Genomic DNA, 112,274 nt, shown 5'->3' with positions numbered 1-112,274 from the left:
CCACGTGCTCGCCGAGTGGTGGGACGGCGAACGCTGGGTCTGGTCCGACCCGGAGCTGGACCCGGCCGGCGACTGGCCGTTCGACGGCTACGATATCGACCCGGAGGCGGGGCACTTCGAGTCGGCGGCCCGGGTGTGGCTGGCGTACCGGGCGGGCCGGATCGACCCGGACACCTACGGCGTGGACCCGTCGCTGCCGATCCGGGGCGACTGGCTCATCCACGACTACGTGCTGCTGGAGTTGGCCCACCGGCACAAGGACGAGGTGCTGCTCTGGGACGAGTTCGGGGCGATGACCGAGGATCTGACCGGCGCCGATCTCACGCTCGTCGACGAGGTCGCCGCGCTGCTGGTGGCCGCCGACCGCGGCGACGCCGCCGCCGAGCGGGAGCTGGCCCGGCGGTACGCCTCGGACGCCCGGCTGCGTCCGGGCCCGACAGTGCACTGCATGGACCCGGTCTCCGGCGTGGCCGCCGACGTGGACCTGCGGCGCTGACCCACCGGCGACCGGTGCTGCGGCCACCGGGGCCACACGGGCTCACCCGGGCAGGGGCGCCTCGTCACCTCGGGTGCGGCGCGGGTTGACCAGCCGACGGACCATCGGCGCGGCGTTCCACCGGGCCGCGCCGACCAGGTCCCGGGCGTGTTCGAGCACCGTGTAGTCGGGCCGGGCCATGCCCTCGGCGATGGCCCGGTCGAGGTCGTTGCCGCAGCGGGTGAGCACGCTGTCGAAGTCCCGCCGGACCGGTTCCAGCAGGTCGTAGCCGAAGGAGCGGTGCAGGCGGGCGAACAGCGGCTTGTAGAGGCGGGCCCGCTCGTGCAGCCCGGAGGAGTACGACATCGGGTTCTTCGGCCGCTGCCGGACGTACGCGGGCAGCAGATCGGCGAAGGCCCGCCGGACGATCCACTTTTCCTGCCCGTCGCGCAGTTTCAGGCCCAGCGGCAGCCGCATGGCCAGCTCGACGACGCTGAGGTCGAGGAACGGCACCCGCGCCTCCACCCCGTGCGCCATGCTGGCCCGGTCCACCCGTTGCAGCTCGGTCCGGCACAGGTTACGGATCTTGTGAAGGAACAGCCTTCGGGACCGCTCCGGCCCGACCCGGTGGTACATCGGGTAGCCGCCGAACAGCTCGTCCGAGCCGTCGCCGGTGAGCACCACCCGTACGCCCAGCTCGCGCAGCCGCCGGAAGATCGGCACCGAGACGACCGCGTTGATGATGTCGCCGTACTCGGTCAGCTCGGAGATCCGGATCGCCTCGCGGACGTCGGCGAGCCGGATGTCGCGCGGGCGCAGCTCGATCACCTCGTGCGGTACGCCGAGGTCGGCGGCGAGCCGCCGGGCGTACGCGACGTCCGGGCTCTCCGGCACGCCGATGGTCACCGCCACGCAGTCCGGGTGCAGTTCCCGGGCGTGCAGCAGCGCCAGCGAGCTGTCCAGGCCGCCGGAGAGCACCACGCCGACGGTGAGGTCGGTGTCCAGCCGGGCGCGCATCGCGTCGGTGAGCGCGACGCGGACCAGCAGGGCCGCCTCCTCCGGGTCGTCGATCACGGGCAGGCCGTCGCCGAGGGTGAGCAGGTCGACGTGCGGGCCCAGCCGGACCGGACGGCCGGGCTCGACCCAGCCGTGGTGGCCGGGCGCCACCTCGCCGATCGGCGCCCCGTGCCCGACCAGGGCCTTTACCTCGGAGGCGAGGTGCAGGCAGCCGGGCAGGCGGGACCAGTACAGCGGCTTGACCCCGAGCGGGTCGCGGGCCAGGTACGCCCGGCCGGTGTCCCGCTCGACGATCACGAAGGCGTACTCGCCGCGCAGCCGGCGTACGGCGTTCCCGCCCCACTGGCGGAACGCGGCGAGCACCACCTCGGTGTCCCCCGCGGTGCGGAACCCGTGCCCGAGCCGGGTCAGTTCGGCGCGCAGCTCGTGGTGGTTGAAGATCTCGCCGTTGAAGCACAGCAGGTGCCGCTCGTCCGGTGACATCCACGGCTGGACGGACCGGTCCCGGTCCACGATCTTCAACCGTCGTACGCCGGCGAGCAGACCGTTCTCCTGCCGGGTCTCGGTGACCTCACCGCGCGGCGCGAGCGCGGCGAGCATCCGCCGGAAGGTGGCCGGGTCCGCGTCGGGGCCGATGCTCAGCGCGATGCCGCACACCGGTCACACCCCCATCTCGGCCTCGTACGCGCGCCGGTACCGGCGGCGGGCGGCCGGGGCGAGACACACATGCCACGCCTGTCCCTCGTCGACCACGTTCACCTCGCCCGCGTCCTGGCGGGCCAGCAGCAGCCCGGCGAGCGCGGGACGGGCGCCGAAGCGGTCGTACCACTCCAGTTCGACGTCGGCGGCCCAGCCGAGGCAGTGCCCGCTGGGCACCATCGCCGCGTACCCGAGGCGGCGCAGCCGGTACTGGTGCTCGGCGCTGCGGGCCAGGCTGGTCACCCAGAGCGGCGGCGTGCCGTCCGGTGCGATCGCCGTGAACTCCCGGGCCAGGTCGTTGAGGAACCCGATCATCTCGCGCCGGGCCCGGCGGAACAGCAGGCCGGCGGTACGCGGGGCGAGGTCCGGGCGCAGCCGCCGCCGGACCGCCCGCAGCCCGCGTCCCACCACCGTCGCGGCCTGCTCCCGGTAGCGGAATTCGAGCAGGCCGCGGCGGCGCAACCACTCCAGGTCGACCAGTTCGGTGCTGGCGCGCACCTGGTCGTCGGTGAGGAACGTCGGGCTGTCCCGCCACCAGAGCACGTCGACGCGGGAGAGCAGGTAGATCCGCACCAGCGCGGTGAGATCCTGCGCGGAGCTGCGCGCGTTGGGCTGGTAGCGGGCCATCTCCAGCAGCAGCGTCTCCCGGGCGCCGATCAGGCCCTGTGGGGTGGCGTCGAGGACGGCGGCGATGGCCGGTTCGCGCAGCCGCTGGTCGAGCAACACCTGGCGGGCGGTGGCGGACGGCGCGTCGGCGAGCGCACCCACCTCGACCAGGAGGTCCGCCACCGCCGCCCGGTAGGCGGCCAGGTCCGGCGTCGCGCCGGCGTGCCGGCCACCGGCGGGCACCCGTCGGGCGGGGGCGGTGGGCGTGACTGTGGGACCGGGCTGGCGACCGGGGCTGCGGCTGGGCACTCGCATGGTCTCCGTCCCCTCTCGGTCAGGACACGGCGTGATTCTGACTGCACACACCGTAATGAGCCGAGGGAGCGTCAATCGCCCCATCTCTCCCGAAGTGCCCGATCAGGTGGCGGACCGCAGGGCCAGCTCCTGCACCTGCGCGTACCCGGGCGGAGGCGGCAGGCCGGGATCGCGTCCCGCGCCGATTGCGTCGGCCAGGTGCAGCGCCGCGCCGAGGGCCGCCCGGAACAGCAGCGAGCCCGTGCTGACCCGGGCCACCCCGAGCCGGCCCAGAGCGGCCGGGTCCGGGCCGCCCGGCCGGTACAGCACGTTCACCGGCAACCCGGCCCCGGCGGCGAGCACGCCGACCACGTCGTCGGGTGCGCCCGGCACGAACAGGCAGTCCGCGCCGGCCGCCCGGAACACCGCCGCCCGCCGCCGCGCCTCCGCCAGCGGCGACGGCAGGTCCAGCCACCAGGCGTCGGTACGGGCGTTGACGAACATCCTCGGCACGGCGGCGCGGACCGCCGCGATCACGGCGGCGACGTGCTCGGCCGGGGCCAGGAGCCCGTCCGGGCGGCCGTCCTCCAGGTTCACGCCGACCACGCCGAGCGCGGCCAGCTCGCCGACGTAGCGCGCCACCTCCGCCGGCTCGTCGTGGAAGCCGTCCTCGACGTCCACCGTCAGCAGCGCCGGCAGGCCCCGCAGCCGGTACGCCAGCTCCAGCGTCTCGGCGCGGGTGGCCCGCACGGCGTCCGGCCGGCCGGCGGCCGCCGCCACGCCGAGGCTTGTCGTGCCGATCGCCGGATGACCCCTGGCGGCGAGCGCCGCGGCGGAGGCGTGGTCCCAGGCGTTCGGCAGCAGCAGCGGGTCGCCGGGCCGGTGCAGCTCGCGGAACGCGCGGTACCTGTCGGTCATCGCCGGGCCTCCTCGACCAGATCGGTGGAAGCCGGTCGGCGGCGGCGCAGCACGCCGACCACGCCGGTCGCCAGGGCGAGCGCGTGCCGCTCCCCCGGGCAGCCGCGGGGACCGGCGCCGAAGGTCAGCACCGCCCTCGCCGGGCCGGCCCGGAACCGGTCCGGCTCTCCGAAGGCAGCCGGGTCGCGGTTGGCCGCGTCGAACCGGAGCAGCAGCCGGTCCCCCGCCCCCACCTCCCGGCCGCCCAGGCTCAGCGCGCCGGTGGCGACCCGGCGGGTGAGCCGTACCGGTGGATCCAGCCGCAGCACCTCGGCGAGCAGCGTGGCCGTGGCGAGCCCGTCCGGCGCGGCGAGCCCGTGCCGGACGGCGGCGTCGATCAGCCCGGCGGTGGCGTCGGCGGCCTGCACGAGCAGGCCGATCCGGTTCGCGGTCACCTCGGCCGAGGCGGGCGGGGACATCGTCAGCAGCGCCGCCACTGCCCGGTCCGCCCGCCGCACCACCGCTTCCGCCGCGCCCGGGTGATACGCGGCGGCCACCGCCGTCACCTCCGTGGCGGCCGCCGCCGGGTCGGCCAGGCCGAGCCGTTCGGCGAGCACCAGCAGGGGTACGCGCCGAGCCGGCTCGACGGTCACGCTCTCCCCACCCGGCAGGCGGTCGAGGATCCGCTCGGTCAACCGTGCGGCGTGAAGGCGCAGTTCCCCCGGGCCGAGGGCGTCCAGTGCCGCCACCCCGACGGCTCGTCGCGCGGCGTGCCGGTCCGGCGGGCTGAACCGGCTCACCGAGGCGCGCAGCCAGGCGAGGGTGCCCTCCGGCCCGCCGGCGACGGGCGGCACCACGCAGCGGCTGTTGGTCAGGGCGGCGAGGACGTCCGCGTGCCGGGTGACCACCCAGCCGTCGTCTCCGAGCGTCGGGGGTCCGCAGGGCGGGGTGCCCGTGGGAGCAGTGATCGTCGGTAGTCGCATCGCCCGACGGTAGGGCGGGAACGGTTCGGTCCGGACCGAACGATCCGCGCGGGCGCCGCCCCGGTCAGCGCCACGCCGGGCCCCGGTCGCGCCGCGGCCGGGTCCGGGTCAGGCTCGCGCCGGGCCGCTGTCGCGGGAGGTGGGCGGGGCCAGCAGCGCCGGGTCGAGCCCGAGCGCCTCGGCCAGCGCGTCCCGCCCGGACGGGGTGAGGCGTACCGCCCGGCCGGTGCCGCGCGTGGTCCAGCCGAGGTCGAGGAAGCGTCCGCAGAGCGCCGCGCCGACCGCGCCGGCCAGGTGCGGGCGCCGCTCCGTCCAGTCCAGGCAGTCGCGGACCAGCGGTCGCCGGGTCGCGCGCAGCGGTTCGACGGGTACGCCGAGGCCGGCCAGCCAGGTCACGCCGGCGCCGGTGAGCGCCAGTCCGCCGGAGCGGTCGAGCACGCCTCGGGCGAGCAGGGCGTCGTGCAGCAGCACACCGAGCCGCCCGGCCAGGTGGTCGTAGCAGGTGCGGGCGTACGCCAGGGCGGCGCCGGCCGACGCGGCGCGCAACGTGCGGGGCGGGGTGTCCGGGGCGGGCGCCCGCGCGGCCAGGTCCTCGACGAGCTGGGCGACACCCGGGTCGGCGAGGCGGACGTACCGGTGGCGGCCCTGCCGCTGCTCGACGAGCAGGCCGCCGGCCACCAGCCGGGTGAGGTGGTCGCTCGCGGTGGACGGGGCGACCCCGGCGGCACGGGCCAGTTCCCCGGCGGTCCAGGCACGGCCGTCGAGCAGGGCGAGGCAGAAGCCGGCCCGCGTGGGGTCGGCGAGCAGCGCGGCGAACCCGGCGAGTCCACGGCCGTCGGCACCGGTGGTCATCGGCCCATGCTGACACGGGCACGGTTCGGGCCGCGCCGAACGGTGCCCGGTGCTTTACAGCACTCTCTCCAACGTTGTAGAAACGATGGCACCGCACCTCCGTCTATCCCCGAGGGCAGGCCCGATGGGACACCTCCGCCGCGGTGGCGCGCTCGCCGCCGTACTCACGCTTCTGCTCGCCGGCGCGCCCCCCGCGTCCGCCGCCGGGCCCGACCGCTACCGCAACCCGGTCTCCGCCGGGTTCGCCGACACCTTCGCCGACCCGGTCGTGGTGCGCGGCGACGACGGACTCTGGTACGCCTTCGGCACCTCCGACCCGCTGCGCGAAGGCGAGGGCCGCACCCACCGGGTGCCGATCGCGCGTTCCGCCGACCTGGTCGACTGGGCCTACGTCGGCGACGCGTTCGCCCCGGACCAGCGGCCCGCCTACGCCGCTCCCGGCGCCGCGTTCTGGGCGCCCGACGTGCGGCGGGTGGCGGGCCGGTGGGTCATGTACGTGACGGTCACCGACACCACCGTCTCCGACGACACGTTCGACACAGCCGTGGGCGTGGCCACCGCGCCGAGCCCGGCGGGCCCGTGGACGTTCGCCGACACGCCTGTGGTCGCGCCGCGACCCGGCGGGGGCGGCGGTTACCTGTGGACGATCGACCCGAGCCAGCTCACCGGCGCCGACGGCCGGCACTGGCTCTACTACGGCAGCTACTACGGCGGCATCTCGGTCACCGAGCTGTCCCCGGACGGGCTGCGCGCGGTCGGCACGCCGACGCCCGTCGCGATCGACAACAAGTTCGAGGGCGCGTACGTGCTGCGCCGCGACGACTGGTACTACCTGTTCGCCTCCACCGCGAACTGCTGCGCCGGCCCGGCCACCGGCTACTCCGTCCAGGTCGGCCGGTCCCGTGACCCACGCGGCCCGTTCACCGACCGGGACGGGCAGCGCCTCGACGTGTCCCGGGCCGGCGGCACGCCGGTGCTCACCCAGAACGGCAACCGCTGGATCGGCACCGGCCACAACGCGGTCCTCGCCGACCTGTCCGGGCAGGACTGGATCGCCTACCACGCGATCGACCGCGCCGACCCGTACCTGGACGAGCCGTTCGGCGTCAACGAGCGGCCGATGCTGCTGGACCGTCTCGACTGGATCGACGGGTGGCCCACTGTGAACGCGGGCACCGGCCCCTCCGACACCGCCCGGCCCGCGCCGGTCACCACCGGGCCGATCGACGCCCGATTCGCCACCGGAGACCTGCGCGGCTGGCGGGCCGGGCACGGCCGCTGGCAGGCCACCGGCGGGGTGCTGACCGGCAGCGGCACGCTCACCTCGCGTACCCGCATCGGCGGCGACCTGCGGGTGGAGACCGACCTGCGGCTGACCGGCGCGGCCACCGCCGGGCTGCGACTGGGCGGCGTCGACGTGCGCGTCGGGCGCGGCCGGCTGAGCGCGGGCGCCGCGTCCACCGCGCTGCCCGCGGGCCTCGACCTGCGCGACCGGCACAATCTCGCCATCGAGGTACGCGGGCGGCAGCTCGTCGCCACGCTCAGCCCGTCCCGTCTCGGTGACCCGGTGGCCCGGGTGACGGCGCGGCTCCCCCGCCCCGGCGCCGGTGAGCTGTCCGTACGCGCCGACGGCGGCCCGGCCGAGTTCGACAACGTCAGCGTCGCCCGGCTGTACCGGCCGGCGCGGCACACCGTCCCCGACCCGCGCGTCGGCCCGGTGCTGCGCGGCTTCTCCGACGAGTTCACCGGCGGGCTCGACCCGGCCTGGCAGTGGGTACGCCAGGACCCGGCCGCCACCGTGTCCGGCGGCGCGCTGCGCTGGCCGGTGCAGGACGCCGACCTGTCCGGCACCGGCAACACCGCAGGGGTGCTGCTGCGCGACGCGCCGGCCGGAAACTACGTCGTCGAGACGAAGGTGACGCTCGACCTGGGCGAGGACAGCGTGCGCAACTACCAGCAGGCGGGGCTGGTCGCGTACGTCGACGACGACCGGTTCGCCCGGCTGACCCAGGTGGCGATCTGGAACACCCGGCAGGTCGAGTACGGCTACGAACTGCCCTTCGCCGGGCAACCCGTGTACGGCGGCAGCATCGTCGGCACCCCCGGCACCACCACCTGGCTACGGCTGGCCCACCGGATCGACCCGGTCGACGGAGAGCACGAGTTTCGCGCCGGGTCCAGCCGCGACGGGAGGCACTGGACGTGGGGCGCGGTGTGGACGTTCCCGGCCGGCACGACGCCCCGGATCGGCCTGGTGGCGCACGGCGGCGCGGCACCGGCGGTGACGGCCGAGTTCGACTACCTGCGCTTCCACCGCTGACAGAGCCGTAACCGAAGGCCGCCCCGGACTCCGCATGTCACTCGGCGAGCCCGAGCGGGGTGGCCTTCGGCTCGGCGACATCACCCGCGGCGCGTGCTCCTGCGCATCGATCAGGGACGAACCACCTGACCAAGAACCGTCAGCGAGGCGTTTGCTCGGGACAGCCCACTGCGTCGCGGCCCACCGGAACTCGTCGTGTCGATCTAGGGTGATGCGATGACCGCCAGGCGCGTGACGACAGTACTGTTCGACTTCGCCTGGACTCTGTTCGCCAGAGACTCGGAGCGCTGGGTGGGCAACGCGGCGGCATCGATCGACCGGACATTGACTGCCGGCGAGGCGCGCCGTATCGCCGGCGACTTCGCGCAACTGTTGCGGGAGACGGCCACGGATCCGGCCCACATCGCCCGAGATCTGGACCCGCGAGTCTGGGATCGGGCGATCCGCGCCGTGCTGGAACAGATTCCGGGGGTGGACCAGGCGCTGGCATCGGTCTTGCACGACACACACGCCGAAGCGATCGAGCCGTACGCCGACACCGTCGCCACCCTGTCCGCACTGCGTGACAGCGGTGTTCGCATCGGCGTCGTCAGCAACGTCGGCTGGGACATCCGCACATGCTTCGCGCGGCACGAACTAGACGGCCACGTCGATGCGTTCGTCCTGTCCTACGAGGTCGGCTTCGTCAAACCGGACCCTCGGATCTGGGGCGCCGCCCTCGCAGTCCTCCATGCCGCACCGGGCCAGACCCTGATGGTCGGTGACCATCCCGCCGGCGACGGCGGATCGGTTTCCGCCGGCATACCAGCGCTGATCCTGCCGATGGTGGATTCGCCTGCGCGGAAACGCGGCTTCGAACACGTGCTCAGGCTTGCCCAGGTTCCGTCCTGACACGTCACCGCGATAATTGAGACCAGCCTGCTACAAATAGCCTCCCTGCCCATGTCCATCAAGTCAGGGATCGTTCTTTACCAGCTCATCCTCGAATCTCCCCGGGGACGGCACCGATCGCTACTCCGGGAGAAGATCCTGGATGTCTGCCGCGGTGGAACCCGGATCGACGATCACGTCGAAGCTGTACGCGTCGTCGCACAGGATGACGGTTTGTTCGGCGGGAACGACTCGTCTGTACCAGGCCACGAACTCGGCCACCGGATGCCCCTGGCCGTCCAGATAGATGCACTGCCCCGAAACATGGGACGACCCCTCCACGCAACCGGCTCCCTCGCCGTGGCTCCACACGACGTCGCATGTGGGGTCGCCCTGGCACGCCTCGATCGCGACCCCCGGCCAGTCCGCTTGGAGCACCTGAAGGAGATCGTCCCCGCTCAGGGCCCAGTCGCCCGCCAGCACCAGCGCCAGGTACGTCACGACGTTCAGCCACCGGCACGCGGGGAGGCGGTGCTCAGCTCGCTGACCGTGCGGGTGTCGCCGTCGTAGCTGCGCGCCGCCACGAACGACCCGGCCGGCGGGTGTGCCCCGGCAACCGCCCGGGCCCGGCGCCGGTCCGCCGCGCCGAAGCGCAACGCCAGGCTCAGGTGCGGCACCCACCGGCCGGGCAGGTGCCACGAGTGCCCGCCGGACGCCTCGGCGAGCACGTCCCAGACCGCGCCGTGCAGCGCGACGAGCTGCGGGGTCGGCCGGACCAGCCACACCAGCGGCGCGCTGCTGTCGAGCACCGCCACCCGGCCCAGCCGTACCGGCAGCGGGAGCGCCGCGTCGCAGAGGTCGGCCAGGCGCTGCTCGGCGCCGGGCGGGAACTCCTCGACCGAGGCGAGCGTCAGGTGCGGCCGGTTCGTCGGGTGCGTGTTGCGGGCCAGGCTGGGCAGCCCGGCGGCGGCGAGCCGGTCCCAGGCAGCGCGAACCGCCGCTTCCAGCTCGGGTGAGCAGAGCAGTTCGACCGTCCGCACCTGATCAGGCTAGTCGGCGTCAGCCGACCGCGACGCCCCGTCCGTCAGAGCCAGCCGGCCTCGCGCGCCCGCCGTACCGCCTCCGCCCGGTCGGCGGCGCCGAGCTTCTGCACACAGGCGCTCAGGTGGTTGCGGACCGTTCCGGCGGCCAGATGGGTCCGCCGGGCGATCACCGCGACCGGGCTGCCCAGCTCGGCCAGCCGCAGCGTCTCCAGCTCGCGCGGCGTCAGCGGGCACTCGGGCAGCGTGAGCGCGTCGGCCGCCAGCGCGGGATCGACGTAGCGGGCGCCGGAGTGCACCCGGCGGATGACATCGGCCAGCGCGCCGCCGGGGGCGCCCTTGGCGAGGAACCCGCGTACCCCGGCGGTGAGCGCCGGGCGGAGCTGGGCGGGGCGGCCGTGTCCGGTGAGGATCACCGGGGCGCAGCCGGGCAGCGCTCGGGTCAGCTCGGCGGCGACCTCGACGCCGCCGGGTGGCGGCATCTCCAGGTCGAGCACGGCCACGTCCGGGCGGTGGGCCAGCGCGGCGTCCAGGGCACTGCGCCCGTCGTGGGCGTGCGCGACCACCTCGATGTCCGGTTCCAGGTCGAGCAGCGCGGCCAGGGCGAGCCGGATCAGCTCCTCGTCGTCGGCCAGCAGCACCCGGATCACGGCGTCACCGGCACTGTCGCGACCAGGGTGAACACGCCGTCGGCGGCGTCGGCCCGGACCCGTCCGCCGGCCGGGGCGAGCCGGTCGGCCAGGCCGCGCAGGCCGCCGCTGAGCCGGTCCGGGCCGTCGTCGTCCCGGACGCCGTCGTTGCGTACGGTCAGCGTCACGACGCCGTCCTCCCGGGTGATCTCGATCCGGCACCAGCCCGCCCGGCTGTGCCGCAGCACGTTCGTCCCGGCCTCGCGCAGCACCGCGGCCAGGTCGGCGGCGACCGGCGCGGGCACCTCACCGGCCGGCGGGACCACAGTCGTGCGTACGCCGCTGGAGCGCAGCACCTCCCCCACCGCGGCGGCCTGCTCGGCCAGGTCGACGGCGCGGTAGCCGTGCACCGCCGCCCGTACCCGGGTCAGCGCCGAGCCGGCCAGCCGCCGGGCCTCCGCCGCCTCCCGGGCGGCCCGGGCGGCGTCGCGCGGCGCCAGCCGCTCCGCCAGCTCGGCCTTGAGCGCGATCACCGTGAGGTCGTGGCCGAGCAGATCGTGTACGTCCCGGGCGAAGCGCAGCCGTTCCTCGGCCGCGGCGAGCCGCGCCTGGGCGGCCTGCCCCTGCCGGGCCTCGACGAGCAGGTCCCAGAACCAGACCTGCACCCAGGTGAGCGCGGCGATCCCGGCGCCCACGACGCCGGTGACCAGCAGCGCAGTGGGCACCGGCCCACTCGTCGACCAGGTGACGGCGGCGGACACCGCGAGGACGCCGGCCGCCGCCACCGCCGCGACGGCGGGCCGGAACAGCAGCGGCGTCATGCCGACCAGGGACGCCCCGAGCCACGCCCAGGTGGGCCAGGAGCCGGCCGCGACCGGGCCGAGCAGCGGCAGGCTGAGCAGCGCCGCCACGGTCAGCGCGGCGTTCCGGCGGCGGCGGGCCGGTACGGACAGCCACGGCGTGACGGCGGCGTGCAGCACCGCGATCTGGGCGACGGTGAACGCGAGCAGCCCGGCCGCGCCGAGCGCGACGCGTACCGGGTCGGGTTCGCGGGCCAGGCCCACGGCGGGCAGCAGCACCGTGGTCCACACGTTCGCGGCCAGCGACAGCAGGGTGACCCGCCGGGCCCGGCGCAGCCGGTGGTCGGCGGAATCGACGCTCATGCCGGCCGATCCTAGGGCGTGCGCCGGCCCGTCCACCCCTGGGAGATGTCACGGCCGGACCGTGCGATCCGCACGGTTTCCCGATGACGGATGCGCCTTCTGCGGTGCGCCGGGCGGCGGCAGGGTCGGGGCATGACGGACATGACTGTGGTCGTACCCCGGCGGTGGGCCGGGTGGGCGCGGACCCGGCACCTGGCCGGGATGGTGGTGGCGATGGTGGCCGGGATGGTGCTGCTCGGGCCGCTGTGGCGGGTGGGCGGGAGCCTGCTGGACGGCGCGGCGGTGCTGGCGCGGCCGGACGTGGGCGCGCTGGTGATGGCGACGAACATGGCGGCGGGCATGGCCGCGTGGATGTGGTACCGGGGGGACGGCCGGGCCGCCGCCGCGGAGATGTCGGCGGCCATGTACGTGCCGTTCCTGCTGCTGCTCCCGCCCTGGTGGGCCGGGTCGATCGGGGACGACACGCTGCTGCTGGGCGGTCACCTGCTGATGGTGCCGGCGATGCTGCTGGTGGCGCTGCGACACCGCCACACGCCGGCCGTGCCGTCGCGCCGGCACCCGGTTGCCGCGACCGTGGCGCGCAGTTGGCCGGCCGGGCTGGCGTTGCTCCTGACCGTGGACATGTGGTTCGCGCCCACCGTCTTCGCGCCGTGGACGCTGCTGGTCCTGCCGGCCGGCTACCTGCTGATCGGCACCTGGCGGCGGCGGTGGGGCGACCGGGGCGCGCTGGCCGTGCAGCTCGCCGGGGCGGCCGTGTGGAGCGGCCTCGCGGTCGTGGCGATGACGGCGTCCGCCGAGGTCGCGGGCGTGCTCGTCGGGGTGGGCTGGCTCGCCCACGCGGCCTGGGACGCCTGGCACCACCGTGCCGGCGCGGTGGTGCCGCGCGGGTACGCGCTGTGGTGCGCGGTGTTCGACGTCGGTGTGGGCCTGACCACGCTGCTGGCCGTCCTGTCCCGGTGATCCGGCGGGGGCACGGGGCCGCGCCGGATCACCCGGAGAGGGCGGCGCGCGGGTGGCGCGGCGAACGTTTGCCCCGGTCGCCGTGACCGCCGCTCGGCGGTGATGAAAAACTTTGTCGCATGACCGCCGCACCGACCCCGACCGAGCCCGCCGTTCCCGCCGACGCCGAGGACACCTTCGCCTTCGCCGATCTCGGGCTGCGCACCGAGTTGCTCGGCGCGCTGTCCGCACTCGGCTACGAGGAACCGACGCCCATCCAGCGGGAGGCCATCCCCCCGTTGCTGGCCGGGCAGGACCTGCTGGGCCAGGCGGCCACCGGCACGGGCAAGACCGCCGCGTTCGCGCTGCCGCTGTTGCAGCGGATGCCGGTGGGGCGGGCCGAGGGCGACCCGGTGTCGCTGGTGCTGGTGCCGACCCGGGAGCTGGCCGTGCAGGTCTCCGAGGCGTTCCACCGCTACGGCAAGGACCTGGGCGCCCGGGTGCTGCCGATCTACGGCGGGCAGCCGATCGGCCGGCAGTTGCGCGCGCTCGACCACGGGGTGGACGTGGTGGTGGCGACGCCGGGCCGGGCCCTGGACCACATCGCCCGGGGCACGCTGCGGCTGGGCGCGCTGACGACTGTGGTGCTGGACGAGGCCGACGAGATGCTCGACATGGGCTTCGCCGAGGACATCGAGGCGATCCTGGAGCACGCGCCGGCCGGCCGGCAGACCGTGCTGTTCTCGGCCACCATGCCGGCCCGCATCGACGGACTGGCCCGGCAGCACCTGACCGACCCGGTCCGTATCCGGATCGAACGGGAGCGGCCGGTCGCCGGGGAGGCGCCCCGGGTGCGGCAGAGCGCCTACATCGTGGCCCGGGGGCACAAGCCGGCCGCGCTGGGCCGGGTGCTGGACGTGGAGTCGCCCACCGCGGCGATCGTGTTCTGCCGCAGCCGGGAGGAGGTGGACCGGCTCACCGAGACGATGAACGGCCGGGGCTACCGGGCCGAGGCGCTGCACGGCGGGATGAGCCAGGAGCAGCGGGACCGGGTGATGGGCCGGCTGCGGTCCGGCACGGCGGACCTGCTCGTGGCCACCGACGTGGCCGCCCGGGGTCTGGACGTCGAGCAGCTCACCCACGTGGTCAACTACGACGTCCCGTCCGCTCCGGAGTCGTACGTGCACCGGATCGGCCGGGTGGGCCGGGCCGGGCGGGAGGGTGTGGCGATCACGCTCGCCGAGCCGCGTGAGCACCGGATGCTCAAGACCATCGAGCGGGTCACCGGGCAGCGCATCGCCATCGACAAGATCCCCACGGTGGCGGACATGCGTACCCGGCGTCTGGAGCTGACCCAGGCCGCGCTGCGGGAGAGCCTGCTGGAGGACGACCTCGACCCGTACCGGGTGATCGTGGAGTCGCTGACCGACGAGTTCGACCTGGTCGAGGTGGCCCTGGCGGCGGTGAAGCTGGCGCACGAGGCGACCTCGCCGGGCTCGGACGACGAGGAGGAGATCCCGCAGGTGCCGGTCCGGGGCCCGCGCGAGGGCCGGCCGGAGGCCGGCGGGCGGGGCGACCGCCGGGGTCCGGGCCGCCCGCGTACCGGCGGCACCACGCAGGTCTTCATCGGGCTGGGCCGGCGGGCCGGGGTACGGCCGCAGGACCTGGTCGGCGCGATCACCGGGGAGACCCGGGTCAACGGCCGGGACATCGGCTCGATCGAGATCGCCGACCGGTTCTCCCTGGTCGAGGTGCCGCAGCCGGTGGCCGACGAGGTGATCGCCGCGCTGCGCGGCACCACCATCAAGGGACGCAAGGCGACGATCCGCCGCGACCGGGACGGCGACGGCGGCGGCGGCGAGCGCCGCGACCGGGACGGCGGCGGCGAGCGCCGCGACCGGGCCTACGAGCGGCGCGACCGCCACTGACGGCCGACCGCGCCCCGGCCACCGTGCGTACGGTGACCGGGGCGTCGGCGGCGCTCAGGCGGCGGCGAGCGCCGGGCCGTCCACTGACTCCGTGCCGATCTCGGCCGGGCGCAGCGCCAGTGCGAGCACGTCCGCCACGTCGGACAGGGTGTGCACGGTCAGCGCCTCCCGCACCTCGGCCGGCAGGTCGTCCAGATCCGGCTCGTTACGCTTCGGGATGATCACCTCGGTGAGGCCGGCCCGGTGCGCGGCGAGCAGCTTCTGCTTCACCCCGCCGATCGGCAGCACCCGGCCGGAGAGCGTCACCTCGCCGGTCATCCCGAACTCGGGCCGCACCGGCCGGCCGGTCACCAGGGACGCCAGCGCGGTGACCATGGTGATGCCGGCGCTCGGGCCGTCCTTGGGCACCGCGCCCGCCGGGACGTGCAGGTGGATCCGCCGCCCGGCCAGCGCGTTCGGGTCCAGCCCGTAGCGCCGGCCGTTCGACCGCAGGTACGACCACGCGATGTGCGCGGACTCCTTCATCACGTCGCCGAGCTGGCCGGTGAGTGTCAGCCCCGGCTCGCCCTCCATGGTGGTGGCCTCGATGAACAGCACGTCGCCGCCGGCGCCGGTGACGGCCAGCCCGGTCGCCACGCCGGGCACGGCGGTGCGCTCGGCCGACTCCGGGGTGAACTTCGGCCGGCCCAGGTAGCGGGCCAGGTTCCTGTCGTCGACGTGCGCCGGCGCGGGGTCGCCGGCGAGCGCCACGGCCACCTTGCGCAGGATCTTCGCCAGGGCCCGTTCGAGCTGCCGGACGCCCGCCTCCCGGGTGTACTCGCCCGCGATCAACGCCAGCGCCTCATCGGCGACGGTGACCTCATCGGCGGTCAGCCCGGCCCGTTCCCGCTGCCGGGGCAGCAGGTGGTCGCGGGCGATGGCGACCTTCTCGTCCTCGGTGTAGCCGTCCAGCGCGACCAGTTCCATCCGGTCCAGCAGCGGGCCGGGGATCGCCTCGACCACGTTGGCGGTGGCCAGGAACAGCACGTCGGACAGGTCGAGGTCGACCTCCAGGTAGTGGTCGCGGAACGTGTGGTTCTGCGCCGGGTCGAGCACCTCCAGCAGGGCCGCCGCCGGGTCGCCGGAGTAGCCGGCAGCCAGCTTGTCGACCTCGTCGAGCAGCACGACCGGGTTCATCGACCCGGCCTCGCGCAGCGCCCGCACGATCCGGCCGGGCAGCGCGCCGACGTAGGTGCGCCGGTGGCCGCGGATCTCCGCCTCGTCCCGGACCCCGCCGAGGGACACGCGGACGAAGTTGCGGCCCAGCGCCCGGGCGACCGACTCGCCGAGGCTGGTCTTGCCGACACCGGGCGGGCCGGCGAGGGCCAGCACCGCGCCGGAGCCGCGTCCGCCGACCACGCCGAGGTTGCGCTCGGCGCGCCGGTTGCGCACCGCGAGGTACTCCAGGATGCGGTCCTTCACGTCGGCCAGGCCGGCGTGGTCGGCGTCGAGCACGGCCCGCGCCGCGGCCAGATCCGTGTTGTCCTGGGTACGCGTGTTCCACGGCATTTCCAGGACGGTGTCCAGCCAGGTACGGATCCAGCCCGCCTCGGGTGAGGCGTCGCTGGCCCGCTCCAGTTTGCCGACCTCGCGCAGCGCCGCCTCGCGCACCTTCTCCGGCAGGTCGGCGGCCTCCACCCGGGACCGGTAGTCGGCGGAGCCGTCCGGCTCGTCCTCGCCGAGTTCCTTGCGGATCGCGGCGAGCTGCTGGCGGAGCAGGAACTCGCGCTGGGACTTCTCCAGCCCTTCGCGGACGTCGCTGGTGATCTGCTCGGTGACCTCCTGCTCGGCCAGGTGTTCCCGCACCCAGCCGACCAGCAGTTCCAGCCGGGCGGTGACGTCCGGGGCGGCGAGCAGCTCGGTCTTCTGCGTCAGGCTGAGCCAGGGCGCGTAGCCGGCCGAGTCGGCCAGCTCGGACAGGTCGGTCATCCGCTCCATCGCGTCGATCACCTGCCAGGCGCCGCGCTGTTGCAGCACCGACGTCATGAGCGCGCGGTACTCGCGGGCGAGTTCCCGGGCGCGGCCCGCCGGGGCGGGCTCGTCGAGTGCGGTCGCCTCGACCCAGAGTGCGGCGCCGGGACCGGGCACGCCGGAGCCGATGCGGGCGCGGGCGAGGCCGCGGACGACCGCCGCGGGTTCGCCGCTGGGCAGCCGGCCCACCTTCTCGATCGTCGCGACCACGCCGACGGAGCCGTACTCGCCGTCGATGCGGGGCACGGCCAGGAGTTCCTTGTCGCCGGTGGCACGGGCCGCGTCGACGGCGGCCTGGGTGGTCGGGTCGAGGGTCACCGGGATGACCATCCCGGGCAGAAGGACGGCGTCGGTCAGCGGAAGTACCGGAAGAGTTGCCATCGAACACCTGCCATCACGTTGGTTGAGCGTGTCTGGCTCAAGTAACAAAACGTGTCCCTTGTTCCGGGTTGTGACCCAGGCCACGCACGAGGGTCGCGCTCGCGGGCCGGGCACCCAATCGCGGCGCCGTTTAGCGCGACCCGACGAATGGAAACGACCGGCTATTGTTGCGGAATTACCGCGCGGTAGGTCAAACTCTTAGCCACACCCCGCCCGACACAGGGAGTAATGGCGATGGCTAGGAAAGTAATCACCGTTCTGACCGACGACCTCGACGGCGGAAAGGCCGATCGGACCGTCGAGTTCAGCCTGGACGGCGTGGCGTACACGATCGACGTCTCCGACGAGAACGCGGGCGTCCTGCGTAAGGCCCTGGATCCGTACATCAGCGCTGGCAGGCGAATCAGCCGAGGCGGGGTCGAGATCACCCGCGGTGCCCGTCGCGCGACCCGGCCGAGCACCTCCGGAATGGATCGCGAGCAGAACCGCGCCATCCGGGAATGGGCCGCCAAGAACGGGTTCGAGATTTCCGAGCGCGGGCGCATCCCGGTGTCGGTGGTCGAGGCGTACAAGAACCGCTGAGCCCCGGCTCATCGTCGGGCAACCGCGGGGTCACGCTGAGAAATCGGCGTGGCCCCGAGCGACTTTCTGTCGTCGATGTTTTTCGTCCGGCCGGATACCGCCGGCATAAAATTTCCTCCGGGGCACCTCCCACCGTGCCCTTCCGCGGGAACGGCCGCGGCCGCCCGAGGGAGTCCCCGGACGGCCGCGGCCGTTCGTCCGCTCAGTTGACCCGGATGCGCACCACGTCGATGGCCGGGGTCTGGTTCGCCCGCTCCATCATCGGGATGCGGTGCGAGCCGTCACCGGCCCAGACCGCGCACTGCGCCAGGCCCGACTGCGCCAGGCCCGGAATCTGGATCAGCACGTCGTCCGGCTGGTTGCCGCCCCGGCCGTCCTCGGTGGCGACGAAGAACGCCGGCACGTCCTGCGGGTTCGGGGGCTGCCGGGTGCTGCCCAGCATCCGGCAGGCGGTGTGGAAGTGACCGCGTACCAGACCCTGGCCGTTCAGCAGCGAGCTCTCCAGGTAGTAGCCGCCCTGGCCGGCGGCGAGGAAGCGGTCCCGCACCAGGTTCTTGGTGGTCACCCGCAGCGTGAACGGCTGGTTGCGCCGCACCTGGTTCGGGAACTGCGTGATCAGCAGCGACGGGTTGTTCGCCGCGGCGCCCACCTCACCGAACGCGGTGCTCACGCAGCGGTTGCCGTTCTGGAAACCGTCGTGGGCCTGAAGCCGGCTGCCGGAGCAGTCCTTGGCGAGCACGTTCAGGCCGTTGTTGCCGCCGTTGTTCTGGCCGCCGCCGTTGTTGTTCCCGCCGCCGTTCTGGCCGCCGCCGTTCTGGCCGCCACCGTTCTGGCCACCGCCGTTCTGGCCGCCGCCGTTCTGGCCGCCGGTGCCCGGGGTGTCGCTCACCGCGCACCGGGCGAACTGGTCCAGACCCTGCGGGCGCTGGGCTACCCGGCCGATCGCGGTGGCGATCCGGTTGAGCGCCGCGGTCCGCTTGTCCGCCAGCGGGCCGAGGATCGCGTTGTCGATGAACTCGCCCCCGTTGCGGCCCTCCGCGGCGAGCCGCCGGTTCGCCTCGGCGATCTGGCTCTCCAGCAGCGCCAGGGTGCGGTCCACCTCGGCCCGGGCCTGGCCGGGCACCTGCGGCAGCCGGCCCCGGACATCCGGGCAGGCCACCGTCGGCGTGCCCGCGCCGGCGCCGCCGCCGGCGGTGGTCTGCTGGCACTCGGCCGGCGACATCTGACCGTCACCCCAGTGGTTGCGGACCCAACGGCCGTTCTGCCAGGTACGGGTGGTGCTGCCCTGGCCGTCCGGGGCGGTCGCCCCCGGGCTCGCGGGCACGCAGGACGCCGAGGCGGCGCGGGTGGTCGTCCGCCGGTCCTGGGCGGACGAGATCTGGGTGACGGCGACGATGCCGCCGAAGACCGCGAGCGTGCCGACCACCGCCAGCATCCGCTTGCTCCGCGCGTTACCGGATGACCGGCGCGCCCGTGTGGACCTGCGCATCGAATTGCTCTCCTTCTCGATCCGGTAGTTGACTGGTGATCCCGGCGGGCCGACGAATTCGGGGTGTGAGATCACTGCGACGCTGAGTCGCGCGTCAATGGCCGACGATGCCCTTTCCGCACCGTCTCCGCGCCGTCCGGGCGCGGCGGGAAGATCTGCGTCCATTCCCGATGAGGTACGGAGCGCCGTCGGCGAAGGTTCAACCGGAGAACGGGAAAAATCGAAAGTCGCCGTGCCCGGTGGCGCGGGCGGTGTCAGTCGGCGCAGAGGTGGTCGAAGGCGAACCCGCCGTCGAAGGAGTCCCGCCGGGCGGCCAGCGCGCGTATCCGCCCCAGCAGTTCGGCGCGCTCCAGCAGGGTCGGCGCGCCGCCGCCGAGGTCACGCAGCCGCTCCCCCAGCGCCACCACGGCCAGGTCCTCGGCGAGCCGCCCCGGGTCGACGCCGCAGTCCAGGCCGCGCGCGGTCAGCCGGACCCGCTCCAGCAGGCAGTGACCGGGCCGCACCTCGACCCAGGCCCAGCCCTCCGCCGGGCCGCCGGTCCAGCGCGCGTGCAGGCCGCGCACGATCGGGTCGGCGAGCCGGCCCGCCACGTACGCCTCGACCGCCTCGGCCCGGGCCAGTGCGCCGAGGTCGTTCACCGGTCCGCGCCGGCCGTCCGGCAGCCGGCCGACGATGTCCCGGAAGCCGACCGCCTCGCCGGCGTCCGGGTCGGTGCCGTCGCCGTAGGCGCGCGCGTCCAGCACGTACTCGACGAACCGGCGGACCTGCTCCGCGCCGCCCAGCGTCGGCGACTCGACGCGCAGCAGCGGCAGGCCGACGGCGGCGCAGACCGCGTCGGTCAGCCGTTCGGCCCGCCGGGCGGGCGATCCGTCGGGGACGGGCGCGGTGAACCGCACCGCGAAGCGCGGCAGCCCGGTGCCGGCGGCGCAGACCACCACATCGAGCGACGCCCGTCCGGCGGCGCTCCACTGGCTGCCGGTGACGCCGGGCGGTCGGCCCTGCACCAGTTCGCCGAGCCGCCGCCCGGCGTGGCCGAGGTGGCTGGCACGGGCCAGGTACGGCGCGACGCCGGACGGGATCGGCCGCAGCCAGGAGGCGGTCACGCCGCCTGTGCTCGTCATCTCGCCCCGATCTCCCTCGTCCGGTCGACGCCCGAGTGTAGGCGGTGCGGCGCAGCCGGTCCGGTCGACCGGTGCGCTGCCGCCCCCGTCCCTCTAGGCTCTGCCCGTGCACAGCGGACGGACCCCGGAACAGTTCACCAAACGCAGCCTCGTCGCCGTCTCCCACGCCATCGAACGCGCGGCGCTAGCCGAGGCCGAGGACGGCCCGCTCGTCGTGCTCGCGCTGTTCCAGCGGCTGCCGTACTTCGCCCGGGAGCGCGAGGCCTACCGGCGCATCGCCGGCCGCGCCGCCGCGACGGTGGTGGCGATGGTCGGCGGACCGCCCTCCGACCTGCCCGAGGGTGCCTACGGCGTGGCGCTGGACGAGGCCGAGGCACTGGCCCGGGAGTGGACGGTGGTGGCGCTGAGCCCCCGGTTCGGCGCCACCGTCGTCGCGCACGACAAGGCCGAGGTGGCGCCCGCGCCGACGCTGGAGTCCGGCCGGCTGTTCGAAGGGCGCTGGGGTTTCCGCCGCGACGAGGCGCTGCACGAGACGATCCGGCTGCGCGAACAGCTCGCCGAGCGGCTGCCCGCCGCGGCACGCGCCGCGCTGGACGAGGCGATCGCCCGGGTGCGGGACATCCCGGCCGGTCCTGGCGAACCGCGCTCCGAGGCGGCGCTGCGGCTGCTGGCCCGCCGCGGCGACCGGAACAACCGGGAGGTCCTGCCGGCCGAGACGATGCTTGACGAACCCGGCCTCGCCCGGTGGTCGGGCGCGGACGGGGTGACCGCCTCCGGCACGCTGCCGGTGGCGCTCGTCGGCCTGCGGGTGGACGCCCCGCCCGGCTCGCCGGAACGCTTCGGCCGCCGCGGTGTCGCCCGCGAGGGGCACGCCGTGCTCACCGCGATCACCGCCGCGCTGCGACCGGTCGACCGCGCGGTGCGCGTCACCGAGAACGAGTTCCAGCTCCTCCTGCCCGGGCTCGACGAACCGGCCGCGCTGGAGGTGGTACGCCGGCTGCACGACGCGATCGGCGCGCTGGCCCGGTCGTACCCGTTCATGGCGTACATCGTGCACGCGGCGGTCGGGGTGACCACCCGGCGGCCGCTGCCGACGGCGGACCTGCGCGCCGCAGTCGACTGGGCGGTCCGCAAGGGCGTGCCGGTGGCGGGCCTGCCGCCGGAGAACGCCGACGCCGTGGCCGAGCCGGCCCGCTGACGGTACGAGGAAAGGACGCGCGGTGCGGGTGGTGTCGCTGGTGCCGTCGCTGACCGAGGCGGTCGCGGCCACCCGCCCGGAGGTGCTGGTGGGGGCGACCGACTGGTGCACCCACCCGGCCGGGCTGGACGTCGCCCGGGTCGGCGGCACGAAGTACCCGGACCTGGACCGGGTACTCGCGCTGGAGCCGGATCTGGTGCTGCTCAACGAGGAGGAGAACCGGCTGGCCGACGCCGAGGCGCTGCGCGCGGCCGGGGTGCCGGTGCGGGTCACCTTCCCGCGTACCGTGCCGGAGGCCCTCGACCAGCTCGGTGAGCTGGCCGTCGCGCTGGGCGAGCCGGACGAGCCGCACTGGCTGCGGGAGGCCCGCCGCGCCTGGGCCACGCTGCCCGCGCCGGGGCGCGTCCGCACCGCTGTGGTGCCGGTGTGGCGGCGTCCGTGGGTGGTGCTGGGGCGGGACACGTTCGCCGGGGATGTGCTGGCCCGGCTCGGCGTCCGTAACGGCTGGGCGGACGACCCGGAACGCTATCCCCGGCCGAGCCTGGACGAGCTGCGCACCCGCGCGCCGGAGCTGGTGGTGCTGCCCGACGAGCCGTACCGGTTCACGGCCGACGACGGGCCGGAGGCGTTCCCCGGAGTGCCGGCGGCGCTGGTGTCCGGCCGGCACCTCACCTGGTACGGCCCCTCGCTGGCCGGGGCCCCGGCGCTGCTCGCCGCCCAGCTCGCGGGTGCCACCGAGGGCCCCACCTGACCGGCGGGGCCTCCGGTGGCGGCGCTCAGGCGACCGGGGTGGCGTGCACCGGGTCCAGCTCCATCAGCGTGGTGTCGTCCGTGTCGTACCCGATCGTGTTGTGCACCGCGACGACGCCGGCGACCTGCGCGGCGAGCCGGCCGGCCAGCTCGACGGCGCTGCGCCGGTCCAGCCGTCCGTCCATGGTGACCTCGCCGCCGCGGACCTGAACCGTGACCAGGCCGTCGCGGACCGACAGCACCCGGCGCAGCACCTCGTGCACCACCTCCTCGCGGATCTCCGCGTCGGTGCGCAGGTGCACACGCAGCAGGTCACCGCGGGTGACGATGCCGGCGAGCCGGCCCAGGTCGTCCAGCACGGGGAGCCGTTTGACCGCCTCGTGGTCCATCAGCCGGGCAGTCGCCGCGAGCGAGGCCCGCTCGTGGGTGGTGACCGCCGGCGCCGTCATCAGGTCCCGGGCCACCAGCGCGCCCGCCTTCTCCCGCGCGGCACGGCGACGCCGTCCCTCGAAGACCCGCCGCTCGTCCTGGTGGCCGGACCGCTCCACCTTGTGCAGCAGGTCCGCCTCGGAGATCACCCCCAGCACCCGGCGGAACGAGTCCACCACCGGCACGCCGCTGATCCGCTGCCGGACCAGCACGTCGACGACCTCGCGGTACGGCGTCTCCTCCGTCACCGTGGCGACGTCCCTGGTCATCACGTCGGTCACCTGCCACGTCCTCATCACGACCTCCTCGTGCCGGGCTTTCACCTGCGACGGTAGGCGGCCGGCGTACGCCCTGTTCAGGGGCGCCGGACCGGCCGTGACGGGCCGACCGGACCGGGTAGGGACGGGACCAATGGCCTGGTCACGAGGGCACCGCTCGGCCCTGCTGCCGGATCTGGCGTGGCGGTGGAATGAATGTGCCACCGGGAAGCGCGGTGCGAGGCACAGGAAGGGACGTGGACACCATGACCGCGACAATCGAGCGGACTCCCGCCGTCACCACCGCTCCGGCGACGCCCATCGAGACCACCCGCCAGAAGGCCACCCGGTACGTGTGGGCCGGTCTGCGGCTCGCCCTCGGCTGGGTGTTCCTCTGGGCCTTCCTCGACAAGATGTTCGGCCTCGGCCACGAGACCCCGGCGAAGGGCGCCTGGATCAACGGCGGCAGCCCGACCAAGGGCTTCCTGGGCCACGCCGTCGAGGGACCGTTCGCGAACTTCTACCAGAACCTGGCCGGCGCGGCCTGGGCGGACTGGATGTTCATGCTCGGCCTGCTCGGCATCGGTGTCGCGCTCATGCTCGGCATCGGCATCCGGCTCGCCGCCGTCGCCGGTGGACTGCTCCTGGTCCTGATGTGGACGGCCGTGCTGCCCCCGGCGAACAACCCCTTCATGGACGACCACCTCATCTACGCGGGCCTGCTGGCCGGCCTGGCCCTGGTGGGCGCCGGCAACACCCTCGGCCTCGGCCGGATCTGGGCGAAGCTCCCCCTGGTCCAGCGTCTGCCCTGGCTGAAGTGAACCAGCCCGCCCCGGGGCGGGCGTCGCCGACAGGCGGCGCCCGCCCTCTCTCGTCGTCCCCGCCACGCCGGTGTGCGGGGACCGGCGCGTATCGGCCGGTCGCGATCCGGCAGGATCGACGGTGACCACACCGTCAGCATCCGAGGAGACCGTTCATGGACAAGCCCGAGGTCGGCCCGATCGAGGGCGCCCCGCCCGCCGATCTGGTGGTCGAGGACATCACCGTCGGCGACGGCCCGGAGGCCCGCCCGGGCCAACTGGTGAGCGTGCACTACGTGGGCGTGGCCCACTCGAACGGCCGTGAGTTCGACGCCTCGTGGAACCGGGGCGAGACGTTCGAGTTCCCGCTCGGCGGCGGCCAGGTCATCGCCGGCTGGGACCAGGGCGTCGTGGGCATGAAGGTGGGCGGCCGCCGCCGGCTCACCATCCCGCCGCACCTGGGCTACGGCGCCCGGGGCGCGGGCGGCGTCATCAAGCCGAACGAGACGCTCGTCTTCGTGGTGGACCTGCTCGGCGTGCGCTGAACGCGGCGCCGTCCGGCGTCGGGCTGTCGGCTTCCGCGCCGGCGGCCCGGCGCCGCGCTCAGGCCGGCTGCGCGCCCGTTCAGGCCGCGCAGGCCACCAGCTCGCGGGTGTGGCCGGCCAGGGCCGGCGCGCGGTCGGAGCAGCGCACCGGAAGCACCCGGTGCAGGCCGGTCACCCGCAGCACCCGCGCCACCACCGGGTCGGGGTCGGTGAGCACCAGCTCGCCACCCCGGGCCCGCACCCGCAGGTGGGTGGCGACCAGCGCACGCACCCCGGCGGCGGAGAGCAGCCGCACACCGGACAGGTCGACCCGCAGCACCGGCCGGGCGGGGGCCGCCCAGAGCGCGGCCCGGAACGCCGCCACGGAGGCGATGTCGATCTCGCCGACCGGACGCAGCTCGACCATGTGATCGTGCACGTCAGTCACCACGTGGAAGCGCTCACCGCTGTGTTCCATGCGGCCAAACCTACCCGCCCCCACCGACATTTCCCGACCTCGCGGACAGTGGTTCCGGGTACTGTCCGGGACCCGACCCCGAGCCGCCTCAGGGTCATCCCGCAGTCCCCCGCCACACCCCCGGGCCAGGGCGAAACGCCGTCGAGGGCTGCCGCGCGGGGCGCCGCCGGGCCACAATGAGCCGATGGCCGTCCCCCGCCTCCGTGCGCCCCTGCTGATCCGGCCGGTCCGCGAGCCGGCGACCGTGCCGCCGCCGCTCACCGGCGCCTGGGCGCCCGCCGACACCCGGCTCGACCGGGCCGACCTGCTGCCGCTGCCGGCCGGCGGGCACGGCCCGGAGGACGTCGTGGTCGACGGCGACGGCCGGGTGGTCAGCGGCGACGAGGACGGCCGGCTCTGGTGGTGGCCGGCCGACTCCCCGCCCGGCACGCCGCCCACCCTGCTGGCCGAGACCGGCGGCCGGCCGCTGGGCATCGAGCGGGATCCGGTCGACGGCGGGTTGCTGGTCTGCGACGCGTACCGAGGGCTGCTGCGGGTCGACCCGGCCGGCCGGGTGCACGAGCTGACCGGCACCGCGCCGCCGGTGCACCTGGCCGACAACGCCGCGGTGGCCGGCGACGGCACCGTCTACTTCACCGACTCCTCCGACCGGTTCCCGCTCTCGCACTGGAAGCGCGACCTGCTGGAACACCGGCCCAACGGGCGGGTGCTCGCGTACGACAGGCGCACCGGCCGCACCGACGTGGTCGCGGACGGGTTCTACTTCCCCAACGGGCTCGCGCTCAGCCCGGACGAGTCGGCGCTGATGCTCGCCGAGACCGCCACCCACCGGCTGCTGCGGGTGGACCTGCCCGGCGGGCGGGCCACAGTGCTCACCGACCTGCCCGCGTATCCGGACAACGTCTCCGGCGTCGGCGACGGCACCTACTGGGTCGCGTTGCCGAGCCCTCGGCTGCGGGCCATGGAACGGCTGCTGCCGCATCCCCGGGTCCGGCAGATCGTGGCCCTGCTGCCCGACGCGGTCCAGCCGCAGCCGCGCCGCTACGGGCTGGTCGCGCTGGTCGACGGCAAGGGCCGGGTACTGCGTACGCTGCACGGCCCGAGCGGGGCGTACCCGATGGTCACCGGCGTGCGGCAACACGGCCGTCACCTCTGGCTGGGCAGCCTGACCGCGATCGGGGTGGCCCGCGTCGACCTGGACTGAGCGCGGCGCGGGGCCGGCCCGCCTCCGCGGGCCGGCCCCGGGGCCGTTCCTCCCCAGATTCAGCCGCCGCTGTTGCTCCGCGAGGGGGACGGGGCCGGTGACGACCCACCGGCCACCGCGCCCGGGTGCGGCGTGGGGCTCTGCGTGGGCTTCAGCCCCGCCGGTACGGGCAGCGCGCTGCCCTTGGCGAACTCGTCCCAGCCGACGTTCCAGGCGGTGAAGCCGTTGCCCTGGTCGAGCTTCACCTCGGTGCCCTTGACCGTCACCAGGTCACCGACCTGCGTGATACCCATCAGCCAGTCGGCGGCGGTGGCCGAGACGTTCGTGCAGCCGTGTGAGGTGTTCGTGGAGCCCTGCTCCCCCTCCGACCACGGCGCCGAGTGGATGAACTCGCCGCCCCAGGTCAGCCGCTGGGCGTCGTCCACGTCGACCACGTAGCCACCGTCCGGTTCGCCCCGGGTGTCGAACGTGGTGTGCTCGTGCTTCTCCATGATCACCATGTTGCCGCTGGACGACGGCGTGCTCTCCTTGCCGAGGCTGACCGGGATCTTCTTGACCGCCTTGCCGTCCTGGTAGACGGTCATCTGCTTGGTCCCGTTGTCGATGTCGAGCGTCACCTGCCGGCCGACCTTGGCGCTCGCCACCCGGTCGGCGTCGCCGATCGCCTCCTTGCCGATGGGCAGCCCCTCCAGCGCGCTGCGCACGCTGATCTTCGTCCCCGGCTTCCAGCGGTCCGGCGCCCGGTACTCGGCCTGCTTGCCGTCGGCCACCCAGGACCAGGTGCCCGGCTGCGGCGGGTCGGTCTTCACAAACAGCCGGCGCTGCACGTCCGCGCGGGCCTCCTTCGGAATCGGCGGGTCGAATCCGAGCACGACGGGCATCGCCGTCCCGTACGTCTGATTCGGCCGGAAATACAATTCACTGGTGACGGCCGGTCTGGTGGATTTGGCCATCGTCGTGAACGTCGTCTTCTGCGTCGCGGTCCTGCCGGAATCGCCGGTCGCGGTCACCTCGGCCGTGTACGTCCGGGAATTGCCGAGCGGCCGGTCCGGCACCCAGCCGGAGCCGTCCTCACGGGCCTGGGCCGGCACGGTGTTGCCCTTGTCGTCGGTCAGCTTGACGGCGGTCACCTTGCCGTTGCTGACCTTCGTACCCACCTCCGCGCTGATCGGCACGTCCCGGGTCCGATCGGCCGGCGTCACGGCAACCGACGGCGGCGCCGCCTCGGCCCGCTTCGCCATCGGCTTCGGACCGGCGGTACACGCGCCGACCGCCAGCGGTGCGGCTGCGACGGTCATCGCGAAAAGCGTCAGTCGGCGCCTCGCAAACATATTTCGCCCCCCATTTCCGAGCCCTCTCGCCCACATTCTGTAGGCCCGGGAGCGCGCCGTGGCACCTTCGGCGGAATTGCTCGGAAACGGCTGCGCGAATCATGCCGGACAGGTAATTCCCGTGCCAGCTTGCGCCCCACGCCCCCGCCGCCCGTTTCCCCGCCGCCCGCGCCCGCCGACTCGCCCGCCCTCGCCCGCCCCTTGCCCGCCCCGCTCCGGCCCGGTCCGCCCTGTCGATCATGGTTAGCCGCGCAATGTGTCCGCTTTCTCCCCGTCAACCTCATGATCGACGCAGAGAGGGCGGAGGTGAGGACGCCGCAGCTCAGTCAACCCGGCTCTCGCCCACGCCACCGCACCACTTGCCGCGATCTTGCAGTTGCGGCCCTCCAAAAAGGTGCCAATCGGGCACATCGGGGGCAGCGAGTGCAAGATCGAGAACGGGTCACCGGGGACGTGTGCGGCCCCGGCCCTCGTGGTGGGGGCCGGGGCCGGAGGAGGTCGGGTCAGACGTTGGCTACCAGCAGGGCTGGCTGCTCGACGCAGTCGGCCACGTGGCGCAGGAAGCCGCCGGCCACGCCACCGTCGCAGACCCGGTGGTCGAACGTGAGACTGATCTGGGTCACCTTGCGGACGGCGAGCTGCCCGTCCACCACCCACGGCTTGTCCACGATCCGGCCGACGCCGAGCAGCGCCGCCTCCGGGTGGTTGATGATCGGCGTGGAGCCGTCCACGCCGAACACGCCGTAGTTGTTGAGGGTGAACGTCCCGCCGGTCAGCCGTGCCGGTGGCAGCGTGCCGGCCCGGGCCGCCGCCGTGGTCTCGGCGAGCGAGGCGGCCAGCTCCCGGGTGGTCAGCCGCTGCGCGTCGCGCACCACCGGCACGACCAGGCCCCGGTCGGTCTGCGCGGCGATGCCCAGGTGCACGCCCGCGGACTGGATGATCCGCTGCCCCTCGGTGTCGACATGCGCGTTGAGCTGCGGGTACTTCCGCAGGCCGCTGAGGCAGATCCGGGCCAGCAGCGCCAGGATGCTCACCGGCGCCTCCGGGGTGGCGGCGTTGATCGCGGCGCGCGTCTCCAGCAGGCCGGTGGCGTCCACGTCGACCCAGATGGTCACCTCGGGGATCTCCCGGCGGCTCCGGGAGAGCTTGTCGGCGATCACCTTGCGGATGCCGGTGAGCGGGATGACCGTGTCACCGTCGCCGGCCGGAGCGAGCCCGGCGTGCGCTGCCGGGGCGTCCGGCACCGCCGCGAGCCGGGCAACCGGAGCGGGGGCGGCCACGGCGGCGTCCAGGTCGGCCCGGCGAATCACGCCGCCCGGTCCAGTGCCGCGCAGCGACGCCAGGTCGATGCCGCGCTCCTTCGCCAGCTTGCGCACGATCGGCGAGATGACCAGCGGCGCCACCGCCGATCCGCCGGTCGGTGCCGCATCGGCCGTCCGGCCCTCCGGAACCGGCGTGCCGGCCGGAACCGGCGTGCCGGGCTCGGGAGCCAGCGCCAGTCGTGGCCGGCGCCTCCGCCGACCCGTGCCGCCGTGGCCGGTGCCGTACCCGATCAGCACGTTGCCGGACCCGGCCCGCTCCTCCTCGCGGTAGGTGGCGTGCGGGTCGGACGCGTCGTCGAGCGGGGCGATGGTGATCAGCGGCTGGCCCACCGGGCGGACCTCACCGGCCGCGCCGTGCAGGGCCACGACCCGGCCGGCGTACGGGCACGGCACGTCGACCACGGCCTTGGCGGTCTCCACCTCGACCACCGTCTGGTCCACAGTCACCACGTCGCCGACGGTCACCCGCCACTCGACGATCTCCGCCTCGCTCAACCCTTCCCCGAGGTCGGGCAGAAGGAAGTCCCGGGTCCCCACAGCCGTGGTCATGCCGTTCCGGCCGGGCATGGCCTCACGGCCCTCGCTCCGCTCGGTGCGTTCGCTCATGCCGTTCCGGCCGGGCATGGCCTCACGGCCCTCGCTCCGCTCGGTGCGTTCGCTCATGCCGCCACCCACCGCGTGTCGGGCTGGTCGTCCCACTGCAGGCGGGCCACGGTGTCCAGCACCCGGTCGACCGAGGGCAGGTAGGTGTGCTCCAGCATCGGCGCCGGGTACGGGATGTCCAGCCCGGATACCCGCAGCACCGGTGCGTGCAGCGCGTGGAAGCAACGCTCCTGCACCCGGGCGGCGATCTCCGCGCCGACCCCGGCGAAGCCCTGCGCCTCCTGGATCACCACGCACCGGCCGGTGCGGCGTACCGAGGCGGTGACGGTGGCGTCGTCGAACGGCACGATGCTGCGTACGTCGACCACCTCCAGGTCCCAGCCCTCCTCGCGGGCGGCCTCGGCGGCGGCCAGCGCGACCGGCACCGCCGGGCCGTACGCGATCAGGGTGGCGTCGGTGCCGGGGCGGCGGACCACGGCGGCGCCGATCGGCGGGGTGCGGGCCGGCAGCTCCGCCTCGGCGCTGGTGAAGTAGAGCTTCTTGGGCTCCAGGAACACCACCGGGTCGGGGTCGTCGATGGCGGCGCGCAGCAGCGAGTACGCGTCGTCCACAGTCGCCGGCGTGACCACCTTCAGGCCGGGGGTGTGCGCGTAGTACGCCTCGGACGAGTCGCAGTGGTGCTCCACGCCACCGATGCCACCGGCGTACGGCACCCGGATGACGATCGGCACGCTCAGCGCGCCACGGGTGCGGTTGCGCAGCTTCGCCACGTGCGAGGCGATCTGCTCGAACGCCGGGTACGCGAACGCGTCGAACTGCATCTCGACCACCGGCCGCAGCCCGGACATGGCCAGGCCGACGGCGAACCCGACGATGCCGGCCTCGGCGAGGGGCGTGTCGAAGCAGCGCTTGTCGCCGAAGCGGGCCTGCAACCCGTCGGTGATCCGGAAGACGCCGCCGAGCTGGCCGACGTCCTCGCCGAACACGACCACCCGCTCGTCGTCGAGCATCGCGTCGGCCAGCGCCGCGTTGAGCGCCTTCGCCATGGTCATGGTGGCCATCAGGCGTCCCCCTCCGCGTCGGCGGCCAGCTCGGCCCGGACCATTTCGCGCTGCTCGGCCAGTTGCGGCGTCGGCTCGGCGTAGACGTGGTCGAACAGGCTCAGCGGGTCGACGGTGGGCTGGGAGTCCATCCGGCGGCGCAGCGCCGCGGCGTACTCCTCGGCCTCCTCGGCGACCGCCGCGACGGCGGCGTCGTCGAGCACGCCCTTGGCCCGCAGGTACGCCTCGAGCCGGGCGATCGGGTCGCGGTCGCGCCACGCCTCGACCTCGTCGGCGTCGCGGTAGCGGGTCTGGTCGTCGGCGTTCGTGTGCGGTTCCATCCGGTAGGTGTGGGCCTCGATGAGGTAGGGGCCCTTGCCGGCGCGGGCGTGCGCGACGGCGCGTTCCACTACCGCCAGGACGGCCACCGGGTCGTTGCCGTCGACCTGCTCGCTGGGTACGCCGTAGCCGACGCCCTTGTAGGCGAGGCTCGGCGCGGCGGTCTGCCGGGACAGCGGCACGCTGATCGCGTACTTGTTGTTCTGCACCAGGTAGACCACCGGCGCCTTGAACACGGCGGCGAAGTTGATGCCCTCGTGGAAGTCGCCCTCGCTGGTGGCGCCGTCGCCGATGAACGCCAGCGCCACGGTGTCACGCCCCTGGTACGACTCGCCGTAGGCCAGTCCGGCGGCGTGCACGCACTGGGTGGCGAGCGGGGTGCACTGCGGCGCGGTACGGGTGACGGCCGGGTCGTACCCGCAGTGCCAGTCGCCGCGCAGCAGCGTGAGCACCTCGACCGGGTCGAGGCCACGCGCGATCAGCGCCATCGACTCGCGGTAGGTGGGGAACACCCAGTCGGTGTCGCGCAGCGCGAGGACGCCCCCGATCTGGCACGCCTCCTGGCCGCGCGCGGACGGGTAGACGGCGAGGCGGCCCTGCTTGGTGAGTGCGGTGGCCTGCACGTCGAAGCGGCGGCCGACGACCATCCGCCGGTACATCTCGCGCAGCGCCTCGACCGGCGGCTCCGGGTAGTCGTCGCGGGCCGGCAGCGGGGTCCCGTCCGGTTCGAGCAGCCGGACCGGCTCCCGCTGCGGCATGTAGCCGGCCGACGGGTCGGGTGCGGCCGGGGTGGTCTTCCGGCGGGTACGCGGGGATGCCCTGCGGACCGCCTGGGGTGTGGTCGTCACGGCGGGGACCTCCTGGACGTGTGGTGGCCCCATGCTCCCGGTAGTGGATGATTGACTCAACATGCGGGATGAACGCGGGACGAATGGCACGGGAGGGTGGCTGAGGTGAGCCAGGAGACCGGCACCACACCGGGTGCGCCGGGCGGAACGGGACGTTCGGCCGGGCCGCTGGACGAGGTGGACCGGCGGATCCTGCGCGAGCTGGTCCGCGACGCCCGGACGTCGATCCGTACGCTCGCCGAACGGGTGCACGTCTCGCGCACCAACGCGTACGCCCGGGTGGAGCGGCTGCTGCGCGACGGCGTGCTGACCGGGTTCACCGCGCGGGTCGCGCCGGAGCCCGCCGGGCTGGGCACGTCGGCGTACATCGCGCTGACCATCGAGCAGAACACCTGGCGGGAGGTGTCCGCCGAGCTGGCCCGGGTCCGTTACATCGAGCACGCGGCGCTGCTCAGCGGCGAGCACGACGTCCTCGCACTGGTCCGGGCGCCGGACAACGCGACGCTGCGGGACGTGGTGCTGGACCGGGTGCAGAGCATCGCCGGTGTGCTGTCCACCCGTACCTGGCTGGTCTTCGAGGAGTTCGACGGCACGCAGAGCCCTTGGGACTGACCGGTCAGCGTTCCGGCGGCGGCTCCAGCCCTTCGGCGTCGGCCCGCTCCAGCAGGGGCTCCAGCGAGTACCGCCGCCCGTCCAGCCCGGCGTGCGGATCGCCGCGCCCGGCGAACCGCTCGGGCATGCTCAGCACGTCGAAGTCCTCCGGGCGGGCGTCGTCCAGTTCGGACCAGTCCAGCGGCGCGGAGACCAGCGCCGCGGGCGTCGGCCGGATCGAGTACGCCGAGGTCATCGTGTGGTCGCGGGCCATCTGGTTGTAGTCGACGAAGACCGGCCGGTCCCGCTGGTCGCGCCACCAGGTGGTGGTGACCAGGTCGGGCAGGCGGCGCTGCATCTCCAGGCCGAGCGCCAGCACCGCGCGCCGGCACTCGCCGAAGCTCCAGCGCGGCTCGATCGAGACGTAGACGTGGATGCCGCGCCCGCCGGTGGTCTTGGGAAAGCCCTCCAGGCCCAGCTCGGCCAGGAACGCGCGCACCTCGTGCGCCACCGGCACCACCTGGGCGAAGTCCACCCCCGGCATCGGGTCGAGGTCGATGCGCAGCTGGTCGGGGTGTTCCACGTCGTCCTTGGAGACCGGCCACGGGTGGAAGCGCAGCGTGCCCAGGTTGGCCGCCCAGATCACCACGGCCAGCTCGCTCGGGGCCACCTCGTCGGCGGTACGGCCGCTGGGGAACGTGATGTGCGCGGTACGCACCCAGTCGGGCGCGCCGGCCGGGAGCCGCTTCTGGTAGAACGCGTCGCCCTTGTTCGTCTGCCGGGTGGCCACCTTCGCGCCCTCGAAGACGCCGCGCGGCCAGCGTTCCAGCATGGTGGGCCGGTCCCGCAGCGCACGCAGGATGCCGTCGCCGACGGACAGGAAGTAGGTGACAACGTCCAGCTTGGTCAGCCCGCGCTCGGGGAAGTAGGGCTTGTCGGGGCTGGAGACGCGGACCAGCCGCTCCCCCACCTGGATCTCCTGCGCCGCCGTGGTCGCCACCGTCACACCGTAGCGACCGGGCGGCGCGATGAGGGACGGCTCACCGGGACTCCACCGTGACCGACAGCCGGATCCAGGCGTCCACCCAGGCCCGTACCGCCGGTTCGCCGGGATCCGCGCCGAGCATGCCGGCCAGGCCGGACAGGGCCGCGCCGCAACGACCCAGGCCCACCCCGGCCAGCGCGGCCGCCGTCGCGCGCAGCCGGTCCGGGAAGGCCGCCGGCAGGTGCCGCAGACCGGTGTGCGCGGCCTGGGCGAGCAGCGCCGACGCCGCACCCAGCGCGGCGGCGACCGGGTCGGACCGGGCGTCGACCGCACCGGCCAGCCGGCCGCCGCCCACCCCTGGGGCCAGATCGGGTACGACCACCGTGTCAGCGACCACCGCCAGCGGCTCGACGACGAGCCCGTCCGCGCCCCGGCGAACCGCCCCGCTGACGTAGCGCGGCCGCCCGTGCGTGCCGTCCAGCGCGGCCGCGAGCGCGTCGAGTGCGCCCGGGGCGGCGGCGTGGTGGGTAGCGGTCACCGTCGCCGTACCGCCGCCGGCCCCGGTCACCGTGGCGTCGAGGCGCTGCTCGCCGGCCGCGTACCCGATGGCACGCACCTCGCCGAGCGCGAGCACCCGCACCGCCTCGGCGGCGGTGCGCGGGCGCAGCAGCCGGGGTGGCCGCCCCGCCAGCTCGGCGGCGAGCGCGTCCGGGTCGCGGGCGAGCAGGCCGGGCGGCAGGTCGGACCACGACCCGGCGCCGGGGGTGACTGTGGTGCGGGCCAGCCGGCCAACGGCGAACCGGAGCTGGTGCGCGGCGCTGCGCACCGCCGACTCGGAGACCACGTTGCCGGTGGCGAGCGCGCCGAGCGTGGTGCCGGTGACCCGCCGCCCGGCCAGCTCGTGCCCGGTAAGCGGGCCGTCGCCGGCCGCGGGGTAGGCGCGGCGCAGCACCAGCACCGAGACGGCCGCCGGGTGGGCGAGCACCACGTCCACGCCCACCTCGCCGCCGCCGCACCGGACCCGGGCGCCGAGGCCGGTCAGCCGTACCCGCCGCAGCGGCGTCTCCGCCGGCTCGTGGGTGCCCAGCACCCGCTCCGCCGGGGTGGCGCCGGCGTTGACCACCGCACGTCGCCGCGCGGGCAGCTCGGCGAGCAGGTCGGCGAACGTCTCCGGCCGGTACCGGGCGCCGCGCGCGGCGTACGCCGCCAACTGCCCGGCCAGGTCGTCCACGGCGAGCAACGGCCAGCGCAGCCCGGCCGCGTCGAGATCGCGCCGGACCGTCGCCAGCCGGGCGTCCACGCCGGAGCCCAGGTGCGCGGCCCCGGTCAGCAGCACGTCGGCGGCCAGCGCCACCGCCGCCTCCAGCGCCGGATGGTCCGTCGCGGTGGCCGCGCCGCCGACACGTACCTGGGCCTCCTGACGGTCCGGGTGTTCCCGGTCGGCCGCCCGGCACGCCCACACCGCGAGGGCGATCGACTCGCCGCCGTCGTCGGCCGCGTCGCCGCGCGCGTACCCGATCTGCCCGGGCACCAGGAACCGGACGGTGCCGGCGGGCAGCTCCACGCGCGGGACCGGGTCGGCGGCGTCCGGCCGGTGGACCACAGCGGCGTAGCCGCGCCGCAGCCGCCGTCTCGCGGCGGCGAGCGCGGACGCCCCGATGGCGGCGGCCAGCTCGTCGTCGGTGACGTCGCCCGGCGACCACCGCCACGGCTCACCGCCGGCCTCCGGACCGGACGCGCCGGTGTCAGGGCCCGGCGCGGCCTCCCGGTCCGGTGCGGCGTCCGGGCCGGGCGCGGCGTCGCGGGCCGGGGCGTCGGCGTGCGCGCGCTGGTAGGTCAGCACGACGGCGAGCAGGTGCCGGCACACACCCGGCGCGGGGCAGGAGCAGATCCCGGCCGCCAGGCCGCCGCCCACCGGCAGCGTCACCGTCAACCCGTCCGGGTACGCGGCGCGCAGCGCGCCGTCGGCGTCCTCGGTGAGCGTGGGCCGCTCACCGGCGTCGACCTCCCGGGTGGCGCGTTTCACCAGGCCCCTGTTGCTCAGCGCGGCCAGCACGTCCGGGGTGAGCGCGATCAGGTCGTCGCGGGTCATCACGTCCCCCTACCGGCCGACGTGTTCGGCCACGAACGCGGCCAGCTCGCCCGGGGTCATCGCGCCTACCGCCGCGCCCACGTCGGCCAGCCGTTGTGCGGTGGCCCTGTCGTACACCGGGTCGGCCTCCTCGTCCAGCGCCGCGAGGGCCAGCACGTGCGTGCCCTGCTCCACCAGTTGCCTCACCGACCGGACCAGGCCACCGGCGTCCCCGCCCTCGTAGAAGTCGGACACCAGCGCGACGACGGCCCGGCGCGGGTTCTCCACCAGCTGCGCGCCGTACGCGACCGCGCGGGCGATGTCGGTGCCGCCGCCGAGCTGCACCTTCATCAGCAGCTCCACCGGATCGTCCACGTCGGAGGTCAGGTCGACCACGTCGGTGTCGAACGCGACCAGGTGGGTCCGCACGCCGGGCAGCCCCCACAGGCAGGCGGCCGTCACCGCGGCGTGGATCACCGAGCCGAGCATCGAACCGGACTGGTCCACCAGCAGGATCACCTGCCAGCGGTCCACATGGCGGCGGGTGCGGGAGAAGAAGTGCGGCTGCCGTACGTGCAGTCGGCGCTCGTCCGGCCGCCAGTGCGCCAGGTTCGCCCGGATGGTGCGCCGCACGTCGAAGTTGCGGGCCTGCCGGAACCGGCTGGGGCGTCGCGCCCGGGGCCCGGAGAACGACTGCCGGACCTCGGTCGCCAGCCGCTCCACCAGTTGCCGCACCACCGCCTCGACCAGCTTGCGGGCCAGCCGCAGCACCTGCGGGTCCATCAGGTGCTTGGTGCGCAGCACCGCGCGCAGCAGCGCCGGGTTCGGCTCGACCCGGGCCAGCACCGCCGGGTCGGTGACGACCTCGTGGATGCCGTACCGCTCGACCGCGTCGCGTTCGAGCCGCTGCACCGTCTCCTTGGGGAACAGCCGGGTGATCCCGTCCAGCCAGTCCACAGTGGTCAGCGCGGACGGGCCGGACCCGCCGCGCCGCACGTCGCGGCGACCGAGGTCGGCGTCGCGGCCGTAGAGCCAGTCCAGTGCCGCGTCCCGGCCGGCCCCCTCGGCCGACAGGCCGCCCAGGCTGTCCTGCGCGGCGTCGCCGAGCACCAGCCGCCAGCGTTCCCGCATCGGGTCGCTCACGTCCCGTCCCCCTCCCACAGCCCTTCCCGGGTCAGCACCGCGTCGACCCGTTCCTCCACCGCCCGGGCGGCGGCCACCAGCAGCGGGTCGGCGTCCAGCCGCAGCACGTCACCGGACGGCGCGTCGCCGCCGTGCAGCGCCAGCACGTGCCGGGCCACCTCCGCCCGCTCCCGGGGCGGGAACCAGCCGAACGCCTGCCGCAACGCCGGCAACGCCACCAGGAAGTCGTGCGCGCCCATCGAGGCGAGCAGTTCGTCCACGACTGTCAGCAGCGCCGCGTCACCGGACACGACCTCCTCCCGGGCCAGCGCGAACAGCCCGCCCAGCCAGTCGCCGAGCGTGTCCGGCGCGGCGACGGCCCGGACCGCGCGGGCGGCGTCCGGCACCTCCCCCAGCGACCAGGCCAGGCCCAGCGCCGCGCCGCGCAGGTCCGGCGGGGCCGCCGCGTCGGCCGCCACCCGCCCGGACACGGCCAGCGCGCCGGCCGGGTCGAGCCCCAGCGCCGGGCCGGCGTGGCGGACCGCGTCCCGGACCGCGACGAGCGCGGTCAGCCGTCCCGGGTCGGCCGGTGCGGCAGCCGCCCGCACGCCCTCGACCAGCCAGAGCGCCCGGCGTACGGCGGCGGTGATCAGCGCGCCGAGCGGGGCGGTCCCGGCGCTGCCGAGCAGCCGGTCGTGCCGCCACAGGGCCAGCGCCACCGCGAGCGCCCGGCCCAGGGCCCGCAGGTCGGTGACCGAGCCGGTGGCGCGGGCGATGGCGGTGAGCGTCCGGGTGGAGTGCTCGGGCAGCCCGGCCAGCGCGGTGTCGAACAGGGTGGTGGCGAGCGCGTCCACGTCCGCGCCGAGCAGCGTCACCCGCTCCTCGATCCGGGCGGTGACGGCGTCGGCGACGGTGGGGCCGTACCCGCCGGCCTCGATCAGCCGGGCCAGCCGGTCCGCCGACGGGGCGGGCGTCCAGCGTTCGCTGAGCAGCGCGTCGGCGCCCACGCGCGGGCCGCGCTCCCGGGCATGGCCGGGTACGTCGAGCAGCCGCAGCCGGTGCAGCAGGCGGCTGCGGGCCAGGTCCTCGGCGTCGGTCAGGTCCAGCTCGACCGCCTCGCGCGGATCGATGCGGTGCCGTTCCAGTTCCGCGTCGACGTCGTGCACGAGCGGCGGCAGTGGCGTGTCCGGGTGCAGGCGGCCCACCCGGTCGCCGCTGAGCGCGGCCACCATCTCCACCACCACCGGGTGGGCGCCGGGTGCCAGCGTGCCCCGGGTCGCCCAGGGCAGCGGCTGGTCGAGCGCGTCGGCGACCAGCGCGGAGACCAGCCCGTCGAGCACGTCGACCCGGCCCGGGTGGGCGTGGCCGCGCAGCCGGGCCAGGCCGCCGGCCATGCTCCGGGCGGCGATCAGGTCGGCGGTGGAGACGGGCTGCCGCCGCTCGCGCAGCCGGACCGCCACCGCCTCGGTCAGCGCCTCCGCGGCCCGGCGCGGGCCGTCCTCCCAGACCCGCTGGTAGTACGCCGGTGACGGCATGCCGGACTGGTAGCCGACGAACGCGTCGAGGCGCCGGAACGAGTACGGCACCAGGTAGCTGCCCGCCACCGCGTCGGGCGCCGGGGCGGGCACCTCCGGCCAGTCGTCCTCCGGCCCGTCGTCCTTCGACCCGCCGTCCCACGGGCCGGCGATCAGCCGGACCAGGGCGGGACGGTGGAAGCCGCCGGTCACCACCAGCACCGGGCGGCCTGCGGCCCGGCGACGGGCGGCGCGTACCCAGCGGGCCATGTACGCCTCGCGGGCGGCGTCGTCCGCCCCCGCCGCCGACTCGCCACGCAGCACGTCGAAGTAGGTGTCCAGACGCTCGGCCAGCCCGTCGTCCGGGCCGATCTCGAACAGGTGGTCCCAGAGCGCGTCCACGTTGTCCACGGCGAGCGTGGCGCAGAGCCGGCGGACCGCCTCGGCGTACCGCTGGTCGGCGTCGGCGTACCGGTTGGCGCGGTCGCTCAGCGCGGGATGCCACGCGGGCAGGTCGATGAAGCGCACCTGCGCACCTGCCTCCCGCCCGGCGGTCAGCGCCACCCACTCTGGCGAGTACGCGCAGAACGGGCTCCAGGACGCGTGCCGCCGGGTGCCGTCGCGGTACGCGGTGAACACGGCGATCGGCAGCTCGTGGTCTCCCAGCAGCTCGTCCATCCGCCCGTTCAGGTCCGCGGGCCCCTCCACCAGCACGTACGCCGGCCGCAGCCGGGCCACCGTGGCGGCGACCAGCCGGGCGCAGGCCGGGCTGTGGTGCCGGACGCCGAGGAACGTGACGCCACCGGGCGCCTCGGTGGCGCTCACCCGGGCAGCAGGTGCCGGGCGTCGTGCACCGCCCGCCACTGCGCGCCGGAGCGGCGGGACACCTGCTGCTCCAGGTAGCGGCGCAGCCGGGCCAGGTCCTCCGCGTCGTCCTTCGCGGCGGTGCCGGCCAGGCAGGCGACCAGGTCGGCGGCGTCGCCGGGCTCGCCGCGCAGGAACCAGCCGCGCAGCCCGACCGCGTGCGCCACCGACACCGCCTCGGCGGTGCTCATCACCGCGGACAGCCGCTCCATCGCGTCGCCGCGTTCGGTGATCCCGGTCCGCAGCTCCCGGAACGTGGTGACAAGCACCTCGAGCAGGTCCCGCCGTGGCGGCACTGCCACGCCGGAGCGGCGCAGCAACTCGCCCGCCTCGGCCTCGACAAGTTCCAGCTCGGTGCCGAGGTCGGGGATCGGGAAGACGGTCTCGAAGTTGAACCGCCGCTTGAGCGCCGCGCTCATCTCGTTGACGCCCCGGTCCCTGGTGTTCGCGGTGGCGATCACGTTGAACCCCTCGCGGGCGAACACCATGGCGTCGGCGCCCGGCAGCTCCGGGATGGCGAGCACCCGGTCGGACAGCGGGGAGAGCAGGCAGTCCTGCACCTCCAGCGGGCAGCGGGTGATCTCCTCGAAGCGGACCACCCGCCCCTCGGCCATGCCCCGCAGCAGCGGCGCCGGCACCAGCGCGCGCGGCGACGGGCCGTCCGCGACGAGCAGCGCGTAGTTCCACGAGTAGCGGATCTGGTCCTCGGTGGTCGCCGCGCCGCCCTGGATGGTCAGCGTGGAGTCGCCGCTGACCGCGGCGGCGAGCAGCTCCGACAGCAGCGACTTGGCGGTGCCGGGCTCGCCGACGAGCATCAGCCCGCGGCTGGTCGCCAGCGCCACGAGCGCCCGGTCGATCAGCGACGGGTCGCCGACGAACTTGCGCCGGATGCCGGCCGCCGGATCGCCGAGGATGAACCGGCGCGCGGCGCGCAGGCTCAGCCGCCAGCCGGGCGGGCGCGGATCGCTGTCGTCGGCGGCCAGCGCGGCCAGCTCGTCGGCGTACCGCACCTCGGCCGGGGGCCGCTGCGCCCGCTCGGCGGCCGGGGGCCGCTGGGCCCGCTCGGCGGCCGGGTCGAACGCGGTCACCGGGTCACCTCCGCCAGATCGCGCAGCACCTCGGAGACGGTGACGTCGTCCAGGTCGCGGAGGCGGACCTTGCCGCCGCGCGGGAACCAGTCGCCGTACGGCACGTCGTTGACCCAGATCGCCTCGATCTTCTGGTCGGGGAACATGTCCACCACCCCGACCGCGATGCCGGGATTGAGGTCGATCACCATGGCCCGACCGCCGGGGACCTCGCGTTCCAGCCAGCTCTGGATGCCGGCGTCCTGCGGGCTGCCGCGCCGCCAGCCCCGCCGTTCCAGGCTGAGCAGCCGCCCGGCCGGGACGGTGACGCCCATGTGCCGGTGCAGCAGCTTCTCCTTGCGCTCGGCCTCGTCCAGCCGGTACACCTCGCGGCCGAGCTGCGGGAAGGGCTGCAGGATCTCGTAGTCGGCGAGGACCTCCGCCCAGGCCGGCACCGCCGCGCCGAGCCGCAGCGGGTGCGCGATGGTGACGGTGGCGTCATCAGGCAGCGCGTACGTCTCGTCGTCGACGTCGGCGAGCGTGCGGTCCTCGGCCACCCGGAACGTGGCGCCCACCTGACCACGGCCGTCCACTGTGGCCCAGACCAGCCGGCGCACGACGTGCCACAGCAGTGGGTGGGACAGGAAGTAGCGGCGGAAGTCCGCGGCCGGCCACTGCCGCCCGGTCACCATGGCCGCCTCGAAGCGGCGGATCTGGTCGGCGGCGAGCGTACGCACGTCCTTCTTCAGGCCGGCGAAACGCTTGTGCGCGGCGGGCGCCAGCGTGGCGTCGTCCCGGGCGCCGGGCTTGGGCAGGTCCTTGCGGCGGACGCCGGTGCCGTCCACCACGTACGGCTTGAGCTGCTCGTCGAAGCCGACTGTGAACCGGCGCGGCCCGTAGTCGAGGACCAGGCTGCCGTCGGCGTCCAGCCCGAGGTCGGGCACCAGCCGGTCGCCGAGCTGCTCGGGCGTCAGGCCCAGCCCGTCGGCGACCTCGGTGACCTTGCGTGCCGCCTGCTCCCGCAGGCCCCGGAACTTCACCTTCTGGGAGATGCCGTAGAGGTGCATCAGCGCCACGTCGGTGCCGATCTGCGCCAGCACCTCCAGGCCGGTCACCGCCCGCGTGTGCTGGCTCTCGCCGGGCCAGGCCCGCACCAGCGGCGCGAGCTGCCGCGCGGTCGAGTCGTCACCGAGCAGCCCGAGCCCGGTGAACGCCCAGCTGTCCTTCGACGGCGAGCCGGCGCTCTGCCAGCTCTCGAACAGCACCCAGGCGAACTCTGCCAGGGAGTCGGTGTCACATGCCGCGCGGACGATCTCCAGCCCCGGGTACGGCTCGCCGAGCGCGGAGACGGCGAGCATGGTGCAGAGGTGGCGTACCGCCTCGGTCGGTAGCGCCGCCGAGCGGTCCCGCAGCAGCACCTGCGGCAGCACCGCCGGGTCCAGCCAGGCCGGGAGGCTCGGCATCCGGGCCGGGAGCTGGGCCAGCGGATCGGCGTCGAGCATCGCCGTGGCGGCGGTGAGCGCCTCCTGGCCGTGCTCCCGGGCCACGCCGAGGACCAGCTCGCGGTGCTCGGCGGCGAGCAGGCGCAGCGCCCGCTCGGCGGCCCGGCGGCGGGGACCGGTCGCGCCCAGGGCGGCCGGCAGCAGCGCCCGCGCGGCGTACTCCGGGTGCCGCCGCAGCCAGGCCCGGGCGACCGGGCGGGCCGACTTGAGCCGGTCGAGCCAGTCGGCCATCAGGTCGGCGACCTCAGCATCGGCGTACGGCAGCAGCGCCTCGCCGACGCTCTTCGGCGCGGTGCGGGCCAGGTGCAGCGCGGTGGGCAGCGCGTCCAGCTCGTACCGGCCGGCGAGGCGGCACATCCACTCGTCGGCGCCCCAGGACTCGTCGGGCCGCCAGGCCGGCAGCAGCGGACGGGCCAGCTCCTCGGTGGCCCGGACGAAGAAGTGGATCGCCTCGTACGATCCGGCGCGCCCGGCGGCGACCTCGGCGGCGAGCACGTTCAGATCGTTCCCGTGCCAGTAGCCGGCCCAGCCGGGCACGATCGCGGCCCACCGTTCCCGCTCCCCCGGCAGCCAGGCCGTGGCGGACCCGGCGGGCCGCTTCAGGCCGTCCACCACGGGCGGGGTGGCTCGTACGCGCCGGACCGACCAGGGCGGCGTCACCAGCACCGGCGGCAGCCGGTCCGGCCCGGCGACCGGCAGCGCCGAGGCGCTGTCGCGGACCCGCTCGACCCGCTCGCGCTGCGCCGGTTCCAACGCCGGCAGCGCGGCCTCGACCGCGGCCGGGTTGGCCAGTACGTGGGCGCGCAGCAACGTGGCCGCCTCCCGCGCCACCGGGCTGCGCCCGTCCGCGGCACCGGCCAGCAGGCGCACGCCGCGCACCGGGAAGCGGCGCAGCATCTCCGTCACCGCGGGCGGGACGTACCTGCGGTCCAGGCGGTCGAGCAGCGCCGCCATCGGCTCGTCGCCGGGCAGGGCCGACAGCAGTGACACGAGCAACTTGTGGCCGTCCGCGCGGGCGTGCTCGTGGTCGAACCAGCCGACCAGCACCGGCGCGATCGGCGGCCCGACCGCCGCGGTGACGGTGGCGATCGGCGCCTGGTCGTAAATCAGCCGGTAGACCTGCAGGTGCCCGGCGAGGGTGTGGATCGCGTCCACGTCGTCGACCGCGCAGAGCAGCAGCTCGGCGAGGAGCGGACCCCCCTCGCGCGCCACGTCGGCGACGTCCTGGGCCACCCACTCCCGCTCGGTCGGCAGCAGGAACGAGGTGACCGCCCGCGCCGCCAGCGGCCCGGACCGGTACGGGACCAGGGCGGCGCGGACCGCTGCGTAGTCGGCCTCGCCGGCCGCCACGAGGTGCGCGCGGACCCGGCGTAGCACCCACTGGTGCAGGCGCCAGTGGCCGTAGTTGTGTGCGTTGTTCGCCTCGGTGCGCCTCAGCGGAAGTGAAGACGCCACTCCGGTGCCGGCCACGGTGATCTGCTCGGTCGCGGCGACCGCCACGCCGGCCACGCCGAGATCGGCGACCAGCAGGTCGGCGAGGGCCAGACCCTGCTGTTCGCGCCCGTGATAGGCGAGCCCCACGGCCACCGCCGCCACCAGCGCGGCCCCGCCCAGCGGGCTGTGCTCGCCGTCGAGGTAGCCGCGCAGCGCCGGGCCCAGCTCCGGATCGTCGGTGGCCCGCGCGGTGGCGGCGACCTGGGCGGCCACCGAGTCCAGCACCTTCCGCCCGGCGGCCCGGCCCTTCGCGGCGCTCGGCAGGGCCAGGCCCGGTGCGCCGCCCCGGCGCGGGACCAGCATCCGCCGCCAGCCGGCCGGAACCTCGAACGCGTCCTCGTCCGGCAGCTCGCCGGCGGGCGACGCGGCCGACGGCGCGCCGGCCGGGTCGGCGCCGGCCAGGTCGACACCTGCCGGATCGGCGCCGGCCGCTTCCGGGTCGCGGCTCGGCGCTTCCGGCTCGACGGCCGGCGTTCCGGTGTGCCCGGCCGAGGGCGCGACTGTCGTCTCGGCGTACCCCTTGCGCAGTTTCTCCGCGATCAGCCGGTCGGCGTGCGCGGCGGCCTCGGCCGGCGAACCCAGTTCCTTGACCTGGGTGCGGCCCTGGGAGCCGATGGATCCATAGCGGACCGTCACCGTCGCGTCGCGCTGCCCGACCTCCCAGAACTTGGCCGAACCGCCGCCCACGAACTCGAATCTGCGCACACCGTCTCCTTGATCGCCCGCAGTGTGCGGGGACCATAACCGGCCCCACCGACACCCGTGACACCGCCGGCGTGCTACTCGATGGGCAGGGCCGTCGCGGTCCGGGTCCGGGCCGGCCACCCGGCCGGCAGCAGCGCTCCGAGCAGGGCCGTCAGCGGCCCGCCCAGCGCCAGCGCCGTCAGGAGGACCGGCCCGTACACGTCGAACAGCGTCGCCGGCGGCGCCACCCGTCCGGCACGGTTATCCCCGGTCGAGCCCGGGTACCGGAGCCGCATGGCGGAGTTGGCATCGCTCTGGATCGTCCGGCACGGCGAGAGCACGGCGAACGTGGCGGCCACGGCGGCCGAGACGTCCGGCGCCGAGCTGATCGACCTCACCCACCGGGACGCGGACGTGCCGCTGTCGCCGACCGGCGAGGAGCAGGCGCGGGCGACCGGCCGCTGGCTGGCCGGGCTGCCGGAATCGCGGCGCCCGGACGTGGCGGTGGTGTCGCCCTACCTGCGGGCGGCGCGGACCGCCGAGCTGGCGCTCGGCGGCACCGGGATCCCGGCCAGCGTCGACGAGCGGCTGCGCGACCGGGAGCTGGGCATCCTCGACGGGCTCACCGCCCACGGCGTGACCCGGCGCTACCCGGAGGAGGCGCAACGGCGTACCCGGCTGGGCAAGTTCTACTACCGGCCGCCCGGCGGCGAGTCGTGGACCGACGTGGCGCTGCGGCTGCGGGCGCTGCTCGGCGACCTGCGCCGCGACCACGACGGGGGCCGGGTGCTGCTGTTCGGCCACGACGCGCTCGTCTTCCTGCTGCGCTATCTGGTGGAAGGGCTCACCGAGGCGGAGCTGATGGCGCTGACCCGCGAGCACGTGATCGCCAACTGCTCGGTCACCGGCTGGCACGCGGACGACGCCGGCCGGCTCGTGCCGGACGTGTTCAACGACGTCGCTCACCTGCACCAGCAGGGGGCGAAGCCCACCAGGGAGGACGAGGTCCATGCCGAGCCGGTCTGACGTGATCACCCCCGCGCTGCTGCGGGACTGGGCGCTGCCGGTGCCCACCGGCGGCAAGGAGGCTCGCGGCACCGTGCTGGTGGTCGGCGGCTCCCGGTTCACCCCCGGCGCGGTGCTGCTCGCCGGGGTGGCCGCGCTGCGGGCCGGGGCCGGCGTGCTCCAGCTCGCCGCGGCCGAGTCGACGGCCACGTCGCTGAGCATCCAGGTGCCCGAGGCGTTGGTGGTCGGCCTGCCGGAGACCGACGACGGCGCGGTCCGCGGCGACCCGGGGGACGTGCTCCGCGGCCTGGTCACCGAGGCGGACGTGGTGGCCGTCGGCCCCGGCCTGAAGGACATCGACGCCACCGGAGAGCTGCTGCGCCTGGTGCTGGACGCGGCCGGCCCGGACACCGCGCTGGTGCTCGACGCGTACGCGCTCGGCGCGCTCAGCCACGCGCCGGACCTGCTGGCCGGCTCCGGCCGCAAGGTGGTGCTCACCCCCAACCGCACCGAGGCGCGGCACCTGCTGGGCCGCGAGCCGGGCGACGACCTGGACACCGAGGCGGTGGAACTGGCCGGCCGGTACGACGCGGTCGTCTCGCTGTACGGCCACATCGCGACACCGGACGGCCGGGCCTGGCGCGAGGAGAGCGGTGACGCCGGCCTGGGCACCTCGGGCAGCGGCGACGTGCGGTCCGGGCTGCTCGCGGGCCTGCTCTCCCGGGGGGCCGACCCGGCGCAGGCGGCCTGCTGGGCGGCGTTCGCGCACGCGGTGAGCGGGCAGCGGCTCGTCCCCCGGTACGGGCGGATCGGCTTCCTGGCCCGGGAACTGCTGGACGAGATCCCCTACACGATCGCCACTGTCTGACGATCCACTTCATCCCGCTCGCGACAGGTGTAACACCCCGGAGGGTGGCGGCGCTGGACCGGGCGAGGCCGGTACTCCGCCGTGCCTCCGCCCGGACCGCAGCCCGCACAGGTTGCGGTCCACGCACGAACCCCTGGGAGTCTGTGTGAACAATCTCCGTCGCAAGACACTCGCCGCGGCGTCGGCACTGACGCTCGGCGCCGGGCTCGCCCTCGTGGGCGGCACGTCGCCGGCCGCGGCCGTCGGGCCGGAAACCTCTTACCTGGTGCTCGCCCCGCAGGGCAACAGCACCGCCAAGGCCGCCGCCCGCGTGGCGGCCGCCGACGGCACCGTGGTGGCCGCGTACGACAAGATCGGCGTGCTGGTCGTGCGCTCGTCCGCCCCGGACTTCGCCACCCGCGTGGCGGGCGCCGGCGTCGAGTCGGTCGCCTCCACCGCCGGCCTGGGCACCGCCCTGAACGAGGGCGAGACGGTCGAGGTGCCGGCCGCCGCCGTCGCCGCGGCCACCGGCGACCCGACCGCCGAGCCGCTCTACGGCCAGCAGTGGGACATGGACATGATCCGCGTCCCGCAGGCGCACTCGGTGACCGGCGGCAGCCCGTCGGTGGTGGTGGGTGTGCTGGACAGCGGCATCTCCAGCAGTCACCCGGACCTGGCGACCCAGATCGCGAGGGACAAGAGCGCCTCCTGCGTGGGCGGCGTCCCGAACACCGCCGAGGCCGCGTGGAACCCCACCACCAGCGACCACGGCACCCACGTGGCCGGCACCATCGCCGCCGCCGTGAACGGCGTCGGGGTCACCGGTGTCGCCCCGGGCGTGAAGGTCGCCGCCGTCAAGGTCGTCAACGACGACGGCTACATCTTCCCGGAGGCGGCCGTCTGCGGGTTCATGTGGGCCGCCGAGCACGGCATGCAGCTCACCAACAACAGCTACTACATCGACCCGTGGGAGCTGAACTGCCGCAACGACGCGCGTCAGCGCCCGGTGTGGAAGGCCGTGCAGCGGGCCCTGCGCTACTCGCAGTCCCAGGGTGTGCTGCACGTCGCGTCGGCCGGCAACTCGAACTACGACCTGGCCCACAAGATCACCGACACCGGCAGCCCGAACAACGGCACGCCGGAGGAGCGGGAGAACCTCACGAACGCCTGCCTCGACCTGCCGGCCGAGGCCCCGGGCGTGGTGACCGTCGCCGCTGTCGGCCCGACCGGTGAGAAGAGCTACTACTCCTCGTACGGCCAGGGCGTGATCGACGTGACCGCGCCGGGTGGCGACACCCGCTTCCGGACCCAGGGCGCCCGCTCGACGTCCACCGACGGCATCCTGTCCACCACCTGGTCGCCCACCACTGGTAACGGGTGGGGCTACAAGCAGGGCACCTCGATGTCCGGCCCGCACGCCACCGGCGTCGCGGCGCTGGCACTGTCCGCGCACCCGGGCATGACGCCGGGTCAGCTCTCCTCGTTCCTGGAGCGCACGGCGGTGGCGAAGTCCTGCCCGTCGGGCGTCTACAACCCGGTGCCGCTGATCTCGGCGGGCCCGAACGCGTACGACGCGACCTGCTCCGGCGGGAAGCGCAACGGGTTCTACGGTGCCGGCGTCGTCGACGCGTACAACGCGGTGAAGTAACTCGGAGCCGCGTGGACCGGGCCCGGCGATTTACGCCGGGCCCGGTCTGTTTGTCCTGGTGAGGCGCCGGGTAGGGGGGCACCGTCAGCCGACTTAGGAGGTAACCGGTGTCCACCGACGCGATCGTCCTGCTCAAGGAGGACCACAAGGAGATCCGCCGCCTGTTCAAGGCCTTCCAGGAGGCCGAGGAGGGCCCGGCGAGCAAGCGCGGGAAGATCGTCGGGCAGATCCTCGAAGCCCTGACGGTGCACACCTACCTGGAGAACGAGGTGATGTACCCGGAGGTCCGCAAGCTGGTGCCCGAGGTCGAGGACGACGTCCTGGAGTCGTACGAGGAGCACCACGTCGCGGACGTGCTCTGCTTCGAGCTGTTCACCATGGACGCCGACGACGAGCGGTACAACGCCAAGACGACGGTGCTGATCGAGAACGTCCTGCACCACATCGAGGAGGAGGAGCAGGAGTGGTTCCCGAAGGTCCGCGAGGCGCTCGGCCGTAACCAGCTCCAGGAGATCGGCCAGCGGATGCTGGACCTGCGCCCGAAGGCGCCGAAGACGCCGACCGCCCCGAAGGCGCTGAAGAAGTCGCTGGACGCGGTGGTCGCCTGACAGGCCCGGAACGCGAGCGGGACCGCCCCGGACACAGGGCGGTCCCGCTCGCGTTCCGGCTCAGTCGCCCGAGCCGGGCTCGGCCATCTTGCGGTGCTGCTCGGCCTTCAGCCGATCCGGGATGATCTTGCCGGCGGCCACCTGGATCTTGTTGACCAGCGAGCCGGCGGCGACCTTGTGCTCCCCCTTCACCAGCGCCTCGAACGCGTCCTCGGCCACCTTGCGGGGGTCGTCCTTGGGCCCCTGGCCGACCCGGGTGTCCTCCATGTCGGCCCGGTCGAAGAACTCGGTGTCGGTCGGGCCGGGCATCAGCGCGGTCACCGTGACGCCGGTGTCCTTCAGCTCGTTGCGCACCCCCTCGGCGAAGGACTGCACGAACGACTTCGAGGCGTTGTAGACCGCCTGGTAAGCCCCGGGCATGGTGGCGGCGATGGACGAGGTGAACAGCACCCGCCCGGCGCCCCGGCGAACCATGTCCGGCAGCAGCAGCTTGGCCAGGTGCACGGTCGAGCGGACGTTCAGGTCGATCACTGTGAGCTCGCCGGCCAGGTCGGTGCCGCCGACGAAGTCCCCGCCCTCGCCGCGCCCGGCGTTGAGCGCCAGCGCGTCCACCGGGCGGCCCAGGCCGGTCACCTCCCCGGCCAGCCGTTGCACCCCCTCGGGCGTGGCCAGGTCCACCCGGACCGGGTACACCTCCGGGCCGCCGTCGCGCCGCAGGTCACCCGCCGCCCGCTCGATCGCCGCGTCCTCGGCGGCGACCACCACGTCGTACCCGTGCTCGACGAACTGGACCGCCAGCTCGTACCCGATGCCGCTGGACGCGCCGGTCACCACGGCGAGCGGCCGTCCGGTGGTCGGTGTGGTCATGGTCGTGCCTCCTCTCCCCCGGGCCGGGCCGGGGCAGGCCCTCCCCCACGTGTGCCCCGCCAGGGGCGGCCCAACCCCGCAGGTCCCCGCCGGGCCGGTAGGATCGGCACGGGCCGTGACTGGCGCGTGGAGATGGAGCACCATCGGGGAGCGGCCTCGTCATGAGGACGCATGCCGAGCGCCTGGGCCTTCCGCACGTCACCTGGAGGTCGCATGTCGCGCAACGCCGAGTCCACCGCCTTCCGCAACGCGCTGGAGGTCGTCCGCGGCGTCGAGCCGCGCGTGGCCGACGCCATCGCCGCGGAACTGGCCGACCAGCGCGAGTCGCTCAAGCTCATCGCCAGCGAGAACTACGCCTCCCCCGCGACGCTGCTGGCCATGGGCAACTGGTTCAGCGACAAGTACGCCGAGGGCACCGTCGGGCGCCGGTTCTACGCCGGCTGCCAGAACGTCGACACCGTCGAGGCGCTCGCCGCCGAGCACGCGCGGGAGCTGTTCGGCGCGTCCCACGCGTACGTGCAGCCGCACTCGGGCATCGACGCCAACCTGGTCGCGTTCTGGGCGATCCTGGCCGACCGGGTCGAGTCCCCCGCGCTGCGCAAGGCGCAGGCCCGCCAGGTGAACGACCTCACCGAGGCGGACTGGTTCGCGCTGCGCCGCGAGCTGGGCAACCAGCGGATGCTCGGCATGTCGCTGGACGCCGGGGGCCACCTCACCCACGGCTTCCGGCCGAACATCTCCGGCAAGATGTTCGACCAGCGCAGCTACGGCACCGACCCGGCCACCGGCCTGATCGACTACGACCGGGTGGCCGAGGCGGCCCGCGAGTTCAAGCCGCTGATCCTGGTCGCCGGTTACTCCGCGTACCCGCGGAAGGTCAATTTCCGGATCATGCGGGAGATCGCCGACTCGGTCGGCGCCACGTTCATGGTCGACATGGCCCACTTCGCCGGGCTGGTCGCCGGCAAGGTGTTCACCGGCGACTTCGACCCGGTGCCGCACGCGCACATCGTCACCACCACCACGCACAAGTCGCTGCGCGGCCCGCGCGGCGGCATGGTGCTCTGCGGCCCGGAGCTGGCCGACCAGGTCGACCGGGGCTGCCCGATGGTGCTCGGCGGGCCGCTGCCGCACGTGATGGCCGCCAAGGCCGTCGCGCTGGCCGAGGCACGCCGCCCCGACTTCGCCGACTACGCCCAGCGGATCGTGGACAACGCTCAGGCGCTCGCCGACGGGCTGCTGCGCCGGGGCGCGACGCTGGTCACCGGCGGCACCGACAACCACCTGGTGCTCATCGACGTGTCCGGGTACGGCCTGACCGGCCGGCAGGCCGAGCAGGCGCTGCTGGACTCGGGCATCGTGACCAACCGCAACTCGGTGCCGCAGGACCCGAACGGCGCCTGGTACACCTCCGGCATCCGCATCGGCACCCCGGCGCTGACCACCCGGGGCCTCGGCGCCGCCGAGATGGACGCCACCGCCGAGCTGATCCACACCGTGCTCAGCCAGACCGCGCCGGGCACCGGGCCGGACGGCGCCCCGTCGAAGGCGAAGTACGTGCTGGACCCGGCCGTCGCCGATTCCGTCGGCAAGCAGGCCGCCGACCTGCTCACCCCGTTCCCGCTCTACCCGGCGGTCGACCTGGGCTGAGCGCCCGACCGACACGAGGCGGCGCCCCGGGAGAACGAGTCTCCCGGGGCGCCGGCGGTTACGGGTGGTCAGCGCAGCGGGCGCTTGAGGTGGTAGCGGTGGACCTCGGTGCTGCCCTGCACGTTGTTCACGTCCTCGGCGGCCGAGACCAGTTCCCAGCCCTCCCGGCCGACCCGGTTGAGGTGGGCGATGGCGGTGTCGCCGTACGCGGTCACGTCGGTGCGTGAACCGTCCGGGCCGTACCACACGAACGAGACGTGGAAATTGCGACCCTGACCCTGATACCGACGAACGAGCAACGCGTACTCCCAGGTAACCATTCGTCCATTATCAACAGTCGAACGGCCTCAGGAAACACGCACGGTGCCGGACGGCTGACACTGCGGTGTCGCCTCGTGCGCGATGGTGTCGGTGACCAGCGCGGCGAGCCGGTCCAGCCCGAGATCGATCGACTCCGGTGTGACAGCGCTCACCGAAAGGCGCAGCGCGTTCACCGGCGTGCCCGCGTCGTAGAAGTGGGCCATCGGGGTCCAGAGCACGCCGTACTCGCGCGCCGAGCGGTGCAGCAGCGCGTCGTCGACGGCGAACGGCACGCTCACCACCACGAAGAACCCGCCCGCCGGGACGGTCCAGGTGACCGGGCCGCCGGCCGGGAAGCGCCGGGCCAGGCCGTCGACCAGATGCCGCAGGTTGCGGGCGTAAGCGGCCCGCTCCCGCACGTTCGCGGCCACCAGCGAGCAGTCGTGCGCCAGCAGCGCGCCGCCGATCACCGCCTGGCTGATCGGTGACGTGTTCACCGTGACCATGCTCTTGATCTTGGCGAGGTGGTCGGCGAGCGGCGCCACGGCGCCGCCGGCCTCGCCCACACGCTGGTCGGCGACCACGTAGCCGACCCGGGCGCCGGGCAGCACGGTCTTGGCGAACGAGCCGAGGTAGACCACCCGGCGCGCGGTGTCCAGCGCCTTGAGGGTGGGCCGCCGGTCGGTGCCGTCGGCCGGGAACAGGCCGTACGGGTTGTCCTCGATCAGCAGCAGGTCCTCCTCGGCGGCCAGGTCCAGCAGCCGCCGCCGCTGCGCGGTGTCCATGCTGACCCCGGACGGGTTGGCGAAGTCGGGCATCACGTAGCAGCCCCGGGGCCGCAGCCCTTCCGCGCGGGCCCGCCGCACCCCGGCCCGCAGGCCGGCCAGGTCGACGCCGTCCGGCCCGCCGTCCACCGGGCGTACCGGCAGGTCGACCAGGCGGGCCGCGCCGGTGAGCCCGACGTACGTGGGCGCGACGGCGAACAGCACGTCGTCCGGGCCGGCCCGCAGCGCGCGCAGCACCAGGAACATCGCCTCCTGGCAGCCGACCGTCACCACTATCGACTCCGGGTCGGCGGTGAGTCCCTCGTCCACGGCGAGATGCCGGGCGATCAGGTGGTGCACGATGCCCTTGGTGCGGCCGTACTGCAACAGCGTCCGGTCCACAGCGGCCCGGTCCAGCCCGACGTCCTCGGCCAGGTGGCGGCGGAAACGGTCCAGGTGCTCGTGCAGCAGCGTGGAGTCGAAGAACTCCTCGTACGGCCGGCCGGCCGCCAGCGACACCGCGTCCGGGTAGTGCTGCGCCACCTCGTTGAGGAAGTTCATCGAGTTCAGCGCCGGGTCGCCGACGCTGCCGTGCAGCGCCGTGACGGCCAGGTCGACCGGTTCCACGTCAGTCTCCGATCCGGGTAGGCAACCGCCGGGCCGAGGCCGGGTCGGGGCAGCCGCTGAGGATGAGCGCGTCGCGCAGTTCCGCCGAGAGCAGCGCCAGCGCCGCCTCGGCGCCGGCCCGGCCGCCCGCCGCGAGCGCCCAGAGCAGCGGCCGACCGAGCAGCACACCGTCCGCGCCGAGCGCCAGCGCGCGCAGCACGTCGACGCCGCCGCGGACGCCGCTGTCCAGCAGCACCGCGCACCGCTCGTCAACCGCCTCGACCACCTCCGGCAGCATGGTCGCGCTCGCCGGGGCGGCGTCGAGCTGGCGGCCGCCGTGGTTGGAGACCACCACGGCGTCCACGCCGGCGTCCGCGGCGCGGGCCGCGTCGCGCGGGTCCAGGATGCCCTTCACGAGTAACGGCACCCGGGTACGCGCGCGCAGCCACTCCAGGTCCGCCCAGCTCAGCGCCGGGGCGAAGACCGCGCCGGTGTGCACCGCCACCGCCGAGACACCCGGGGTGCCCTGGTGGGCCAGGTCGTCCCGCCCGCCGGGCAGGTTCGCGGCGGTGACGTGCGGCGGCAGCGCGAAGCCGTTGCGCGCGTCGCGCAGCCGCCGCCCGAGCACCGGCACGTCCACAGTCACCATCACCGCCGCGCAGCCGGCCGCCTCCGCCCGGTCCAGCAGGTCGGCCACCAGTGCCCGGTCGCGCAGCCAGTACAGCTGGAACCACACCGTCGCGCCGGTCGCCGCGATCTCCTCGATCGGGGTGCTGGACAGCGTGCTGATCACGTACGGCACGCCCGCCGCGCGGGCCGCCGCCGCCAGCGCCGGCTCGCCGTCGGGGTGCAGCAACCGCTGGTACGCCATCGGCGCGACGGCCACCGGCAACGCGGCCCGGCCGCCGGGTAGCGCCGCCTCCGTGGAGGGGTCGTCCACCCCGGCCAGCATCCGGGGCAGCACCGCCACCCGGTCCAGCGCGGCCCGGTTCGCCGCCAGGGCGGTCTCGGTGCCGCTGCCGCCGTCGACGAAGTCCCACACGTCGGCCGGCAGCACGGCCCGGGCCAGCGCGGCGAACTCGGCCAGGCTGGCCGGCGGCACGAACCCGCCCGCAGCGTCGCCGGCCGCGTCAGCCATGGCCGCCCGTGCCCACGGTGCTCCCGGCCGGATCCACGCCCGCCACCGGTTCGGCCGGGCGGGCCGCGGCGTCCAGCCCGAACGCGCGGCGCAGGAACGCGGCGGCGCGTTCCTGCGCTTCCCGGCCCGCGTCGAACACGCCGGGCATGGCGAAGAACCCGTGCACCATGCCCGGGTAGTCGTCCGTCTCGGTCGGCACCCCGGCCTCGCGGAGCCGCTCCGCGTACCGCAGACCCTCGTCGCGCAGCGGATCGTGCCCGGCGGTGATCACGAACGCCGGGGGCAGGCCGGACAGGTCCTCGGCGAGCAGCGGCGACGCCAGCGGGTGGGCGGCGTCGCCGGGGTCGGCGAGGTAGTGGCCGCGGTACCAGCCGACCGAGTGCTTGTTGAACAGCAGCGGATCCTCGTCGTCGGCCGGCCGGCGACCGGGCCGCTGGTCGGTGTTCGGGTAGACCAGCAACTGGGCGGCGAGCCGGGGGCCGCCGTCGGCGCGGGCCAGCAGCGTGACCACGGCGGCCAGGTTTCCGCCCGCGCTGTCGCCGCCCACCGCCAGCCGGTCGGGGTCGACGCGGAACTCCTCGGCGTGCGCCGCGAGGTGCCGCAGCGCGGCGTGGCAGTCCTCCACGGCCGCCGGGAACGGATGCTCCGGGGCCAGCCGGTAGCCGACCGTCACGGTCTGCGCGCCGGTGAGGTTGACCAGCCGGCGGCAGATCCCGTCGGCGGTGTCGACGCTGCCGAGCGTCCATCCGCCCCCGAAGAAGTAGACGAGCGTGGGCAGCGGGCCGTCGCCGTCCGGCCGGTGGATCCGCACCGGCAGCGGCCCGCCCGGGCCGGGCACCGTCGTGTCGCGTACCTCGGCGACCGGCTCGACCGCGCCGGAGCCGGCGCGGATCGCGGCGAGGTCGGCGGCGCGGGCCTGCGCGAGCGTCTGGGTGTAGAGCGGCACGGTGCCGGCGGCGGCCCGCACGGCCCGCCACGCGACCACCTGAGGATCGAGTGTCATCCGGCCTCCCCGGTGGTGACGAAGAGTTTGTCGATACCGCGCAGGAACAGGCTCCCGCTGTACGTGTAGGGCTGGGTGACGGCGAGCCGGGGGAAGCGCGCGAACAGGCGCGGCAGCGCCAGCCGGCCCTCCAGCCGGGACACCGCCGAGCCGAGGCAGAAGTGCAGCCCGACGCCGAAGGCCAGCGACGGCGGACCGTCGCGGTGCGGGTCGAAGCGGTCCGGGTCGGGGAACCGTGCCGGGTCACGGTTGGCGGCGGCGATGAGCAGCAGCACGTTGTCGTCGCGGTCGATCGGCACGCCGCCGAGGTCGACGCCGGCCGGCGCGGAGCGGGCCAGGAAGTGCACCGGGCTCTCCATCCGCAACACCTCCTCGACGCAGCCGCGCGCCAGCGCGTCGTCGCCCGGCAGCGCGGCGGTCACGTCCGGGTGGTCCAGCAGCAGCGGCAGGCCGTTGCTGAACATGTAGACGGTGGTGACGAAGCTGGCGTTGAACAGCACGATCAGGTTACTGATCAACTCCTCCTCGGCGAGGTCGACGCCGCCCGCGTCGAGCACCTCGACCAAGCCGCTGATCAGGTCGTGGCCGGGCGTACGGCGGCGGTGGGCGATCAGGTCCCGGTAGTAGGCGCGCAGCTCCTCGGCGGCCTGGTTGGCCCGGGCCAGCCGCTCCGGCGTCTTGCCGGCGACGTCCATGTACTCGTCGATCCAGTCGACCCGCTGCCGGTACCAGGACAGGTCGGCCGCGGGCAGGCCGATGAACTCGGCCATCACCAGCGCCGGGACCGGGTACGCGAAGTCGGCCACGAAGTCCACCTCGTGCCCGCCCGCGCCCGCCTCGGCCATGTAATCCAGGCGTTCGGCGACGATCCGCTCGATCACCGGCTCCAGCGCGCCCAGGCGGCGCGGGGTGAACGTCTTGGCGAACACCGCGCGCATCCGGGTGTGGTCCGGGGGGTTGACGAACATCATCGAGGTGAGGAACGTGCGCAGGATCTCCTGCTCCTCCCAGCCGGGCGGGAAACCCTTGTACCAGCCGGGATCGCGCAGGATCTGGTCGACCACGTCGTATCCGCCCGCGACCGCGCTGACGGTGCTGTGCTCGGCCCGGGCCGGAACGGCGTTTATCGGCCCGTGCTCGTGCAGGGCCGCGTAGAAGGGATAGGGGTCCTGCCGGCCCTGTTCACTGTAGAGCCCGGTCAGGATGTCGCTGACGTCCACTGTCTTTCCTCCCCAGGAAACGGCGGCGGGGGCGGCGTCGTGTCGACCGCCGCCCCCGCCCGGTGTCACAGTCCGAGCAGCTTCAGTGGCACGGCGTTCGCCATCACCGCGGCGCCCGTGTCGTTCGGGTGGATGTGGTCACCCGAGTCGTACGCCGGCAGCAGCCGGGTCGGCTGGGCCGGATCCCGCATCACCGCGTCGAAGTCGACGACGCCGTCGAACTCGGCCCGGCCCGGTCCACGCAGCCAGGCGTTCACCGCCTGCCGGGTGGCGTCCTTCTCCGGCGTCCACACGCCCGGCCCGCCGTTGCCCTCGTACGGCATGAGCGTGCCGGCGATGCTGGTCAGGCCGCGCGCCTGGACCTGCCGGTTGAGCTGGCGCAGCGAGGCGATGATCGCCTCCGGGCTGTCGTCGTTCATCCAGATGTCGTTGATGCCCAGGTGGGTGATGACGGTACGCACCCCGGTCTGCGGGAACACGTCCTCGTTGAGCCGGGCCAGCGCGTTCGGGCCCAGCTCGTAGTAGCCGGGGAACCCGCCCGCGCCGGGCTCGGTGCCCTCGTGGTTGAGCCGGTTGCCGGCCAGGCTGAGGTTGAGCACGCCCGGGGTACGCGGGTCCGGGCGGGCGTCGATCAGCCGCTTGGCCAGCAGGTCCGGCCAGCGGCGGTCGGCGTTGACGGTGCTGCCGTTGCCGTCGCCGATGGAGTCGCCGAGCACCACCACCGAACCGGGCGTGACCTTGCGTTCCACGTCGATGCCGGACAGGAACATCCAGCAGCAGTTGGGCCGGATGGTGAAGCCCGTGCCGTCGGCCGCCGAGGTGAGGTCGGTGGCGCCGATGAAGTTGGTGACCCGGGACTGGCCGTGGAACGTGACCGGCCCGGTGAGCACCGGGAAGTACAGCGTGACGACCAGGTCCTCCTGCTCGGCCACCGGGAAGGCCACCGGGTCGCTGAGCAGCTCGGCGCCCTTGTTGATGGTCGCCGAGCCACCGCCGGAGAACGTCAGCTGGCGGACGCTCGCCGGCACGATGTCGGACAGGTCGTCGGCGGTGGCGGTGTTCGGCCGGGCGATCGTGGCCCGGCCGACCTGGACGGCCTGCTGGCCGTACAGGTTGGTCAGCCGCACCCGCAGCCGCGGCCCGCCCACCGAGGTCTGCACCGTCATCCGGATGCTCTGGTTGTTCAGGCCGGTCTCGGTCAGGCCCACGTTGTTCCCGCGGGTCACCGCCGCGGCCCAGGTTCCGGCCCACTCGGCGCGCCCGTGCCCGGCGGGGTCGTTCCCGGTCGGGCCGGCGCTCGCGGTGACCGCCGGGGTGGCGGCGATCAGCAGCGTGACGGCGGAAGCTATGACGTGCCATCTCTTCGGGGTCGGCATCGATCCTCCATGGTCGGCAGCCCCGGGCGTGACGCGGTCAGCGACACGGCCCGGGCGATGGACCGGAAACTAGCTTCCGGCCGCGACGAGCGTCAATCAACCTGATCGACATGATCAAATGCCCGCGGGACGGGACGCGGCGACGATCGGCTCTGTCCGCCGTGGACCGCCGCTACCTAGGCTCGGGGCTGGCGGCGGTGCGGTCGCCGACAGTGGCACCTGCCGTCATGTCCCGGCCCTGACCTGGCCGGACGCCGCTCGCGGACGATGATGGGGGCTGCCCGATGACCGACCGGCCGAACTACGTGCACGAGGCGCTGGAGCTGTTCGCCGGGTTCGGCGACCGGGAGGCGCTCGTCGGCGGCGGACGCCGCCTCACCTACCCCCAGGTCGCCGCCGAGGTGCGCGGCCTGGCCGCCGCACTGCGCCACCACGGGGTACGCCCCGGCGCGGCGGTGCTCGTGATGCTCGGCAACACGGTCGAGGGTCCGCTGCTGCAACTGGGGTTGCACCTGCTCGGCTGCCGGACCATGTGGGTCGCGCCGGTGACCTCGCGGCGGGAGGTCGACGAGTTCGTCGCGCTGTCCGCGCCGGAGGCGTTCGTGTACGACCCGCGTGACGCGCAGGCGGTCCAGGTCGCCGCGGGGCTGTCCGGCGTGCCGGTGCTCTGCCTCGGCCCCGGCGGCGCCGGACCGGACCTGACCGCCGGGGCCACCGGGCCGGCCGCGGACCTGCCCGCCGGGGTGCCCGCGCCGGAGTCGTTCCTGCAGACCAGCGGCACCACCGGCACGCCGAAGCTGGTGCACCACCGGGAGAGCTTCTACCGGCAGGTGCTCGCGCTCGCCGCCGACTTCCGGGGCGCCGGGTTCCCGCTGCTGCGGCACCTGTCGCACTCCCCGATGTGGCTGGCCAGCGGCCAGATCACCACACTGTTCAACCTGTTCACCGGCGGTGTGCTGTTCCTGCGCGAGCAGTGGGACCCGGCCGCGTTCATCGCCACGGTGGACGCCGAACGGCTCACCTCCACGTTCGTCACCCCGCCGATGCTCTACGAGGTGCTCGACCACCCCGACCTGCCGGGCGCCGACTTCTCCGCGATGTTCATGTTCAACGTGGGGGCCGGGCCCGCCGCGCCGGCCCGGCTGCGCCAGGCCATCGCCCGCTTCGGCCCGTGCCTGCGCATCGTGTACGGGCTCAGCGAGGCGGTCGTCATCTGCGCGCTGCCCGGGCTCACCGAGGATCCGGAGCACCCGGAGCGGCTGCGTTCCTGCGGCCGCCCGTACGGCGACGTGACGGTGGAGATCCGCGACGCCGACGGGCGGGTGCTGCCGGCCGGCGAGGACGGCGAGGTGTGGGCGCGCACCAAGCTGAGTTTCGCCGGATACCACGGCCAGCCGGAGCTGACCGCCGACACGCTCGTCGACGGCTGGGTCCGCACCCGCGACATCGGCCACCTCGACGCCGACGGCTACCTCTATCTGGTCGACCGGTTACAGGATCGGATCCTCACCCGGCAGCGCAGCTGGCCGATCTACTCCCGCCCGATCGAGGACGTGCTCGCCGGCCACCCCGAGGTACGCGCCGCCGCCGTGATCGGCGTGCCCGACCCGGTGGCCGGGGAGCTGCCGCACGCGTACGTGGTGCCCGCGCCGGGGGCGTCGGTGACCGGCGAGGAGCTGATCGCGCTCGTGGTCGGGGAGCTGAGCGAGACCTGGGCGCCCGGCGCCGTGGAGTTCGTCGACGCGCTGCCGCTGAACCGGTCGGCGAAGGTGGACAAGCGGGCGTTGCGGGCCCGGTACGCCGCCGCTCACCCGGCCGGCGCCGATCCGATCGGCAGTCCGGCGTGAACCCGCGCCGGGAGTTGTACACCCTGGTCGGCGCCGACCTGCTGTCCAACCTCGGCACCCGGATCTCGGTGGTCGCCATCCCCTGGCTGGTGCTGGAGACCACCGGCAGCCCCACCAAGATGGGCCTGGTGGCGGCGGCGGAGACGCTGCCGTACATGCTCTCCAGCGCGCTGGCGACACCGTGGGCGGACCGGTTCGGGGTACGCCGTACCTCGGTGTTCGTGGACGCGGCGAGCGCCGCCGCGATGGCCGTGGTGGCGCTGGCGCCCTGGCTCGGATTCGGCGCGTTGCTGGTGCTGGTGGCGATCGCCGGCGGGCTGCGGGGCATCGGCGACCGGGTCAAGCACGTGCTGTTCAAACCGGCCGCCGAGCGGGCGGGGGTGCCGCTGATCCGGCTCACCAGCGCCTACGACGGTCTGGCCCGGGGCATGACGCTGTTCGGCGCGGTGCTCGGCGGGCTGCTCATCGACTGGGTCGGGCTGACCCGGGCCATCTGGATCGACGCGGCCACGTTCGCGGTCTGTGCGCTGCTGATCGGCGTGCTGGTCCGGCCGTCCGCACCGGCCGAGCCCGCGCCCCGGGAGCCGTACCTGCGGGCGCTGCGCGGTGGCTTCGCGTACCTGCGCACCGACCGGACGCTCATGACGATGCTGATCGTTGTCTCGGTGTCCAACATGTTCGCCAACGCCAGCGTCGCGGTCTGGATCCCGCTCTGGGTCAAGCAGGTGCTCGGCGACCCGGCCGGATTCGGTCTGCTGCTCGGCGTCTTCTCGGCCGGCGCGCTGCTGGGCAATGTGCTGTTCACGGTGTTCGGCACCCGGCTGCCGGCCGGTACGACGTTCGCGCTGGGGCTGACGCTCAGCGGCGCGCCCCGGCTGCTCGCGCTGGCGCTCAGCGACGACCTGGTGGTGGTGCTCGTGGTGACGTTCCTGTCCGGCATCGGCATCGCGGCGGTGAACCCGCTGCTCGGCGCGGCGCTCTACCAGCGGGTGCCGGGCGAGCTGCAGACCCGGGTGCTGGGTATCTCCGGATCGGTGGCGTTCCTCGGCCTGCCGGTGGGCGCGCTGCTCGGCGGCTGGTCGGTGGCGCTGTTCGACCTGGCCCCGGCGCTGCTGGTGATGTCGGTGGTCTGCCTGCTGCTGACCGTGGGACCGCTGCTGCTCACCCGCGCGTCCCGGCGCCCGGAGGTGGAGCCGGCCACGCCGACACCGGTCTGAGCCCTGCCGGTCCGAGCCGGCGTGTCGGTGGGCGCCGGTAGGGTCGGGGCCATGGCGACCTGGGACGACGTGCGGCGCATCGCGCTGGCCCTGCCCGAGACCACCGAGCGCGGCTCGCACGACGACCTGCCCGCCTGGCGGGTGCGCGACAAGATGTTCGTCTGGGAGCGGCCGCTGCGCCGCGGCGACCTGGAGGCGCTCGGCGACGCCGCGCCGGACGGCCCGATCCTCGGCGTCCGGGCGCCCGACCTGGGCGCCAAGGAGGCGCTGCTCGCCGACGACCCGGCGGTCTACTTCACCACGCCGCACTTCGACGGCTACCCGGCGGTGCTGGTGCGGCTCGACCGGATCGACGTGGACGAGCTGACCGAGCTGGTCACCGAGGCGTGGTACGCACGCGCCCCGAAGCGGCTCGCCGCCGCGCACCGGGCGCAGCAGGCATGACCGCGCCGGTGGAGGCGGTCGTCTTCGACATGGACGGCACGCTGATCGAGTCGCACGAGGTCGTGCCCGCCGCGTACCGGGCGGCGGTGCGCGCCGGGGGCGGCCCGGAATACACCGACGCCGAGGTCATCGCCGGCTACTCGCTGGGCTCCCCGATCGACCTGCTGTCGCACCTGCTGCGCCGGCCCGCCACCGACGGGGACCTGGCCGGCTACCACGCCGAGCTGTCCCGGATCGCCGGGCAGGTCTGCGTCTACCCCGGCGTCACGCAGATGCTCACCGAGCTCGCCGCCCGGGTGCCGGTGGGCTTGTTCACCGGTGGGAGCCACGTCGCGGCCGGCATCATGCTCGACCGGGTGGGCATCCTCGACCGGTTCGGGGTCGTCCTCGGCGGTGACCAGGTGTCCCGGCCCAAGCCGGCGCCCGACGGGGTGGAGCTGGCCTGCCGACGTCTCGGGGTGCCACCGAGCCGGGCCGCGTACGTGGGCGACTCGCCGCTGGACCTGCGCGCCGCCCGGGCGGCCGGGACCACAGCGGTGGCAGCCGCGTGGGGCCACCAGTACGATCCGGCCGAGCCTGCGGATCTGACCCTGTCCCACCCCGCGCAGGTGCTGTCCCTGCTCCCGGACTCCCTTCCCCCGCGCGGTCCGCTCGGCTAGCCTGCCGAGCATGCCATCGACGCTGACCGAGGCGACGGACCCGTGGTGCCTGCGGCCGGGTGAGGCCGCCGGCCTGCTGCGGGGGCATCCGTGGCGGCGGTTCGTGGTGCTCGGTGACAGCGTCGCGGAAGGACTGTGCGAACCGGTGGACGGCTACCCGGGCATCCAGTGGGCGGACCGGATCGCGGCGGAGCTGCGTGCCGTGCGACCGGAGTTGGCCTACCTGAACCTGGGTCGGCGCGGGCTGCGCGCACACGAGGTCCGGGCCACCCAGTTGGCCGACGCGCTGGCCTTCGAGCCGGACCTGGCCCTTGTGGTGTGCGGCGGCAACGACGCGTTCCGGTCCGCCTACGACCCGGAGGCGGTCGACGCCGAACTCACCACCATGATCGCCGCGCTGCGCGGCGCGGGTGCGGACGTGATCACCGTGGGCATGTTCGACGTGTCGCACAGCCCGGCGGTGCCGGACGCGCTGCGCGCGGGCCTGGGCGAGCGGATGCGCCGGCTGTCCCGGCACACCCGGGTCGTGGCCGAGCGGCTGGGCACGCTGCACGTGCACCTGACCGACCACCCGCTGGTGGCCGACCCGTCGCTCTACAGCAGCGACGGCCGGCACGGCAGCGCCCGCAGCGACGCCGTCGCCACCGCCGAGACGCTACGCGTCCTGGCCCGCCGCGACACGTCCGGCTCCCCGGAAAGGAACCCCGCGCCGCCGTCGGGGCGCGGCACGTCGGGCCGGTGAACAGTCCCCGGGAGGCCGCGGTGCCGTTCCGGTCCGTGCCCGCGGAGCGCGCTCTCGTGACAGCATCAACCGAGATCGAGCGGCTCGGCCTCACGGCGCGGGCGGTGGTGCTCGGCCCGGCCGAGTCACCGACCATGCGCGTCACGCTGTTCCGGGGCGGGGCACGGGTCGCCGTGGGCGCGGGAAAGGGAGCGGGTCCCCAGGGCGCGGCGAGCGCGCACTTCGAGGCCCTGGAACGCCATCTCATGTCTGCCCGGGACAGCCGCCGATGGACCACGGACGCCACGAGGCTGCTGCCGGCGAGCGCCGTGGCCGGACAGTCCGCCCTGGAGTCGGATCTGGTCGTACAGCGGTGGGCGGCGGAGTTACCGGACTCCGTCGCGGCATGTGCCTCGTACGGCGAGGTTCGTTATCCCACCTTCCTCACGGACCCGCGCTACTACCGGTGGCCGGTGGCGGGTGACGACGTCCGGCCGTACCGCAGTCTCCTGCGATACTCGTCCAGCCTGGGCACCGCGGCCGGCGTCGGCGTGGCGGAGGCCGTCTATCACGGCCTCTGCGAGCTGATCGAACACGACGGGCTCGGGCAGGCGCTGCTCCGGTGGTACGTCGCCGGAGTGCCGGACGTCGACCTCGTGCCGGCCGGGGACCTGCCGGACCATCTGCGGACACTGCACGCGCAGGCCGTACGGGCGGCCGGCGCACCCGTACACCTGCTCGACGTCACGACCGACCTGGACGTGCCGGTGTACCTGGCAGTCAGCCCGGCCGGCGGCGAGCCGACCCGGCTCGGGGCCGGCGCATCGCTCTGGGCCACCGACGCCGCGTCGCGTGCCCTCGGCGAGCTGATCCAGGTCTGTGCGCTCTCCTCACCGGCCGCCGGCTCGCCCGCGGTCCAGCGTCTGGCGGCCTGGCCCGCACTGCGACGATCTGCCCTGATGCCACTCGACGGGCTGCTCTCCGGGCCGGTGCGGGCGGTGCCGCTACGCGCGGACGTAGCCGGCGACGGCAGCCCGGGTTGGGGGCTGGAGCACGTCCGGCGGGCTCTGGCCCGTCGCGGCATCGACCACCACGTGTGCGAGGTCACGCCGGTCGGCTCACCGATCGCGGTGGCCACCACGATCGCCCCGGGGCTGGAACGCTTCAGCCTGGTGCGACACGGGGTGCCTGTCGTCCCGACCGGACGGGGATGGCACTTGTGGCCGTCGCCGGACCGGGCGATCATCAGCTGACCACATCCGGTCCTAACGATATGAGGACACATGTCTACTCAGGAGAATCGCTTCGTCCCCGGTGGCGGCAGCCTCTGCTTCCACCCCGGTGACGACGTCGAAGAGCCGATGGCTCAGGATCTCGGCATCGCCCCCGGTGGCGGCACCCTCTGCTTCCACCCCGGCGACGAGGAAGACGCGCCGACGCTTCGCCTCGCCGACGATCTGGCGGCGGACCTGCACCTCGCGCTGACCAGCATCGACGACCGCCACCTCGCCGTGCTGGCCTGAAGGAGGTTGTGACACGGCTCGTGGAGACAGCCGGCGTCGACGGAAGCCGGCTGTTTCACCGTGACTTCTCCCTCTGGTACCTCGCCCGGTCGATCTCCGTCGCCGGGACCGCCGCCAGCGCCGTAGCACTGCCGCTACTCGTCTACCGGACGAGCGCGTCCCCGACGCTGACCGCGGCGGTGGTCGGGCTCGAAGCCCTGCCGTACCTGCTGTTCGGGCTCTTCGCCGGAGCCGCCGCCGACCGCCTGCGGCGTAAGCGCATGATGATCATCGCAGACGTGTGCTGCGCGCTGCTGCTCGCCACCGTGCCGGTCGCCGCGTTGTTCGATGTGCTCGCCCCCTGGTACCTGCTCGTCGTGGCGTTCGGCGTGGGTTGCGGTTTCTGCTGGTTCGACGCGGCGGCGTGGGGCGCCTTCGTGCGCATCGTCGGCAAGCCGGGGATCACCCGGGCGAACAGCCTCATCTGGTCCACCGAGATCGTGCTGGAGATCGCCGCGCCCGCCGCCGCTGGACTACTTGCCGCTGTCGCCGACCCCACCCTGGTGCTGGCCCTCGACGCCGTCACCTATCTGGTGTCCGCCGCGCTGCTCGCCCAGATCCGCGCCGGCTTGGATCCGGGGCCGGCGGTGGCCCGCCGGGTGCGAGCCGAGATCGCCGAAGGACTGCGCCACCTCTGGCGGACGCGGGTCCTGCGGACGCTGACCGCTGCCGGTTTCGGGCTCAACGTCGCCGCCGGCGGCGTGCTGGGACTGCTCGTCGTCCACGCCGACGAGGTGCTCGATCTGAGCCCGGAGGACCAGCGCCTGGGTCTGCTCTTCACGGCCGCCGCTGTCGGCTCACTGGTGGCCGCCGTCGCCCTGCCCAGGGCCAGCCGGTGGGCCGGCCAGGGAACGGTGTCCATCACGGGCCTCGTCATCTTCGTCGCGGCCCTCATCGGCCTGGCCGGCACGTCGGTGTTCGCCCTGGCGTTGGCGTGGTGGGCGATCTGGGCCGTGGCACGCCTGACCGTGAACGCGAACGGCATCACCGTGCGCCAACTCCTCACACCCGATGCGCTGCAGGGCCGCGTCAACACCACCGGGCGCATGCTGGCCTGGGGCGGCACGCCGTTCGGCGCCCTGATCGGAGGGCTGGCCGCAGACACCTTCGGGGTCCGGGTGGCGTACCTGATGCTGGCCGTGCCCGTCGTGCTCAGCCTCGCTCTGGTCGTCACCTCACCGGTGCGTGGCCTGCGCGTCACGGTCGACTAGCCCGTCGATCAAGGAGTTTGTGTCAACGGCAAGCCCTGGTGAGGACACAAACTCCTTGATCAACGCGGGGAGGCGGGGCGGGCGAACGCGGGCGGTGGGGGCGGTCAGCCGGTGAGGAGGATGCCGGTCAGCAGGACGCCTCGGGCCAGGTTGAGGACCTCGTCGCAGCCCGGGTAGCCGACCCGGGCCAGCGCGCCGGAGCCGGTGCGGTCGAACAGGTACGGGGCGAGGCTGTACGGGACGTCGGCGGTGACCGTCTCACCGGTCTCGATCTGCACGAAGTCCATCGCCGCCCGGTCGGCCTCGTGATAGCGCTGCAGGATGTTGCCGCCCTCGGCGATAGCCGCGCGCACCCCGTCCGCCCACGCCACCGGGCTCATCTCCCGGCCGATCAGCACGCCGTGCCCGGCCGACCCGCCGGCCGGCTTGGCGACCAGGTCCGCCCGTTCGGCGAGCGCCCGGTCGAGCTGGTCGGCCGTGAGCGCCACGGTGTGCGGCACGTAACGGCGGATCAGCGTCCGGTCGTCCTCCGGCAGCAGGTCCAGGTCCTCCCAGAGCCAGGCATAGTTCAGCTTGTTGCTGAGCAGCCAGGCGGCGCTGCTGACGAACATCGGCAACGTGCCCGCGGCGAGCGCGCCGGCCACCGCGTCCAGCCCGGCGCTGGGGGTGACCCGGTTGGGCACGAACAGCCGGAACAGGGCGTCCACCGGGCCACCGCCGACGACCAGCCGGTTCTGCTCGTCCAGGCCGGCGGTGGCGACCGGGGCGATGACCAGGTCGATGCCGAACGGGCGGGCCTGGTCGATCAGCGGGGACAGGATCCGGATGAACGTCTCCGGGTCGTCCAGGCCCGGGTAGTCGGCTTCGAAGTCCATCAGCAGCGCCACCCGGGCGCCGTCGGGCAGGCCGAGCGTGTCCCGGATGGCCACGAACCGCTGGTCCAGCAGGGACGGCGCGGGCCGTGCGCCGTCGAGCAGGTCGTGCGCGCGGTACAGCTCGGCGTACCGCTGGATGACGGTGTCGGCGTCGAAGCCGCCGCCGAGGCTGCTGTCGATGTTGTACTCCACGATGCACGGCACGCCGCCGGAGAACAGCACGTCCGGCCGGTACGCGGCGAGCAGCCCCTCGTGCAGCTCCTCGTCCGGGTCGAGCAGCCGGGTCTCCCCGTCCGGCACGTCGAGCAGAAGGCGCAGCTCACCGGCGGTCCGGGCGCGACGCCGGCAGGCCTCCAGGATGAGCTGGGCGATGCGGTCGCAGACCTCGTTCAGCTCGCGGAACGCGTCGGCGGTGAACACCGGCGGGCGGGCCAGCCGCCACTGCTTGTTGTACGTGGCCCGGCCGTGGAAGATCTTCTCCCACGCCGCGGCACCGGTGGTCACCATCGCGGTACGGGTGGACTCGGGCAGGTCGGTCCACGCCTGGCCGAGCGGTGGCCACGTGTAGTTCGGGTCCATCGTTCATCCGTCCTTGAGGGTCAGTTGGATGGCGGCGGTGAGCTGGTCGCGGCCGGGTTGCACGGCCCGGTCCAGGGCCGGCGCGAACGGCAGCACCGCGCCGTCGGGGCGGGTGACCCGCCGGGGCGGCGCGGCCAGCCGGACCCGCTCGACCACCGTGGCGATGATCTCCCCGGCGATGCCGCAGGAGCGGTTGCCGTCGTCGACGACCACCAGCCGGCCGGTGCGGCCGACGGACTCGACCAGCCCGTCCCAGTCGAACGGGTAGATCGTGCGGGGGTCGAAGACCTCCACCGACGCCTGGCCGGCCAGGTCCTCGGCGACGGCGAGCGCGTCGTGCACCAGGTGCCCGACCGCCACCACCGTCACGTCGTCGCCGGCGCGGCGGACGATCCCCCTGCCCAGCGGCACCGGCGCCGGGTCGGTGACGTCGGCGCGCAGGTCGAGGGCGCCCGCCGGGGCGAAGACCACCACCGGGTCGTCGCAGCGGATCGCGGACACCAGCAGGCCGTACGCGTCGGCCGGGGTGGCCGGTACGACGGTGGTCACGCCGGCGTGGGCGAACAACGCGTACGGGTGGTCGGAGTGCTGCCCGGCCCAGCCGGTGCGGGAGCCGGAGCCGGGCACCACGTAGGTGACCGGCACCGCGCACTGGCCGCCGGTCATCAGCGGGAACTTGTGCGCGTGGTTGACGATCTGCTCGAAGACCAGGAACAGCAGCGACGGGATCTGGAACTCCACCACCGGGCGGGCCCCGGCCAGCGCCGCGCCGGTGGCGAAGCTGGTGAACGCCTGCTCGGACAGGGGTGTGTCGCGGACCCGTTCCGGGCCGAACTTCTTCAGCAGGCCGGTGGTGACGTTCGCGGCGGCCACCCGGATGTCCTCGCCGAGCACCACCACCGACTCGTCGCGGGTCATCTCGTCGGAAAGCGCCCGGGTGAGTGCCCTGCGGTAGGAGAGCCGGGGCATCAGCCACCTCCGGTCCGGGCGGTGAGCCCGCTGGCGTACAGGTGGTCCAGGGCGGTCGACGGGTCGGGGTGCGGCCCGGCGAGCGCGAATTCGACGGCGGCGTCCAGTTCCGCCTCGACGGCGGCGTCCACCTCTGCGCGCACCGCCGGGTCCAGCCGCGCGCCCTGGATGTCCACCGGGTCGCGGGACCGGCCCTCGGCCACCTCCTCCGGCGGCCGGTAGTCGAGGCGTACCTGATGTTCGAAGGTGTGGTGGGCGTCGAAGCGGTAGGTGTGGGCCTCGACCAGCTCGGGGCCGCCGCCGGCGCGCATCCGCGCGACGGCGGCGGCGGTGACCTCGCGTACCGCCTCGGGGTCCTGCCCGTCGACGGCGGCCGCCGGCATGCCGAACGCGGCGGCCCGCCCGGCGATGGTGCCGGCGACCGCGCCGGCGACCGGCATGGTGGTGGCGTAGCCGTTGTTCTCGCAGACGAACAGCACCGGTACCCGCCAGAGCGCGGCCAGGTTGAACGCCTCCAGGAGCATGCCCTCGTTGACCGCGCCGTCGCCGAAGAAGGTGGCGCCGACGATGTCGGCGCCGCGGCGCCGGCGGGCCCCCCCCCCCCCCGGGGGGGGGGCCCCCCCGGGCCCCCCCCCGGGGGGGCGGGGGCCCCCCCCCCCCCCCCACTGGGGGGGGGGGGGGGGCCACCCCCCCGCCCCCCCCCCCCGCGCCCCCCCCGGCCCCCCCCCCCCACCCCCCCCCCCCCCCGCCCCCCCGCCCCCCCCCCCGCGGCGCCCCCCCCCCCCCCCCCCCCCCCGCGCCGCCGGCGCTCCCACACCGCTCCGGTGAGGATCGCGCCGGCGGCCCCGACGATGGCGTTGGCGCCGAGCACGCCGACGCCGAAGTCGGCGGCGTGCATCGACCCGCCCCGGCCCCGGTTGAGGCCGGTGACCCGGCCGCACAGCTCGGCCAGCATCCGGGCCGGGTCGGCGCCCTTGGCGAGCACGTGCCCGTGCCCGCGGTGGGTGCCGGTGACCAGGTCACCGGCGGTGAGCGCCGCGCAGACTCCGGCGGCGATCCCCTCCTGCCCGAGGTACGGGTGGATGCCGCCGACGATCTCCCCGGCACGGACCAGCTCGATCGCGCGCTCCTCGAAGCGGCGGATCAGCCGGACCGTCCGGTAGAGCCGGACCGGGTCGGATTCGGTCACGCCGGACGGCCCTCCTTGACGGCGGCGAGGATGTCGTCCCAGAGACGGGCGCGGGCGGCGAGCGCGGCGTTCACCGTGTCGGCGCACTCCTGCCACTTGGTGTCGTCGTCGCCGCACAGGTCGGCGAGCATCTGCATGGCCATCGGGGTGTGCTGCTCGCCGTCGACCTCGATGTGCCGCTCCAGGTAGTCGACGAACTTGTTGAGCCGGTTGCTGCGCTCGTTGACGGCGACGACCTGGGTGAACATCTCCGGGATGAGGTCCTCGCGGCCGAACGCGAACGCCGCGGCCTGGCAGTGCACCGGGGTGGTCTCGATGATCCGCCAGGTGGTGCCGGCGAACGCGGCCGAGGCCGCGGGGACGCCCGCGGCGCCGAGCGCCTCGGTGACCGGCGTGCCGTCGCGCAGCAGGCCGACGAGCTTCTCCACGGCCGTGGTGTCGGCGCCGGCCTCGGTCATGCCCTGCACGTACAGCTCGAAGTGGCTGATGTAGCCGTCGCCGAGCTCGTCGCTCTCCTCGACCATGACGATGTCGTTGATCAGGCGGCGGCTGCCGGTCGGGCCGGTCGGGATCCACGGCACCGTGACGCAGGTGAGCTGCCGCTGCAACGACTTCAGCAGCGACATGAAGTCCCAGACGGCGAAGACGTGGTGCTCCATGAACGTGACGAGCGCGTCGTGGGTGTCGAGGTTGGCGTAGAGGGGGTGCTTGACCACCACGTCGCGGCGCTCGGTCACCGCCCGCTCCAGCCGCTCGATGCCCGGGTGCGTCTTACCCCAGTCGTACCGTGACATTGTCAGCCTCCCTGCTGGGCGCGGTCGCGCCAGATGACCGGGCAGTAATCGGGGTCCGCGTAGTCCGGCCGGCCGTCGTGGGTGCGGCGGACCAGCACATCGTGGTTGTACGCGGCGAGCGTGCCGTCGGAGAGCGGATACTCCCGCCAGGCGTTGTCGCCGTCCTGCAGGTGCAGCGAGACGGCCCGCCGGGGCCGCCCGCTGACGTTCGCACCGCTGCCGTGGTAGATGCGGCAGTGGTGGAAACTCATGTGTCCCTTGGGGATCACCATCGGGATCTTGCGGATCTCGGCGCCGTTGTACGCGGCGTTCTCGGCCAGCATCGTCTCGAGCTGGTCGCGGTCCCGGTCGGCGAAGTGGCGCACCACCGTGTCGTCGGCGCCGATCTCCCGCCAGCGGTGGGAGCCGTCGACCATGGTGATGGTGCCCATCTCCTCGCCGCAGTCGTGGAACGGGATGAACGCGGTGAGCATGTTCTCCGACGACGAGGACGCCCAGTAGTGCTTGTCGAAGTGCCACGGCACGATGTTCGACGGCTCGCCGGCGATCGGCGGCTTCCAGATCAGCGTGGACTGGAAGATGCGGATCTCGGCGGCGCGGGCCAGCCGGGCGGCGACCGCCCCGATCAGCGGCTTGCGCAGGATGCGGGCGATGCCGTCGTGCTCGTGGTGGACGTAGTCGTTGTGCCGCTGCACGTCACCCCGGGACGGCTCCCAGTAGGCCAGCTTCGGCGGCCGTGCCGGCAGCAACCGGTCGCGCTCCCCCGCGTAGTAACTGTCGGTGGCGGCGACCAGCTCGTCCACCTCGTCGTCGGTGAGCAGCTTCTTCGACAGGTACCAGCCGTGCTCGGCGTAGTGCCGGACGTCCTCGTCGGAGGGCAGCAGCGCCTCCTCCTCGGCGGTCAGCGCAGGATCGATGGTGGTCATGCCCCTCCCCCTCCTCCGGCCGCGGCGGCGGAACTCGCCCCCGCCACGGTCAGCTCGCGTTCCTTTGCCTCGTAGAGCGCCTTGATGTTGCCGCTGCCGAAGGTGCGCGCCCCGCGCCGCTCGATGAGTTCGAGGAAGAGGGTGCGGCGCACGTGCATCGACTCGGTGAAGATCTGCAGCAGCTGCCCGTCGTGGTCGGAGTCGACCAGGATGCTCAGCTCGCGCAGCCGGTCCACCGGCGCGTCCAGCCGGCCGACCCGCTGCTCCAGGCCGTCGTAATAGGCGCCGGGCGTGCTGGCGAAGCGCACCCCCCGCCCGGCCAGCGCGCCGACCGCGGTGATGATGTCGTCGGTACGCAGGCCCAGGTGCTGCACCCCGGCGCCGGCGTGCCAGCGCAGGAAGTCCTCGATCTGCCCCGGCCGGGCGCCGGTGTCCGGCTCCAGCAGCACGAAGGTGACCCGCCCGGACGGGCTCTGCACCACCTTGGAGTTCATCGCCTGGCCGGCGACCTCGATGTGCTCGGTGAAGATGTCGGCGAAGCCGAACACCTTCTCGTAGTGCGCGACAGTCTCGTCGAGCTGCCCCGGCGGCACGCAGATGGCCAGGTGGTCGACCTCGGCGAGCAGGGTGTCCGTCCCGTCCGGCGCGTCCACCGGCTCGATCGCGCCGGGCAGGAACACGCCCGGGTCGCCGCGCCGCTGCACGAGGCGGTGCACCACGTCGCCGAAGCCCCCTACCTCGGCGACCACCACCTCGGCGTCGGCGCCGGTGAAGGTGCGCGGCGGGCTCAGCGCCGTCGCCCCGCGGTCCACCAGTTCCGCGTACGTCCCGGCGGCGTCGTCGACGGCGAGCGCCACCACCGCGATGCCGTCGCCGTGCCGGTGCACGTACGTGGCCGCCGGGTGCTCGGCGGACAGTCCGGTGGTCAGCAGCAGCCGGATGCCGGCCTGGGCCAGCAGCAGTGACCGCTGCCCGGCCAGCCCGGTCTCCGGACCGCCCTGCCCGCACAGCCGGAAACCGACCGCGTTGTCGAAGTAGAAGGCTGCCTGCCGGGCGTCCCCGACGTACAGTTCGAGATGATCTATCCCGTTGATGTTCATGGGCTTCCCCTGTTCCCCCCGTGATCGCGACCCGGGCCGACGCCCGGGATTGGAGTCCGGTCAGCCCGCGGCCGGGGCGGTGGCCCGGCGGGCCGGCCCGGAGAGCCGGCGCAGGAGCAGGCTGACGTTCTGGCCGCCGAACCCGAACGAGTTCGTCAGCGCGTGGGCGGCCCGGGTGGGCCGGGGCGCGGCGCGGACGTGGTCCGCCTCGCACTCCGGGTCCGGGTCGTCCAGGTGGTAGGTGGGTGGCAGCAGGCCACCGTCGAGCGCCAGCGCGGTGGCGGCGGCCTCCAGCGCCCCGGACGCGCCGAGCAGGTGCCCGGTGAGCGCCTTGGTGGAGCTGACCGGCACGGCACCCGTACCGAAGACCTCGGCCAGCGCGATCGTCTCGGCGACGTCACCGAGCTTGGTGCCGGTGCCGTGCGCGTTGACGTACCCGACGTCGGCGGGCTCGACCCCGCCGGCCGCCAGCGCCCGGCGCATGCACGCCGCCGCGCCGGCGCCGTCCGGCCGGGGCGCGGTCGGGTGGTACGCGTCGGTGTTCGCCCCGAAACCGGCGACCTCGGCGTAGCCGCGCACACCCCGTCCGTCGGCGTGGCCGGCGCGCTCCAGCACCAGCAGGGCCGCACCCTCGGCGAGCACGAAACCGTTGCGCCGCTTGTCGAACGGGCGGCTCGCCTCGGTCGGAGAGTCCCAGCCCCGGGCCAGTGCCCGCGCGTTGCCGAACGTGTCGGCGAACGTGCCGAACAGCGGCGCCTCGCTCGCCCCGCACACCACCACGTCGGCCTCACCGGCGTGGATGAGGCGTACCCCGTCGGCGACGGCCTGGGCCCCGGAGGCGCAGGCCGTGCCGACCGACGAGCTGTAGCCGCGGATGCCGTGCGCGATGGCGATCCGCGCCGAGGGCATGTTCGGCAGGATGCCGGTGAGCAGGTACGGGCTGACCGCCGCCCGGCCCCGGGCGGCCCGTGCCAGCACCTGGCTCTCCAGGGTGGACATGCCGCCCACACCGCCGATGATCACCGCGATCCGCTCCGGGTCGACGTCGCGGCCCACCTCGATGCCGGCGTCGGCGAGCGCCTCGGCGGCGGTGATCAGGGCGAGCAGCACCACCCGGTCGAGCACCTTCGTCTCCGGGCCGGAGGCGACGCTGCGCGGGTCGATGTCCGGCAGCACGCCGGCCACCTCCAGGCAGCCCACCGCCGGGTGTCCCTCGGGCAGGCGGCGCAGCCCGGACCGGCCGGTGAGCAGCGCGTCGAACGTGTCCGCGGCGCCGCGTCCGGCCGGGGTGAACAGGCCCATGCCGGTGATGACGGCGGTCACGACGGCGTCTCGGTCAGGTAGCGCTCGCGCAGCGCCACCTTGCGCACCTTGCCGGTGACGGTGACCGGGATGTCGTCGGCGCGTACCGGGACGACCCGGCGCAGCGTGGCCGCCACGTCCGGGCCGAGCGCGGCGCGGATGCGCTCGGTGCGGTCCGCGTCGGGGTCGGCCCCGGCGGCCAGCTCCAGCAGCACGTCGGTGGTGACCGTGCCGTCGTCCGCCTTGACGATCACCACTGTGCAGTCGGTGACGTCGGGGCAGGCGGCGAGGATGCGCTCCTCGGACAGCGCGGTGAAGAACCGCTTCCCGTCGCCGGCCTCGACCGAGTCGACCGCCCGGTCCAGGTGGTAGTAGCGGCCGTCGTCGTCGGCGTACACCAGGTCGCCGGTGAGGTACCAGCCGCGCAGCCGGAACCGGTACGTGGTGACCGAGTCGTTCCAGTAGCCGCGGAACAGCGACGGCGAGTCGATGCCGAGCCAGCCGACCTGCCCGGGCGGCAGCTCGTTACCGTCGGCGTCGAGCACGGCGACCCTGGTGAACCGGTACGGGCGTCCGACGCAGCGGCCGTACCTGTCGGTGTCGCCGGTGTGGGTGATGTGGAACATCGAGTGGCCCATCTCGCTGGAGCCCAGGCCGTCGATGAACACCGACCCGGGTACCCGGGTCACGCCGCCGCGCGTCACCACGTCCCGGGAGCCGACCGCGACCAGCCGCCGTACGTGCGGCTCGTGCGAACAGTCGCCGGTGTTGAACCACAGCCGCACCGAGTCCAGGTCGTAGCCGGAGAGGTCGAACCGGGCCAGCTCGGCCCAGGTGACGGAGAAGCCGAACACGCCGTCCGGGCGCCACCGCTGGATCGCGTCGAGCACCCGCTCGCCGCCCTGCTCGGAGAGCAGGAACATCTCCGCCCGGTTGCCGAGCGCCTGGTTGACCATGAGCACGGTGGCGGTGTGCGGGGCGGGCAGCGCGTTGAGGATGCGTGTGGTGCCCTGCGCCTGCGGCATGGACAGCAGGTGGCGGGTGGCGGCGAAGAGGCTGGCGTGCGAGTGCAGCACCGCCTTCGGCACGCCGGTGGTGCCGGAGGTGTGGGTGATGACGATCGGGTCGTCCGGGTGGTGCCGGTAGTGCGCGGGCGCCGATTCCGGGTCGCCGGTGCCGGCCTGCGCGGGCTCGCCGAGCATCGGCGCGCCCAGGTCGTGCCCGGCCAGCGCCTCGGCGTGCGCGGCGTCGGCGAGCACCCCGGCGGCGCGCAGCCGGCGGATGTACTCGGCGGCGATCTCGGGGCGCAGCCTGCCGTTCATCAGCGCCGGGATGGCGCCGAGACGGGCCAGCGCCAGGAACGACAGCACCATGTCGGCGGCGGTGCCGGCCCAGACCGCGACCGGGTCGCGTGGCTTCACCCCGCGCTCGTGCAGCCAGGCGGCCCGAGCGGCGACCATCCGGTCGAGCCGGCCCAGGGTCAGCGGTGTCTCGGCCGGGTGGCCGTCGACAGCGGTGTCGAACGTGAGCCCGGGCCCGTCCGGGTCGGCGCCGTGGGCCAGCACCCGGGCGAGCACGTTGCCCGCCCCTATCTCCGCGTCGGCCGCCAGCGCGCCGCGCAGTCCCTTCGTCCTCATTGACGTGTCCCCTCCCCCAGCAGCACCGCGGTCGCCTCGCCCGGCGCACCGTCCGGTGCCAGTTCGATCAGGATCAGCAACGCCTGTGCGGCGTCGCCGTCGTACAGCAGCAGGTCCGCCTCGGCCTCCCCCTCGGCCCGCGCGTCGCCGGTCGGGCTCAGGCACACCACCGGCCCGTCCAGTCCCCAGCGCGCCGCGACGTGCCCGGCCACGCTGTTCGGCACCGACTGGAAGAAGAACAGCGGACCGATCCGCCCGCCCCCGGCCACAGTGGCGCGCACGTGCGCCGCCCCGGCGGTGTCCCCACCGGCGCTGACCAGCACCACAGCCGTCTTGTTGCCCGGCGGCAGCGGCAAGGCGCCGTACCGTCGCGCCAGGCACCGCTGCGCCACCGCCGCCACCAGCGGCGCGAACGGCGAGTGCACGAACCCCGGCACCCCCGGCACCCCCGCGCCCTCCTCCCCGTCCCCCGCCTCGGGCCACCGGGCCTCCGCCAGCACCGCCACCCGCTCGCGCGATCGTGCACTTCCGGCCCCGGGCGTGGGCGTTGCGCCCGTTTCGCCGGGGCCGGAAGTGCACGATCGCGGGAGGCCGGGGTGGGGGGCGGGGGCGCGGGCGGTCATGAGGTGCTCACCAGGAGGGCCGTGTTGGCGCCGCCGAAGGCGGCGTTGAGGGTCAGGGCGTGTTCGGTTCTCGCGGGACGGGGGGCGTCGCGGATGACGTCCAGCGGGCACTGCGGGTCGGGGCCGAGCCAGCCGGCGGTGCCCGGCAGCTTGCCGCGCCGCAGGGCCAGCACCGTCACCACCAGCTCCAGCAGGCCGGACGCCTCCAGCGCGTGCCCGTGCACGGACTTGGTGGAGCTGACCGGCAGCCGTCCGGTGTCCTCGCCGAACACGCGGGTCAGCGCCGCCGCCTCGGAGGCGTCGCTGAACGGGGTGCCGGTGGCGTTGGCGTTGACGTAGCCGATCGCGTCCAGGGACAGCCCGCTGCGGCGCAGCGCCGCCTCGACCGCCCGGGCCAGCCCGAGCCCGTCCGGGTGCGGCTGGCACGGGTGGTACGCGTCCCCCGCCCGCCCCCAGCCGGCCACGTTCGCCAGCGTCTCGGCGCCCCGCCGGGCGGCGGCGCCCGCCGACTCCAGCACCACGACGGCCACCCCGTCGCCCAGCAGCAGGCCCTTGCGGCCGGCGCTGAACGGGCGTACCGCGCCGTCGGCGGCGAGCGCCCGCCCGGCGTCGAACAACGCGAACTGGTCCGGTTCGACCAGGTAACCGGCCGCGACCACGACCCGCTCCAGGTCGCCCCGGCGGATCAGCGCCGCCGCGTCGGCGACCGCGCTGCTCGCCGAGACGCACGCGGTGGTGTAGATCCGGGTACGCCCGCCCAGGCCGCACCGCTCGGCCAGGTGACCGGCGAGCGCCGGCACCGTCGGTGAGTCCTGCCCCTGCGGTACGGGCAGCGAGTGCGGCCCGCCGTGGGTGGCCAGGAACAGCGCCGAGTCCGCGCGGGCGGCCCGGTCCAGCCCGGCGGCCCGGGCGGCAGCGTCGACTCCGTCGGCCAGCTCGTCGGCGAGCGTGCCGACCTCCGGCAGGGTGGCCGCCGCCGTCACCCGGCGGCCGGTGGTGTCGAAACGGCGCACCGGCCCGAACGCCGGGGTGCCGGTGAGCACCCCGGCCAGCAGCGCGTCGGCACCCCTGCCGAGGGCGCTGAGCGCGTACGTGCCGGTGATCCGTACGGTCTCCCGCTCAACCATCTGCGGGAGCGGTGAGCGAGGTGTGGAACACCGCGAGCGCGTCGTCGACGGTGCGGATGCCGGCGAGCTGGTCGTCACTCAGGTCCAGCCGGCGGTCGTAGCGCTGCTCGACCATGTGCACGAGCCAGGCCAGCTCCATCGAGCCGAGCCGGTCCGGCACCTGGTCGACGGGTTTCGCGGTCAGTTCGGCGAGCATGCTCACCAGGTCAGCTCGCCCCAGGTCGGGCTGACCGGACATCAGGACTTGTCGCTGTTCGGAACCACCCGGTCGGCGACCATCGTGGTGAACTCGCCGACCGTCATCAGCGCCATCTTCTCCGACTCGTCGTCGGCGAACTTCAGGCCGTACCGGTCCTCGACGCGGACCGCGAGGTCGGCCAGGGCCAGCGATTCCAGGTCGACACCGGAAGGGCCGAGGGTGGTGTCGTCGTCAAGTTCCTCCACGTCGTAGTTCATGTCGGCGAGCTGTTCGATGACGAAGGTGCGGACCTCGTCTCGCATGGGTTCAGACCTCTTCTCCGTGTACCGGCTGACGGTGCCCGGTCGGGACACCGTGTGCGTGGGAACCGGCCGCGTCGGGCGCGCTGGTGACGCGTTGCCCGGCCGGTCCGGGGCGGGATTCGGGGTGGACCGGACGTCCGGCGGGCGTGCGGCGGGCGTGCGGCTCGTACAGGGGGCCGGTCACGACGCCGCGTCCCGCAGCGCCGGGACGGACCGGACCAGCTTTCCGGTGGTCGTGCGGGGCATCTGGTCGAGCAGGCGCAGGGTGCGGGGACGCTTGAAGCCGGCCAGCCGTTCGGCGATCAGCTTGTCCAGCGTCTCCTCGGTCAGCGAGCCGTCGGTCTGCGCGTACGCGGTGATGCCGTCGTCCCAGACCACCACCGCGGCGGTGACGCCGGGCAGCCCGGCGACCGTGGCCTCCACCTCGGTCAGGTCGACCTTCAGGCCGCCCACCGACACCTGCGAGTCCAGCCGGCCCTTGATGGTGACCAGGCCGGTGTCCGGGTCGACCGCGCCCGCGTCGCGGGTGTGCAGCCAGCCGTCGGCCCAGCGGGTCGGGTCGGCCGGCCCGACGTACGGGTTGTCCGGACAGGACACCCACAGCTCACCGTCGCGCTCGCGTACCTGGATGCCGGGGGCGGGCGCGATGGCGGGCCGGTGCCGCCCGTACAGGTCGGTGCCGATGACGCCGACCTCGGTCATCCCGTACATGTTGCCCAACGGCACGCCGTAGCGGTCGGTGAACGCCTTCGCCACGGCGGCGGACACCAGCTCGCCGCCGGTGGTCATGCGCTTGAGCTGGGGCAGCGGCCCGGCCGGGGTGGTGGAGGCGAGCAGCCCGATGTGGAACGGCACGCCGAGCACCGTGGCCGGGGTGTCCTGCGCGGCGACGGCGGCGAGGATCGCGTCCCCGCTGAGCCGTTCCGGCGGGCACAGCTCGACGCCCGCGTGCAGCCCGTAGAGCAGGCCGCCGACCAGGCCGAGCACGTGCACCATGCTGGGCAGCAGGATGATCCGCTCACCGGGCAGCGCGACGCCGTCGATGCGGGTGTAGCGGTGCACCTCGGCGATCAGGTCGGCGGCGGTGCGGCCGATCACCTTGGACGGCCCGGTGGAGCCGGAGCTGAGCTGGATCACCGCGTGCGGGCTGCCCGCCGGGCGGTCGGAGTACGCGCTGACCCCGGCGGTGACGTCGACGAAGATCCTCAGCGCCCCGCCACCGGAGCGGGCCGGTGCGACCACCACCTGCGGGCCGAGCCGGCGCAGCGCCTGGTCGACCTCGTGGTCGGTGAGCCGGTGGTCGAGCAGCACGGCCTGGGCGCCGGTACGCCAGGTGGCGAGCAGATACGCCACGTACGCCAGCGAAGGCGGAAGGCGCAGCGCGGCGGCGCCTCCGGCGCGCAGCCCGGCCTCGGCGAGCGCCGCCTGCGCCTCGCCGACGAGCCGGCGCAGCGTGCCCTTGTCGACCGGTTCGGGCAGGCGGAGGCAGACATCGGTGTCGTGTCCGGTGAACAGGATGTCGTCCACCCAGTCCGTCGTCGAGGCGGGATCCTCCGCCACGGGATGTGCAGTCACGACCAGCCACCGTTCCACTGAGGAACTGGGCGATCCGCCCAGCGGTACGTCGTTCGGGTACGGACGGAACCCTACGGCGGCCCTTTTTGCATCACCAGATGCAAATGGCTAGATCAAAAACGGCGGCTGGGTGGATTGCTCAGGCTCGATCGGACAGGCAGGATCGGGCGCACGCCGGCTTGGTGGCCCGCCGGCTGTGCCGCCCTGCGCGCTGCACGGCGGGTTGAGGTGCGGCCGCGCGGGGAACTCCGCTTCCGGCGGACCGAGGTGGCCCGCCAGGATGATCGGAGGAACCATGCGCGGTCTCTACCTGGTCCTGCTGGTCGTGCTGATCCTGGTGCTGATCGGCCTGCGGCTGTGGCTGCCCGGCCGCGCCCGGGAGGCCGGTCGTTCACTGCGCCGCCGCGCCGACCGGCGGAGGTGACCTGCGCCGGCGCTCAGCCGGTGACGGTCGGCGGGGGCGCGGCGCCGCGCAGCACCAGCGCGCTGTTGAACCCGTCGAAGCCGCGCGCTCCGACGAGCGCGATCCGGCTGCGCGGCGGGCGGGGCTGCCGCAGGAAGGGCAGCTCGCAGCCGGGCGCGGGCTCATCCGGGCCGGCCGAGGCGGGCAGCATGCCGCGCCGGAACGCCAGCAGCGCGGTGGCCGCGTCCAGCGCGGACCCACCCTGGTGGGCCCGGCCGGTCAGCGGCTTCTGCGTGGTCACCGGCGGGGTCCGGGCCCCGAACACGGTACGCAGCGCGGTCGCCTCGGCCCGGTCGTACGCGGGCACGCCGAGCGCGTCCGGCCAGATCACGTCCACGTCGTGCGGGCGTACCCCGGCGCGCTCCAGCGCCAGCCGCAGCGCGCGGGCGTAGTGGGCCGGGTCGGGGCCGGTGGCCGGGTCGGTGGGCGCGGCGTCGTGGGTGGCCGCCCAGCCGGTGATCTCCCCGTAGACGCGGGCGCCCCGGGCCAGCGCGTGCCCGAGGTCCTCGACCACGAACACCGCGCCGCCCTCGGCCGGCACGTAACCGCTGGCCGCGACGTCGAACGGCCGGTACGCGCGCTGCGGGTCGGCCACGTCGCTGAGCAGGCCGGAACGCAACTGGCAGGCCAGCGCGTACGGGCTGAGCGGGCACTCGGTCGCCCCGGCGATCACCACCGGCGTGCCCCGGCGGACGGTGCGCACCGCGTGCGCCAGGCTGTCCAGCCCGCCGGCCGACTCGGACACGGTCACCCCGGACGGTCCCTTGAACTGGTGGCGGATCGACAGCTGGCCGACGCTCGCGGCGTAGAACCAGGCGATCGACTGGTACGCCCCGACGGTGCGGCTCGGCCCGCCCCACAGCCGTTGCAGTTCCCGCTGCCCGAACAGGTTGCCGCCGGAGGAACTGGCGAGCGTGACCGCCCACTTGTACGGGTCGGGCGACACCTCGGGCAGCCCGGCGTCGGCCAGCGCCAGCTTGGTGGCGGCGAAGCCGAGGTGGGTCCACCTGTCGGTCTGCACCCGCTGCCGGGTGTCGCTGAACCCGGCCGGGTCGAAGCCGGCCACCTCCCCGGCCACCCGGGTCGGGTAGCGCTGCGGGTCGAACAGCGTGATCGGCCCGGTGCGCCGGGTGCCGGCGACCACCGTGTTCCAGTGCGCCTCGGCCCCGATGCCGCTGGGCGCGACCACGCCGATGCCGGTGACCACGGCCCGGGCGGTCATGACGGCGTCACCGCGAGCCGGCGGAACACCATCGCCGACTGGAAGCCGCCGAATCCGCTGCCCACCGACAGCGCCACGTCCACCGGCACCTCCCGGGCCTCGTTCGGCACGTAGTCCAGGTCGCACTCCGGGTCGCGGGTGGTCCAGTTCGCCGTGGGCGGGACCACGCCGTACTCGATGGCGAGCGCGCAGGCGGCCATCTCGATGGAGCCGATGGCGCCGAGCGAGTGGCCGACCATCGACTTGATCGAGCTGATCGGCACCCGGTACGCCGTCTCCCCCAGCGCCCGCTTGAACGCGGCCGTCTCGTGTCTGTCGTTCTGCCGGGTGCCGGAGCCGTGCGCGCTGATGTACGAGACGGCCGCGGGGGCGAGCCGGGCCTGACGCAGCGCGTCGCTGATCGCCACGGCCATCTCCGCGCCGTCGGGGCGCAGCCCGGTCATGTGGAAGCCGTTGCTGCGGCCGGCGTACCCGGCGACCTCGCAGTAGACGTGCGCGCCCCGGCGGCGGGCGTGCTCGGCCTCCTCCAGCACCAGCACCGCGGCGCCCTCGGCGAGGACGAACCCGTGCCGGTCGGCGTCGAACGGCCGGGAGGCGTGCTCCGGGTCGTCGTTGTCCGGGCTGGTCGCGCCGATCGCGTCGAACGAGGCGACGGTCACCGGGGAGATCGGCGAGTCGGCGGCGCCGGCCAGCACCACGTCGGCCTCGCCGTCGGCGACGAGCTGGTGGGCGTACCCGATGGCGTCGATGCCGGAGGTGCAGCCGGTGGAGATCACCTGCGCGGGGCCGTGCAGGCCGTGCCGGCAGGCCACGTCGGCGGCCAGGCTGCTGGGCACCAGCGCCTGGTAGAGGTACGGCCCGCCGAGCGCGTGGTCGACCAGCCAGTGCCGGCCGGAGTCGCTGACCCGCACGTACTCCTGCTCCAGGGCCGTGGTGCCGCCCACGGCGGTGCCGAGCACCACCCCGGCGCGTAGGCGCTGGGCGTCGGTGAGAACCAGGCCGCTGTCCGCGAGCGCCTCGGCGGAGCAGGCGAGCGCGAACTGCACGTACCGGTCGGCGCGCTGCCGTTCGGCGAGCGTGATCCCGGCGGCGTCCGGGTCGAAGTCGCACTCGGCGGCGATCTGGGACCGGAAGGGCGACGGGTCGAAGAAGCTGATCCGCCGCGTCGCGGTGCGCCCTTCGGTGATCGTCTTCCAGAAGCGGTCCCGGGTGGCGCCGCCGGGCGCGACGACGCCGATGCCGGTGACCACGGTGCGCCGGCCGGTCACGACGGCTCCCGTGGCGGCGGCGCCGCGCTCTCGGTGTCGACGTGGCCCAGTTCCGGACGGGGCGCGAGCGGTCCGAGGTGGAACACCACCTCGGCGGGCTCGTCGCCGGTGTTGCGCAGCCGGTGCCGCACGTCCTTCGGCACGTAGAGCGCCTCCCCGGCGGCGAGCGGCACCGGCGCGTCGTCCAGGTCGACGGTGATCACGCCACGGGCGACGTAGAGGAACTCCTCGCTGTACGGGTGATAGTGCTCGGCGATCCGCTCCCCGGGGGCGAGCGTGGCGACGCCCATGAAACCGGAGGTGCTGCCGACCGTCTTCGGGCCGAGCAGCACCCGCAGCTCCCCGCCGCGGCGGCGGTCGGCGGGTACGTCGTGGACGGAGACGCGGGCGGTGGTGGTGTCGGTCATCGCGCGCCTCCCGCGTGCGCCCGCTCGACCTTCTCCTTGATCACGGCGAGCTGGATCCCGCTGTTGGTGTTGATCCGGTCGGTCATGCCGGCGTTGTCGACGGGCGCGTCCGGCTTCATCGCGAAGTCCTGCGTCCACGTCATCCGGGTGCCGACCGGGGTCTCCTCGTACCGCCAGTGGATGCGCATGTACTCGAACGGGCCGGTCTCGACGCGCCGGGCGTGCACCTCGCGGGCGGCCGGGTCGGCGGTGCGCTCGCTGACCCAGCTCCACGACACGCCGTTGGAGTCCGGGTGCATGGTGAGCCGGAAACGCACGGTGTCGCCGTCGCGGTGCAGGATCTCCGCCACCGCGTACTCGGTGAACAGGTCCGGCCACCGGGCCACGTCGTTGGTGATCTCCCAGACCAGCGGCAGCGGCGCGGCGATCTCCACGGAGTTCTCGGTGTGCCCGGGTGGATCCGAGCTGCGGGCCACCAGGTCGGCGACGCCGGCGATGCTGAGCTGCCCGGCCTGTTCGGGGATCTTCACCCGCCACCTGTCGGCCACCACCGCCGACAGTTCGAGCAGCGCCAGCGAGTCCATGCCCAGCTCCTCCAGGCTCGCCGCGGGCGCGTCGGCGGCGGCGTCCGGGTCCAGGCCGCAGTGCGTGACCAGGATGTCGGTGATCTCGCGGGTGAGCGGGCGGTCGGGGGCGACTGTCATCGGTTCCTCCAAGTGGTCGGGCCTGCGGCGGGCACGGCGCTGACGGGGGTACGGCCGTCCGGTCCGGTCGCGCCGCGCGGGTCGGGCACGACGGCCCGCGCCGGGGACGCCGCGACCGTGCCGTCGGCGGGCGGGGTGTCGGGCGGGGCGTCGTCGGCGGGTGGGGTGAGCAGCCGTTCCACCAGGGCGGTGGTGTGCCGGGCGGCGCGGAACGCCGGGTCGCGCAGCACCCGCCGGGCGAACGGGATGGTGGTACGCACGCCGGGGCCGGCCACGTCGAACTCGGCCAGCGCCCGGTCGAGCCGGTCCAGCGCGGCGTCCCGGTCCGGCGCCCACACCGCGACCTTGGCCAGCAGCGAGTCGTAGTGCGGGCTGACCAGGTAGCCGGCGTGGCCGTGGGTGTCGACCCGGGTGAACGGGCCGCCCGGCGGCCGGAACCGGTCCAGCCGGCCGGGGGCGGGCGCGAAGTCGCGATCCGGGTCCTCCACGTTGACCCGGCACTCGATCGCCACGCCGTGCAGTCGGACGTCGGACTGGCGCAGCCGCAGCGGGGTGCCGTACGCCACGTGCAGCTGTTCCTGCACGAGGTCGATGCCGGTGACCATCTCGGTGACCGGGTGTTCCACCTGGATCCGGCAGTTGATCTCCAGGAAGTGGCAGCGTTCGGCCTCGTCGACCAGGAACTCCACGGTTCCGGCGCCGGTGAAGCCGACCGACAGCGCGCCGCGCAGCGCCACCTCGGCGACGGTGTCCAGGGTGGCCTGCCGCAGCGCGGGCGCGGGCGCCTCCTCGATCAGCTTCTGGTGCCGGCGCTGTACCGAGCAGTCCCGGGTGCCCAGGTGCACGCCGTTGCCGTGGCCGTCGCAGAGCACCTGCACCTCGACGTGGCGGGCGTCGGCGAGGTACCGCTCGACGTACACCCGGTCGTCGCCGAAGGCGACCTGCGCGGCGGCGCGGGTCCTGGCGTACGCGCGGGGCAGCTCGGCGGCCGAGCGCACCACTGTCATGCCGCGCCCGCCACCGCCCGCCGCTGCCTTCACGATGACCGGGTAGCCCACCTCGGCGGCCACCTCCTGCGCCTCGGCGACGGTGGGCAGCGTCCGGACGCTGCCCGGCGGCAGCGGCAACCCGGCCCCGCTCATCAGCGCCCGCGCCGTCGACTTGTCCGCGAGCGCGGCCATCACCTGCGGCGGCGGGCCGACGAAGACCAGGCCGTTCTCGGCGCAGATCTCGGCGAAGTCGGCGTCCTCCGACAGGAAGCCGTAGCCGGGGTGCACCGCCTGCGCGCCGGTCTGCCGGGCGGCCTCCACGATCGCCGCCGCGTTGAGGTAGCTGCGGCGGCTGGCCGCCGGGCCGATGCGTACCGCCTCGTCGGCGAGCCGCACCGGCAGCGAGTCGGTGTCCGCGCTGGAGTGCACCACCACGGTGCGCACGCCGAGTTCCCGGCAGGCACGCAGCACCCGCAGCGCGATCTCGCCCCGGTTGGCGATCAGCACCTTGTCGAACATCAGCAGTCCTGTCCGGTGACCGGCTCCAGGGCGATCAGCGGCTGGTCGTACTCGACGGGCTTGCCGTCGTCGACGAGCACCTCGACCACCCGTCCGGCCTGGCCGGCGGTCACCTCGTTCATCAGCTTCATGGCCTCGACGATGCCGACCACCTGGCCCGGGCGGACCATGTCGCCGACCGCGACGAACGGCATCGCCCCGGGCTCGGGGGCCCGGTAGAACGTGCCGACGACGGGTGAGCGCACGGCCGGCCGGTCGACCGCCGGCAACCGCGCGGGCAGGGCCTCGCCCGGTTCGGCGGCGCGCTGCGCCGGGAGCGCCGGATCGTGCCATTCGACCTCCAGCACCGACTCGCCGCTGCGCAGCCGCACCCGGCGCACCGGCCCGGCCAGGTCGGCGACGAGTTGGCGGGCCTGCCGGCGCAGCCCGTCGAGCACCTGCTCGGCCTCGGCGTCGGCCATCACGCCACCTCCGCCCGGCCACCGGCCGGGGAGGCAGCCGGCGGCGACGCCGCAGACGTGCCGGCCGGGGACGGTCCGGCGGAGCGGGCCGCGCCGAATCGGCGGAAGCGCTGCCTCCGGCGGCGGACCAGGGTGGCCGGCGGGACGGTGAGCAGCGGGGCGAGGTTCGCCGCGACCGCCCGGCGCAGCAGCTCGGCGGCGCCGCCCGGGTCGGCGTGCGCGGCCGGGCGTGGCTCCGGCACCAGTTCGTCGACCACGCCGAGGCGGCACAGGTCGGCGCCGGTGAGCCGCAGTGCGCGGGCTGCCTGCGGGGCGGCCGAGCTGTCCGGCCAGAGGATCGCCGCGCAACCCTCCGGGCTGATCACCGAGTAGACAGCGTGTTCCAGCATGAGCACCCGGTCGGCGACCGCGAACGCGAGCGCGCCGCCGCTGCCGCCCTCCCCGGTGACCACCGCCACCACCGGCGTGGGCAGCACCGTGAGCGCGAGGATGTTCTCCGCGATGGCCGCCGCCTGGCCCTGCTGCTCGGCGCTCACTCCCGGATCCGCGCCGGGCGTGTCCACCAGCGTCACCACCGGCAGCCGCAGCCGCGCCGCGAGACGCATCAGCCGCAGCGCCTTGCGGTGCCCGGCCGGGCTGGCCATGCCGAAGTTGTGGGTCACCAGCTCGGCTGTGGTGTGACCCTTCTGGTGGCCGATCACCATCACCGGCCGGCCGTCCAGGCGGGCGATGCCGCCGACGACCGCCGTGCAGTCCGCGCCGAGCCGGTCGCCGTGCAGCTCGACGAACCCGTCGAACGCGGTCTCCAGGTAGTCCAGTGTGGTCGGCCGGCCCGGGTGCCGCGCCGTGCGTACCGTCTCCCAGGGGTCGCGGTCCGGCCGGGCGGTCACGGTCGACGCGGTGGCCGGGCGCGGCGCGGGCGCTGTCTCCGGCGCGCGGCGGCCCGAGTCGGCGGCGGCGAGCAGCGCGGCCAGCCGGCCCCGCAGCGCGTGCCGGGGCACCACCATGTCCACCTGGCCGTGCCGCAGCAGGTACTCCGCGGTCTGGAAGCCCTCCGGCAGCTTCGCGCCGGTGACCTGGCGGATCACCCGGGGGCCGGCGAAACCCAGCCGGGCGCCGCTCTCGGCGAGCACCAGGTCGGTGTTGGTGGCGAAGGAGGCGGCCACCCCGCCGTACGTGGGATCGGTGACCACGCTGACCGTGAGCAGGCCCGCCTCGCGCATCCCCGCGAGGGCCTGGCTGACGGTGGCCATCTGCATCAGCGACAGCGCGCCCTCCTGCATCCGGGCGCCGCCGGACGCGGTCACCAGCACCAGCGGGACGCCGTCGGCGAGAGCCCCCTCGGCGGTCCGGGTGATCAGCTCACCGACCGCGCAGCCGAGGCTGCCGCCGAGGAAGCGGAAGTCCATCACCGCCAACGCGACCGGGTGCCCGCCCAGCCGGGCGGTGCCGCAGAGCACCGCCTCGTCCAGGCCGGTCGCCGCGCGGGCCGCGGCGAGCCGGTGCGGGTACGGCAGCTCGTCGACGAACCCGATCGGGTCGACGCGTGCCGCCGGGTCGGGCAGCGGGACGAACGAGTCCGGGTCGGTCAGTTGCGCCACCCGGTCCGGCGCGTCCAGCCGCGCGTGCGAGCCGCACTCCGGGCAGACGTCCAGGTTGCGGCGCAGCCGCTTGCGGTAGAGCAGCGACGCGCACCCGTCGCACCTCGACCAGAGTTGTTCGTCGCGCGGGGCGGTGGTGGTCACTGTGGCCGCCCGGCGGTGTCGCGCAGGTGGGCCGGCGCGTCGTACCGGTAGAAGCAGTGCGCCATAGCGTCGCGCGGCGAGCGCCAGGTCGGCAGGTACGGCGAGATGTACGGCCGCAGCCGCTCGCTGATCCGGACGAACTCCGGATGTCCCCGGGCGTCCTCCACAGCGCCCTGCGCCGGCGTCTCCGTCTCCAGCAGATGGACGTAGAGGTCGTGCAGCCGGTACAGCGAGCGGTGCCGGACGCCGACCAGGCCGGGCAGCTCGGTCGCGTCGGACTCGGCGAAGATCTCGGCCACCCTGTCCTCGGCCGTCGGCACCACCTTGGCGACGATGAGCGAACGGTCCATTCGCGCCTCCTGCGTACGTCCCGGTGCGCGGCGAACCGGTCGCGCCGCACGGATCGCCACACGGTCGCGCCGACGGCGTCTACCGGGCGTCAACCGGGCCCGCCGCGCCACAGAGAGATGGTGACGCTGCGTTGACGCAAGCTGTGCGTGAGCTATGCGAAGATCGCCTTCCGGTCCCGGCTGGGCGACACTTATTCGCAGATCACAGCCGTGTAACCGGCCCACGGAGAGCAGTCGGGTGAACGACCGTGCGTTGACTGAGAGTAACAGGCATTGATATTCTCCGTCTCGGTCAGCCCGGCCATCGTGGAGGTTTCCCGGCCGCGGCGGAGGCGTTCCGACACCCGCGTCGCGGGCGGCGGTCCGGGCAACGGATAACGGTCGGGACGAGGGTTCCGGTGCTGGGGGGTTCGCCGTGTCGGGTGGGTCGAGAATGCCGACGGCGGGCGAACCCGCGCCCCGGGTGACACTGCGCCTGCTCGGCGGCTTCCAGCTCCTGCACGACGACGCGCCGGTGGTCGTACCCCGGGGGTTGCAGCGCGTCATCGCCCTGATCGGCCTGCGTCCGGCCGCGACCCGCAGCCATCTCGCCGGGCTGCTGTGGCCGGAGACGCCGGAGGAGCGGGCGCTGTCGTCGCTGCGTACCGCGCTGTGGCGGCTGCGGCAGGATCCGTGCTGCCCGCTGCGCACCGACGGCGACACCGTCCGCCTCGGGCCCACCGTCCGTCTCGACGTGGACGACCTGGTGGAGACCGCGACGCTGGTTCGCGAGGGCGCCGTCCCGCGCGGCGCCACCGGCGCGGGACGCCACGACCTGCTCCCCGGCTGGTACGACGACTGGGTGCTGCTGGAACGCGAACGGCTGCGCCAGTTACGCCTGCACATGCTGGAGGAGCTGGCCGGCAACCACCTCACCGCCGGGCGGCACGGCGAGGCGCTGGAGGCCGCGCTGGAGGCGATGGCCGCCGAGCCGCTGCGGGAGACCCCGCACCGCCTGGTGGTGCGCATCCACCTGGCCGAGGGCAACGCGTTCGAGGCGGTCCACTCCTTCTACGTCTACCGCGACCTGCTCCTGCGCGAACTGCGCCTGGAACCGTCCCCGGCGATGACCGCGCTGCTCGACGACACCCTCGCGCCGATCCGCCGGGCCAGCCGCCCGGACCCGCCGCCGCCGCGCCGCACGAACCGGTCCGCCAAGGCGGCCCCCCCATCAATGCCCCGGGGTACGCGGTGACGGCGAGGTGACAGCGCGACCGGCACGGTGAGCGCAGGACCGCGGCGGCGAGAGGGGTCACGATGAGTCGACTGTTGGTGGTCAGCCGGATCGTGCCGGGCGCACAGGGACGGGTGGCGCAGATCTTCGCCGAGGCCGACGCCACCGAACTTCCCCACCTCACCGGCGTCCGGCACCGGTCCCTGTACTACCTGCACGATCTGTGCGTCCATCTGATGGAGACCGTCGACGTCGCCCCCGGCCTGACCGGGGAGCTGCGCGACAACCCGCTGTACGAGCAGGTGAACAAGCGGCTCTCCGCACACACCTCGGCGTACCTGCCGACCTGGCACTCCCCCCGCGACGCCGTGGCCGGCTGCTTCTACAGCTGGGACGCCGCCGAGGCGCCCGCGCCCGGCCGGATCCACTAGACCGGCCACGGGCGACGGACGGGGCGCCCCGGAACCACGCACGGCACCCGGGTTCCGGGGCGTCTCCCCCCGCCGTCGCCGGCCTCCTGCGACGCACGCTCGGTCACCCGCCGGCCACCGGCCGACACCTCCGGTCCCACCGGCGCGGCCCGACCCCGGCCTGCCTGTCGTACGCCGCGCGCGTGTGCGAAGCTGCCCCGAGTCTTTCGCCCTCGTCGTGCACGTACATAGAAGGAGGTGGCCATGCCGTCGAGCTTCGGGCAGTGGCTGTTCGTGATACTGGCCCTGCTCATCGGATTCGGCGCCGGCTGGTTCGTCGTCGGCCGCCGGTCCGGCGCACCGGCGCCGTCCTCGGCGGAGACCGCCCCCGAGGTGACCGCCACCGTCGACGCGCCGAGCCCGGTCGCGGTGGTCGACGAGCCCCCGGCCACCGCGACGGTTGCCGAGCAGCCCGCGCCCACCGAGGCGGTGACCGCCGAGCCGGCCGTGGCGACCGCCCGTTCCGCCGACGAGCCGTCGCCGGTAGTCGCCGAGACGGAGCCCTCCCCGGTGGCCGCCGAGCCCGTCGCCGAGGCCGAGCCGGTTTCCCTCACCGCCGATCGTCCGGCCGAGGCGCCGGCCTCCACGTTCGTCGGTGCGGACCAGCCCGCGACGGCCTCGACCGCCACCGATGTGGACGAACCGGCCGGGTCTCCGGCGCTCGTCGCCGAGTCGGAGCCCTTCGCGGCGGAGCCGGAGCGCGCCCCCGTCGCCGTGCCGGCGCAGTCGACGCTCGCCGACGAGCCCGACGCCACGGCGTCGCCGGCCGGCCCGGCCGCAGAGCCCACCGCGGATGCCACGCCGGCTGAGACGCCCGAGGCGGACGAGCCCGTCAAGGCCGTCGAGCCGGTCGCCGCCGCGCCGACCGTCGTGCCCGCGCCGCGCGCGTCGGCCGAGAACGACGTGCCGGCGGACGCGGCCGACACCGCGCCGGACGACTTCCGGCGGATCCAGGGCATCGGGCCGAAGCTGGCCGCCGCGCTGCAGGAGGCCGGGATCCGCACCTACCGGCAGCTCGCCGAGCTGGACGAGGCCGCGCTGCGGCAGACCGTGAAGGCCGCCGGGCTGCGGGCCGCGCCCGGTCTGGCCACCTGGCCGCAGCAGGCGAAGGTGCTGGCGGGCGCGCCCGCCGACGCCGAGCGGGTGCTGCCGGCCGGCGCCGAGTAGTCCGCATCCGCAATCCGGGCCGGTGGTGACGGTGGTCGCCGCCGGCCCGGCGTGTTCCGTGGGCCGATCCCGGCTCGGCCCGGCCGCACCGCAGCCGGCCCGCGACGTGCCCACCGCAGCGCCGGAGCCCGCTGGCCGACCGCCGGTCCGCGACCCGGAGGCGCCGCGCCGGGTGACCCTGCTCGAACTCTTCTTCGACCTGGTCTACGTGGCCGCGCTCGCGTTGATCTCGCGCAACCTGGTCGGGTCGGTGACCTGGGAGCGGGCCGGCGAGTCGCTGGTCATGCTGATGGCGATCTGGTGGACCTGGGCGATCACCACGCTGGTCACCGACATCTACGATCCGCAGCGCACCGAGATCAAGCTGCTGATCGTGGCGGTGATGTTCGGCGCGCTGCTGATGACCACCGCCATCCCGGAGGCGTTCGGCGCCCGCGGGCTGGTGTTCGCCGGCACGTACGTGGCGATCCATCTCGGACGCGGGCTGTTCCTCATGCCCGCCGTGCGGCGGCACCCGCAGAGCAACAAACGGGCCCTGCGCATCTTCGTCTGGTTCGCCGTGTCGGCCGTGCCGTGGCTGGTCGGCGCGCTGGCCGCGCACGGCACCGCACGGCTCCTGCTCTGGTTCGGCGCCCTGGCCATCGACTATCTGGGATTCCGGCTGGCGTACCCGGTGCCGGTCCTGGGTGCGGTGCCCGACTCGCAGCGCAACGTGACCGCCGAGCACCTGTCCGAGCGGTACCAGCAGTTCTTCATCATCGCGCTCGGCGACGCCGTGCTGGTGGCCGGCACCGTGTTCAGCCTGCACCACTCCGAGGTGGAGAACCTGGTCGCCTTCACCGTCGCGTTCGCCACCACGCTGCTGCTCTGGCGCATCTACGTACACAAGTCCGGCGAGCTGCTGCCGCACGCCATCGCCCGGGCCGACCGGCCGAACCGGTTCCTCAACACCGCGCCGTACACGCATCTGCTGATGGTGGCCGGGGTGGTGACCACCGCGGCGGGCTTCGACCTGGTCCTGCTGGAGCCGAACGGCCACACGCCGCCGGCCTGGCTGGCGGTGATCCTCGGCGGGCCGGCGCTGTTCCTGACCGGGCGGGCCGCCTTCGAGTACGAGGTGTTCAGCCGGGTGTCGTCGTCCCGGCCGGGCGGGGTGCTGGCGCTGCTCACGATCGCCCCGGCCGGGTTGTACCTCGCGCCGGTCCACACCTCCGCCGGGGCGACGCTGGTGCTGGCCGGGGTGGCGTTCGCCGACTACCGCCGCAGCCGGGGCCGCCCGCCCGAGGAGCCGATGCCACCGCACTGAGGTAATCGGAATCGGCCGCGTCGGCACGGCTGCGCCGTTTGGCGGATCACCCGCACGGGGTACATGGCCTCCACCTCGAATCACCACGACCCCAGTGGAGGCAACTGATGCGCGGCACCTCGATAGTCGGCGTCCTGGTCGTCATCTGGCTCATCATCGGCGCCATCGCCGCCGGTCAGCGCGGCTACTACGGCAACGACGAAACCAACTGTGCGGAGGCGGGCACGATCCTGGTCACCATCGTGGCCGGTCCGCTGAACTACATCGGCGCCAACCCGAAGGTCGACTGCAAGCTCCCGGAGCCGTCGAAGTAGGCCGCCGCCTCCGTACTTCCCCTCCCGGCCCGCGCCCGCCTGGCGAGCGCGGGCCGTTCCGTGCCCGCCGCGTGGCCGGTCACCAACCCTCAGCCGTCCTAGGAGGCTGGGTCTCGCCCGGTTCGCCCGCCCGGCCGGTGGGCACGGCAGCGGTCCCCCCGCGCCTCAGCCGCCGACGTGGATGCCGGGGCGGCGGGTCGGGTCCGGCTCGGACTTGCGGATGATCTCCCGCACCACCGGTGGCGTGTCGCCCCGGCCGAGGATGAGGTAACGCAGGAGGTGCGCGATCGGACTGCCCTCCGACCACTCGAAGTGACAGTGCGGGCGTACGCCGGTGGCGTCGCGCAGGGCCAGCAGGATCGCGGCTATCGCGTTCGGCGCGGCCGGACTGCTGGCGCGCAGGATCCGGTAGCCGCCGGATTCCACCCCGTGCACCCGTAGCACCTGGCTGAACTGGGACGGGTCGCTCACGTCGATCTCCAGGAACAGCACGTCGGCGGCGCCGGGCACCGGGTTCATCGACCGCTGGGCCCGCTCCTTGACCCGGTACTCCTTGACCGACCCGCTCTGCCTCTTGTGGGCGATCAGGTGCAGCCGCCCGTCCCGGGCGACCGACTCGTCGACGAAGCGGCGGGCCGGCTCGTCGAACTCGATCCGCTCGGCGCGCAGCTCGGTGGTGCGGGTGACCCGGGAGATCAGCGACACCGCGACGATCCCGGCGATGAAGAACCCGGAGATGGTGATCCCGTCCGGCTTCTCCACCACGTTCTCCACCAGCGCGTACAGCAGCACGGCGGTGAGCAGCGCGAACCCCGCCGAGGCCGCGCGGCCACGAGCCCGCCACGCCGCGATGGTGACCGCTATCGCGCCGGAGACCATCATCGCGAGGATGCCGGTGGCGTACGCGCCGGCCTGGGCGTTCACGTCGGCGGAGAAGGCGATCGTGATGGCGATGCTGATCGCGGTGTAGACCAGCACCACCGGGCGCACCGCCCGTCCCCACTCCGGCGCCATGCCGTACGACGGCAGGTAGCGGGGCACGATGTTGATCAGCCCGGCCATCGCCGACGCCCCGGCGAACCAGAGGATGAGCACGCTGCTGATGTCGTACGCGGTGCCGAACGCCTTGCCCAGGTGCTCGTGGGCGAGGAACGCCAGCGCCCGCCCGTTGGCCGGCCCGCCGGGGGCGAACGCCTCGGGTGGGATCAGCACCGTGGTGACGAACGTGGTGGCGACCAGGTAGACCGACATGATCAGCGCGGCGGCGGTGAGCAGCCTCCGGGTGTTGCGGATCCGGGCGTCCAGCCGCCGCTGCGGGTCGTCGCCCTCGCCGCGCACCAGCGGCATCATGCTCACCCCGGTCTCGAAGCCGGACAGGCCGAGCACCAGCAGCGGGAACGCGAGCACGCTCGTGACCAGGACGTCGCCGGGCCCGCCGGTGCGTGCCAGCCGGCCGGTCCAGTCGCCGAGCAGGCCCGGTTCGGCGACCACCTCGGCCACCCCGGCGACCACCACCACCGCGTTCAGCGTCAGGAACGCCGCCACGAGCGGGATCGCGACCTGCACGGCCTCGCTGAACCCGAGCAGGAACACGCCACCGAGCACGAGCAGCAGCAGCACCGTGACCAGCACCGCCACCGCGCCGCCGTGCGGGAACGACGCGGGCAGGACCGGGTTCTCCAGCAGGTGCACGCTGGCGTCGGCGGCGGAGAGCGTGATCGTGATGATCCACGAGGTCGCGACGAAGCCGAGCAGCACCAGCACGAAGATCTTTCCGCGCCAGAACGGCAGCAGCCGCTCCAGCATGGCCACCGAGCCCTGCCCGTGCGGGCTCTCCCGGGCCACCCGGCGGTACATCGGCAGCATCCCGAGCAGGGTCAGCGCCACGATCAGCAGCGTGGCCAGCGGGCTGAGCGCGCCGGCCGCCACGGCGGCGATGCCGGGCAGGTAGGACAGCGTGGAGAAGTAGTCGACACCGGTCAGGCACATCACCTGCCACCACGGGTGGGACCGGGTCTGGTGCTCGCCGACCTCCGGGCCGACCGGCTCGACCCGGTGCGCGAACAACCACCTGCGCAGCCGCCCGGCGGGGGCAGCCGGCCGCGCCGGGGCCGCCACCCGTTCCGGCAGTTCCGGCGCGGTATGGCCGGCGTGACGCCCGGCCCGGGCCGCTGCGGCCGCGTGCGCCTCCCGGCGCCGGTCCCGCGTACGCCTGGGCTGCTCCGCGCCCCCCGCCTGCCCCATTCGCACCCCTTCGTCCCTGCACAGACGGTAGGGGTTGCGGCGGTCCGGTCCCGGCCGAACCGCGCAAAGATCCGATGCTCGGACGTACCCGTGCGGCTGTTGAGGCCGCTGCTGCCGACGGATCGCCACGATGAAGATGTGGCTACGCGATCTCGCTCGCTCTAATCCCTGACCCAGACGAATATGTCCCAGCCGAAGCCACTGAGAGCGATGGCCAGCACAACGGCGCTGACCGCCGTCGCGGTCACGGAGAGCCGCCGCCGCCGGCGGTCGTTGCCGGTAAGCGCGTGGACGAGTGACCCTGCAGCGAGGACAGCTCCGAGCACCCAGCCATGAAGCATCATGTACAGCTGCGAGGTCATGAACAGCCAGGTGAAGGGGTTGAGCAGGGAGAAACCGAAAGGCACGAGGTCCTTGGGGTCGTGCATCTCGTGGGTGAGTTCATAGTGGCCGAGTCCCAACCGGATCCGGCTGACGGCGTACAACACCAGCACGACCGCATACAGACCGCCGGATCCCAACTGCGTCACCGCAAGGCCGGTACGCACGCGGGGCGCACCGGCTGCCCGGACGGCCAGCGCGATGTTCCCTGGCGCAAGCACTGCTGTCCCCTTCCTGGTGGTAGCGGCAAGTTGGAGGGCTGCCACTGCGGTGCCGAGAGCGAGCCGCAGCGGAGACAGTCCCATGTCGGCGGCGCCGCGTATGTCCGCCTCCCACTGTTCGCGGTAGCGCGAGCGGGCATCGGAGACCGGCAACGCGGCCGAGGCAAACCGGCTGACGGCCAGAGCGAGGCGCATTCGGCGGGATGCTGTCATCGGGCCAGGTCCGGCCGAGTGGTGGAGATCCGGAGCGTGCGCCGCTGAGCGGCGCGTTGGCAGATCCGGCGAGCCTCGGTCGCCCCGTCGCGCGTCAGTACGTACAGTCGCCGCCGGGCACCCTTGCGATCCTGGTCATCCCAGGAGGACGTGACCCATCCGGCTCTCTCCAGGCGGTCCAACAGTGGGTAGACCGTGCCGGACGGCCGGCCGGTGGCCTTGATGATCTCCAACCCCCATCGCGGCTGCTCAGAGTCGAGCAGGACGGTCAGGACGTCAACGGTTGCCCTGCCTATACGTGCGAGCGGTTCCATGGGCCTTAAACTACATGTGTAGATTAGCGACGTCTACCAGAGACTCCAAGATCCACGAGACACGGCCTACTGCAGGAACGCCCCGAGGGGCGACAGCAGCAGCCGACCGAGCAGCGCGGCGTTGTCGTCCAGCCGCGTCCGCTCACATTCGCGGGCCTCCGGGTCGTGCCGGCAGCGCCAGATCTTCTGCGCGTTGCGCCAGGCCACGTTCCGGGTGTACGCCACCAGTTCGCCCTGGTACCAGTCGTCGATGTCGCCGTTCACCATGTCGATCATGAGCTGCCAGTTGTCCAGGTAGCCGCGGCGCAGCTCCGGGATCCGCTCGGCGAAGATCTTGTTGATCTCGAGGTAGTCGTGGTGCTGGTCGCTGCCGTCGATCGGCTCGGACTCCAAGCTGTCGAACGTGGTCACCAGCGCGAACGGCAGGTCGTAGTTGATGTGCGCGTTGACGCCCGCGGCGGCCGACGGCAGCGGCCGGGCGTCCGGGCCACGCATCCGCCGCAGCAGGCAGGACCACGCCTTCGGGGTGCTGGGGCTGGAGTCGGTCCAGAACCGCAGCGCCTCGAAGTAGCGGGCCGCGAACTCCACGTCCAGCCGCGCCAGGAAGGCGGGGTCGCGGAACCGGTCGTCGTACAGGCCGTCGAGCACCGTGCTGGTGATCACCAGGTAGAGCTTGTTGAAGTCGGCGAGCGGGCAGCTCTCCAGAAGCGGCGGCAGCCGGACCAGCAGATCCTGCAACTTGGTCAGATGGTCCACGACCGCGGGCACGTCGGCGGGATGATCGGCGAGCAGGCCGACGATGTCCTGGTGCACAGGATCCCAGACCGGTTGGGTCATCTCTCCTCCACAACGGCCGGCGCCCCCACGACGCCACCACCCCTGTTCCGCCGGAGAGCCTGCCAGCCACCGTCCACAGGGGGATCCGTCGAACGACGTATTGCCGACGTACGCCTATTCCGCGCCGTTGCGCAGGAAGATGGCGCTGGCCTGCACCCGCGTGCGTACCTGGAGCTTGTCGAAGATGTGCGAGACGTGAACGCCGATGGTCCGCTCGCTGATGAACAGCCGCTGGCCGATCTCCCGATTGGTCAGCCCCTCGGCCACCGCGGCGAGCACCTCCCGCTCCCGCGCGGTGAGCGTCGCCAGCTCGTCCACCGCCGTCCCGGCGGGCGCCGCCACCCGCTGCCGGGGCACCGGCGCCGGGGCAGGCGCGGCGTCCACCGTCACCCGGGCCCGCGAGGCGATGGTACGGATCTCCGCGGTCAGCGGCACCGCGCCGAGCGACTGGGCCACCGCGTACGCCTCACGCAGCAGGTCGCCGGCGGTGGCCAGGCGGCTGCGGCCGGCCAGCAGCGCCTCGGCCTGCCGCAACCGGGAGTACGCGGCCGGATAGGGGTGGTTGCGCCGGTCCCACTCGGCGGCGGAGCGCTCCCACAGCGCGGGGTCACCGCGCCCGTCGTCGAGCCGGCTCAGCTCGGCGTGGCAGAGCGCCAGGAACCCCTCGGCGACGTACCGCACCGGGGCGCCCGCGTTGGCGCTCTTGCCGGTCACCCGGTCGACCGCGGCGCGTAGCCGGCGTACCGCGTTCGGGTCCACAGCGATCGTGCGGCCGGCCGCCGCCTCGGCCTCCGCGCGCAGCCCGTGCCAGGCCAGCGTGGCCAGCACGATCACGTCGTCGGACCGGCTCTCGGTCAGGCCCCGCTGCACGGCCTGCCGGGCCAGGTCGTGCCGGCCCTGCCACATGGCCAGTCCGGCACGCAGGATGAGCATCGGCAGCACGTGCCGGGCCCCGCCACCGGCCAGCACCGTGGCGACCGCCTCCAGGTCGCGGTCGGACGCCTCGACGTCGCCGTACCCGACGGAGAGCCGGCACCGGGCCAGCAGCAGCTCGACCGCGTCCGCCCCGGACGGGCGGTGCCGCAGCGCGGCGGCGACCACCTTCTCCGCCTCCGCCCACTGCCCCACCCGGAACAGCCCGTTCGTCGCCACCGCCAGCAGCCGGGTCTCCCAGGTGCGGCCGAGCCCCAGCTCGGCGACTCGGTCGGCGCCCCGGCGGGCCACCACCACCCCCTCCTCGAGGATGTTCAACGGCCCGGTGAGCAGCTCGGCCAGGTGCAGGTACGCGCAGGCCACGTCCTCCGGCCGGCCGGAGGACTCGGCGGTCTCCAGCGCCTGGCGCATCACCGCCAGCCCGGCCGCCGGATCCTCCAGGAACGCCTCGCTGAACCCCAGCGCGGCACTGGCCATCACCACCTCGGAGGCGGTGCCGGGCACGTCGGCGGCGAGCGCCAGCGCCTCCCGGGCCTGGTCGCCGGCCTCGGCGTAGCGGCCCAGGTGCAGCAGCAGCTCGGCCAGCCGGGCGGCGGCGGCGCACCGCTCCTGCGACGTGCAGTCGGGCGAGGTCAGCACCAGCCGATACTCCTGCTCGGCGGGGGCCGAGCGGCCGGCCGCGGCCAGGTAACGGGCCCGGCGGATGCGCAGCGCGCAGACCGGTGGCCCGGACGGGTCGTCGGCCAGCTCCTCCAGCAGCGTCAGGGCGCGGGCGTGCTCCCCGCTGTGGTGCGCGGCCTCGGCGGTGTGGCTCAGCAGCTCGGCCCGGTCCACGGCGACCGGCTCCGGCAGCACCCCGTCGGGCGTGACCGCCGCCGGCTCGGTGGCCAGGGTCAGCGCGGCCGACCAGTGGCGGTGCGCCTCGGCGTACCCGTGCAGTCGTTCCGCCTCGCGGGCCGCGGCCATCGCGGCGGGCAGCGCCCGGGCCGGCTCGCCGGCGTGCCGCCAGTGGTGCGCCAGCCGGGCCTGGTGCAACTCGGCCGGCACGGCGGTGAGGGCTTCGGCGTAGCGGCGGTGCAGCGCGGCCCGCTCGGCGGGTAGCAGCTCGTGGGCCAGGACCTCGGCGACCAGCCGGTGCCGCAGCTGGTAGCCGTCGTCGGCGCCGACCAGCAGCCGGTGCGCGACCGCCTCCCGGACCGCGTCGAGCAGCTCCTCCTCGGGCAGCCGCACCACCTGGGCCAGCAGCCAGTGCCCGACCGGCTCGACGCCGACCGCCACCGCGTGCACCACCGCGTGCGCAGACTGGGGCAGCGCGTCGACCCGGTCGAGGAAGACCTCGCGCAGCGTGTCGGAGAGGCCGTCGCGGCCGTCGCGCCGGTCGCGGGCCAGCTCCTCCACCACGAACGGATTGCCACCGCTGCGCTGCCAGAGCTGGTCGGCGGCCTCCGGCGGCAGCGGTTCGCCGACCACCGCGGCGGCCAGCTCGTCGGTGGCGGACCGGTCCAGCGGCAGCAGGTCGATCACCCGCACCGACCGCAGCCGGCGCAGCTCGGTGAGCACCCGGCGCAGCGGATGCGCGCCGCGCAGCGACTCGGCCCGGATCGCGGCCAGCACCGACAGCTGGAGGTCGCCCAGCCCGGCCAGCAGGTAGAGGATGAGCTGCCGGGTGCTGCGGTCGACCCACTGCAGATCGTCGAGGACGAGCACCAGCGGCCGTCCGCCGGCCACCAGGTGCAGGCCCTGGGCGACGCGTTCCAGGAGCGCCCCGGCGCCGTCCGGACCGGGGGCCTCCTCGTCGAAGACCTGCAACACCGCGCGGATCGCCGCTGTGGTGCGCGCCTCGGCCTGCTCGGCGTCGAGCCGGCGCAGCGCCTGCCGTACCGGGTGCAGCGGCGAGGCGTCTCCGATGTCGAGGCAGGCGCCGGTGAGCACCACCGCCCCGGTCTGCCGGAGCTGCTCAGCGACCTCGGTCAGCAGGCGGGTCTTGCCCACCCCGCTCTCGCCGGTGAGGAACACCGCGCCGGTCTGCCCGGGCCCCAGGTCGTCGTGCAGCGCCGACCGCAGCGTCGCCATGGTCCCGGTACGGCCGACGAGCGGTGCGGTGTCCAGGTCGCCGGCCATGGGACGCAGCCTAGTCACCGCTTCCGCGCCGTTCTACGGCCTTGGGGCCGGACTGGTACCTCTCGCGTCGACTACACGACTAATGGTTGCGGGTGCCCGACATACGTCGTCCTACAGATCCCCCGAGAACCCGGTGGTGGAAGTCTGCGGAGGTCGTCAGGTACCGGAATCGGGAAAGGGTGGTGCGATGTCGATCACCACGCCCGCGTGGAGTCGGGAAGCCGTCATGGCGGCATGCCGGCCGGTGCCCGAGGAACGACGTGTCGTGACCGTCCTCTTCGTCGACATCGTGGGCTCGACCCGGCTGGTCGAGCGGCTCGACCCGGAGGACGTCCGGGCGTTGCAGCGCGCCTACTTCGGCACCGTGGCCTCGGTGCTGCGCCGCTGGCGGGGCGTGGTGGAGAAGTACGTCGGCGACGCGGTGATGGCGTTGTTCGGCGCGTCCGATTCGGACGGTCTCAACGCGTACCGGGCGGTGCGGGCCGGACTGGACATCCAGGCCGCGCTGGCGCGCCGGCGTCCGGCCGGCGTCCGGCTGCGCGTGCGGGTCGGCGTGGCGACCGGCGAGGTGCTGCTGGACCTGGCCGAGGTCCGCGACGGCGGCCACGGTGCGGCGAGCGGCGCGGTGATCACCACGGCGGCCCGCCTGCAGGAGCACGCGCCGCCCGGCGGGGTCGTGCTCTGCCCGGTCACCCGGAGCGCCGTGGCCGGCCTGGTCGAGCAGCGTCCACTCGCCACGCTGACGCTCGCCGGCAAGGCGCTTCCGCTGGACGTGTGGCGGGTGACCGGGCCGGCCGGGAGCAGGACGCCCCGGCACCGCGACCCGCTGGTGGGCCGCCGCCGCGAGCTGGCGAGCGCTGTCGAGGAGGTGGCCCGGGCGCTGCGCGAGCGGCGTCCCCGGTGGATCTCCCTGGTCGGACCGCCGGGCAGCGGCCGCAGCCGGCTGCTGCACGAGGTGACCCGTGCCGTGTCGAGCGTGGACGGATTGCCGGTGCTCCGGCGGGTGACGTCCTGCCCGCCGTACCCGTGCGGGGAGCTGGCGCCCCTGGCCGACCTGGTCCGTCCCCGGCCGGACGACGCGGTCGCGGAGCCGGGCGGCCTTCTCGCCGCGTTCCTGGCCGCGCCGGACGACGACACGGTGGCGGCCCGCGCCGTCGTGGCCTGCCGCGAGACGCTGCTCGGCCTGGCCGCCGACGCGCCGATGCTGGTCGCGCTGGACGACCTGGACCGGGCCGCGCCGGCGCTGCGCCGGTTCCTGCACCAGCTCTACGTGGCGGCGGGTGAGCGCGGACTGCCGCTGGCGGTGGTCACCACCAGCGGCGCCGGGGCGGCCGACCCGCTGCCCGCCCCGACGCGGCGGATCCCGCTGGAGCCGCTGGGGCCGGTGGACACCGGGCGGCTGCTGCGGCACCTGCTCGACCGGGCCGGCCGGCCGGCCGCGCTCGCCGCGCGGCTGGTTCCGCTGGTCGGCGGCAATCCGGCGGTCGCGTCCGCGTACGCGGGCGCGGACCCGGCCGGCGAGCCCGGTGGCGTGCCGGCCGCCGCGCGCCGCCTGGTGGACGCCCGGCTGGACCGGCTCGACGGTACGCACCGGGCGGTGCTGCTGGCCGGGACCGCCCGCGGTGGCCCGGTCGGGGCCGCGGTGGTGGAGGCGATGCTCGGCTGGCCCGTCGGCCGGGCCGAGCCGGTGCTGCGGGCGCTGGCCGCGGCCGGACTGGTCCACCCGATCGCGGTGGGCGGCTGGGCGGTCGACGGGCTGGTGGCGCGGGTGGCCGCGCTGCGGCTGTCCCGGGCGGTACGGGCGGACTTCGCCCGCCGCCTGCGCGACACGGAGGACTCCGCTGCCGGCCGCGTGCCGGGAGCGGGAACCGGCGTCCCGTCCCGGGGCGCCGACGAGCGGGCCGTCTGCCCGCTCGGGGCGGGACGGTCGCGCCGGTCGGGTGGAGGGGCCCGACCGGCGCCCGTCCCGCCGAACCGGCTGGACCGGGCCGACGCGCTCCGTCCGGCACCCGGGCGGGCCGGCTCCGGACGCCCGGACCGGGACGGTCCGCTTCGGGCGGTGCCCGCGCAGCCGGTGCGCGCCGGACCCACGACAGGGATCCTCCCGCGTGCCGCGGGGCGGACCGGGTGGCGGAACGTCCCGCGATCCGACGTCACGCCCGGGCGATGGCCCGGCCCGTCACCGGCGGTCACGGCGTGGCCGGAGCAGCGGACCGGACCGCCCGGAGGGTCGGGCGGGAACCGGCGAAGGACCGAGCCCGGCGGGCGCCCGCTCGGGCTGGCCGCATGAGCGTGACGTCCGGGTCGGAGCGGGCACGGGGCCACTCCGGCCTGGACGTCACCGCGCGGCCGGTCGGTCCGGGTCAGTCGCGGGCGATGGTGCGGCTGCGTCCCCGGAACTCGGCCACCACCTCGTCGCCGCGCCGTACCGTCACGTCGTAGATGCCGCTGCGGCCGTGCCGGACCCGTTCGGTGGCGTACGCCTCCAGCAGGTCGCCCTCGCGCACCGGGCGCAGGAAGCTGATCTCGCCACCGGCCGCCACTGTCGCCGGGCCGTGGCTGTTGCAGGCCAGCGCGAACGCGGTGTCGGCGAGCAGGAACACGAAGCCGCCGTGCCCGATCGCGTGCCCGTTGAGCATCGCCGCGGTGACCCGCATCCGGGCCACCGCCGCGCCGTCGCCGGCAGACACGAGTTCGATGCCGAGCCCCTTGGACGCCACGTCGGCGTCGAACATGTCGTGTGCCGCGGTACGGCCGGCCATCTCAGGCCTCCCGCCGCTGGTCGACGATGCGGCGCATCTTGCCCATCGAGCGTTCCACCCCGTCCGGTTCGATCACCCGTACCGCCACCGACACCCCGATCGTGTTCTTGACCTGCTCGACCAGCATGGCGCCGGCCCGCTCGGCCTCGGCGGCGGCGGCGCCCGCGCGCCGCTCCACGTGGACGGTGAGCGTGTCGAGCCGCCCTCGCCGGTCGAGCACGCACTGGAAGTGCGGCGACAGCGCCGGGGTACGCAGGATCAGCTCCTCGATCTGGGTCGGGAAGACGTTCACCCCCCGGACGATCATCATGTCGTCGGTCCGCCCGGTGATCTTCTCGATCCGCCGCATCGGGCGGGCGGTGCCGGGCAGCAGGTGGGTCAGGTCGCGGGTGCGGTAGCGGACCACCGGCATCGCCTCCCTGGTCAGCGAGGTCAGCACCAGCTCACCCCGCTCCCCGGCGGGCAGCACCCGGCCGCTGACCGGGTCGATGATCTCCGGGTAGAAGTGGTCCTCCCACAGGTGCGGGCCGTCCTTGGTCTCCACGCACTCGACCGCCACGCCCGGGCCCATCACCTCGGACAGGCCGTAGATGTCCAGCGCGTGCACGTCCAGGCGGGACTCCAACTCCCGGCGCATGTCCTCGGTCCACGGCTCGGCGCCGAAGATCCCCACCCGCAGGGAGGTGGCGCGCGGGTCGACGCCCTGGCGTTCCATCTCGTCCACGATGGCGAGCATGTAGCTCGGGGTCACCATGATGACCTCCGGCTGGAGGTCGCGGATCAGCGTGACCTGACGCTCGGTCATGCCGCCGGACACCGGGACGACGGTGCAGCCCAGCTCCTCGGCGCCGTAGTGCGCGCCGAGCCCGCCGGTGAACAGCCCGTAGCCGTACGCGACGTGCACCCGGTCGCCGCGGCGGCCCCCGGCGGCGCGGATCGAGCGGGCCATCAGCTTCGCCCAGGTGTCCAGGTCGGCGCGGGTGTAGCCGACCACAGTGGGGCGCCCGGTGGTGCCGGAGGAGGCGTGCAGCCGGGCGATCCGCTCGCGCGGGACCGCGAACATGCCGTACGGGTAGTTCTCCCGCAGCTCCGCCTTCGCGGTGAACGGGAAGCGGGCCAGGCCGGCCAGGTCGCGCAGCTCGTCCGGGTGCGCGCCGAGGGCGTCGAACGCGCGCCGGTAGTGCGGCACGTTGTCGTACGCGTGGCGCAGCGAGTGCCGCAGCCGGTCCAGTTGCAACGCGCGCAGCTCGTCGACGCCGATCCGCTCGACGGGATCCAGCTCCTCCGGACGAGGGGTGCTTTCCTGCACGGTGACCTCCTGGCACAGGGTCGCCCGACACCGCCGCCCCGGGCGCTGCGCCCACCGTACGCCCGCCGCTCCCGCCCCGCCCTCTCCCCCGCGATCGTGCACCTGCCGCCCCTCGGCTGTCCCCTTCGCGCACTGTGTCGGGGCGGAAACCGCAAGATCGCGGAGAGCCCGGGCGGGAGGACGGGGGGGTTATGCTCGCGGGCGGCGGTGGGAGGTGGCGTGTCGGATCCCCGCGTCGACCCGGACGTCGACCTGCGCGTACCGGCGGACCGCGCGGAACTGTCCGCGCACCCGGCGGTGGTCCTCGGCGTGATCGCCGCCGGTGGCGTGCTCGGCGCGCTGGCCCGGGCCGGCGCCCAGGCCGCCGTGCCGCACTCGCCCGGCGGCTTCCCGTGGGCCACGTTCGCCGTCAACGTCACCGGCTGCCTGCTCATCGGCGTGCTGATGGCGGTGCTCGCCGCCCGCCCGGCCCATCCGCTGACCCGGCCGTTCCTCGGCGTCGGTGCGCTCGGCGGGTTCACCACGTTCTCCGCGTACGCGGTCGACGCGCAGCGCCTGCTGACCGACGGCGCGGCCGGTACGGCGGGCGCCTACCTGGCCGTGACGGTGCTCGGCGCGCTGGCGGCGGTCGCGACCGGGGACACGGTGACCGCCCGGCTGCTGGCCACGCGGACCGGTGCGCGCCGATGACCGTCCTGCTGATCGCGGTCGGCGCGGCGATCGGCGCCCCGCTGCGCTATCTCACCGACCGGGCGGTGCAGGCCCGGCACGGCTCGCCGTTCCCGTGGGGCACGCTGACCGTGAACGTGGCCGGGTCGCTGCTGCTCGGCGGCCTGCTCGCGGCGCCCGTCGACCCGGGCGTGACAGCGCTCGTCGGCACCGGCTTCTGCGGGGCGCTGACCACCTGGTCCACGCTCAGCTACGAGACGCTGCGCCTGGCCCGCACGGGGAAGCGCCGTCTCGCGTACGCGAATGTGGCGCTCAGTGTGGCCGCCGGGCTCGGTGCGGCGTTCCTCGGCTACGCGGTGGTCACCGCGCTGACCGGCTGACCGCCCGGCGAGCCGGTCGGACCGTCAGCGGGCCCGGCGTTCCGGGTGCGCCCGGTTCCACGCCCGCATCCGCTCCGGATAGCCGGTACGGGCCGCCTCGTACAGCGGCAGCGCGTGCTTCTGGGCGATCTTGGCGGCGACCCGGGGGGAGCCGGTACGGCGGCGGATCCACTCGCCGTCGTGCGCGATGGCGACCACTGTCGTGTCGGTGGCTGTGGTCTCCGGTTCCAGGTAGAACTCGACCCCGCTGCGGCTGGTGACGAACGCCTCCAACTGCGCGAGGTCCTCCTTGTTCGCCTCGCGGTCGAGTTTCGTGGGCGTCGTCGGGTCGGCGGCCCGGCGGCTGAACCAGCCCATGCCCGCCTCCTCTCCTCGGCGTTCGCTCCAGTGCAGCACGCCCGCCTGGCAGGCGGCTGGGAGCGCGGTGGGAGTCGGCTGGGCCGGCTCAGCCCGCCTTCACGCCCGGCGTGCCGACTCCCGGCGTGCCGGCCGCCGCGTCCGGCGCGGCGGGACGCTCCCGCAGCACCGGCACCAGCGCGAGCGTGGGCAGCAGGAGCAGCGGCACCACGCCGAGCGCGGACAGCACGCCGAAGTGGTCGCCGAGGAAGCCGAGCAGCGGCGGGCCGGCCAGGAAGGCGGTGTAGCCGATCACCGCGACCACGCTCACCCGGGCCGGGGCCTTGTCCTCGTCGTCGGCGACGGCGCTCATCCCGACCGGGAAGCCGAGCGACGCGCCGAGGCCCCACAGCGCCACGCCGACCACGGCGAGGGGGCCGTTCCCGGCCAGCACGGCGAGCGCCGCGCCGGCGGACGCCATCGCGATGGTGGTGAACAGCACCGGCACCCGTCCCCACCTGTCGATGGCGACGGTGCCGACGGTGCGGCCGAGCGTCATGCCCACCACGAACACGCCGAACACCGCGGCGCCGACCGCCTCGTCGACCCCGTAGCCGTCGACGAAGGCCACCGCGAGCCAGTCGTTGGCGCTGCCCTCGGTGAACGCCATGACCAGCACGAGCAGCCCGATCAGCAGGGTGCGGGGCTCGCGCCAGGCGGCCAGCAGCGCCTGCCGCCGGGCCGCGGGCTCCCCGGCCCCGGCCGCCTCGGCCGTGGCCGCGAGGAAGGCCCGGGCGCCGAGCAGCGTGCCACCCAGGATCAGCACGGACAGGACCGGCAGGTGCACCCCGACGGGTACGCCGAAGTGCGCGGCGCCGGCGCCGAGCCCGGCCCCGGCCACCGAGCCGAGGCTCCACGCGGCGTGGAACCGGGGCAGGATGGTGTAGCCGAGGCGCTTCTCCACGGCGGCGCCCTCGACGTTCATGGCCACGTCGCACAGGCCGGAGCCGAAACCGAACGCGGCGAGCCCGAACCCGACGCCGACGACCGATCCGGCCAGGCTGGCGGCGAGACCGGCCCCGGTCAGGCCGAGCGCGACGAGCACCACCGAGACGGCCACCGTGCGCGCCGGCCCGAGTCGCTGGGTGACCAGGCCGGCGGTCGGCATGGCCAGCAGCGAGCCCGCCGACGCGCAGAGCAGCAGCAGGCCGAGCCGGCCCGGGTTGAGGTCGAGCGCGTCCTGGGCCGCCGGGACCCGGGAGAACCAGCTCGCCACCGCCAGCCCGTTGAGGGCGAAGACGACGGCGACGCCGTTGCGGGCGGTGAGCACCGCCCGGGGCGCCGGTGGCCGCTTCCCGGCCGGTGCGTCGATGGTGCTGCTCACGGTGCGGTGGTCCCTTCCCCCGTCTGGTCCCGACGACGATCGCACACCTGAGAGCGCTTCCACCACAAGCGCCGTTATGGCTTAGCCCATCCGCGCCGGAGCAGGCATGATGCGGACATGGCTACCTCGACCGCACGCCCCGCCACGCTCGAAGACGTGGCCCGCGACGCCGGGGTGTCCCGCGCCACCGCCTCCCGGGTGCTCGGTGGCTACGGGTTCGCCTCGGCGGACGCCCGCGCCCGGGTGCTGGCCGCCGCCGAGCGCCTCGGCTACGTGCCGGACCTCGCGGCCCGGGCGCTGGTGCGCGGCGTCGGGGTACGCCTCGTGGTGGCGGTGGTCGGCCGCGACGACACGGTCCTGGACGACCCGTACGTGCACCGGGTGGTGAGCGCGGCGTCACGGGTGTGCGCGCCGCACGGTATCGGCGTGGCGCTGGAGTGGCTGCCGCTGGCCGACCCGTCCGGGCTGGCCCGGCTCGGCGCGGACCGGGGGGTCTGCGGGGTGATCCTGGTCAACACCGTCCAGGCGGCGCTGGACGCGGTACCGCCGAGGCTTCGCGGCCGGATCGTCTCGATCGGTCAGGGCTCGGCGACGGTGCCCTCGTTCGACGTGGACAACGCCGGTGGCGCGGGCGAGGTGCTGCGTCACCTGTACGCCACCGGCCGGCGTCGCATCGTCATGGTCACCGGGCCGCGCTGGCTGAGCTGCGCGGAGCGCTCGGTCACCATGTACCGGGAGCTGATGCGGGAGTCCGGGTCGCCGGAGCGGCTGGTCACCGGCGACTTCACCGCGGCACGGGGCGGCCGGGCCGCGCTGGAGGCGCTGCGCCGCTGGCCGGACGCCGACGCGGTGTACGCGGCCAGCGACGCCACCGCCTTCGGCGTGATCGCCGCGCTGCGCGGGCGCGGTGTGCGGGTGCCGCACGACGTGGCGGTGGCCGGGTTCGACGACCTGCCGTACGCGGCGGTCAGCAGCCCGCCGCTGACCACCGCGACCCACCCGGTCGACCGGATCGCCGCCGCCGCGGCCACGGCCGTGCTGACGCGTGAGCCGGTCGCCCCGAGCACCGCGTTCCCGTCGACGCTCGTCACCCGCGACAGCGCCTGAGCAGCGGTCGGTGCCCGGCCAGCCGGGTGGCGATCATCCAGGCGACCGTCGCCGCCAGCGTGTCCTGGAGCACCGGCCGGTGGCCGGACACGCGGTGGTTCACGCCGCGGTGGACGCGTACGGGCCGGTCGGCCCTGGCCGACGCCGCGCGCCCGCCCGTCAATGGATACGGGAGCCCGAATGGATACGGGGAGAAGGAGGGGTTCCGGTGGGCGGAGTCATGACGTGGATGTACCGGGGCCGCCGGCCGAACCGGCTGGCCCGGATGATGAACGCGCTGTCGGCATGGCAGTACGGCGCCGGCCTCGCGCCGCGGCACTGGGTGACCCTGGAGGTGCCGGGACGCCGCACCGGCCGGACCATATCGGTGCCGATAGTGGTCGCCGATCACGACGGCGAGCGGTACGTCGTGTCGATGCTGGGCGAGCGGGCCAACTGGGTGGCGAACGTGCGCGCCGCGGACGGGCGGGCGGTGCTGCGCCGTCGCCGCCGCGAGTCGGTCCGGCTGGTCGACGTGCCGGTGGCGCAGCGGCCGCCGATCCTGCGCCGACACCTCGCGCTCGCTCCCGGCGCGCGCCCGCACGCGCCGGTGGACCGGCACGCCCCGCTCGCCGACTTCACCCGGGTCGCCGCCGGCATCCCGGTCTTCCGGATCGTTCGGGAGGAGCCCTCGGCGCGGTGACCATCCGACCGCCGCCCGGGCCGTCACCGGGAACCCCGGCGGATCGGCGCCTCGACAATCCTTCAGAATATCGATCGCTCGCGTTTTCGAGGTCGTCCGAATGGGAGAGGTGGCCGGTAAGATCGGCGACAGAACCGCGACCGATCACGGACTGCCCGACGGTCGGCGTCAGCTCACACTGAGCGCATGAATACGAGACTCCGCCGCAGCCGGGCATTCCGCCTCGCGGCGTGTCTCGCCCTCGTGGCGACATTGAGCGGTTACACGCAGCTCAACCTCGGGCTGACCGTGAACGACGACGACACGGTGTCCGGCCAGCTGCTGCTCACCGCGCCGAAGTCGGTGCTCCAGCAGCGCAACCCGGACCTCGCGCTGGCCTTCGCGGAATTGCGACCGAAATTTCCCTCACTTCCGCCCGGAGCGGAGACCCCGTACGAGAGCGACACCTCGTACGGCATTCAGATCACGTACCGGAAAACGCCACTGGCGCAGTTCACGGGCGAAGACGTGAATTTCACGCGGGATGGCGATCTGTATCGTTTCTCGCTGCCCCTGGACCCGAAGAAGTACGGCGGGAAGATCGGACGACAGGATCCGCGTCTACGACCGGCGTTCACGACCTTGATGGCGTTCGAGATCTCGGTGACGTTCCCCGGCCGGGTGCTCGACACCAACGGCACCGTCACCGGGCGTTCGGTCACCTGGAAGGTGGCCGCCAACCAGCCCAAGCCGGCCGAGTTGCGCGCCGTCGCCCAGGCGTCGCCACCCTCCGCCACCAGCCCGGCCACCGTGGTGACCGGCGACGGTTCCCTCCCCTGGCTGCCGCTAGCCGTCGCGGTGGCCGTCCTGGTGCTGGTCGCCGCCGTGGTGCTCGTGCTGCTGCGGCGACGGCGGCGCACCCGCGGCGTCCCCGATCCGGCGGCCGCCCCCACCGCGACGGCAGCCACCGGCCCGGCCCCGGCGGGCACCGGCACCCCACCCGCACCCGCACCACCCGCCGGTCCGCCGGCCTGAGCCCGGCCGGACCCCCCGACCACCGACGGCGCCCGCGCCGGCGGAAAACGAGCACACCGGGCGGAACCTGGGTCCAGCACCCGGATGCCGCCGCACCATCCCACCCCGACCGCACCACCGCACCACGGAAAGAGGGGGATCGCCGTGAACGATCTCTTCACCTGGGCCGCCCTGGGCAGCCTCACCGGCGCCAGCGCCGCCACCCTGCTCGCCAGCAACGTCATCGGCGGGCTGATCGGCCCGAGCGGCGACAAGGCGCGCAAGTGGATCGCGCTGGGCTTCGCACTCCTGCTGTCCTACCTGACCGCCGCGTTCGCCACCGACGCCGGCCCGGAAAAGTGGATCATCGCGTTCTTCAACGGTCTGGTGATCTTCTCGGCCGCGCTCGGCGTCAACCAGCTCCCCCCTGGCAACCGGCAGGCGACGCAGGCGTCGCCGACCCAGCTCGCCCAGGGCCGCGAGCCCCGCTACGTCCGCTCCTGGGTCTGAGAGAGGTGACCCCATGATCTTCGGCATCCTCAGCGCCGCCGTCCAGGTCGTCTTCGGCGCCCTGCTCGGGCAACTCGCCGCCGGCACCGTCGGCCTGCTGGTCGGCGCGGTCGTCGGACTGCTCGTCGGCGCACCGTTCGGCTGGGCGTCCGCCTCCACCGGCACGTACGGCGCCGGTCCGAAGGGGATCTTCCTCTTCGTGGTCGACCACACCTGGAGCCTGCTCAACACGTTCGCCGGGGCGCTCTACCTGGCGCTGCACCTGGTCTTCGGCCACCAGCTCGACCGGATCGTCTCGGCCGGCAGCGGCCGGGTCAACGTCGTCGAGGGCGTCTCCCCCCGGTACGCCACCACCATCGGCACGGTGTGCGCCGGGTCCAGCCCCGGCATCCAGCGGCACGAGGACGTGCACGTCTTCCAGGCCCGGCTCCTCGGCCCGTTCTACCTGCCGCTGGTGGCGCTCAACTACGTGCTGTTCACCGTCGTCCCGGTGTGGCTGCTCTGGCACGACCACACGAACGCCCCGATCAACCGGTTCACCCGCTACTTCGAGATCGGCGTCTACCCGCACGTGTGGAACGAGGCCATCGCGTACCGCATCCAGGGGACGCCACCGCGATGACCGGCGCGATCGAGGCGGCTGTCGCGGACGTCGCGGAGTGGCTGGCCGGGGCGGCGGGTCAACCCGTACCCGTCGGTCCGCCACGCGACGACCCCGGCGGCGGCCTCACCCTCTGGCCGCTGGAGCTGCGGCCGGCCCGGCAGACCGCGACCGGCGGCGCGACCCGCGAGCCGTACCGGTTCGTGGTCCGCCTGCTGGTCTCCGGCGGCGGGCCGGCGGCGCTGGCCGCGCTGGACCGGGTTCTCGCCGCCGCCACCACGGCGGGCACGCCGGAGCTCGTGCTGGCCGCCGGCGATCCGGCGCTGTGGCGGGCGCTCGGCGTCGCGCCCCGGCCCGCGCTGCTGCTGGACGCGCCGGCCCGGGTGGAGCGGCCGGTCCCGGTCGCACCGCCGGTACGGCAGCCGCTGCGGCTGCGGCAGCTCGGCATGCGCACGCTGCACGGGCGGGTGGTCGGGCCAGGGGACCAGCCGCTCGCCGCCGTCCGGGTGGAGCTGGTGGGCGCCGCCCAGGCCACCGAGACCGACGTCGCCGGCCGGTTCCGGCTGGCCGGCGTGCCGCAGGACCCCGACGCGCCGGACGCCCCGGTGCGGCTCCGGCTCACCGGCGCGGGACGCGTCCACACCGCCGAGCTCGACCCGGCCGGCGACGGCCTGATCGTCGTCCGCGCCCCCGACTGACGTCCGAGGAGGACCGATGCCCACCTACTTCTCCCCCGGCATCTACGTCGAGGAGGTGCCCAGCGGGGCCCGCCCGATCGGACCGGTCGGCATGAGCACCGCCGCGTTCGTCGGGGTCGCGCCCGACCCCGGCGCCCACGTCGGCGAGGCGCTGGCGGTCAACAGCTGGACCGAGTTCCTGCGGCTGTACGCCGACGGCGAGCATCTGGGGAGCACCCCGCTGGCCCGCGCCGTGTTCGGCTTCCTGGACAACGGCGGCACCCGCTGCTGGGTGGTGAACGTCGGCGAGGGCGGGCAGCTTACCGGCACCGGCGGGCGGCGCGGCGGCCTGCAACTGCTGGAGGCCATCGACGAGATCTCCATCCTGGCCGCGCCCGGCTACCACGACCCGGTCTCGCACGAGGCCCTGATCAGCATGGCCGAGCGGCTGCGCACCATGGTGGCGATCTGCGACCCGCCGCCGGAGGTCACCGACGTCTCCCGGCTCACCCGCGTCGCCACGCCCGGCAAGCCGGCCAAGCCCGCGTCGTCCGGGTCGGCCTCGTCGGCCGACAAACCCGCCGAGGGTACGCCGGGCGACGCCGACGACGAACCGCCCGGCACCGGCGGCGACCGTCCCCGGCAGTCGGATTACGCCACTTACTACTTCCCGTGGATCCGCGTCCGCGACCCGCTCAGCGGCGAACTGGTGCTCACCCCGCCGAGCGGGCACGTCGCCGGCATCTGGGCCCGCACCGACGCGCTACGCGGCGTGCACAAGGCGCCCGCGAACGAGCCGGTACGCGGCGCCGTCGACCTCGCGTACCGGGTCACCCGGCCGGAGCACGACGTGCTCAACCCCAAGGGCGTCAACGTGATCCGCTTCTTCGCCGGAGAGGGCATCCGGCTCTGGGGCGCCCGCACGCTCGCCGCCGAGGCGAGCGAGTGGCGCTACCTGAACGTGCGGCGGCTGTCCATCTCCATCGAGCGGGCCATCGCCGACGGCACCCGGTGGATGGTGTTCGAGCCGAACGACTTCACGCTGTGGCGCTCGATCCGCCGCGACATCGGGGCGTTCCTGACCCGGGTGTGGCGTGACGGCGCGCTGCTCGGCCGTACGCCCGAGGAGGCGTTCTTCGTCAAGTGCGACGAGGAGACCAACCCGGCCGACGTCCGCGACGCCGGCATGGTGGTGGCCCACATCGGCATCGCGGTGGTCAAGCCCGCGGAGTTCGTGGTGTTCAAGCTGAGCCAGTGGGCCGGCGGCACCGAGACCGAGACGATCGGAGGCTGACATGCCCACCACTGCCACGCCGCAGCCGGGCGCACCGGTCGACCCGTACCGGGCGTACCACTTCAAGCTGCTCATCAACGGCATCACCAACGGGCACTTCACCGAGGTCAGCGGCTTCGAGGTGGCGATACCGGCGCTGTCGTACCGGGAGGCGGGCAACGAGCGGATCCGGGCCGTGCCCGGCCAGGTCGAGTACGCCCCGGTCACCCTCCACTTCGGCCTGACCAGCTCGCGCGAGCTGTGGGACTGGGTGAACGCGGCGGCGAAGGGCACTGTCAACCGGCGCAACGTGTCGGTGGTGCTGCTGGACCCGGCCGGCACCGCCGAGGTGCTGCGCTGGAACATGATCAACGCGTGGCCGACCCGGTGGCGGGGCGCGCACCTGAACACCCTGTCGCAGGAGATCGCCATCGAGGCGCTGACGCTGGCGTACGAGGGCCTGGAACTGGAGGCCGGCGGTGCCGCCGCCCCGGCGTCCGCGTGACCGGCTGGCCCGTGCCCTGCGGGCTGCCGCCGATCGCCTGTCCGCACCGGACTCACCAGGCTTGCCGGGCTTGCCGGGCTCGCCGGGCTCGCCGAACTCGCCGCACTGGCCGGGGAACGGGCCGCGCTCGCCGGAGGACGCGCCTCGCCCGCCCGGCCAACCGCCCGAGCACTGGCTGCGGTTGGTGGCGGCACACGCGCCCGGCCTGCTGCGCGGCCTTCCCCCACTCCCCACCGATCAGCCGCCCGCCGCCCCGGATCGACGTCGGGGCGGCCTGTGGCGGTCCTGGAAGGCTCGGTTGCTCACCCGACGTGCCGCCTCCCGCCCCAACTCCCCAGGTCGCCCGTCCGCCGACCACGATCTTTCGCAGCTCCTGGAAGGCGGGACGGGGATCTCGGAAGGTGGGAGTGCCGGGGCGGCGGGAGATGGCGCACGTGGGGCGGCAGTGTCTCGGACCGGGGCGGGGTACGCGGGGATCGGCCCGGGGAGGGAGACGGGTGGGACGCCGACCTCCACGCCGACTGTGGACGGCCGCTCGGGCACGGCCGCGCGGCCGGGTGACGCGCAGGCGCTCGCGGGCACTCCCGCGTGCCGGTGCGGGACGTCAAGCGGTCCGGCCGGCGAACCGGATCCGGCGATAACGGCGAGCGTCGCGAGGACAGCGGGGCCACGGAGCACCCCCGGCAGCACCGGCAGCACCGGCAGCGCCCTGCCGCACGGCACCACGGGCACCGTCGTTGCCGCGGAGGGCACAAGCACCAGCGGCAGCCGGGGCCGCACCTGGGCCACAGCATCCACGGTGCCGGGCCCCGTCGGCGTCAGCAGCACCGATGCCTTCGACGCCATCAGGTCCACAGGCACCGGCACGGCAGGGCCCGCAGGCCCGACCGACAGTCGTGGCAGGACCGGACCGCAGGGCCGCCTGACATCCCCCGGACCACAGGGCGGCGTGACGTCCACCGGATCGGGCCGGCCGTCACCGCCCGAGCGGGGGCCCGAATCCGGCGAGGACCGGGTGGGCGTACTCCGGGATCTGGCGCCTCCCGGCCGTGAACGGCACCTGGCCGTGGCCACCGGGGTGGACCGGCGGCTCAGCCCGGGAGACGTGCTCCCGCTCGTCTTCGCGGCCGCGTCACCGGCCACGCGGCCGGCACCGGCCACACGCGCCGGCGGCCACGGAACCGGTCAGGACCGGACCGGCGGCCACTACCCGGGGCGGGCGGCCGGCTCGCCGTACCCGAACGGGCACGACCCGGCGCGCGACGGCGAGTTCCGGGCGCGACTGTGGCAGCGACCCGGGCGGGCCAGCCCGTGGCCGGCCCTGCCGGACGACACCGGCCCGGCCCGGACGACGGACCCGGTGGCGGCCGGCGCGGGCCAGAACGACCGCGGAACACATGCGGACCCGTGGCCGGCGCTCCCGGCCGAACCGGCATGGCTTCCCGAGCGGGCCACGCCGTGGCGTGACACGGCGCGGCTGGACCGGGAACAGGCGGGTGACTGATGGAGCGCGTCGCCTTCCTCGTGGACGAGTCCGGCACCCGGGTCGACTGCCTGCTCAACCCCGAGACCGTGCGGGTGACCCGGCTGGCCGGGGTACGCCCGCGCGGCGGGCCCGACGGGGCGCTCACCGGCGCCGGGCTGGCCGACGACCCGCTGGTCTTCACCGGCGGCGGGCGTACCGAACTGGTGCTGGACCTGCTCTTCGACGTGGACTTCGTGGAGTCCCCGGCCCGGCCCGAAGACGTGCGCGCGCTGACCCGGCCGCTGTGGTTGCTGGCCGAGAACTCCACTGTCGAACACGGCTGGCTGCGCCCGCCGCTGGTCCGCCTGGTCTGGGGCAAGACCTGGAACGTCCCGGGCGTGATCACCGCGATCGCGGAACGCTTCGACGCGTTCACGCTCACCGGTACGCCCCGGCGGTCGTGGCTGCGGCTGAAGCTGGTCCGGGTCGCGGAGGGCGCGGAGGCGGCGCGCGCCGGGTTCGAGGAGGAACTGGCCGCGGCGAGCACACCCGCTGTC

At 74.5% G+C, this 112,274-nt stretch carries 105 protein-coding genes, 2 pseudogenes and 1 riboswitch (2 of these 108 running past the window's edge); of the genes and pseudogenes, 44 read left to right on the top strand and 63 right to left on the bottom strand.

Annotated features, from left to right (window positions below):
• On the top strand, window positions 1-496 hold the 3' portion of the coding sequence (locus ACFYON_RS09750) for a transglutaminase domain-containing protein (RefSeq protein ID WP_387188493.1). It extends 380 nt beyond the left edge of the window; 496 of the gene's 876 nt are visible here — the last part of the coding sequence; its start codon lies off the left edge, out of view; its stop codon occupies window positions 494-496.
• 42 nt (window positions 497-538) lie between these two features.
• On the opposite strand, the gene ACFYON_RS09745 is transcribed toward ACFYON_RS09750, so the two are convergent.
• The 5 genes from ACFYON_RS09745 to ACFYON_RS09725 all read right to left on the bottom strand — a co-directional run bounded on the left by ACFYON_RS09745 (window position 539) and on the right by ACFYON_RS09725 (window position 5,823).
• A complete protein-coding gene (locus ACFYON_RS09745) occupies window positions 539-2,149 on the bottom strand; it encodes an asparagine synthase-related protein (RefSeq protein WP_355096956.1) in 1,611 nt (536 codons plus the stop codon).
• 3 nt (window positions 2,150-2,152) lie between these two features.
• A complete protein-coding gene (locus ACFYON_RS09740; RefSeq protein WP_355096958.1) occupies window positions 2,153-3,112 on the bottom strand; it encodes a hypothetical protein in 960 nt (319 codons plus the stop codon).
• A 102-nt stretch (window positions 3,113-3,214) separates the two neighbouring features.
• Complete coding sequence (locus ACFYON_RS09735; RefSeq protein ID WP_387188495.1) at window positions 3,215-4,009, bottom strand: isocitrate lyase/phosphoenolpyruvate mutase family protein; 795 nt, start codon at window positions 4,007-4,009, stop codon at window positions 3,215-3,217.
• Window positions 4,006-4,971 carry a cytochrome P450 gene (locus ACFYON_RS09730; protein WP_355097558.1) on the bottom strand — a complete coding sequence of 322 codons (966 nt, stop codon included), beginning with the start codon at window positions 4,969-4,971 and terminating at the stop codon, window positions 4,006-4,008. The genes ACFYON_RS09735 and ACFYON_RS09730 overlap by 4 nt, the downstream gene beginning before the upstream one ends.
• 108 nt (window positions 4,972-5,079) lie before the next feature.
• Window positions 5,080-5,823 (bottom strand): ArsR/SmtB family transcription factor, encoded by a 744-nt coding sequence (locus tag ACFYON_RS09725; protein WP_387188498.1) that lies wholly within the window; start codon window positions 5,821-5,823, stop codon window positions 5,080-5,082.
• Window positions 5,824-5,947: 124 nt separating this feature from the next.
• Here ACFYON_RS09725 and ACFYON_RS09720 point away from each other — a divergent pair, with 124 nt between their 5' ends.
• Together ACFYON_RS09720 and ACFYON_RS09715 are read left to right on the top strand one after the other, a co-directional pair.
• Window positions 5,948-8,143, top strand: coding sequence for a family 43 glycosylhydrolase (locus ACFYON_RS09720; RefSeq protein ID WP_387188500.1), 2,196 nt, complete (start codon window positions 5,948-5,950; stop codon window positions 8,141-8,143).
• Window positions 8,144-8,359: 216 nt separating this feature from the next.
• Entirely contained in the window at window positions 8,360-9,034 is a 675-nt protein-coding gene (locus ACFYON_RS09715) for an HAD family hydrolase (protein ID WP_354863574.1), read from the top strand.
• A gap of 120 nt (window positions 9,035-9,154) precedes the next feature.
• On the opposite strand, the gene ACFYON_RS09710 is transcribed toward ACFYON_RS09715, so the two are convergent.
• From ACFYON_RS09710 to ACFYON_RS09695, 4 genes are read right to left on the bottom strand one after another with little or no spacing between them, the layout of a single operon-like run.
• On the bottom strand, window positions 9,155-9,514 hold the full coding sequence (locus ACFYON_RS09710) for a hypothetical protein (RefSeq protein WP_354863576.1): 360 nt from the start codon (window positions 9,512-9,514) through the stop codon (window positions 9,155-9,157).
• Between the two features lie 5 nt (window positions 9,515-9,519).
• A complete protein-coding gene (locus ACFYON_RS09705) occupies window positions 9,520-10,053 on the bottom strand; it encodes a 2'-5' RNA ligase family protein (RefSeq protein WP_354863578.1) in 534 nt (177 codons plus the stop codon).
• Window positions 10,054-10,097: 44 nt separating this feature from the next.
• Entirely contained in the window at window positions 10,098-10,703 is a 606-nt protein-coding gene (locus tag ACFYON_RS09700; RefSeq protein WP_354863580.1) for a response regulator transcription factor, read from the bottom strand.
• On the bottom strand, window positions 10,700-11,845 hold the full coding sequence (locus ACFYON_RS09695; RefSeq protein ID WP_354863582.1) for a histidine kinase: 1,146 nt from the start codon (window positions 11,843-11,845) through the stop codon (window positions 10,700-10,702). Before ACFYON_RS09695 ends, ACFYON_RS09700 begins: the two co-directional genes overlap by 4 nt.
• A gap of 132 nt (window positions 11,846-11,977) precedes the next feature.
• Here ACFYON_RS09695 and ACFYON_RS09690 point away from each other — a divergent pair, with 132 nt between their 5' ends.
• Both ACFYON_RS09690 and ACFYON_RS09685 read left to right on the top strand, forming a co-directional pair.
• Window positions 11,978-12,805, top strand: a complete 828-nt coding sequence (locus tag ACFYON_RS09690) for a hypothetical protein (protein ID WP_354863584.1) — start codon at window positions 11,978-11,980, stop codon at window positions 12,803-12,805.
• A gap of 119 nt (window positions 12,806-12,924) precedes the next feature.
• Window positions 12,925-14,712: a DEAD/DEAH box helicase gene (locus tag ACFYON_RS09685; protein WP_354863586.1), complete on the top strand. Its 1,788-nt coding sequence runs from the start codon at window positions 12,925-12,927 to the stop codon at window positions 14,710-14,712.
• A gap of 54 nt (window positions 14,713-14,766) precedes the next feature.
• On the opposite strand, the gene lon is transcribed toward ACFYON_RS09685, so the two are convergent.
• Window positions 14,767-17,103, bottom strand: coding sequence for an endopeptidase La (gene lon, locus ACFYON_RS09680; protein WP_354863588.1), 2,337 nt, complete (start codon window positions 17,101-17,103; stop codon window positions 14,767-14,769).
• 234 nt (window positions 17,104-17,337) lie between these two features.
• Here lon and ACFYON_RS09675 point away from each other — a divergent pair, with 234 nt between their 5' ends.
• On the top strand, window positions 17,338-17,685 hold the full coding sequence (locus ACFYON_RS09675; RefSeq protein ID WP_354863590.1) for an Lsr2 family protein: 348 nt from the start codon (window positions 17,338-17,340) through the stop codon (window positions 17,683-17,685).
• 202 nt (window positions 17,686-17,887) lie between these two features.
• Here ACFYON_RS09675 and ACFYON_RS09670 read toward each other — a convergent pair whose 3' ends face one another.
• Together ACFYON_RS09670 and ACFYON_RS09665 are read right to left on the bottom strand one after the other, a co-directional pair.
• On the bottom strand, window positions 17,888-19,174 hold the full coding sequence (locus ACFYON_RS09670) for a hypothetical protein (RefSeq protein ID WP_354863592.1): 1,287 nt from the start codon (window positions 19,172-19,174) through the stop codon (window positions 17,888-17,890).
• 254 nt (window positions 19,175-19,428) lie between these two features.
• The gene (locus tag ACFYON_RS09665) at window positions 19,429-20,295 is read right to left on the bottom strand and encodes a DUF2726 domain-containing protein (RefSeq protein WP_354863594.1); all 867 of its coding nucleotides are present in this window, start codon (window positions 20,293-20,295) and stop codon (window positions 19,429-19,431) included.
• A 106-nt stretch (window positions 20,296-20,401) separates the two neighbouring features.
• On the opposite strand from ACFYON_RS09665, the gene ACFYON_RS09660 reads away from it, so the two are divergent.
• A complete protein-coding gene (locus ACFYON_RS09660; protein WP_354863596.1) occupies window positions 20,402-21,493 on the top strand; it encodes a DICT sensory domain-containing protein in 1,092 nt (363 codons plus the stop codon).
• 22 nt (window positions 21,494-21,515) lie between these two features.
• Window positions 21,516-22,244 (top strand): helical backbone metal receptor, encoded by a 729-nt coding sequence (locus ACFYON_RS09655; protein WP_354863598.1) that lies wholly within the window; start codon window positions 21,516-21,518, stop codon window positions 22,242-22,244.
• A gap of 25 nt (window positions 22,245-22,269) precedes the next feature.
• On the opposite strand, the gene ACFYON_RS09650 is transcribed toward ACFYON_RS09655, so the two are convergent.
• A complete protein-coding gene (locus tag ACFYON_RS09650) occupies window positions 22,270-22,968 on the bottom strand; it encodes a CBS domain-containing protein (protein ID WP_354863600.1) in 699 nt (232 codons plus the stop codon).
• A 218-nt stretch (window positions 22,969-23,186) separates the two neighbouring features.
• Between ACFYON_RS09650 and ACFYON_RS09645 the strand changes: the two genes are divergently transcribed.
• Both ACFYON_RS09645 and ACFYON_RS09640 read left to right on the top strand, forming a co-directional pair.
• Window positions 23,187-23,750 carry a hypothetical protein gene (locus ACFYON_RS09645; RefSeq protein WP_354863601.1) on the top strand — a complete coding sequence of 188 codons (564 nt, stop codon included), beginning with the start codon at window positions 23,187-23,189 and terminating at the stop codon, window positions 23,748-23,750.
• Window positions 23,751-23,905: 155 nt separating this feature from the next.
• Window positions 23,906-24,274 (top strand): FKBP-type peptidyl-prolyl cis-trans isomerase, encoded by a 369-nt coding sequence (locus ACFYON_RS09640; protein ID WP_120569670.1) that lies wholly within the window; start codon window positions 23,906-23,908, stop codon window positions 24,272-24,274.
• 79 nt (window positions 24,275-24,353) lie between these two features.
• Here the strand turns inward: ACFYON_RS09640 and ACFYON_RS09635 are convergent, their stop codons facing one another.
• A complete protein-coding gene (locus ACFYON_RS09635) occupies window positions 24,354-24,731 on the bottom strand; it encodes an anti-sigma factor antagonist (RefSeq protein WP_354863604.1) in 378 nt (125 codons plus the stop codon).
• A 184-nt stretch (window positions 24,732-24,915) separates the two neighbouring features.
• Here ACFYON_RS09635 and ACFYON_RS09630 point away from each other — a divergent pair, with 184 nt between their 5' ends.
• Complete coding sequence (locus ACFYON_RS09630; RefSeq protein ID WP_354863606.1) at window positions 24,916-25,935, top strand: SMP-30/gluconolactonase/LRE family protein; 1,020 nt, start codon at window positions 24,916-24,918, stop codon at window positions 25,933-25,935.
• Between the two features lie 59 nt (window positions 25,936-25,994).
• On the opposite strand, the gene ACFYON_RS09625 is transcribed toward ACFYON_RS09630, so the two are convergent.
• The 4 genes from ACFYON_RS09625 to pdhA all read right to left on the bottom strand — a co-directional run bounded on the left by ACFYON_RS09625 (window position 25,995) and on the right by pdhA (window position 31,451).
• Entirely contained in the window at window positions 25,995-27,266 is a 1,272-nt protein-coding gene (locus ACFYON_RS09625; protein ID WP_354863608.1) for an Ig-like domain-containing protein, read from the bottom strand.
• A 503-nt stretch (window positions 27,267-27,769) separates the two neighbouring features.
• Window positions 27,770-29,137 carry a dihydrolipoamide acetyltransferase family protein gene (locus tag ACFYON_RS09620; protein WP_357708042.1) on the bottom strand — a complete coding sequence of 456 codons (1,368 nt, stop codon included), beginning with the start codon at window positions 29,135-29,137 and terminating at the stop codon, window positions 27,770-27,772.
• A gap of 110 nt (window positions 29,138-29,247) precedes the next feature.
• Window positions 29,248-30,252: an alpha-ketoacid dehydrogenase subunit beta gene (locus ACFYON_RS09615; RefSeq protein WP_354863610.1), complete on the bottom strand. Its 1,005-nt coding sequence runs from the start codon at window positions 30,250-30,252 to the stop codon at window positions 29,248-29,250.
• On the bottom strand, window positions 30,252-31,451 hold the full coding sequence (pdhA, locus tag ACFYON_RS09610) for a pyruvate dehydrogenase (acetyl-transferring) E1 component subunit alpha (protein ID WP_357707933.1): 1,200 nt from the start codon (window positions 31,449-31,451) through the stop codon (window positions 30,252-30,254). The genes ACFYON_RS09615 and pdhA overlap by 1 nt, the downstream gene beginning before the upstream one ends.
• Before the next feature lie 72 nt (window positions 31,452-31,523).
• Between pdhA and ACFYON_RS09605 the strand changes: the two genes are divergently transcribed.
• Window positions 31,524-32,030 (top strand): Lrp/AsnC family transcriptional regulator, encoded by a 507-nt coding sequence (locus ACFYON_RS09605; protein WP_354863614.1) that lies wholly within the window; start codon window positions 31,524-31,526, stop codon window positions 32,028-32,030.
• A gap of 4 nt (window positions 32,031-32,034) precedes the next feature.
• On the opposite strand, the gene ACFYON_RS09600 is transcribed toward ACFYON_RS09605, so the two are convergent.
• The 7 genes from ACFYON_RS09600 to ACFYON_RS09570 all read right to left on the bottom strand — a co-directional run bounded on the left by ACFYON_RS09600 (window position 32,035) and on the right by ACFYON_RS09570 (window position 43,560).
• The gene (locus ACFYON_RS09600; RefSeq protein ID WP_354863616.1) at window positions 32,035-33,015 is read right to left on the bottom strand and encodes a DNA primase small subunit domain-containing protein; all 981 of its coding nucleotides are present in this window, start codon (window positions 33,013-33,015) and stop codon (window positions 32,035-32,037) included.
• Between the two features lie 34 nt (window positions 33,016-33,049).
• Window positions 33,050-35,086, bottom strand: coding sequence for a hypothetical protein (locus ACFYON_RS09595; protein ID WP_357707936.1), 2,037 nt, complete (start codon window positions 35,084-35,086; stop codon window positions 33,050-33,052).
• 9 nt (window positions 35,087-35,095) lie between these two features.
• Window positions 35,096-36,208: a VWA domain-containing protein gene (locus tag ACFYON_RS09590; protein ID WP_357707938.1), complete on the bottom strand. Its 1,113-nt coding sequence runs from the start codon at window positions 36,206-36,208 to the stop codon at window positions 35,096-35,098.
• The gene (locus tag ACFYON_RS09585; RefSeq protein ID WP_355047544.1) at window positions 36,205-38,526 is read right to left on the bottom strand and encodes a DUF5682 family protein; all 2,322 of its coding nucleotides are present in this window, start codon (window positions 38,524-38,526) and stop codon (window positions 36,205-36,207) included. Before ACFYON_RS09585 ends, ACFYON_RS09590 begins: the two co-directional genes overlap by 4 nt.
• Window positions 38,523-39,653 carry an AAA family ATPase gene (locus ACFYON_RS09580; RefSeq protein WP_355047543.1) on the bottom strand — a complete coding sequence of 377 codons (1,131 nt, stop codon included), beginning with the start codon at window positions 39,651-39,653 and terminating at the stop codon, window positions 38,523-38,525. The genes ACFYON_RS09585 and ACFYON_RS09580 overlap by 4 nt, the downstream gene beginning before the upstream one ends.
• Window positions 39,650-43,333: a DUF4132 domain-containing protein gene (locus ACFYON_RS09575; protein ID WP_357707941.1), complete on the bottom strand. Its 3,684-nt coding sequence runs from the start codon at window positions 43,331-43,333 to the stop codon at window positions 39,650-39,652. The genes ACFYON_RS09580 and ACFYON_RS09575 overlap by 4 nt, the downstream gene beginning before the upstream one ends.
• Window positions 43,334-43,407: 74 nt before the next feature.
• Window positions 43,408-43,560: a hypothetical protein gene (locus ACFYON_RS09570; RefSeq protein WP_354863628.1), complete on the bottom strand. Its 153-nt coding sequence runs from the start codon at window positions 43,558-43,560 to the stop codon at window positions 43,408-43,410.
• Window positions 43,561-43,606: 46 nt separating this feature from the next.
• On the opposite strand from ACFYON_RS09570, the gene ACFYON_RS09565 reads away from it, so the two are divergent.
• The 4 genes from ACFYON_RS09565 to ACFYON_RS09550 all read left to right on the top strand — a co-directional run bounded on the left by ACFYON_RS09565 (window position 43,607) and on the right by ACFYON_RS09550 (window position 47,420).
• Window positions 43,607-44,338, top strand: coding sequence for a histidine phosphatase family protein (locus tag ACFYON_RS09565; RefSeq protein WP_354863630.1), 732 nt, complete (start codon window positions 43,607-43,609; stop codon window positions 44,336-44,338).
• Window positions 44,322-45,185 (top strand): NAD(P)H-hydrate dehydratase, encoded by an 864-nt coding sequence (locus tag ACFYON_RS09560; RefSeq protein ID WP_354863632.1) that lies wholly within the window; start codon window positions 44,322-44,324, stop codon window positions 45,183-45,185. Before ACFYON_RS09565 ends, ACFYON_RS09560 begins: the two co-directional genes overlap by 17 nt.
• 145 nt (window positions 45,186-45,330) lie before the next feature.
• Window positions 45,331-46,812 carry a S8 family serine peptidase gene (locus ACFYON_RS09555; protein ID WP_354863634.1) on the top strand — a complete coding sequence of 494 codons (1,482 nt, stop codon included), beginning with the start codon at window positions 45,331-45,333 and terminating at the stop codon, window positions 46,810-46,812.
• Between the two features lie 107 nt (window positions 46,813-46,919).
• A complete protein-coding gene (locus ACFYON_RS09550; RefSeq protein WP_354863636.1) occupies window positions 46,920-47,420 on the top strand; it encodes a hemerythrin domain-containing protein in 501 nt (166 codons plus the stop codon).
• 60 nt (window positions 47,421-47,480) lie between these two features.
• Here ACFYON_RS09550 and ACFYON_RS09545 read toward each other — a convergent pair whose 3' ends face one another.
• Window positions 47,481-48,287, bottom strand: coding sequence for an SDR family NAD(P)-dependent oxidoreductase (locus ACFYON_RS09545; protein ID WP_355047541.1), 807 nt, complete (start codon window positions 48,285-48,287; stop codon window positions 47,481-47,483).
• Window positions 48,288-48,392: 105 nt separating this feature from the next.
• Window positions 48,393-48,482: riboswitch (ZMP/ZTP riboswitch) on the top strand.
• An 18-nt stretch (window positions 48,483-48,500) separates the two neighbouring features.
• On the opposite strand from ACFYON_RS09545, the gene ACFYON_RS09540 reads away from it, so the two are divergent.
• A complete protein-coding gene (locus ACFYON_RS09540; RefSeq protein WP_354863640.1) occupies window positions 48,501-49,937 on the top strand; it encodes a glycine hydroxymethyltransferase in 1,437 nt (478 codons plus the stop codon).
• Window positions 49,938-50,005: 68 nt separating this feature from the next.
• Here the strand turns inward: ACFYON_RS09540 and ACFYON_RS09535 are convergent, their stop codons facing one another.
• The 6 genes from ACFYON_RS09535 to ACFYON_RS09510 all read right to left on the bottom strand — a co-directional run bounded on the left by ACFYON_RS09535 (window position 50,006) and on the right by ACFYON_RS09510 (window position 56,344).
• Window positions 50,006-50,257, bottom strand: a complete 252-nt coding sequence (locus tag ACFYON_RS09535) for a hypothetical protein (protein WP_354863642.1) — start codon at window positions 50,255-50,257, stop codon at window positions 50,006-50,008.
• Between the two features lie 27 nt (window positions 50,258-50,284).
• The gene (locus tag ACFYON_RS09530; RefSeq protein ID WP_355047539.1) at window positions 50,285-51,628 is read right to left on the bottom strand and encodes a PLP-dependent aminotransferase family protein; all 1,344 of its coding nucleotides are present in this window, start codon (window positions 51,626-51,628) and stop codon (window positions 50,285-50,287) included.
• 1 nt (window position 51,629) lies between these two features.
• Entirely contained in the window at window positions 51,630-52,745 is a 1,116-nt protein-coding gene (locus ACFYON_RS09525) for an alpha-hydroxy acid oxidase (RefSeq protein ID WP_354863646.1), read from the bottom strand.
• On the bottom strand, window positions 52,738-53,748 hold the full coding sequence (locus ACFYON_RS09520; RefSeq protein ID WP_354863648.1) for an alpha/beta hydrolase: 1,011 nt from the start codon (window positions 53,746-53,748) through the stop codon (window positions 52,738-52,740). The genes ACFYON_RS09525 and ACFYON_RS09520 overlap by 8 nt, the downstream gene beginning before the upstream one ends.
• Window positions 53,745-54,968: a cytochrome P450 gene (locus ACFYON_RS09515; RefSeq protein WP_354863650.1), complete on the bottom strand. Its 1,224-nt coding sequence runs from the start codon at window positions 54,966-54,968 to the stop codon at window positions 53,745-53,747. The genes ACFYON_RS09520 and ACFYON_RS09515 overlap by 4 nt, the downstream gene beginning before the upstream one ends.
• Window positions 54,969-55,033: 65 nt before the next feature.
• Window positions 55,034-56,344: an SGNH/GDSL hydrolase family protein gene (locus tag ACFYON_RS09510; protein ID WP_387188274.1), complete on the bottom strand. Its 1,311-nt coding sequence runs from the start codon at window positions 56,342-56,344 to the stop codon at window positions 55,034-55,036.
• Between the two features lie 284 nt (window positions 56,345-56,628).
• Between ACFYON_RS09510 and ACFYON_RS09505 the strand changes: the two genes are divergently transcribed.
• The 8 genes from ACFYON_RS09505 to ACFYON_RS09470 are packed head-to-tail and all read left to right on the top strand — an operon-like array spanning window position 56,629 to window position 64,005.
• Complete coding sequence (locus tag ACFYON_RS09505; protein WP_354863652.1) at window positions 56,629-58,191, top strand: AMP-binding protein; 1,563 nt, start codon at window positions 56,629-56,631, stop codon at window positions 58,189-58,191.
• Complete coding sequence (locus ACFYON_RS09500) at window positions 58,188-59,408, top strand: MFS transporter (RefSeq protein WP_354863654.1); 1,221 nt, start codon at window positions 58,188-58,190, stop codon at window positions 59,406-59,408. Before ACFYON_RS09505 ends, ACFYON_RS09500 begins: the two co-directional genes overlap by 4 nt.
• A 51-nt stretch (window positions 59,409-59,459) precedes the next feature.
• The gene (locus ACFYON_RS09495) at window positions 59,460-59,852 is read left to right on the top strand and encodes an MmcQ/YjbR family DNA-binding protein (RefSeq protein WP_355047538.1); all 393 of its coding nucleotides are present in this window, start codon (window positions 59,460-59,462) and stop codon (window positions 59,850-59,852) included.
• A complete protein-coding gene (locus ACFYON_RS09490; RefSeq protein ID WP_354863658.1) occupies window positions 59,849-60,511 on the top strand; it encodes an HAD-IA family hydrolase in 663 nt (220 codons plus the stop codon). Before ACFYON_RS09495 ends, ACFYON_RS09490 begins: the two co-directional genes overlap by 4 nt.
• A gap of 10 nt (window positions 60,512-60,521) precedes the next feature.
• Window positions 60,522-61,253, top strand: a complete 732-nt coding sequence (locus ACFYON_RS09485; RefSeq protein WP_354863660.1) for an SGNH/GDSL hydrolase family protein — start codon at window positions 60,522-60,524, stop codon at window positions 61,251-61,253.
• Window positions 61,254-61,309: 56 nt separating this feature from the next.
• The gene (locus tag ACFYON_RS09480) at window positions 61,310-62,485 is read left to right on the top strand and encodes a YcaO-like family protein (protein ID WP_354863662.1); all 1,176 of its coding nucleotides are present in this window, start codon (window positions 61,310-61,312) and stop codon (window positions 62,483-62,485) included.
• 30 nt (window positions 62,486-62,515) lie between these two features.
• On the top strand, window positions 62,516-62,755 hold the full coding sequence (locus tag ACFYON_RS09475; protein WP_354863664.1) for a hypothetical protein: 240 nt from the start codon (window positions 62,516-62,518) through the stop codon (window positions 62,753-62,755).
• An 8-nt stretch (window positions 62,756-62,763) separates the two neighbouring features.
• Window positions 62,764-64,005, top strand: coding sequence for an MFS transporter (locus ACFYON_RS09470; RefSeq protein ID WP_354863666.1), 1,242 nt, complete (start codon window positions 62,764-62,766; stop codon window positions 64,003-64,005).
• 104 nt (window positions 64,006-64,109) lie between these two features.
• Here ACFYON_RS09470 and ACFYON_RS09465 read toward each other — a convergent pair whose 3' ends face one another.
• From ACFYON_RS09465 to ACFYON_RS09400, 14 genes and pseudogenes are all read right to left on the bottom strand, one after another.
• On the bottom strand, window positions 64,110-65,459 hold the full coding sequence (locus ACFYON_RS09465) for a hypothetical protein (protein WP_354863668.1): 1,350 nt from the start codon (window positions 65,457-65,459) through the stop codon (window positions 64,110-64,112).
• A gap of 3 nt (window positions 65,460-65,462) precedes the next feature.
• Window positions 65,463-66,428, bottom strand: coding sequence for a transketolase C-terminal domain-containing protein (locus ACFYON_RS09460; protein WP_354863670.1), 966 nt, complete (start codon window positions 66,426-66,428; stop codon window positions 65,463-65,465).
• A pseudogene (locus tag ACFYON_RS09455) lies at window positions 66,428-67,021 on the bottom strand (thiamine pyrophosphate-dependent enzyme); the annotation flags it as partial. The gene ACFYON_RS09460 and the pseudogene ACFYON_RS09455, both read right to left, overlap by 1 nt.
• A 218-nt stretch (window positions 67,022-67,239) precedes the next feature.
• Window positions 67,240-67,617 (bottom strand): annotated as a pseudogene (locus tag ACFYON_RS09450) (thiamine pyrophosphate-dependent enzyme); the annotation flags it as partial.
• Window positions 67,614-68,411 (bottom strand): DUF3050 domain-containing protein, encoded by a 798-nt coding sequence (locus tag ACFYON_RS09445; protein ID WP_354863673.1) that lies wholly within the window; start codon window positions 68,409-68,411, stop codon window positions 67,614-67,616. The pseudogene ACFYON_RS09450 and the gene ACFYON_RS09445, both read right to left, overlap by 4 nt.
• A 2-nt stretch (window positions 68,412-68,413) precedes the next feature.
• The gene (locus ACFYON_RS09440; protein WP_354863675.1) at window positions 68,414-69,337 is read right to left on the bottom strand and encodes a phytanoyl-CoA dioxygenase family protein; all 924 of its coding nucleotides are present in this window, start codon (window positions 69,335-69,337) and stop codon (window positions 68,414-68,416) included.
• Entirely contained in the window at window positions 69,334-70,437 is a 1,104-nt protein-coding gene (hppD, locus tag ACFYON_RS09435; RefSeq protein WP_354863677.1) for a 4-hydroxyphenylpyruvate dioxygenase, read from the bottom strand. Before hppD ends, ACFYON_RS09440 begins: the two co-directional genes overlap by 4 nt.
• A gap of 60 nt (window positions 70,438-70,497) precedes the next feature.
• Window positions 70,498-71,760, bottom strand: coding sequence for a beta-ketoacyl-[acyl-carrier-protein] synthase family protein (locus ACFYON_RS09430; RefSeq protein WP_354863678.1), 1,263 nt, complete (start codon window positions 71,758-71,760; stop codon window positions 70,498-70,500).
• A complete protein-coding gene (locus ACFYON_RS09425) occupies window positions 71,757-73,376 on the bottom strand; it encodes a class I adenylate-forming enzyme family protein (protein ID WP_354863680.1) in 1,620 nt (539 codons plus the stop codon). The genes ACFYON_RS09430 and ACFYON_RS09425 overlap by 4 nt, the downstream gene beginning before the upstream one ends.
• Window positions 73,373-73,882, bottom strand: a complete 510-nt coding sequence (locus tag ACFYON_RS09420; protein WP_354863682.1) for a beta-ketoacyl synthase chain length factor — start codon at window positions 73,880-73,882, stop codon at window positions 73,373-73,375. The genes ACFYON_RS09425 and ACFYON_RS09420 overlap by 4 nt, the downstream gene beginning before the upstream one ends.
• 113 nt (window positions 73,883-73,995) lie before the next feature.
• Window positions 73,996-75,126, bottom strand: a complete 1,131-nt coding sequence (locus ACFYON_RS09415; protein WP_357707955.1) for a beta-ketoacyl synthase N-terminal-like domain-containing protein — start codon at window positions 75,124-75,126, stop codon at window positions 73,996-73,998.
• On the bottom strand, window positions 75,119-75,364 hold the full coding sequence (locus ACFYON_RS09410; protein ID WP_354863686.1) for an acyl carrier protein: 246 nt from the start codon (window positions 75,362-75,364) through the stop codon (window positions 75,119-75,121). Before ACFYON_RS09410 ends, ACFYON_RS09415 begins: the two co-directional genes overlap by 8 nt.
• Window positions 75,364-75,627 carry an acyl carrier protein gene (locus tag ACFYON_RS09405; protein ID WP_354863688.1) on the bottom strand — a complete coding sequence of 88 codons (264 nt, stop codon included), beginning with the start codon at window positions 75,625-75,627 and terminating at the stop codon, window positions 75,364-75,366. Before ACFYON_RS09405 ends, ACFYON_RS09410 begins: the two co-directional genes overlap by 1 nt.
• Before the next feature lie 180 nt (window positions 75,628-75,807).
• Entirely contained in the window at window positions 75,808-77,202 is a 1,395-nt protein-coding gene (locus ACFYON_RS09400) for a fatty acid--CoA ligase family protein (protein WP_354863690.1), read from the bottom strand.
• A 280-nt stretch (window positions 77,203-77,482) separates the two neighbouring features.
• Here ACFYON_RS09400 and ACFYON_RS09395 point away from each other — a divergent pair, with 280 nt between their 5' ends.
• Entirely contained in the window at window positions 77,483-77,626 is a 144-nt protein-coding gene (locus tag ACFYON_RS09395; protein ID WP_354863692.1) for a hypothetical protein, read from the top strand.
• Window positions 77,627-77,639: 13 nt separating this feature from the next.
• Here the strand turns inward: ACFYON_RS09395 and ACFYON_RS09390 are convergent, their stop codons facing one another.
• From ACFYON_RS09390 to ACFYON_RS09355, 8 genes are read right to left on the bottom strand one after another with little or no spacing between them, the layout of a single operon-like run.
• Window positions 77,640-78,887 carry a beta-ketoacyl synthase N-terminal-like domain-containing protein gene (locus ACFYON_RS09390; RefSeq protein WP_354863694.1) on the bottom strand — a complete coding sequence of 416 codons (1,248 nt, stop codon included), beginning with the start codon at window positions 78,885-78,887 and terminating at the stop codon, window positions 77,640-77,642.
• Complete coding sequence (locus ACFYON_RS09385) at window positions 78,884-80,155, bottom strand: beta-ketoacyl-[acyl-carrier-protein] synthase family protein (RefSeq protein ID WP_354863696.1); 1,272 nt, start codon at window positions 80,153-80,155, stop codon at window positions 78,884-78,886. Before ACFYON_RS09385 ends, ACFYON_RS09390 begins: the two co-directional genes overlap by 4 nt.
• Window positions 80,152-80,562 carry a cupin domain-containing protein gene (locus ACFYON_RS09380; RefSeq protein WP_354863698.1) on the bottom strand — a complete coding sequence of 137 codons (411 nt, stop codon included), beginning with the start codon at window positions 80,560-80,562 and terminating at the stop codon, window positions 80,152-80,154. The genes ACFYON_RS09385 and ACFYON_RS09380 overlap by 4 nt, the downstream gene beginning before the upstream one ends.
• Entirely contained in the window at window positions 80,559-81,266 is a 708-nt protein-coding gene (locus ACFYON_RS09375) for an SRPBCC family protein (protein ID WP_354863700.1), read from the bottom strand. The genes ACFYON_RS09380 and ACFYON_RS09375 overlap by 4 nt, the downstream gene beginning before the upstream one ends.
• Complete coding sequence (locus tag ACFYON_RS09370; RefSeq protein WP_354863702.1) at window positions 81,263-82,774, bottom strand: acetyl-CoA carboxylase biotin carboxylase subunit; 1,512 nt, start codon at window positions 82,772-82,774, stop codon at window positions 81,263-81,265. Before ACFYON_RS09370 ends, ACFYON_RS09375 begins: the two co-directional genes overlap by 4 nt.
• Complete coding sequence (gene accB / locus ACFYON_RS09365; RefSeq protein WP_387188325.1) at window positions 82,774-83,334, bottom strand: acetyl-CoA carboxylase biotin carboxyl carrier protein; 561 nt, start codon at window positions 83,332-83,334, stop codon at window positions 82,774-82,776. Before accB ends, ACFYON_RS09370 begins: the two co-directional genes overlap by 1 nt.
• Complete coding sequence (locus ACFYON_RS09360; protein WP_354863706.1) at window positions 83,235-84,980, bottom strand: acetyl-CoA carboxylase carboxyltransferase subunit alpha; 1,746 nt, start codon at window positions 84,978-84,980, stop codon at window positions 83,235-83,237. The genes accB and ACFYON_RS09360 overlap by 100 nt, the downstream gene beginning before the upstream one ends.
• Window positions 84,977-85,330: a TcmI family type II polyketide cyclase gene (locus ACFYON_RS09355; protein ID WP_354863708.1), complete on the bottom strand. Its 354-nt coding sequence runs from the start codon at window positions 85,328-85,330 to the stop codon at window positions 84,977-84,979. Before ACFYON_RS09355 ends, ACFYON_RS09360 begins: the two co-directional genes overlap by 4 nt.
• A 433-nt stretch (window positions 85,331-85,763) precedes the next feature.
• Between ACFYON_RS09355 and ACFYON_RS09350 the strand changes: the two genes are divergently transcribed.
• From ACFYON_RS09350 to ACFYON_RS09330, 5 genes are all read left to right on the top strand, one after another.
• Window positions 85,764-86,564, top strand: a complete 801-nt coding sequence (locus ACFYON_RS09350; RefSeq protein WP_387188531.1) for a BTAD domain-containing putative transcriptional regulator — start codon at window positions 85,764-85,766, stop codon at window positions 86,562-86,564.
• A 62-nt stretch (window positions 86,565-86,626) separates the two neighbouring features.
• The gene (locus tag ACFYON_RS09345; protein WP_354863712.1) at window positions 86,627-86,974 is read left to right on the top strand and encodes a TcmI family type II polyketide cyclase; all 348 of its coding nucleotides are present in this window, start codon (window positions 86,627-86,629) and stop codon (window positions 86,972-86,974) included.
• Between the two features lie 243 nt (window positions 86,975-87,217).
• Window positions 87,218-88,180 (top strand): helix-hairpin-helix domain-containing protein, encoded by a 963-nt coding sequence (locus tag ACFYON_RS09340; protein WP_355095109.1) that lies wholly within the window; start codon window positions 87,218-87,220, stop codon window positions 88,178-88,180.
• A gap of 58 nt (window positions 88,181-88,238) precedes the next feature.
• On the top strand, window positions 88,239-89,486 hold the full coding sequence (locus ACFYON_RS09335) for a low temperature requirement protein A (RefSeq protein WP_355095111.1): 1,248 nt from the start codon (window positions 88,239-88,241) through the stop codon (window positions 89,484-89,486).
• Window positions 89,487-89,593: 107 nt separating this feature from the next.
• Entirely contained in the window at window positions 89,594-89,800 is a 207-nt protein-coding gene (locus ACFYON_RS09330; protein ID WP_013286658.1) for a hypothetical protein, read from the top strand.
• A gap of 165 nt (window positions 89,801-89,965) precedes the next feature.
• On the opposite strand, the gene ACFYON_RS09325 is transcribed toward ACFYON_RS09330, so the two are convergent.
• The 5 genes from ACFYON_RS09325 to ACFYON_RS09305 form a co-directional block, all read right to left on the bottom strand.
• Complete coding sequence (locus ACFYON_RS09325; protein ID WP_355095113.1) at window positions 89,966-92,044, bottom strand: amino acid transporter; 2,079 nt, start codon at window positions 92,042-92,044, stop codon at window positions 89,966-89,968.
• 161 nt (window positions 92,045-92,205) lie between these two features.
• Window positions 92,206-92,841, bottom strand: a complete 636-nt coding sequence (locus ACFYON_RS09320; RefSeq protein ID WP_355095115.1) for a hypothetical protein — start codon at window positions 92,839-92,841, stop codon at window positions 92,206-92,208.
• A 14-nt stretch (window positions 92,842-92,855) separates the two neighbouring features.
• Window positions 92,856-93,173: a PadR family transcriptional regulator gene (locus ACFYON_RS09315; protein WP_355095117.1), complete on the bottom strand. Its 318-nt coding sequence runs from the start codon at window positions 93,171-93,173 to the stop codon at window positions 92,856-92,858.
• Between the two features lie 66 nt (window positions 93,174-93,239).
• Window positions 93,240-94,010 carry a DUF5995 family protein gene (locus tag ACFYON_RS09310; protein ID WP_354863723.1) on the bottom strand — a complete coding sequence of 257 codons (771 nt, stop codon included), beginning with the start codon at window positions 94,008-94,010 and terminating at the stop codon, window positions 93,240-93,242.
• A gap of 114 nt (window positions 94,011-94,124) precedes the next feature.
• Window positions 94,125-97,064, bottom strand: coding sequence for a helix-turn-helix transcriptional regulator (locus tag ACFYON_RS09305; RefSeq protein ID WP_387188535.1), 2,940 nt, complete (start codon window positions 97,062-97,064; stop codon window positions 94,125-94,127).
• 187 nt (window positions 97,065-97,251) lie between these two features.
• Between ACFYON_RS09305 and ACFYON_RS09300 the strand changes: the two genes are divergently transcribed.
• Window positions 97,252-99,354: an AAA family ATPase gene (locus ACFYON_RS09300; protein WP_354863727.1), complete on the top strand. Its 2,103-nt coding sequence runs from the start codon at window positions 97,252-97,254 to the stop codon at window positions 99,352-99,354.
• 73 nt (window positions 99,355-99,427) lie between these two features.
• Here the strand turns inward: ACFYON_RS09300 and paaI are convergent, their stop codons facing one another.
• Together paaI and paaK are read right to left on the bottom strand one after the other, a co-directional pair.
• Window positions 99,428-99,826, bottom strand: coding sequence for a hydroxyphenylacetyl-CoA thioesterase PaaI (paaI, locus tag ACFYON_RS09295; protein WP_354863729.1), 399 nt, complete (start codon window positions 99,824-99,826; stop codon window positions 99,428-99,430).
• 1 nt (window position 99,827) lies between these two features.
• Window positions 99,828-101,135, bottom strand: coding sequence for a phenylacetate--CoA ligase PaaK (gene paaK / locus ACFYON_RS09290; protein WP_355047353.1), 1,308 nt, complete (start codon window positions 101,133-101,135; stop codon window positions 99,828-99,830).
• Window positions 101,136-101,342: 207 nt separating this feature from the next.
• Between paaK and ACFYON_RS09285 the strand changes: the two genes are divergently transcribed.
• Window positions 101,343-101,825, top strand: coding sequence for a CrcB family protein (locus ACFYON_RS09285; RefSeq protein WP_387188538.1), 483 nt, complete (start codon window positions 101,343-101,345; stop codon window positions 101,823-101,825).
• The gene (locus ACFYON_RS09280) at window positions 101,822-102,184 is read left to right on the top strand and encodes a fluoride efflux transporter FluC (protein WP_387188540.1); all 363 of its coding nucleotides are present in this window, start codon (window positions 101,822-101,824) and stop codon (window positions 102,182-102,184) included. Before ACFYON_RS09285 ends, ACFYON_RS09280 begins: the two co-directional genes overlap by 4 nt.
• Window positions 102,185-102,208: 24 nt before the next feature.
• Here ACFYON_RS09280 and ACFYON_RS09275 read toward each other — a convergent pair whose 3' ends face one another.
• Window positions 102,209-102,541, bottom strand: a complete 333-nt coding sequence (locus tag ACFYON_RS09275) for a hypothetical protein (protein WP_354863737.1) — start codon at window positions 102,539-102,541, stop codon at window positions 102,209-102,211.
• Window positions 102,542-102,629: 88 nt separating this feature from the next.
• A complete protein-coding gene (locus tag ACFYON_RS09270) occupies window positions 102,630-103,904 on the bottom strand; it encodes an MFS transporter (RefSeq protein WP_355047354.1) in 1,275 nt (424 codons plus the stop codon).
• 117 nt (window positions 103,905-104,021) lie between these two features.
• On the opposite strand from ACFYON_RS09270, the gene ACFYON_RS09265 reads away from it, so the two are divergent.
• The 10 genes from ACFYON_RS09265 to ACFYON_RS09220 all read left to right on the top strand — a co-directional run.
• A complete protein-coding gene (locus ACFYON_RS09265) occupies window positions 104,022-105,011 on the top strand; it encodes a LacI family DNA-binding transcriptional regulator (RefSeq protein WP_355047355.1) in 990 nt (329 codons plus the stop codon).
• 208 nt (window positions 105,012-105,219) lie between these two features.
• On the top strand, window positions 105,220-105,693 hold the full coding sequence (locus ACFYON_RS09260; protein ID WP_354863743.1) for a nitroreductase/quinone reductase family protein: 474 nt from the start codon (window positions 105,220-105,222) through the stop codon (window positions 105,691-105,693).
• Between the two features lie 186 nt (window positions 105,694-105,879).
• A complete protein-coding gene (locus ACFYON_RS09255; RefSeq protein ID WP_354863745.1) occupies window positions 105,880-106,707 on the top strand; it encodes an LppM family (lipo)protein in 828 nt (275 codons plus the stop codon).
• A gap of 144 nt (window positions 106,708-106,851) precedes the next feature.
• Entirely contained in the window at window positions 106,852-107,196 is a 345-nt protein-coding gene (locus tag ACFYON_RS09250; RefSeq protein WP_355047356.1) for a hypothetical protein, read from the top strand.
• Between the two features lie 13 nt (window positions 107,197-107,209).
• Window positions 107,210-107,818, top strand: a complete 609-nt coding sequence (locus tag ACFYON_RS09245; RefSeq protein WP_354863751.1) for a glycine zipper family protein — start codon at window positions 107,210-107,212, stop codon at window positions 107,816-107,818.
• Window positions 107,815-108,495 (top strand): carboxypeptidase-like regulatory domain-containing protein, encoded by a 681-nt coding sequence (locus ACFYON_RS09240; RefSeq protein ID WP_354863753.1) that lies wholly within the window; start codon window positions 107,815-107,817, stop codon window positions 108,493-108,495. Before ACFYON_RS09245 ends, ACFYON_RS09240 begins: the two co-directional genes overlap by 4 nt.
• Before the next feature lie 16 nt (window positions 108,496-108,511).
• Entirely contained in the window at window positions 108,512-109,768 is a 1,257-nt protein-coding gene (locus tag ACFYON_RS09235; RefSeq protein ID WP_354863755.1) for a phage tail sheath subtilisin-like domain-containing protein, read from the top strand.
• Between the two features lies 1 nt (window position 109,769).
• Window positions 109,770-110,252, top strand: a complete 483-nt coding sequence (locus tag ACFYON_RS09230; protein ID WP_260028717.1) for a phage tail protein — start codon at window positions 109,770-109,772, stop codon at window positions 110,250-110,252.
• Between the two features lie 1,015 nt (window positions 110,253-111,267).
• Window positions 111,268-111,756, top strand: a complete 489-nt coding sequence (locus ACFYON_RS09225) for a hypothetical protein (RefSeq protein ID WP_354863757.1) — start codon at window positions 111,268-111,270, stop codon at window positions 111,754-111,756.
• Window positions 111,756-112,274: the 5' portion of a hypothetical protein gene (locus ACFYON_RS09220; RefSeq protein ID WP_354863759.1), read on the top strand. It continues 240 nt past the right edge of the window; the window shows 519 of its 759 coding nt (coding positions 1-519); it begins with the start codon at window positions 111,756-111,758; the stop codon falls past the right edge of the window. Before ACFYON_RS09225 ends, ACFYON_RS09220 begins: the two co-directional genes overlap by 1 nt.

Source organism: Micromonospora sp. NPDC005686, from assembly GCF_042871665.1.
Taxonomy (GTDB): domain Bacteria; phylum Actinomycetota; class Actinomycetes; order Mycobacteriales; family Micromonosporaceae; genus Micromonospora.
Note: the sequence above shows the minus strand (reverse complement) of the source record. Positions and strands in the feature narration are given on the sequence as shown.

Bases quoted from the DNA above. Each gene is read 5' to 3' on its own strand.
- ACFYON_RS09740 (WP_355096958.1), bottom strand. From the start codon at position 3,112: ATGCGAGTGCCCAGCCGCAGCCCCGGTCGCCAGCCCGGTCCCACAGTC.
- ACFYON_RS09735 (WP_387188495.1), bottom strand. From the start codon at position 4,009: ATGACCGACAGGTACCGCGCGTTCCGCGAGCTGCACCGGCCCGGCGAC.
- ACFYON_RS09730 (WP_355097558.1), bottom strand. From the start codon at position 4,971: ATGCGACTACCGACGATCACTGCTCCCACGGGCACCCCGCCCTGCGGA.
- ACFYON_RS09725 (WP_387188498.1), bottom strand. From the start codon at position 5,823: ATGACCACCGGTGCCGACGGCCGTGGACTCGCCGGGTTCGCCGCGCTG.
- ACFYON_RS09720 (WP_387188500.1), top strand. From the start codon at position 5,948: ATGGGACACCTCCGCCGCGGTGGCGCGCTCGCCGCCGTACTCACGCTT.
- ACFYON_RS09715 (WP_354863574.1), top strand. From the start codon at position 8,360: ATGACCGCCAGGCGCGTGACGACAGTACTGTTCGACTTCGCCTGGACT.
- ACFYON_RS09695 (WP_354863582.1), bottom strand. From the start codon at position 11,845: ATGAGCGTCGATTCCGCCGACCACCGGCTGCGCCGGGCCCGGCGGGTC.
- ACFYON_RS09690 (WP_354863584.1), top strand. From the start codon at position 11,978: ATGACGGACATGACTGTGGTCGTACCCCGGCGGTGGGCCGGGTGGGCG.
- ACFYON_RS09685 (WP_354863586.1), top strand. From the start codon at position 12,925: ATGACCGCCGCACCGACCCCGACCGAGCCCGCCGTTCCCGCCGACGCC.
- lon (WP_354863588.1), bottom strand. From the start codon at position 17,103: ATGGCAACTCTTCCGGTACTTCCGCTGACCGACGCCGTCCTTCTGCCC.
- ACFYON_RS09675 (WP_354863590.1), top strand. From the start codon at position 17,338: ATGGCTAGGAAAGTAATCACCGTTCTGACCGACGACCTCGACGGCGGA.
- ACFYON_RS09670 (WP_354863592.1), bottom strand. From the start codon at position 19,174: ATGCGCAGGTCCACACGGGCGCGCCGGTCATCCGGTAACGCGCGGAGC.
- ACFYON_RS09665 (WP_354863594.1), bottom strand. From the start codon at position 20,295: ATGACGAGCACAGGCGGCGTGACCGCCTCCTGGCTGCGGCCGATCCCG.
- ACFYON_RS09650 (WP_354863600.1), bottom strand. From the start codon at position 22,968: ATGAGGACGTGGCAGGTGACCGACGTGATGACCAGGGACGTCGCCACG.
- ACFYON_RS09640 (WP_120569670.1), top strand. From the start codon at position 23,906: ATGGACAAGCCCGAGGTCGGCCCGATCGAGGGCGCCCCGCCCGCCGAT.
- ACFYON_RS09635 (WP_354863604.1), bottom strand. From the start codon at position 24,731: ATGGAACACAGCGGTGAGCGCTTCCACGTGGTGACTGACGTGCACGAT.
- ACFYON_RS09630 (WP_354863606.1), top strand. From the start codon at position 24,916: ATGGCCGTCCCCCGCCTCCGTGCGCCCCTGCTGATCCGGCCGGTCCGC.
- ACFYON_RS09625 (WP_354863608.1), bottom strand. From the start codon at position 27,266: ATGTTTGCGAGGCGCCGACTGACGCTTTTCGCGATGACCGTCGCAGCC.
- ACFYON_RS09620 (WP_357708042.1), bottom strand. From the start codon at position 29,137: ATGACCACGGCTGTGGGGACCCGGGACTTCCTTCTGCCCGACCTCGGG.
- ACFYON_RS09615 (WP_354863610.1), bottom strand. From the start codon at position 30,252: ATGGCCACCATGACCATGGCGAAGGCGCTCAACGCGGCGCTGGCCGAC.
- pdhA (WP_357707933.1), bottom strand. From the start codon at position 31,451: ATGGGGCCACCACACGTCCAGGAGGTCCCCGCCGTGACGACCACACCC.
- ACFYON_RS09595 (WP_357707936.1), bottom strand. From the start codon at position 35,086: ATGACCCGCGACGACCTGATCGCGCTCACCCCGGACGTGCTGGCCGCG.
- ACFYON_RS09565 (WP_354863630.1), top strand. From the start codon at position 43,607: ATGGCGGAGTTGGCATCGCTCTGGATCGTCCGGCACGGCGAGAGCACG.
- ACFYON_RS09560 (WP_354863632.1), top strand. From the start codon at position 44,322: ATGCCGAGCCGGTCTGACGTGATCACCCCCGCGCTGCTGCGGGACTGG.
- ACFYON_RS09545 (WP_355047541.1), bottom strand. From the start codon at position 48,287: ATGACCACACCGACCACCGGACGGCCGCTCGCCGTGGTGACCGGCGCG.
- ACFYON_RS09540 (WP_354863640.1), top strand. From the start codon at position 48,501: ATGTCGCGCAACGCCGAGTCCACCGCCTTCCGCAACGCGCTGGAGGTC.
- ACFYON_RS09535 (WP_354863642.1), bottom strand. From the start codon at position 50,257: ATGGTTACCTGGGAGTACGCGTTGCTCGTTCGTCGGTATCAGGGTCAG.
- ACFYON_RS09525 (WP_354863646.1), bottom strand. From the start codon at position 52,745: ATGGCTGACGCGGCCGGCGACGCTGCGGGCGGGTTCGTGCCGCCGGCC.
- ACFYON_RS09520 (WP_354863648.1), bottom strand. From the start codon at position 53,748: ATGACACTCGATCCTCAGGTGGTCGCGTGGCGGGCCGTGCGGGCCGCC.
- ACFYON_RS09510 (WP_387188274.1), bottom strand. From the start codon at position 56,344: ATGCCGACCCCGAAGAGATGGCACGTCATAGCTTCCGCCGTCACGCTG.
- ACFYON_RS09505 (WP_354863652.1), top strand. From the start codon at position 56,629: ATGACCGACCGGCCGAACTACGTGCACGAGGCGCTGGAGCTGTTCGCC.
- ACFYON_RS09495 (WP_355047538.1), top strand. From the start codon at position 59,460: ATGGCGACCTGGGACGACGTGCGGCGCATCGCGCTGGCCCTGCCCGAG.
- ACFYON_RS09490 (WP_354863658.1), top strand. From the start codon at position 59,849: ATGACCGCGCCGGTGGAGGCGGTCGTCTTCGACATGGACGGCACGCTG.
- ACFYON_RS09485 (WP_354863660.1), top strand. From the start codon at position 60,522: ATGCCATCGACGCTGACCGAGGCGACGGACCCGTGGTGCCTGCGGCCG.
- ACFYON_RS09475 (WP_354863664.1), top strand. From the start codon at position 62,516: ATGTCTACTCAGGAGAATCGCTTCGTCCCCGGTGGCGGCAGCCTCTGC.
- ACFYON_RS09465 (WP_354863668.1), bottom strand. From the start codon at position 65,459: ATGGACCCGAACTACACGTGGCCACCGCTCGGCCAGGCGTGGACCGAC.
- ACFYON_RS09460 (WP_354863670.1), bottom strand. From the start codon at position 66,428: ATGCCCCGGCTCTCCTACCGCAGGGCACTCACCCGGGCGCTTTCCGAC.
- ACFYON_RS09445 (WP_354863673.1), bottom strand. From the start codon at position 68,411: ATGTCACGGTACGACTGGGGTAAGACGCACCCGGGCATCGAGCGGCTG.
- ACFYON_RS09440 (WP_354863675.1), bottom strand. From the start codon at position 69,337: ATGACCACCATCGATCCTGCGCTGACCGCCGAGGAGGAGGCGCTGCTG.
- hppD (WP_354863677.1), bottom strand. From the start codon at position 70,437: ATGAACATCAACGGGATAGATCATCTCGAACTGTACGTCGGGGACGCC.
- ACFYON_RS09425 (WP_354863680.1), bottom strand. From the start codon at position 73,376: ATGAGGACGAAGGGACTGCGCGGCGCGCTGGCGGCCGACGCGGAGATA.
- ACFYON_RS09415 (WP_357707955.1), bottom strand. From the start codon at position 75,126: ATGGTTGAGCGGGAGACCGTACGGATCACCGGCACGTACGCGCTCAGC.
- ACFYON_RS09410 (WP_354863686.1), bottom strand. From the start codon at position 75,364: ATGTCCGGTCAGCCCGACCTGGGGCGAGCTGACCTGGTGAGCATGCTC.
- ACFYON_RS09405 (WP_354863688.1), bottom strand. From the start codon at position 75,627: ATGCGAGACGAGGTCCGCACCTTCGTCATCGAACAGCTCGCCGACATG.
- ACFYON_RS09395 (WP_354863692.1), top strand. From the start codon at position 77,483: ATGATCGGAGGAACCATGCGCGGTCTCTACCTGGTCCTGCTGGTCGTG.
- ACFYON_RS09390 (WP_354863694.1), bottom strand. From the start codon at position 78,887: ATGACCGCCCGGGCCGTGGTCACCGGCATCGGCGTGGTCGCGCCCAGC.
- ACFYON_RS09380 (WP_354863698.1), bottom strand. From the start codon at position 80,562: ATGACCGACACCACCACCGCCCGCGTCTCCGTCCACGACGTACCCGCC.
- ACFYON_RS09375 (WP_354863700.1), bottom strand. From the start codon at position 81,266: ATGACAGTCGCCCCCGACCGCCCGCTCACCCGCGAGATCACCGACATC.
- ACFYON_RS09370 (WP_354863702.1), bottom strand. From the start codon at position 82,774: ATGTTCGACAAGGTGCTGATCGCCAACCGGGGCGAGATCGCGCTGCGG.
- ACFYON_RS09355 (WP_354863708.1), bottom strand. From the start codon at position 85,330: ATGGACCGTTCGCTCATCGTCGCCAAGGTGGTGCCGACGGCCGAGGAC.
- ACFYON_RS09350 (WP_387188531.1), top strand. From the start codon at position 85,764: ATGCCGACGGCGGGCGAACCCGCGCCCCGGGTGACACTGCGCCTGCTC.
- ACFYON_RS09345 (WP_354863712.1), top strand. From the start codon at position 86,627: ATGAGTCGACTGTTGGTGGTCAGCCGGATCGTGCCGGGCGCACAGGGA.
- ACFYON_RS09340 (WP_355095109.1), top strand. From the start codon at position 87,218: ATGCCGTCGAGCTTCGGGCAGTGGCTGTTCGTGATACTGGCCCTGCTC.
- ACFYON_RS09330 (WP_013286658.1), top strand. From the start codon at position 89,594: ATGCGCGGCACCTCGATAGTCGGCGTCCTGGTCGTCATCTGGCTCATC.
- ACFYON_RS09325 (WP_355095113.1), bottom strand. From the start codon at position 92,044: ATGGGGCAGGCGGGGGGCGCGGAGCAGCCCAGGCGTACGCGGGACCGG.
- ACFYON_RS09320 (WP_355095115.1), bottom strand. From the start codon at position 92,841: ATGCGCCTCGCTCTGGCCGTCAGCCGGTTTGCCTCGGCCGCGTTGCCG.
- ACFYON_RS09315 (WP_355095117.1), bottom strand. From the start codon at position 93,173: ATGGAACCGCTCGCACGTATAGGCAGGGCAACCGTTGACGTCCTGACC.
- ACFYON_RS09310 (WP_354863723.1), bottom strand. From the start codon at position 94,010: ATGACCCAACCGGTCTGGGATCCTGTGCACCAGGACATCGTCGGCCTG.
- ACFYON_RS09305 (WP_387188535.1), bottom strand. From the start codon at position 97,064: ATGGCCGGCGACCTGGACACCGCACCGCTCGTCGGCCGTACCGGGACC.
- ACFYON_RS09300 (WP_354863727.1), top strand. From the start codon at position 97,252: ATGTCGATCACCACGCCCGCGTGGAGTCGGGAAGCCGTCATGGCGGCA.
- paaI (WP_354863729.1), bottom strand. From the start codon at position 99,826: ATGGCCGGCCGTACCGCGGCACACGACATGTTCGACGCCGACGTGGCG.
- ACFYON_RS09280 (WP_387188540.1), top strand. From the start codon at position 101,822: ATGACCGTCCTGCTGATCGCGGTCGGCGCGGCGATCGGCGCCCCGCTG.
- ACFYON_RS09275 (WP_354863737.1), bottom strand. From the start codon at position 102,541: ATGGGCTGGTTCAGCCGCCGGGCCGCCGACCCGACGACGCCCACGAAA.
- ACFYON_RS09265 (WP_355047355.1), top strand. From the start codon at position 104,022: ATGGCTACCTCGACCGCACGCCCCGCCACGCTCGAAGACGTGGCCCGC.
- ACFYON_RS09255 (WP_354863745.1), top strand. From the start codon at position 105,880: ATGAATACGAGACTCCGCCGCAGCCGGGCATTCCGCCTCGCGGCGTGT.
- ACFYON_RS09245 (WP_354863751.1), top strand. From the start codon at position 107,210: ATGATCTTCGGCATCCTCAGCGCCGCCGTCCAGGTCGTCTTCGGCGCC.
- ACFYON_RS09240 (WP_354863753.1), top strand. From the start codon at position 107,815: ATGACCGGCGCGATCGAGGCGGCTGTCGCGGACGTCGCGGAGTGGCTG.
- ACFYON_RS09235 (WP_354863755.1), top strand. From the start codon at position 108,512: ATGCCCACCTACTTCTCCCCCGGCATCTACGTCGAGGAGGTGCCCAGC.
- ACFYON_RS09230 (WP_260028717.1), top strand. From the start codon at position 109,770: ATGCCCACCACTGCCACGCCGCAGCCGGGCGCACCGGTCGACCCGTAC.